Origin of the sequence: Pelomonas dachongensis (genome assembly GCF_043555865.1) — a bacterium.
Taxonomy (GTDB): Bacteria; Pseudomonadota; Gammaproteobacteria; order Burkholderiales; family Burkholderiaceae_C; genus Pelomonas; species Pelomonas dachongensis.
On record NZ_JBIGHY010000001.1, the window covers coordinates 552,226 to 663,626 of the forward strand.

Genomic DNA, 111,401 nt, shown 5'->3' on the forward strand with positions numbered 1-111,401 from the left:
ATTCATGGGGGTGCCGCTGATCGTCGCGCTGCTGGGCAGCCACGCGGCCGGCGTCGTCATCAGCACCATCCTGGCCGACCTGCTCGTCACCAGCTCGGCCTGCATCGCGCTGGCCCAGGCGGGCACCCGCCTGCGCGCCGAGCGCGCGGCGTTCGTGCAGGCGGTGAAGGCGGCAGCCTCCAACCCGCTGCCCTGGGCCATCGCGGCCGGCGCGGGCTGCGGCGCGCTGGACCTCGCGCTGCCCGGGCCGCTGGACCAGGCCGTCGCGATGCTGGCCGCCGCCGCGTCGCCGGTGGCGCTATTCACCATCGGCGCCGTGCTGAGCCGCTCCGGCCGCGCCAACCACGCCGCCGGCCGCGCGACGCCGCTGGCGCACTACCTGCCGGTGGCGCTGATCAAGCTGCTGCTGCATCCCGGGCTGGTGTTCGGCCTCGGCACGGTGGTGCGCTGGCTGGGCGCGCCGTTGTCGCAGGACCAGCTCATCGCGCTGACGCTGGCGGCGGCGCTGCCCAGCGCCAGCAACGTGTCGCTGCTGGCCGAGCGCTACGGCGCCGACAGCGGCCGCATCGCGCGCATCATCCTTGCCTCGACGGCGCTGGCGTTCCTGACCTTCAGCGGGCTGGCCAGCTGGCTCATCCCGCCTGCGGCAGGCTGAGCGCCACCCGCAGCCCGCCGCCGTCGCGGTTGGCCAGCGCGATGCGGCCGTCGTGCGCCTCGGCGATCTCGCGCGCCAGCGCCAGGCCCAGGCCGGTGCCGCCGCCCGTTGACCCCTTGGCGCCCGGCTCGGCGCGCTTGGTGGAATAGAACGGCAGCAGCGCCTGCGCCAGTACCGCCTCGCTCATGCCCGGGCCGCGGTCCAGCACCTCGATGCGCAGCTCGCCGCCGGCCACCACCAGCCGCAGCGCGATCTCGTCCGGGTCGCTGCCCGATTCGTGCGCGTTCTTGATCAGGTTCAGCAGCGCCTGCTCGATCTGCGCCGGGTCGAACCAGCCCGGCCGGTCGGGCACCTCGCCGTCCAGGTGGAACGCGCCCAGCGTCGCCAGCCGGTCCAGGAAGGGCGGCCATTCAACGCTTTCACGCCGCGGTGCCGGCAGCTTGGCGAAGCTGGCATAGCCGCTCAGGAAACCGTGCAGGTGCGCCGCACGCTCGCCGATGCTGGCCAGCACCTGCGGCAGCCGCTCGGTGTTGCCGCGCCGCGCCAGCTCCGCCCCGCTGTGCGCCAGCGACGAGATCGGCGCCAGCGAGTTGTTCAGCTCGTGGCTCAGTACGCGGATGACGCGCTTCCATGTACCCACCTCGGCGCGCGACAGTTCGCGCGTCATGCGCCGCAGCAGCCGCAGCCGGTGCGGCTGGCCCTGCAGCCGGAACGCGTGCGTGCTGTGGTGAAAGGTCTCCTCGGCGCCGTCCTCGTCCAGCGTGACGGCGAACAGCCGGTCGGCCTCGCCGGCCAGCGCCTCGCGCAGCGGCGCCGGCAGCGGCGCGATGACGGCGGCGAAGTCCAGGCCGACGAGGCTGCGGCCCGCGCCGAGCAACTGCCGCGCGGCCAGGTTGGCAATGGCGATCTTGCCGCCCGGGCCGGTCAGCACCAGCGCGGTCGGCGTGTTCTGCACCACCGTGTCCAGCAGCAGCTCGCGCTGCGCCAGGTGCTGGCGCTGCTCGCGCAAAGACAGGCCCAATTCAGCATGCAGCCGCGCCAGGTCCGCCAGCTCGCGCGGGCCGTCGGGCACGAGATTGAAGCTGAAGTCGCCGTCCCGGTAGCTCAGTACGGCGCCCTCCAGGGCACGTGTCAGCCGCCGCAGCGGCGCCAGCCAGCGCGCGGCCAGCCAGGCCAGCAACGGCAGCATGACGAGGACGGCGGCACCCAGCGCGACCGCGTCGGTCAGGCCCACGCGGCGCACGCCCAGGATCACCAGCGGCGGTACCAGCGCTGCCGTCGCCAGCGACAGCAGCGCGCGGGCGCGCAGCGACAGCGTCATCACGTCGAGATGCCGTAACGCTCCAGCCGCCGGTACAGCGCCTGGCGTGACAGCCCCAGCTGCGTCGCCGCGCGGCTCACCACGCCGCCCGCTGCAGCCAGCGCGGCGACGACCGCCTCGCGGCTGGGCTCGTCGAGGTTGCGCCAGGCGCCGCCGCCGTTGGCCTCGTCCAGCCCCAGCAGCGCGGGCGTGATCTCGCCGCCCGGGCCCAGCAGCGCCGCGCGCTCGACGGCGTTCTTCAGCTCGCGCACGTTGCCCGGCCAGCGGTGCGCCAGCAGCGCGTCCCGTGCGGCGTCGGAGAGCCCCGCGCGGCCGGCCAGGAAATGCTCGGCCAGCGGCAGCACGTCCTCCCGACGTTCGGCCAGCGGCGGCAGTTTCAGCTCGATGAGGTTGAGGCGGTAAAACAAGTCCTCGCGGAACGCGCCGGCCTTGACCATCGCGCGCAGGTCGGCGTTGGTCGCGCTCAGCACGCGCACGCGGGTCTGGCGCGTCTTGCTGGAGCCCAGGCGCTCGAACTGGCCCGTCTCCAGTACGCGCAGCAGCTTCATCTGACCGGCCAGCGGCAGGTTGGCGATCTCGTCCAGGAACAGCGTGCCGCCGTCCGCCGCCTCGAAACGGCCCACGCGCGCCTTGGGCGCGCCGGTGTAGGCGCCGCTGTCGCTGCCGAACAGCTCGGCTTCGATGAGGTCGGCCGGCAGCGCGCCGCAGTTCAGCGCGACGAAGGCGCCTTCCCGGGCCGCCGAGTTGGCGTGCACGAAGGCCGCGATGCGCTCCTTGCCGGCGCCGTTGGGTCCGGTGATCAGCACCGGGACCGGCGCCGCGGCGATCTGGCCGGCCAGCTCCAGCAGGTTGGCCATTGCGTCGGACGCGAACACCACGCCGGCCAGGTCGTACCGGCGTGCCAGCGCCGCGCGCCGCGTGGCGCGTGCCTCGCGAACCTGCGCGATCTCGCGGTTGGCCTCGCCCAGCTCCAGCAGGTTCTCGACGGTGGCCACGAGCTTGGCGTCGTCCCACGGCTTGGCGAGGTAGTCGGCGGCGCCGGCCTTGACGAGCGCCACCGCCGCGTCCAGCCGCGTCCAGGCGGTCAGCAGGATGACGGGCAAGTCGGGGTGCCTGGCCCGAATGGCGCGGAACAGCTGCTCACCCTCTTCGCCGGAGGTCGTGTCGGCCGTGAAGTTCATGTCCTGGATGACCAGGCCGAACGGCCGGGCCTCCAGCAGTGCCAGGCCGGCCTGCGGGCAGGTGGCCACGTGGGCCTCGATGTCGTGAAGGGACAGCAGGAGTTCCAGAGCCTGGCCCACGCCGGGGTGGTCGTCGATGATCAAGACACGTCGCATGCGGGTGAGGATAAATGCGCATTCCGGGCCGCTGCCTGTACCGGTTCAGTGTTTTCCTGGGCGCAAGCGGCCCATCGCGCGGGTTGACCGACCGTATGCTGCGGCGCCGTGCGCGCTGTTTGAAAGCTGTCGTGCCGATGGCCCTTCAACAACGTCCAAGGGATCAAGAGATGTCTTCTGTGGCAACTGGCGCCGGCAGCAGCTGGCTCGACAAGGAGCGCACGATTGCCGGCGCGGGCTTCAACCGCTGGTTAGTGCCGCCGGCCGCGCTGGCCATCCACCTGTGCATCGGCATGGCTTATGGCTTTTCGGTGTTCTGGCTGCCGCTGTCCAAGGCGCTGGGCATCAAGGAGGCCATCAAGTGCGGTCCCGAGGTGGGCTTCTTCCAGGAATTGTTCGTCACCGGCTGCGACTGGAAGGTCTCCACGCTGGGCTGGATGTACACGTTGTTCTTCGTGTTCCTCGGCTGCGCCGCCGCCATCTGGGGCGGCTGGCTGGAGCGCGCAGGCCCGCGTAAGGCCGGCGTCGTGTCGGCCGTGTGCTGGTGCGGCGGCATGTTGATCTCGGCGCTGGGCATTCACCTGCACCAGTTCTGGCTGATGATCCTGGGCAGTGGCGTCATCGGGGGCATCGGCCTCGGGCTGGGCTACATCAGCCCGGTGTCCACGCTGATCAAGTGGTTTCCCGACAAGCGCGGCATGGCCACCGGCATGGCCATCATGGGCTTCGGTGGCGGCGCCATGATCGGCTCGCCGCTGGCCGCGGAGTTGATGAAGCTGTTCGCGACACCGGACAACGTCGGCGTGGCGCAGACCTTCGTCGTCATGGCCCTCATCTATTTCGTCTTCATGATGGGCGGCGCCATGGGCTACCGCGTGCCGCCCACCGGCTGGAAGCCGGCTGGCTGGACCCCGCCGGCCGTACAGGGCGCAAACGCGATGATCACGCAGCGTCACGTGCACGTGAAAAAGGTCTGGGGCATCCCGCAGTTCTGGCTTGTCTGGATCGTGCTGTGCATGAACGTGTCGGCCGGCATCGGCGTCATCGGCATGGCCAGCCCGATGCTGCAAGAGGTGTTTGGCGGCACTTTGATCGGCGTGCAGGCCAAGTTCGGCGAGCTCGACAAGAGCCAGCTCGCTGCCATTGCCGGCGTCGCGGCCGGCTTCACGGCGCTGCTGAGCCTGTTCAACATCGGCGGCCGCTTCTTCTGGGCCAGCCTGTCCGACAAGCTCGGCCGCAAGATGACCTACGTGGTGTTCTTCGTGCTCGGCGGCCTCATGTACGCCAGCATCCCGAGCAGCGCTTCGGCAGGCTCCAAGCTGCTGTTCGTCGGCGCGTTCTGCATCATCCTGAGCATGTACGGCGGCGGCTTCGCCACGGTGCCCGCTTACCTCGCCGACCTGTTCGGAACGCAGATGGTGGGTGCCATCCATGGCCGCCTGCTGACCGCGTGGGCCACGGCCGGCATCCTCGGCCCGGTCGTCGTGAACTACATGCGCGACTATCAGCTCGGCCTGGGCATCCCGCGTGAGCAGGTCTACAACCAGACGATGTACATCCTGGTGGGCATGCTGGTCATCGGGCTGATCGCCAACTTGATGGTCCGCCCCGTGGCCGACAAGTACTTCATGACCGACGCTGAACTGGCGGTCGAGAAGCAGCTGGCGCACGAGCGCGCCGCCGCCGCCGAAGTTGGCAGCGGCAGTGGCGGCGGCGGGGCGACCTCGTCGCTGACGGTCGCGCTCGCCTGGGCTGCGGTCAGCATCCCGCTGGCCTGGGGCGTCTACAAGACACTGATCAACGTGGGCAAGTTCTTCAACTGAGCCGATCCTGCTAGGCTGACCAGCCCCGCTGCCTGTCCGAGGCGCGGGGCTTTTTTGTGGGGCACGAGCCATGAGTGAACAAAAGATCGAGCTGTATGACGGCCCCGCCGGTGGCTGGGGCGCGTTGAAGAGCGTGGCCAAGCACTTGCATGAGCAGGGCGTGACCGTGAAGGGCGGCAAGACGCTGCTGCACGCCAACCAGACGGACGGCTTCGACTGCCCCGGCTGCGCATGGCCCGACCGCGACCACCGCTCGACGTTCGAGTTCTGCGAGAACGGTGCCAAGGCCGTGGCGGCGGAAGCCACCGCGCGACGCGCGACGCCCGAGGTCATCGGCGCCAAGACGCTGGCCGAATGGGCCGAAGCATCGGACTACGAATTGGAAGCCACCGGTCGCCTGACCGAGCCGATGGTCTACGACCCGCAGACCGATCGCTACCAGCGCACCACCTGGGACGCCGCCTTCGCGCTGATCGCGCGCGAGCTGCGCGCCTTGCCCGACCCTAACCAGGCCATCTTCTACACGTCCGGCCGTACCAGCAACGAGGCGGCCTTCCTGTACCAGCTGTTCGTGCGCGAGTACGGCACCAACAACTTCCCCGACTGCTCCAACATGTGCCACGAGCCAAGCGGCTCGGCGATGAAGCCCACCATCGGCGTTGGTAAGGGCACGGTGACGCTGGACGACTTCGAGCAGGCCGACGCGATCTTCGTGTTTGGCCAGAACCCCGGCACCAACCACCCGCGCATGCTGGGCGAGCTGCGCGCGGCCCGCAAGCGCGGCGCGCGCATCGTCAGCTTCAACCCGCTGCGCGAGCGCGGCCTGGAGCGCTTTGCCGACCCGCAGAACGCGCTGGAGATGGCGACGCTGGGCGACTCGCCGATCAGCAGCCACTACTTTCAGCTCAAGGTGGGCGGCGACTTCGCGCTGCTGAAGGGCATGTGCAAGCGTGTGGTCGAGCGCGACGCGCTGGACCGTGACTTCATCGCACAGCACACGGCAGGCTTCGAAGACTTCATCGCCGAGCTGCGCGAGCAGCCGTGGCAGCCCCTGGTCGAGGCCTCTGGCCTGACGCGCGAGCAGATCGAGCAGGCCGCCGACCTCTACATCGCGGCCGAGCGTGCCATCGTCTGCTGGGGCATGGGCATCACGCAGCACCGGCATTCGGTGGCGACCATCCAGATGATCGTCAACCTGCTGCTGCTGCGCGGCAACCTGGGCCGGCCCGGGGCAGGCGCCTGCCCGGTGCGCGGCCACAGCAACGTGCAGGGCGACCGCACGATGGGCATCTACGAGAAGCCCGCGCCAGCGTTCCTGGACAAGCTCGGCCAGGTGTTCGGGTTCGAGCCGCCGCGCGATCACGGCTTCGACACGGTGGGCGCCATCCAGGCGATGCTCGATGGGCGCGGCAAAGTCTTCATCGCGATGGGCGGCAACTTTGCCGCGGCCACGCCGGACACTGCAGCCACCTGGCGCGCGCTGCGCCGCTGCGAGCTGACCGTGCACATCACGACCAAGTTCAACCGCAGCCATGTCGTGCATGGCCGCCAGGCACTGGTGCTGCCGGTGCTGGGTCGCACGGAGATCGACGTGCAGGCCACCGGGCCGCAGGGCGTCACGGTGGAGGACTCGATGAGCATGGTGCACCTCTCGGCTGGCATGAACGCGCCGGCCAGCGAGCACCTGCTGTCCGAGCCTATGCTGGTGGCGCGCCTGGCTGTGGCCACGCTGACGAACAGCAGCACGCCATGGATGCAGCTCGCTGGCGACTACGCAGCCATCCGCGACAAGATCGAGGCCGTGATGCCCGACTTCGCCGGCTTCAACGACAAGATCAAAGCACCCGGCGGCTTCAGGCTGCGCAACACGGCCAGCGAGCGCGTCTGGACCACGGCCAGCGGCAAGGCCCAGTTCAGCACGCACGCGCTGCCCACCGACCTCGCCGTGGAACGCGCGGCCGAGCGGCACCGCGACGTCCGCGTGTTCACGCTGACCACGCTGCGCTCGCACGACCAGTACAACACCACCATCTACGGCCACGACGACCGCTACCGCGGCGTCTACGGCCACCGCCGCGTGGTGTTCATCCATGCCGACGACATCCGCGATCTGGGCCTGAAGGCCGGCGACTGGGTGGACATCACCAGCCTCTACGTCGGCGAAGGCAGCGACAACGTGCAGCAGCGCCGCGCCGAACGCTTCCTGCTGGTGGCCTACGACATCCCGCGTGGCTGCCTGGCCAGCTACTACCCCGAGACCAACCCGCTGGTGCCGCTGGAGAGCTTCTCACTGGTGGCGCGCACGCCGACGAGCAAGTCCATCCCGGTGGTGCTGACGGCCCATGCACGCGCTGCTGCTGCAGACGCTGCGTGAGCTGGCGCCCGGTGGCGAGCCGGTCGCGCTGACCCGGCTGGCCAAGCGGCTGGACCAGCGCGTCAGCGTGCTGCTGCGTGAGCTGACGGCGCTCAGCGATGCCCGCATCGCCGGCGCGCCAGGGCCGGGCCTGGTGCGCCTCGCATGCGATGACGCCGGTCGGTGGACCGTCGCCATCCTTGCGCCGCCGCCGTCACCTGGAGGAGAAAATCCGCGATGAATGCCGCCGTGCTGACCCACGCGCTGCTCGCCGTCCTCGCCGTCGTCATGGCCGGCCTGGGCCTGTCGCTGACCTGGGACGACTTCCGCCGCCTGCGCGAGTACCCGCTGGCCGCCGTGCTGGCGCTGGGGCTGCAGGTCCTCGTTCTGCCGCTGGTGTGCGTCACCGTCATCGCGGCCTTTCGCCTGCCGCCGCTGTACGCGGTGGGCCTGATGCTGCTGGCCGCGTCGCCCGGCGGTATCACGGCCAACCTGTTCAGCCACCTGTTCGGCGGGCATGTCGCGATGAACCTGTCGCTGACCGCGCTGAACACCCTGCTGTCGCTGGCCACGCTGCCGCTGATCGCCAACTGGGCCATCGCGCATTACGCGGGCGGGGGGCAGGTCGTGCCGCTGCCGTGGGAGAAGCTGGCCGAGATCATCGGCGTCATCGCGGTGCCGGTGCTGATCGGCATGGCGGTGCGCCGTTCGCGGTCCGACATCGCGGCCCGGCTGGACAAGCCGGTGAAGATCCTGTCCGGCGTGCTGCTGCTGGTGCTGACCGTCGCGGCCATCGCCAAGGAGCGGCAGGCGCTGATGAATGCTGCGGGCGACCTGGGCGGCGCGGTGCTGGTGTTCAACCTGCTGAGCCTGCTCGCCGGCTACGGCCTGGGCCGCGTCGTGCGGTTGCCGAAACCGCTGTGCATCGCCATCGGCTACGAGGTGGGCATCCACAACTCCACGCTGGCGCTGTACCTCGCGCTGGCCGTGCTCCAGCAATTCCCGGTCGCGCTGCCGGCGGCGTTGTACTCGGTCAGCATGTATGTCACTGCGCTGCTGTTTGGTTTCTGGTTGCGTAGACACTCGGGCCCATGAAACTCCTCGGCCGCCTCACCTCCCTCAACGTCCGCAAGGTCATGTGGACTGCCACCCTGCTGGGTCTGGACCTGGACCGCGAGGACTGGGGCATGGGCTTCCGTTCGCCGCAGCAGCCCGAGTTCCTGGCGCTGAACCCCAACGCGCTGGTGCCCGTGCTGATCGACGGCGACTTCACGCTGTGGGAGAGCAACAGCATCTGCCGCTACCTGGCTGCCAAGACGGGCGCGACCCCTCTGTTGCCCGCCGACCCGAAGGCCCGTGCCCGCGTCGAGCAATGGATGGACTGGCAGGCCGGCGAGCTGAACAACAGCTGGCGTGTGGCCTTCATGGCGCTGGTGCGCGGCCAGCCGGCCACGGCCGAAGCCATCGCGGCCAGCGTCGCCAGCTGGAACCGCCACATGGCCCTGCTGGATGCCCAGCTGGCGCACACCGGCGCCTGCGTCTGCGGCGCCGACCTCACGCTGGCCGATGTGGTGCTGGGCTTGTCGGCCCAGCGCTGGAAGAACGCGCCCATCGAGCGTGTGGCGCTGCCGGCGGTGGAGGCCTGGCTGCAGCGGCTGAGTAGCCGTCCGGGGTTTGCGGAGTTCGTGGGCAACGGCATGCCCTGAGCAGCTTCGAGGTTGGCTTCAGGGTTGCGCGTTAGCGCGCGCCCGCTCGACGATCTGCTGTCCCGCCAGCTTGGCCGCAGCGAGCTGCTCCGGCGTCGGCGGGGCCTGGAGGCGGATGACGCGCTCTTCAGCGAACACCTTGACGTTGATCCCGGTGCCGGGGTGGCCGGGCGTCTGGCCGTAGGCCGCCAGAAAGGCCAGCCGTTCCGCGTCGCTCAGGCCCCAGGCCTCATTGGCCTGTGCCGCGCCGATCAGGCTTTGGACGTCGCCGGCGCGGGCGTCGCGGCGCAGGGCATCGGCCACCTCCTGGCGCTGGCTGGCTGTCAGGCCGCCGGGGAAGACGGCGTTGGCATAGGCCGCCGCCGCCTCGGGCACGCCGGCGCGCATGGCTCGCGCTGCCAACTCGGGCAGGAGGGCTTGGTGCCGGGCCGTGACGGTCTGGCAGCGCCGGGCCTCGGCGTCGACCTCCACCATCAGCTGCGTCATCAATTCCGGCTCGATGCCATGGGTGCGCACCCGCTCGAAGCTCTGACGCCTTGCCTCGGTAGTGTTGCAATTGCGCAGCCATCGGACGGCCTCCCAGGCCGCTGTCGCATTGCTCCCCGCCTGGGCGCTCTCGATGTGCGCGCCGTAGCCTTCGGAACCGATGCGAGGTGCTGAAGCCGACGCAGCGACGACGGGTGCGGGCGCGCGCACGGCCGCGCTGGCAGCGGGCTCGCTCGCGGCCGTGTGGGGCAGCGGCTGGGCCAGCGGTGATGTGGCGGGCGCGGCTGCGGCTGCCTTCGGCGGGTCTACCAGTTCGCCCGACGCGAAAAACCAGCCGCCCACCGCAGCGCCAGCGGCGAGGAGAAGGATCAACGTCCAGCGGTTGGCGGTCATGGGCGATGGGTGTGGCTTGCGGCAACGGCGCGCAGCCTAGCGCAGCGGCTCGGGTGATCAGGTGCCGACCGATGCCTTCGTGAGTTTTCACGGCGAACGACGCACGAAAAAAAGCGGGCCGACCGGCCCGCCTGAAGGGTGTGCATCGAGAGTGGGCGGATCAGCCCAGCCGCACCGGCACAAAGATCTGCTGCCCGTCGCGCGCCACCAGCAAGGCGACCGACTTCGGCGAGTCCTTCATGGCGGCGCGCACCTCGTCGATGTTCTGCACCGGCTTGCCGTTCAGCGCCAGCAGCACGTCGCCCGCCTGCACGCCGGCCAGCTGCGCCGGGCCGGTCACGCGTTCGATCAGCAGGCCGCCGTCCAGCCCCGAGCCGCGCAGCTCCTGCGGCTGCAGCGGGCGCAGCGCCAGGCCCAGCTGGCCGCCCTGCGGCGCGGCGCTGGCTTCCTGGGCCTCCTTGTCGGCGCGGCCCAGCGCCACGGTCTCACTGACGCGCTTCTTGTCGCGCCACAGCTCCAGCTTCAGCTTGTCGCCGGGCCGCGCCAGCCCGACGCGGCTGGACACGTCACCCGCCACGCGCACCGGCTCGCCGTCCACCTGTGTGATGACGTCACCCGCCTTCAGCCCGGCCTTGGCCGCGGCACTGTCCGGCATCACGCTGGACACCAGCGCACCGTCAGGCGCGTCCAGTCCGAACGAGGAGGCCAGCGGCGCCGAAAGGTCCTGCAGCGTCACGCCCAGCCGCGCATGCTCCACCTTGCCGTGGGCGACGATCTGGTCCTTGATCCTCAGTGCCACGTCCACCGGGATGGAAAACGCCAGGCCCTGGAAGCCGCCGCTCTGCGAAAAGATCTGCGCGTTGACGCCGATGACGCGGCCCGACGCGTCGAACAGCGGGCCGCCCGAGTTGCCGGGGTTCACGGCCGCGTCGGTCTGGATGAAGGGCACCACGCTGTCACCGGGCAGCGAGCGGCCCTTGGCGCTGACGATGCCCTGCGTGGCCGTCTGCTCGAAGCCGTACGGCGCACCGATGGCCAGCACGTAGTCACCCACCTGCACCTGCTTGGGGTCGCCCAGCTGTACGGTGGGCAGGCCCTTGGCGTCCACCTTCAACACGGCGATGTCGGTGGCCGGGTCGCTGCCCAGCACCTGGGCCGAGTACTCGCGGCGGTCGCTGAGCTTGACGGTGACCTGCTTGGCCTCGCGCACCACGTGGGCGTTGGTCAAGATGAGGCCGTCGGGGCTGATGATGAAGCCCGAGCCCTGGCCGCGGAAGGGCTGCGCACCCTGCTGCGGCATGCGCAGGTTGGGAATGCCGCGGAAAAAGCGGAAGAACGGGTCGTCCTCCATGCCGGGGCCTTGCTGCATGACGGCCGGGCCGTCGGTCTTGTGAAGGCCGGCGACGGTGATGCCCACAACGGCTGGACCCTGCGTCTGCACGATGGCGCGGTAGTTGGGCACGGGCGCCGCGGGCAGGGCGCTCGGCGCCGCGCCGGGCGTGGCGACGGGTGACGCCGCGGCCACGACGACCGGCGCCTCCGCGGGGGCGGCAGCGGTGACCGGTGCCTTGTCCTTGAACAGCGTGGGAAGCGTCCAGCCGGACGCGGCGGTGGTCAGCGTCACGCCCGCGCCCAGCAGCGCGGCGGCGGTGGCGGTCAACGCGATTCGGGTGTTCTGGGTCATCGAAAGCTCCTGGGGCGACAGGCTGCGGTGCAGCGGATGCCCGCAGTCTGGGCATGCCAAGTGAGCGCTGCGTGAGGCGAAGGTGAGGTGAAAGTTAAGGTGCGGTTGCGGGCATCGCGCGTGATGCCCCCGAGCAGTGCGCTGCGCTCTTGCCCGCTGCCCACGTGACCGCCTGCTCCAGCAGCGTCACGTGCTGCGGCACGGCATAGGCCTCTGGCCGGTGCCCGATGGCCGAGTAGAACGCGCGCCCGCGGCCCACGCAGCGGGTCCAGACGATGGGGTGGTCTGAGCCCATGGCCAGGTCGCCGGGCGCGTAGGTGCTCTCGTCCAGCGTGGCCAGGATGTAGGCGCCGCCGGCGCGCGGGTTGTTCTTGAACGAATACCACTCGTCGCTCATCGTCCAGCCGTCGCCCAGTCCCGCGACGATGGGGCTGGCGCGGTCCTGGATGACGATGCGGGCGTCCTGGAACTGCGGCTTCATCGGGTGGCCCTTGAAGCGCGCGCCGACCAGCGTATCCACGTACCAGTCCCAGAAGGTCTGCGGGTCGCCGCCCGAGCCGTGGACGCCGACAAAGCCGCCGCCTGCCTCGATGTAGCCCTGGAACGCTGCGCGCTGCGACAGCGTCAGCACGTCACCGCTGACGTGGTTCCAGATCACGGCGTCGAAGGAGCGCAGGTACGCCGGCGTCATCGCGCCGCCCTTGTCGGTGACCGTCAGCGACCATCCGCGCCGTTGTGCCATGGCTTGGAGGACGTTTCTCGCGGCCTGGATGGCCGGTCCGTGGAGGAAGCCGTTGACCTTCTCGAACACGAGCAGCCGCGAGGCGCCGGGTGAGGCGGGCGCGATGGCGGCCGGGGGCACATCGTCGTCATAGCGCGCGCAGCGGGCGGCGCGATCCGCCTGGTTGACGGGCACGGCGCGCAGCTGCGCATCCAGCGTCTGCAGCGCCGGGAAGCCCGGCTGTGCCGCCAGGGAGCGCAGCGTGATGAGCGTCGCAAAGCTCGGTGTCAGGGTCTTGGTCTGCCAGTCCGGCAGTGCCTTCGCACCGGGCCAGGCGCGGTGCAGCACGGCGGTGGCGGCCGGTGACAACAGCACGTCGATCAGCGGGCTGTCCACCGAGAACGGCGCGTCGCGCAGCGGGCAGTCGGTGACCGGCGCGGCTTGAGCGGCCGCCGTGACGAGGGCCAGCAGAGGGGCCATGCATGTCTTCTTCATCGGACTCACTCGACATCCACCAGGCCCGTATGTTCGCCCGTTTCGGGCGCGGCGGTGCAGTCAACCCGGCCAGCGGATCTCGGCGCGCAGCCCGCCCAGCGGTGCGGTGTCCAGTACCACAGTGGCGCCCTGCTGGCGTGCGGCCGCTTGCACGATGGCCAGGCCCAGGCCGCTTCCCTCCACCGTCGCCACGTCCTCGCCGCGCTGAAAGCGGTCGAACACGCGCTCGCGGTCCGCGGGCGGGATGCCGGGGCCGTCGTCGTCCACGCGCAGCAGCGGCGCGCCGCGCGGGCCCCGCAGCGCGCTGACCCGCACCGCGCGCGCGCCGTACTTCACCGCGTTGTCGATGAGGTTGCGGCAGGCGCCGCGCAGCGCCTGCGGGTCGCCGGCGAGCGGCAGCGGGTCGGGTGCGGTCAGCGTGACGGCGACGCCCGCCCGGGCCGCCAGCGGCTGCACGTCGGCCACCGCCTGGCGCGCCAGCTCCGCCAGGTCCAGCGGCAGGTCGGCGGCTTCTGCACCCGGCTCGGCGCGGGCCAGGGCCAGCAGCTGTTCCACCAGATGCGCCGCGCGGTCGATGCCGCCGCGCAGCCGGGCTATTGCCTCGTCCTGCTGCTCGCCCGGAGCCGAGTCACGCAGCAGGCCCAGCTGCAGCTTCAGCGCCGTCAGCGGCGAGCGCAGCTCGTGGGCGGCGTCGGCCACGAAGCTGCGCTGTGCGTCAAAGGCCGTGGCCAGCCGCCCGAGCAGGCCGTTGAAGGCGTCCACCAGCGGCGCCACCTCGCCGGGCAGGCCGGCGGTGGGCAGGGCGTCCAGCGCCGTCGCACCGCGCGCCTGCGCGGCCTGCGTGACACGCGCCAGCGGCGCCAGCGACACGCCGATCAACCACCACACGGCCGCCGCCACCAGCGGCAGCGCCACCGCCACTGGTGCGATGCTGCGCAGCGCGGCCACGGCAGCCAGCTTCTGGCGCACGGCCAGCGGCTGCGCCACCTGCACCACCCGCTGCGGCGTGGCGGCGCTGAACACGCGCCAATCCTGCCCGCCCAGGCGCTGGTCAGAGAAACCCAGCACCGCGCGCGGCGGCAGCGCCTCGGTCATGCCCTGCGGCCTGCTGGAATACAGTTGCAGCCCCTGCACCGACCAGATCTGCACCACGTAGTCCAGGCTGGGATCGGCCAGGTTGGCGGCCTCGTCGGGCGCGATGCGGCCCTGGTCGCGCAGCGACAGCGCCGTCTGGCGCAACTGGTAGTCGAAAAGCTGGTCGGCTTCGGCGCGCACGCTGACGTAGGTCGCTCCGGCCACCGCCACGGCCGTCACGGCGCCCAGCACGGCCAGCAGCGCGAACAGCCGGCCACGCAGCGTCGACAGCAGGCGGCTCATGATTTCTCAGGGCCGGCGTAGTAGCCCAGGCCGCGCACCGTATGCAGAAGATCGGCGCCCAGTTTCTTGCGCAGCTGGTGCATGTAGACGCTGATGGCGTTGCTTTCCAGCTCCTCGCCCCAGCCGTACAGCCGGTCCTCCAGCTGAGCGCGCGACACGATGGCGCCCGGTCGCTCCAGCAGCGCCTGCAGCAGCGCGAACTCGCGCCCCGACAGTAGCACGGCCTTGCCGGCCCGGGTCACCTCGTGCGTGGCCGGGTCCAGGCGCAGGTCGGCCACCTGCAGCGCGCTGTCGGTGCGCCCGCTCTGGCGGCGCGCCACGACGCGCAGCCGCGCCAGCAGCTCGTCCAGCTCGAAGGGCTTGACGAGGTAGTCGTCCGCGCCGGCGTCCAGCCCCGCGACTTTGTCTGCCGTCGCGTCGCGCGCGGTCAGCACGATGACTGGCGTCGCGTCGCCGCGGGCGCGTAGCGCGCGCAGCACGTCCAGGCCGCCGCGCTTGGGCAGGCCGAGGTCCAGTAGCACCGCGTCGAAACGCTCACCGCTGGCCAGCACCGCATCGGCGGCCTGGCCGTCGCGCACCCAGTCGGCCGCAAAGCCCTGGCGGCGCAGCGCCTCGCGCAGGCTATCGCCGATCATGGGGTCGTCTTCGACGAGGAGGAGGCGCATGCGGGTCGGGGCGGGGCGGTGAGACAGCGGTGAATTCTGACCGTGTGCCGGGCGCGTCAGAACATCGCCGACCGGTGCGCGCCGAAGCCCGCCATGACGCCGTCGCCCACCGCCAGCGCCACGTTGCCGGTGGCGCGGGCTGCGTCGCCGCAGGCGAACACGTTCGCCACGCTGGTCTCCCGCGTGGCGCCGACCTGGATAAAAGGTCCCATCGGCCCGTCCACCATCGCGCAGCCCAGCTGAGCCGCGACGGGGCTGGCCATGGACGTGCGAGGCTGCGTGAACAGGCCGGCCATGCGCAGCACACGGCCATCGGCCAGCACCACGTCGGCCTCGCCCTCGATGCGCAGCACCGGCGTGGTATCGACGTGAGTGCCGCGCCGCGCCAGTTCTGCGCGCTCTTCGTCGTTGGGGGTGCAGAGGCCGTTCAGGAACAGCGTCGTGCGGCCCCAGTCGGGCAGCATCAGCGCTTGGTGTTGCGCCATTGGCGTGGCGGCGATGACGCCGATCTCGCCGCCGCCCAGCTCGTAGCCGTGGCAGTAGGGGCAGTGGAAGACGCTGCGGCCCCAGCGCTCGGCCAGTCCCGGCACCGGCGGCAGCTCGTCACGCACGCCAGTGGCCAGGATGAGTCGCCCGGCGCTGACGGTGAGGTCGCCGACGCGGAACGCGAACCGGCCGTCTGTCGCCACGTGCGCGTCTTGGGCGCTGCCGTCCAGCCATTGCACGCCGGGGTAGCGCATCAGCTGGGCCTTGGCCTCGGCGGCTATTGCCGCAGGCGCACGGCCGTCCTGGGTCAGGAAGCCGTGCGAGGTCAGGCCGGCGACGTCAACGGCGCGGTTGCGGCGCTGGCCGGCGTCCACGACCAGCACCTGGCGGCGCGCGCGGGCCAGCTGCAGCGCGGCGGACAGGCCGGCAAAGCTGCCGCCGATGACGGCGAAATCAATCTGCATGGTGATGCTCCTCAAGTCGGTGGGGCGTGCCTGCTGCGTGGTGGTCGGCCAGGCGGTGGTGGAAGTCCCGCGACAGCGCCGCCAGCGTCACAGCGCCGAGCCGCTCCAGCAGCAGCACCTCGGCGTCGCGCACGGCGGCGCCCAGCGCCTCGTTGACGGCCAGTGCCACCAGGCACTCCGGCCGGTCCTCGCGAAAGCCCAGCGACACGAAGCGCGGCGCGCCCAGCGCCTCGTGCACGTCGCGCAGCGTGATGCGATCCAGCGGGCAGCTCAGCACCCAGCCCCCGCCGTGGCCCTTGGACGACGCGACCAGCCCGGCCTCGCGCAGACCGGTCATCAGCCGGCGTAACACGACGGGGTTTGTCTGCATCGCCATCGCGAGTTTGTCGGACGTGGCGGGGCCATCGCTCTCGGCCATGTGCAGCAGCACGTGCAGGACATCGGACAGCTGGCTGTTTGATTTCATGAAACATTATTGGTTGCATGAAATGACCGCACGGTGATGAGGGGCGCTGTTGTCCGGTGCTGCCGCAGCGTGGTGCAGGGCGGGGGCGACGGGCACTGGCTTGGTGCCGCGTCGCAGGCGTCGGCCCGGATGCGTGCGTGCGCGCGGCCTGGCAAGGCGTGAGCGCTGGCACGGAAGCTGCGCCAAGCCTTCGCATACTTCTCGAAACCGTCGACAAGCTGCCCAGGAGACCCGCATGACCTCGACCCTCACCCGCCGCCTGCTGATCGTGGGCTTGAGCCTGCTGGCCGCCGGCGCCCACGCCCAGACGGCGCTGGACACCATCACGAAGAGCAAGAAGATCAAGATCGCCGTGCCGACCGACTACCCGCCGTACGGCTTCGTCGGCCCCGACATGGCACCTCAGGGCCTGGATGTGGCCATGGCGCAGCTGATCGGCGCCAAGCTGGGCGTGAAGGTCGAACTGGTGCCGGTGACGAGCGCCAACCGGATCGCCTACCTGCAGACGAAGAAGGCCGATCTGGTCATCTCAACGCTGGGCAAGAACCCGGATCGCGAGAAAGTCATCAACTTCAGCGCCGCCTATGCACCGTTCTTCCAGGCGGTGTTCGCGGCCAAGAGCCTGCCCATCAAGACCTGGGCCGACCTGGGCGGCAAGACGGTGGCTGTGACGCGCGGCGCGATGGAAGACCAGGAGCTGGCCAAGGTGGCGCCGGCCACGCTGGAGTACAAGCGCTTCGAGGACAACAACGCCACCATCGCCGCTTTCGCCGCCGGTCAGACCCAGTTGCTGGCCACCAGTGCGGCCGTCGCCGGCAACTTGATGCAGCGCAACCCGGGGCTGAACACCGAATACAAGCTGCTGCTGAAGGACAGCCCCTGCTACGTCGGCGTGGCCAAGGGCGAGGACGCCCTGCTGGCCAAGGTCAACGCCATCATCGCGGCGGCCAAGGCGGCAGGCGAACTGGAGGCGCTGTCCAAGAAGTGGCTGAACCGCAGCGCCGGCGAACTCCCGTTGTGAGCTGACGCCATGAAGCCCCCACGCGCTCTTCGTTCACGGCCCCCGAGGGGGCGCGTCAGTGCCTTCGGGGCGGCCGGGCAGCACTGACATGATCAGCTTCGACTTCGCCGCCGTGCTGGCCGAATGGCCGCTGCTGCTCAAGGGTCTGGCGTGGACGGTGGGCCTCACGTCGATCGCCACGCCGCTCGGCCTAGTCATCGCTGTGCTCGGTGCCTGGTCGCGCGCCAGCGGACCTGCGTGGTTGCGGCGCGTGCTGGGCGTCTACGTCGAGCTGCTGCGCAACACGCCCTTCATCGTGCAGCTGTTCTTCATCTTCTTCGGCCTGCCGGCGGCGGGCGTGAAGCTGTCGCCCGAAGCGGCGTCGCTGATCGCCATGACGCTCAACCTAGGCGCCTACGGCACCGAGATCCTGCGCTCTGGCATCCAGGCCACGCCGCGCGGGCAGTGGGAGGCAGCGCAGAGCCTGGCGCTCAGCCCTGTGCAGGTGTTTATGCGCGTGGTGCTGCCGCCCGCCTTCCAGCGCGTGTGGCCGGCGCTGACCAGCCAGATCATCATCGTCATGCTGGGCTCGGCGGTGTGTGGCCAGATCTCCACCGAGGAGCTGAGCTACGCGGCCAACCTGATCCAGAGCCGCAACTTCCGCGCCTTCGAGGCCTTCATCGTCGCGACGCTGGCCTACCTGGTGCTGTCCATCGCCGCGCGCCATCTGCTGATGTGGGCCGGGCCGCGCTTCATCTTCGGCCGGAGGTCGGCATGATCGAGTTCACCTTGTGGGACATCGTTCGCAACCTGTTGCTAGCGCTGCGCTGGACGGTGGCGCTGTCGGCCATCGCCTTCGTCGGCGGCGGCCTGGTGGGCGGGCTGCTGCTGACGCTGCGGCTGGGCCTCGGGCCGCGCACGCGGCGCGTCATCGGCTGGTATGTGCAGCTCTTCCAGGGCACGCCCCTGCTGATGCAGTTGTTCCTCGCCTACTTTGGCTTGGCGCTGCTGGGGCTAGAGGTGTCGGCCTGGACGGCCGCGGCGCTCGCATTGACGCTCTACACCAGCGCCTACCTCGTCGAGATCTGGCGCGGCTGCGTGGAGGCGGTGCCCAAGGGGCAGTGGGAGGCGGCGCGCAGCCTGGCCTTGAGCTTCGGCGAGCAACTGCGCCACGTCATCCTGCCGCAGGCGTGGCGGCTGGCCATCGCGCCGACGGTGGGTTTCCTCGTGCAGGTCATCAAGGGCACGGCGCTCGCGTCGGTCATCGGTTTCGTCGAGCTGACCAAGGCGGGCAGCATGATCGCCAACGCCAGCTTCAAGCCCTTCCTCGTCTTCGGCTGCGTGGCGCTGCTGTACTTCGCGCTGTGCTTCCCCATCAGCCTCTTTGCTCAACACCTGGAAGGCAAGCTCCATGGCCGCCCGTCCTGAAGCCATTCACTCGACGCTCGGGTCGGACCCCATCGTCCGCATCACGGCGCTGCGCAAGTCCTACGGCGCGAACGAGGTGCTCAAGGGGATCGACCTGGACGTGAAGCGCGGCGAGGTCATCGCCATCATCGGCAAGAGCGGCTCGGGCAAGAGCACGCTGTTGCGTTGTGTGAACGGGCTGGAGCAGTTCCAGGACGGCGCGCTCACCGTCAACGGCCGGCCGCTGCTGCACGAGAGCGCCATGGCCATGCGCGAGCTGCGTCAGCAGGTGGGCATGATCTTCCAGGGCTTCAATCTCTTTCCACACCTGAGTGCAGGCCGCAACGTGATGCTGGCGCCCATGCTGGTTAAGAAGCGCAGCCCCAACCAGGCCGCCGAGCAGTCCACCAAGTTGCTGGCCCGCGTGGGCCTGGCGGAGAAGTTCAACGCCATGCCCGACCAGCTCTCCGGTGGCCAGCAACAGCGCGTGGCCATCGCCCGCGCGCTGGCGATGGAGCCGGCCGTGTTGCTGTGCGACGAAATCACGTCGGCGCTAGACCCGGAGCTGGTGGGCGAGGTGTTGCGCGTCGTCGAATCGCTTGCGGAAGAAGGCATGACGCTGCTGATGGTCACGCACGAGATGAGCTTCGCCCGCAAGGTGGCCGATCGCGTCATCTTCATGCATCAGGGTCGCGTGCACGAGATCGGTCCACCGGCCGAGCTGTTCAGCGCGCCGCGCACGCCGGAGCTGAAGCAGTTCCTGTCGTCCCTGCACGATTAGCGCGTCAGAACGCGCTCTTCGTCGTGCCGCCGTCCACCCGCAGCGCCGCGCCCGTGGTGGCCGAGGCGAGCGGGCTGGCTACGTAGGTCACCATGGCGGCCACCTCCTCCGGCGTGCCGAAGCGCTTGATCAGCGATGTCGGCCGCACCTTCTCGAAGAACTCGGTCTCGAACTCGGCGAACGTCTTGCCTTCGGCGCCGGCGAGCTGCTCGACGAAGTCGTTGACGCCGCGCGAGCGCGTGGGACCGGGCAGCACGCTGTTGACGGTGATGCCGGTGCCGGCCAGCGACTCGGCAAGGCCGCGCGACACGGCGAGCTGCGCCGTCTTGGTCGTGCCGTAGTGGATCATCTCGGCCGGGATCTGCACGGCGCTTTCGCTGGAGATGAAGATGATGCGGCCCCAGTCGGCGGCCTTCATGGCCGGCAGCACCAGCCGCGCCAGCCGCACGCCGCTCAGCACGTTGACGTCGAAGAAGCGCAGCCAGTCGGCATCCGGGATCTGCTCGAACGGCTTGGGCTCGAAGATGCCGAGGTTGTTGACCAGGATGGCGATGCCGGGGTGACGGTGCACCAGCGCCTCGGCGACGTCGGCCTGGCCGAGGTCGCCGGCGAAGCCCAGCGGCTGGCGCCCGGTGGCGGCGGCGATGGCCGCGACGGCCTCGTCCACCGCCGTCTGCTTGCGGCCATTGACGATGACGCGGGCGCCTTCTGCGGCCAGCGACTTCGCGATGGCGAAGCCGATGCCGGCGGTGCTGCCGGAGACGAGGGCGAGGCGATCGGTGAGCTGCAAATCCATGGCGGGCCTTTCGTGAACAGGCACCGGGTGTAGCCGATGCTGTTCGTCCTTTCTCGGCCTGGGGCTGTTCGGCACTGCGCCGGTGCTGGCCGTGCCCAAGGCTGGACAGACGCAGGCAGCCCTGCTGCGCGGCGCCTCGGGAAAAATACTGGCATGAAAGCTGCGATGTCCATCCCATGGTCAGCAGCAGTTCGACGGAGTTCCATGCCGACCCGATGGCGCCCATGCTTCGCTTGCGCGCACTGCACCATCGCCGGGGGCGCACCGAGGTGCTGCGCGATGTCGACCTGGACGTGATGCCCGGCGAGGTGCTGGCCATCGTCGGGCCGCGCGGCGCCGGCAAGAGCACGCTGCTGCGCTGCCTGGCCGGCCTGCAGCCGCGCCAGCACGGCAGCCTGATGCTGGCGGGCCGGCTGTTGCCGCCCGGCGGCCCGCTGCCAGCGCAGATGGCACTGCTGTGCAGGGGCCTGGACCTGCTGCCCGGCCTCAGCTTGGGTCAGAACGTCATGCAGGCGCCGGCGCTGGCGGGCGCCGCCGACGCCGCCGAGCGTGCCCGCGAGCTGCTGGCGTGCGTGGGCCTGGCCCGGCAGTTCGACACCCTGGCCGGCGCACTGAGCCGTGGCGCTCAGCAGCGTGTCGTCATCGCGCGCACGCTGGCCAGCGAACCCGCCGTGCTGCTGTGCGACGACATCACGCGGCCGCGCGACCCGGCAATGACGGTCGAAGTGGCGCTGGCGTTGCGCACGCTGGCGACCTGGGGGCTGACGCAGGTGGTCGTGACCGAGGACGCTGCGCTGGCGCGCAGTGCCGACCGCGTGCTGCAGTTGCGCGGCGGCCGGCTGCAGCCGCTGCAGTCGCCGTCACCGGGGCCGACGCACGTGGCGGGTTTGCACCGTCTGTCGCGCCTCGGGACCTGAGTGCCGCGGTGCCGCGTTTACCGCGACGTGTGCTGCGTATCGCCCACGCGGGTGGCCGGCAATGCCAGCGAAATGATGGCGCCGCCGCCGTCGCGGTTGGCGGCCCACACGCGCCCGCCGTGCGCCTGGGCGATGCGCCGGCAGATCGCCAGCCCCAGTCCGGTCCCGCCGTGGCTGCCCTGCGTGGCGCTGGACTGCACAAAGGCCTCAAAGATGGTCTCCAGCTCGTCCGGCGGAATGCCGGGGCCGCGGTCGGCCACCTCCACGCGCACCTCGCCGCCGTCCGCGAGGCCGGCATGCAGCTCGATCAGGCCGCCCTCGGGCGAGAAGCGGATCGCGTTGGCCAGCAGGTTGCGCAGCAGCTGCTGCAGGCGCTGCGGGTCGGCCAGTGCGATCAACGGCTCGTCGCCCAGCGCGCAGCTCAGCTGCAGCCGCCTGGCGGCCAGCAGCGGCGCCAGCTCGCGGGCGATGTCGTCCGCCGGCGCGCGCAGGTCCAGCCGTTCGGGCCGCAGCGGCTCGGCGCCGCGCTCGATCTTGCTGAGGTCCAGCAGGTCGTTGACCAGGCCCAGCATGCGCGTGCCGGCGCGGTGCACGTCGTCGAACAGCGGCGCCAGGCGCGGCTGTTCACGCGCGCGCAGCGTGCCGATCTCGGCAAACCCGAGGATGGACTGCAGCGGCGTGCGCAGCTCGTGGCTGACGTTGGCGATGAAATCGGACTTGGCGCGCGAGGCCTGCAGCGCCGCGTCGCGTGCCGACAGCGTGGCGCGCTCGGCCTCGCGGAAGTCGCTGATGTCCATGAAGCATACGACGATGCCCATCGGCCGGCCGTGCGCGTCCGGGAACGTCGCCTTGCTGATGTAGAGGTCGCGCCGCCGGCCGTCGCTGCCGTGCCAGACGGCCTCGTAGCTGATCTCGCCGCCGCGCGCCAGCAGCTCGGCGTCGCGCGCGTCGTGCAGCGCAGCCTCGTCCGCACTCAGGTAGCTGGCCGCGCGGCGGCCCAGCACGTCACTGCGGCGCCGGCCGGTGAACTGCTCCCAGGCGCGGTTGACGTCCAGGTAGCGGTTGTCGTGGTCCAGCACCGCCGTTGGCAGCGGGCTGCTGCCCAGCAGTGAGCGGGCCAGGCCCAGCTGCGCGCGCAGCTCGTCCTGCGCGCGCATCAGGCTGCTGACGTCGGCCGCGCTGCCCACCCATTCCAGGCCGCCGTCCGGGTGGTGCAGCGGCACCAGGTGGATTTCGCAGGCGCGCGGCTGTCCGCCCGGGCCCACCCATTCGGCGCGTAGCTGGCGTGGCAGTGCATCCTCCGCAGCGCCGGTGTCGAACAGCGCCGCCACCGCCGGCGCGCCGCCGAACAGCGCATCCAGCGGCCGGCCCAGCACGCCGCTGACCGACTGGCCGCTGAGGCGCGCGTAGCCCTCGTTGACGAAGCTGAGCCGGCCGGCGGCGTCGGTGCGGAACAGCAGGTCCTGCACGCTGCCGACGATGGCGCTCAGCTCGCGCTCGCGCTCGGCCGCCTGGCGCTGCGCGTGGTCCAGCGCCAGTTGCGACCGCTCGCGCTCGCGCAGCGCCGCAGCGGCGACGCCGGACAGCCCCAGCAGCGCCGCGGCCAGGCCCAGCGCCGGCAGGCCGAGGTCGCGCAGCATCGCCAGCCACTGCTCCCGCAGCACCTGACGCGGCAATTCGAGTAAGACGACGAAGGGCCGTGCGCGCAACGCCCGGTAGGTGCCCAGCTGCGGTGCGTCGCGCAGGCCAGGGCCCTCCCAGCGGCCGCGCTCGTCACCGTCACGCACGCGGGCCAGCGGCGCGCCCGGTGCCAGCAGGCGCGGCTGATGCTGGCCCGCATGCAGCTCGCTGCCGCCGGTGGCCGCCAGCACCTGGCCGTCCAGGCTGACCAGCGCGGCGGCGGCCCGTGGGTCCTGCAGCGTCATCTGCTGGAAGTTGGCCAGCGCGTCCGGGTTCAGCAGCGCCACCAGCAGCGCCTGCCGGCCGCCGTCGGGGCCGGGCAGCGGCAGCGTGCGCAGCAGCGGGATGAAGCCCACGCCGGGTGGCACGATGACGCGGCGCCGCTGTGCATCCAGATCGGCCAGGCTGCGCGCGGCGACGAACCTGCCCACGTGCTCCTGCCCCACCGCCGGCCACGGGCCCAGTGCCCTCGGCGCGATGTGTGCCTGCCGGTCCGCCGGGTCGGCGGCGGCCAGCACGCGGCCGTCTTCGTCCACCAGTGCAAGGCCGCGCAGGAAGCCCAGGCTGGCCTGCGTCTGGCCCAGTGAGGCCTGCAGCACATCGGCCGGCGCGCCGCGCGCGGCCATGTCGGCCAGCCCCACCAGCGCCACCTGGGTGGCGTCCAGGCTGCGGCTGGCATGGTCTTCCAGCACGCGCACCAGCAGGGCCTGGCGCGCGGCCAGCTCGACGTCAGCTTCGCGGTGTTCGTGCCACAGCGTGTAGGCGGCGCCGGAGAGCAGGGTGACGGCCAGCAGCACGCCCGCGCCTGCGGTGATGCTGCTCGGGCGCCAGCGGGTGCGGTTGAGCATGGGGCTTGAGGCCTGGATACTGCTGCGGTGTTGAAGCCGGCCCTAGCGCGTCAGCACGATGGCAGCCAGGCCGTGGCGCTCGGCTGCCTGGCGCAGTCGGCCATCTCGCTGGATGCGGGCGACGAAGCCGTCCACCGTGTCCAGCCAGGCCGCGTCACCCGGGCGCACGGCGTAGGCGTAGGGCAGCACGTGGAAGGGCTTGGCCGGCGCGACGAGGCGGGCCCAGTCGGCGCTGTCCAGCAGTCGACGGCTGTACGGGTAGTCGGTCATGAAGGCGTCCACGCGGCCGGCTTCCAGCTCACGCTCGCGCGTGTCGGGCGGCTGCACGGTCACGAGGGTAGCCTGCTTCAGCGCCTGGGCCATCACGGGCTCCATGAAGGTGCCGGCCTGCACGGCGATGCGCACGCCGGGACGGTCCAGGTCCTCCCAGCGCTGCACGACGCGGCTGCTGAGCGTTGTGACGGCGTAGATGTCGCTGGCCATGTAGGGGCGCGTGAAGCGTAGCTGGCGCTCGCGCTGCGCGGTCTTGCCGACCGCGAACATGGCGACGTCGCAACGCCCAAGCTGCAGGTCTTCCACCAGCGTGGCGAACGACGAGTCCACGTAGCGGGGGCTGACTTTCAGATCGGCAGCGAAGGCGGCCGACAGGTCGATGTCCATGCCGGTGAGCTGGCCGGTGCGCGGGTGGCGCAGCGAAATGCCGTGGTACTCGGGCCAGATGCAGATGCGAAGCTCACCGCTGGCGCGCACGCGCTCCAGCGTGGGGGCTGCAGTGGCCGTCGCCGTGGCCGTACCCCCCACAAGCAGCGAAATCAGCAGCGCCGGCCAGTTCACCGGTCGGCCCGATCCGCCACGGGGCGCTGGCCGGCGTCGATGCGGTCGCGCAGCGCGATCAGCTCGGGGGCATGGGCGATGAAGGTGGCGACGATGTCCGGGTCGAACGCACTGCCGGCCTGCTCGGCCAGCATGGCCAGGCCCAGGTCGTCGGCGCGGGCGGGGCGGAAGTCGCGGCGCATGGTCAGAGCGTCGAAGTAGTCCACCACGGCGACGATGCGCGCCGACAACGGAATGGCCTTGCCGCGATGGCCGAGCGGGTAGCCGTTGCCGTCCCAGCGCTCGCGGTGGTTCAGCGCGATCTCGGCGGCCAGTGCGAACAGCGGCAGGCGCGAGCTACCCAGCAGCGCGGCGCCGCGCTGCGGCTGCGCCCGGCGAAGGCGGCGCTGCTCGGCGGCGGTCAGCGGCCAGTCGGGCTGGAAGGAGGTCGCCGTGGGATCGAACTCGCCGATGTCGTGCAGCGGCGCGGCCCGGCGCAGCAGCTGCGCGGTGTCGGCGTCCAGCCCCAGCCGGCGCGCCAGCGCCTCGGCCAGATAGCCCAGCCGCACGCGGTGGGCTCGTATGCCGTCGTCGCGGTCCGGCGGCGCCGGCCGTGGATCGGCAACCGGTGACGTGCGGGAAAAGGGCGAGATGGACGACATGCGGAACTCCGGGACAGCGCGGTGAGTATCGATCTGTATTCGTTTTTATCAAATATGCTGAAGCCCCAGAACATCGATGAATTCGGCAAAATGTCCCGCGTGAACTCCCTGCCCGATTCGCCCGACACCTGCTCTACCACCGAAGCCGCCCAACGACTGGGACTCGCCGTGCGTTCAGTCCAACTGATGGTCGACCGCGGTGAGCTGCAGGCCTGGAAGACGCCTGGCGGCCACCGCCGCATCCTGCGCGCCTCGCTGGAGGCATGGCTGTCCGGCCGCGCACCCACGACCCGGCCCGCCCAGCCGCCGCGCCCGGCGGCCAGACCGCTGACGCTGCTGCTGATCGAGGACTCGGCGCACTTCCAGAACCTCATCGCGTTGGTGGTCAAGCGCGAGCTGCCGGACGCCGAACTGCACATCGCTTCGGACGGCATTGCGGGCCTGGCGATGGCGGGCCGGCTGGAGCCGGACCTGCTGCTGATCGACATCCTGCTGCCCGGCATCGACGGTGCGGCGCTCATCACCGGCTTGCGTTCGCATGCGCAGTTCGCGCGGAGCCAGCTGATCGTCATCACCGCGCTGGACGAGGCGCAGCGCGAGCCTTACCGCTTTGCGCTTGAAGGCGTGCCGGTGGTGCACAAGCCCGCGCTGGTGACGCAGCTGCCGCCGCTGCTGGCGCAGGCCACCTCCGCGGCCTGACCCGGCGCCGCCCCACTGCCATGCCTGCGCGCCTGCTGCTGATCGAGGACGACGCCTCCATCGCCCGCTTCGTCGAGCTGGCGCTGGAGGAGCTGCCGGCGCTCATCGCGGAGGCGCCGGCCGTGCAATTGCAGGTGGCGCGCAGCCTGGCCGAGGGCCGCGCGGCGCTGGCGCAGGGCGGCTGGCAGCTGGTGGTCAGCGACCTGATGCTGCCCGACGGCTCGGCCGAGACGCTGCTGGCCGAAGGCGTGGCCCGCGCGGACGGCGCGCCGCCGTGGCTGGTGTTCAGCGCCGGTGTGGCCGATGCGCGCGCGCAGCAGCTGGCCGCGCTCGGCGTGGCGCGCACGCTGCGCAAGCCGGTGCCGCTGGCGCAGTTGCTGGCAGCCATGGTGGAGCTGCTGCAGCCCAGCCTGCCGGGCGCGCCCGAAGCGGTGGCGGGGGCGGTGGCGGGAGACCCGGTGCAAGACCATTTCGGCGGCGACCGCGTGCTGTACGAGCAGTTCCGTGTCGGCTGCGCCAGTCGCTTTGCCGACGACCTGGCGCAGGGCGACGCCGCGCTCGCCGCCGCCGATGTGTCGACGCTGCGCCGAGTGGCCCATGGCTTGAAGGCGGTGCTGACGCTGCTTGGCCAGCCGGCCCTGGCGGCCCGCGCCCAGGCGCTGGAGGAGGCGGCCACCGGCGGCGACATTGACGGCTGGCCGGCCATGGCAGCGGCGCTGCGGCATTGGATGGCGGGGCCGGCATAGGCCACCCTTTCTTTGCGGGTATCGAAGTTATCAAAGAATTGATAACCTGAACGCCGAGTCCTGATGCCATGAAGCTGCTGCACACCCTCCCTGCCACCCCCCGCCGCGCGGCGTTGCCGCGCCCCGTCCTTTGAGGCCCGACATGGCAAACCGTTCGGTGCTGTATGTCGAGGACGACCCGGTCAACGTGCTACTGATGCAGGGCATCCTGGAACTGCATGGCGGCTGCCAGTTGCTGGTGGCGCGCAGCGGCAGCGAGGCTTGCACCACCGTGGCGGAACGGCAGGTGGACCTGGTGCTGTGCGACCAGCACCTGCCGGACGCCGCCGGCGACCAGCTGCTGGCGCGGCTGCGCGAGGTCGGCCTGCCGACCAGGGTGCCGGCCGTGCTGGTGACGGCCGAGCCCGGCTACCTCGCGGCCACGCTGGCCGAGCGCGGCGGGTTCGATGCCTTCTGGACCAAGCCGCTGGACGTGGCCGGCACGCTGCGCAGCCTCGAACGCTGGCTGGATCGCTGACGCCGGACGACTGGCCGAGCGCCGGGCCGCCACGAGCATCGCCGTCCAACCGGGAAACCGATCAGGCACGCCGCCTTCAGCGGGCGGGCGTGAGCGAGGGCGCTCCGACACAAATCTTTGCGCTTCCGCCACACGAGCTTGTGTGCACTGCGGGATGCTCCGCTGCGCCAACGGACAGGAGACCCCCGATGATAAATCGCCGCTTCGTGCTGGGCTGCGCGGTCGCGCTGGCAGGTGCTCCGCTGGCCCGGCTTGCCGGTGCCGCAGCAGCGTCTGCCGGTGGCCCGCTAAGCGCCGACGAACGCGCGTTGCACGCGCTGAACCGTCTCGGCTACGGCCCGCGCCCGGCTGACGCCGCCGTCATCGCCGCTCAGGGCGCCGAGCGCTGGCTGGCGCGCTTCCTGGATGAACAGCTGCAGCCGCGCCTGCTGCCGGTGCCAGAGCCGCTGGCCACGCGGCTGGCCGGCCTGGAGGTTCTCAGGCTCGACCAAGCCGCGCTGCTCTCTCGCTACCGCGACGCCGTTCGCGCGGCCCGCGAGGCGCGGCGCGAGCAGGCCCAGGGCCGCATGCCCGACGCCGACGCGCTGAACGCCGTGCGCGAGCAGGTGCGCCCGCTGGTGCTGCAGGCCGGCACGGCCCGGCTGGCCCGCGCGCTGCAAAGCCCCGCCCAGCTGGAGGAGGTGCTGACCGAGTTCTGGTTCAACCACTTCAACGTCTTTGCCGGCAAGAACGCGGTCGGCGTGCTGCTGGCCGACTACGAGCAGCACGCCATTCGCCCGCATGTGCTGGGGCGCTTCCGCGACATGCTGGGCGCCACGGCGCGGCACCCGGCGATGCTGATCTACCTGGACAACGCGCAGAGCGTAGCGCCGGCCGCGGCGCGCCCGGGTGGGGCACGCCGTGGCGGCCTCAACGAGAACTACGCCCGCGAGCTGATGGAGCTGCACACGCTGGGCGTGGACGGCGGCTACACGCAGCGCGACGTGACCGAGCTGGCGCGCATGCTGACCGGCTGGGGCGTCAATGCCCGCGCAGGCCGCGGCGAGGCCTTCGAATTCGACGCGCGCCGCCACGACCGTGGTGACAAGACCTGGCTAGGCCAGGCCATCGCTCCCGCGGGCCAGGCCGAGGGCGAGCGTGCGCTGGACGTACTGGCGGCGCACCCGGCCACGGCCCGCCACCTGGCGTTCAAGTTCGCGCAGGCCTTCGTCGCCGACCAGCCGCCGCCAGCGCTGGTGGCGCGGCTGGCCGACAACTTCAAGGCTACCGGCGGCGACCTGCGCGAGCTGACGCGCACGCTGATGCGCACCGACGAGTTCTGGAGCCGGGAGGCCTACCAGGCCAAGTTCAAGACGCCGTACCAGTACCTCGTCTCCAGCCTGCGCGCGCTGGATCTGCCGCTGACGAATCCCCAGCCGCTGCTGCAGGCGCTGCAGCAGGCCGGCCAGCCGCTGTACGGCGCGCAGACGCCGGACGGCTACAAGAACACCGCCGCAGCCTGGCGCAACCCCGAGGCGCTGACGCAGCGCGTGCAGCTGGCGACGACGCTGGGCCAGCGCAGCGGCATGGGCGCCGAGCGGCTGGGCAGCACGCTGGGTGCGTCGCTCAGCGACGCGACGCGCCGCACGCTGGCGGCCGAACCCGCCGGCCAGCAGGTGGCGCTGCTGCTGGCCTCCCCTGACTTCATGAAGCGATAGGAGCCTCCATGCTGCGTCGTCAACTGCTGCACTTCGGTGCGTTCACGCTGGGCGGCCTGCCCGTTTCGCTGGTGCGCGCCCAGGGCGGCGCGCAGAAAAAGCTGGTCGTCGTCATGCTGCGCGGCGCGGTGGACGGGCTGTCCGTCGTCGCGCCCTACGGCGAGCGCGACTACGCCGAGGGCCGGCCGCAGATCGCGCTGCCGGCGCCGGGCGCCGACGATGGACTCATCAAGCTGGACTCGCTGTTCGGCCTGCACCCGTCGCTCGCGATGCTGAAGCGCCACTGGGATGGCGGCCAGCTCGCCTTCGTGCACGCCAGCGGCTCGCCCGACCCGACGCGCTCGCACTTTGACGCGCAGGACTACCTGGAGTCCGGCACGCCGGGCCGCAAGTCCACACCCGACGGCTGGATGAACCGGCTGCTAGCCGCGCTGCCCGGCGAGCCGGCGCCCACGCGGGCCATCAGCCAGGGCAACACGCCGCCGCGCATCTTCTCGGGCACCGCCAGCGTCGCGAGCCTGGGCCTGGGGCCCAACGCGCTGCAGCGCCGCGCCATTGACAACCCGCAGATGCAGGCTGGCCTGGCCAAGCTCTATGCCGCTGATGCCCCGCTGCGCAGCACGCTGCGCGACACCACCGAGGGTCGTGGCGAGATGGCGCGCAGCATGGCCTCGGGCAACGCGATGGCGGGCGGCATGGCGGGTGGCCGGTCCGTGGACCCGTCTGCCGACGCCGGTGCGCCGTCCGCACGCAGCTTCGCGGCCGACGCGCAGCGGCTGGGCACGCTGATCCGCAAGGACCCGCACACCCAGCTGGCGTTCACGGCGGTGGGCGGCTGGGACACACATGTCAGCCAGGGGGCCGCGCGCGGCGCCCTGGCCAACCGGCTGGCCAGCCTGGGCGAGGGCCTGGATGCGCTGGCCCGCGGGCTGGGTGACACGTACCAGGACACGGTCATCGTGGTGCTGAGCGAGTTCGGCCGCACCGTGCGGCAGAACGGCAATGGCGGCACCGACCATGGCCGAGGCAACGTCATGTGGCTGCTGGGCGGTCCCATCGCGGGCGGCCAGGTGCTGGGCGACTGGCCGGGGCTGGACGCCGCCGCACTCGCCGACGGCCGCGACCTGGCTGTCACCAGCGACTTCCGCCAGGTGCTGGCGCCGGTGCTGCAGCGCCACCTTGGCTTGTCGGAAACCGCGCTGGCAGCAGTGTTTCCCCAGTCACCGCAGACTTGGCGTCACGCAGGCAAGCTGATGCGCGCCTGAAACCGCAGCGCGACCCACCGGGAGACGAGCATGAACCGAAGCAACAGCCCCTTGTTCGGCCTGTGCGTGGCGGGCGCCGTGCTGGCCTATTGCTTCCTGGTGGCGACTGGGGTGGCCTGAGCGGGGGCTGCGGTCGGCGGCCGCGGTCCGTCTCGCGATTCCGCAGTTCATCCGCTCCTGACGGTGATCCATCGCGCCGCGCTCGCGCCGGTCTGGGTGCTTGCAGACACTGCAAGCACTGACACAGCCAACCCACCGGAGCTCGCCATGAACACCGCCGCCCAGACCTTCATCGTCGCCCTCGCTTCCGTCGCCGCCGCAGCCGCCATCGGCGTGGGCCTGGCCAACCGCACCGCCGCCCCGGCGACCGACGTGGTGAAGCTGGAGCGCGTGGTCGTCACGGGCAAGCGCGCCGACGCGCCGATGATCGCCAAGCTGCCGCGCGTGGTCGTCGAAGGGCGCCGCGCCGACACGATGCTGGCTGCAGCCCCGAAAGGTGTACGCCGCGCCTGAAGCCGCACGGCCGTCAGCCACCCACCCGCCGCAGGCGGGCTTTCTCTTTTCAGCGGCGCAGGATCTTCTCCATCGCTTTGCCCTTGGCCAGCTCGTCGATGAGCTTGTCCAGCCAGCGCAGCTGCTGCATCAGCGGGTCCTCGATGTCCTCCACGCGGATGCCGCAGACGACGCCCTTGATCAACGGCGCATCCGGGTTCAGAGCCGGCGCGTCGGCGAAGAAGGCGCGGAAGTCCCGCCCCTCGTCCAGCACGCGCTGCAGCCCGGCGGCGTCGTAGCCGGTCAGCCACTCGATGATCCGGTCCACCTCCGCCTGGGTGCGGCCCTTGCGCTCGGCCTTCTGCACGTACATCGGGTAGACCTTGGCGAAGGCGGTCGAGAAGATGCGGTGTTCGCTCATTCGCGAATGCTAGCGGCCGGACTGTCCGGGCACTGTCCGCGGACACCGTCCGTCGCGCCAAGTGCTTGATTCATCAAGGCGAGACCGCTGGCACACGGCTTGCAAAACGAGTGCCATGAACTCCGGTTTTCGCGACACCTCCGAGCAGGACCGCCCGCTCGCCCGACCTTCCCGGCGCTGGCCGCTGCTGCTGGCCGGCGGCGCGGTGCTGGTGGCTGTGCTGGCCTTCACCGCCTGGCCGCGTGTCAAGCATCTGCTGTCCGCCGACAGCACTGTCAGCGTCGCGCGGCTGGGCATCGCGACGGTCGACGTGGCGCCGTTGACGCGCGATGTGGCCGGCGAGGGCCGCGTCGTGGCCGCGCAGAGCCCCACGCTGTTCGCCCAGGGGGCCGGCACGGCCACGCTGCTGGTCAAGGCGGGTGACCCCGTCAAGCAGGGCCAAGTGCTGGCGCGCGTGGATTCTCCCGAGCTGACCAACCGCCTCGCGCAGGAGCGCAGCAACGTGGACGCGCTGCGCGCTGACCTGGCCCGTGCCGAGGTCGAGGCGCGCCAGCAGGCCGCCGCGCTGCAGAGCGCCTACGAGAACGCCCGCATCGACCAGCAGACCGCGCAGAACGACTTGGCGCGCCAGACCCAGGCCTTCGAGGCCGGGGCCACGGCGCGCATGCAGGTGGAGCGCGCGCAGGACGCGCTGGCCAAGGCCAGGCTGGCGCTGGACCAGGCCGCCGGCCTGCGCGGCCTGAAGACCGACAGCCTGAAGCTGGACGTGCAGGCCAAGCAGAGTGCCCTGTCGCGCCAGCAACTGCTGGTGGCCGACCTGGAACGCCAGGTCGGTGAGCTGCAGGTGCGCTCGCCGGTGGACGGACAGGTGGGCCAGCTGTTCATCGCCGACCGGACGAACTTGGCGCGCGACGCCAAACTGCTGTCGGTCATCGACCTGTCGGCGCTGGAGGTGCAGATGCAGGTGGCCGAGAGCTTCGCGCGCGAGCTGCAGCCGGGCATGCCAGGCGAGATCACCGGGAACGGCCAGCGCTGGGCCGGCCAGGTCAGCTCGGTGTCGCCCGAGGTCGTCAACGGCGAGGTCGCGGCCCGGCTGCGCTTTGCCGGGGCGCAGCCGGAACAGTTGCGCCAGAACCAGCGCCTGAGCGTGCGCGTGCTGCTGGACCGCCGTGACAAGGTGCTCGGCGTCACGCGTGGCAGCTTCGTGGACGAGAGCGGCGGCAGCTATGTCTACGTGGTGCGCGGCGGCGTGGCCGAGAAGGTGCCCGTGAAGCTGGGTGCGCGGTCGTTGGAGCGGGTCGAGGTGGTGTCGGGCCTGAAGGCCGGTGACCGGGTGGTGATTTCCGGGGCCGACAACTTCAAGGGCGCGGATCGCGTGTTGGTTGCGGATTGAGGCTGTTTGATGAATGCGTTCTCGACACGTTCGGCTTCTCGTGAGATGCCGGGCGGAACTCTCGGCACCTTGCCACCAGGCAAGTGCCACTAAAACGACAGGAACCTCCCCCATGCTCCAGATGGAAAAACTGCAGAAGGTCTACCGCACCGAGATGGTCGAGACTTACGCACTGCGCGACTTCAACCTGACGGTGAAGGAGGGCGAGTTCGTCGCCGTGACCGGCCCGTCTGGTTCCGGCAAGACCACCTTCCTGACCATCGCTGGACTGCTGGAGGCCTTCAGCGCCGGCGTCTACAAGCTCGACGGCATCGACGTCAGCCGCATGGGCGACGCCGAGCGATCGCGCATCCGCAACCAGAAGATCGGCTTCATCTTCCAGGCGTTCAACCTCATTCCCGACCTGAACGTGCTGGACAACATCGAGGTGCCGCTGCGCTACCGTGGCATGGGCGGCGCCGAGCGCAAGAAGCGCGCGGCCGACGCGCTGGCCCGCGTGGGCCTGTCGGCCCGCGCAAAGCACTACCCGAGCGAGTTGTCCGGCGGTCAGCAGCAGCGTGTGGCCATTGCCCGCGCATTGGCCGGCGAGCCGCGGCTGCTGCTGGCCGACGAGCCCACCGGCAACCTCGATAGCGCGATGGCGCGCAGCGTCATGGAACTGCTGGAGGAGCTGCACCGCGACGGCGCCACCATCGTCATGGTCACGCACGACCCCCAGCTGGCGGCGCGCGCACAGCGCAACGTGCACGTCATCGACGGCCAGGTCGTGGACCTCAGCGCCGAACTGAAGATGGCCCTGCCGGCCTGAGCTCAGGATGCGAATCTCCCTCATCGTCCTCGCGCTGCTGACGGCCACCACCGCTCGCGCCGACGACCTGCTGCAGGTCTGGGCGCAGGCCCGTGCGGCCGACCCGCTGCTGCGCCAGGCCGCCGCGCTGACGGGCGCCCAGGATGCAAGCGCACGCGAGGCCCGCGCCGCGCTGCTGCCGCAGTGGCGCCTGCAGAGCAGCGAGCTGCGCGAGACCGGTGGCGCGCGCTGGAACGCCACCACCAGCAGTATCAGCCAGACGCTCTTCGACCTGGCCGCGCTGCGCGAGTGGGATGCCAGCCGCAGCCTGGCGTCGGCACAAGGCGCGCGCCTGATCGCGGCGGAGCAGTCGGCGCGCGAGCGTGTGGCCCAGGCCTATTTCGGACTGCTGTCGGCCGAGGCTCAATTGGCCACTGCACGCGCCAACGAGGACGCCTTCGACCGCCAGGTGCGCGAGGCCGAGACGCGTTTCCAGTCCGGCCTGTCCGCCCAGGTTGAGGCCGACCAGTCACGTGCCTACCGCGAACTGGCGCGCACCACCACGCTGGCCGCCGAGGCCCAGCTGGCCGATGCTCGCGAGGCGCTGGTGCAGCTGACCGGCGCCGCCGTGCCAGCCATGCAGCCTTTGCAGCCGCTGCGCACCACGCTGGCTGCGCTGACGCTGCCCGATGACGCCGACGCCTGGAGCGCGCGTGCGCTGCAGGCCAACCCCGAGCTGCAGGCGCTGCAGCTGGAGGTGCGGGCCAGCGAGCAGCGCGTCTCGTCCGCCCGCTCCGGCCACCTGCCCACGCTGAGCCTGGGCGTGGACACGCAGCGCCAGCGCGGCGGCGGCGTACCGCTGTCGGACGCGGGCCGCACGCCCACGCAGGTCGCGCTGCGGCTGACCGTACCGTTGTTCGCGGGCGGTGCCACCAGCGCCGCAGCCGACCGCGCCGGCTTCCAGCGCGAGGCCGCGCGCGAGCAGCTCGAAGCCGGCCGCCGTGCGGTGCTGCGCGAGGTGCGCGCCCGCCACCTGGCGGTCGGGCAGGGCGAGGCGCAGCTGCGCGCTACCGCGGCTGCCGTTGCCGCCGCGCAGCGCGCGCTGGACGCCACCCGCACCGGCCTCACGCTGGGCACGCGCTCCACCACCGACCTGCTGCTGGCCATTCAGACGCTGGCCGGCGCGCAGAACGCCCAGACCCAGGCCCGCCACCGCCATGTGCTGGCGCTGCTGGCGCTGCACCTGGCCGCCGGCTCGCTCGGCGACACCGAGCTGGCCACTGTCAACGCGCTTCTGGAGACACGCTGAAATGATGAAGCCCCCACGTTCACTTCGTTCTCTGCCTTGCAGGCCGCGCCTTGGCAGTCGCTCGGCCCTTCGCCAGCCTGACAACGCCCACCGGGCGTTGTCGGTGCGGGCTCAGCCCCCCGAGGGGGCGCATCAGTGCCTTCGGGCTGCCGGGCGGCACTGATGTTCCTGCACTATCTCGAACTCGCCTGGCGCAACATCCGCGCCAGCAAGAGCCTGTCGGCGCTGATGGTGCTGGCGCTGGCGTTGGGCATCGGCGCGTGCATGACCACGCTGACCGTCTATCACGTGCTGTCCGGCGACCCGATCCCGCACAAGAGCGAGCGGCTGTTCAACGTGCAGCTGGACGCGTCCGACATGGTCGGCTGGAAGGCCGGCGAGGAGCCGACCTTCGATCTGACCCGCTTCGACGCGACAGCGCTGCTGCGCGACCGCAAGGCGCTGCGGCAGTCCATGTCCAGCGGCTTCAACACCGCGGTGTCGCTGCCCGACGCGGGCGTCAAACCCGTCTTCAGCAGCGTTCGCTACACGTCGGCCGACTTCTTCGCGATGTTCGATGCGCCGTGGCAGCACGGCGGCGGCTGGAGCGCGGCCGACGACGAGGCCGAGGCGCGGGTGGCCGTCATCTCGGCATCGCTGAACGAGAAGCTGTTCGCCGGCGCCAACAGCGTGGGCCGCGAGGTCATCGTGCGCGGCCAGCCGCTGCGCATCATCGGCGTGCTCAAGCCCTGGAAGGTGCAGCCGCACTTCTGGGACCTCACGCTGGGCAGCTACACCGAGACCGAAGACTTCTATCTGCCGTTCTCGACCGCGATGGCGCTGAGGATGGGCCACTGGGGCAACATGGACTGCTGGGGCCGCGGCGCCGGCACCGGCACGTCGCTGGACCTGGCGGCCAGCTGCTCGTGGGTTCAGTACTGGGTCGAGTTCGCCAAGCCCGAGGACGCTGCGGCCTACCGCGACTACCTTGTCGCCTACTCCGAGGCACAGCGCAAGGCAGGCCGCTTCGAGCGCCCCACCAATGTGCGGCTGCGCAGCGTGATGGACTGGCTGGGCGCGCAGAAGGTGTTGCCCGCCGACGTGCGGCTGCAGACCTGGCTGGCCTTCGGCTTCCTGGCTGTCTGCGTCGTCAACATGGTGGGCCTCCTGCTGGCCAAGACGCTGCGCCGCAGCGGCGAAATCGGCGTGCGCCGCGCGCTGGGCGCCACGCGTGGCGACATCTTCCACCAGTTCCTCGTCGAGGCCGGCGTGCTGGGCGGGGCCGGTGCGCTGCTGGGCCTGCTGTTCGCGCAGGGCGGCCTGTGGCTGGTGCGCCAGAGCCCCAACGAATACGCCCGACTGGCCGAGCTGGATGCGTCCATGCTGGCGCTGACGCTGGGCCTGGCGCTGCTGGCCAGCCTCATCGCCGGCCTGCTGCCGGCTTGGCGCGCCGCGCTGGTCACCCCCGCCGTGCAGCTGAAAGTTCAGTGAACTTGAGTGCCAGACCGCCCGAGCGCAGCGAGTCGCTCTGGCACCCACTTACGAGAGCGATATGTTCAAAGACCTGATGCCCATCCTCTCCACGCTGCGCCGCCACAAGATCGCGGCCGGCCTCATCGTGCTGGAGGTGGCGCTGACTTGCGCCCTCGTCACCAATGCATTGCATCTCATCCAGACCCGCATCGAGGCGCTGAACACCGACAGCGGCTTGGCCGAGTCGGAGATCGCCGTGCTGAACCTGCGCGGCAGCCGGCCGCTGGCGCCGGAGCGCTCGGCGACCGTCGTCAGCGAGGATCTCGCGCGCCTGCGCGCGCTACCGGGCCTGAAGGCGGTCACGGTGTCCAACCAGATCGTCTACGGCAACAACAGCAACAACAGTGGCGTCTCCCTGGAGCCCGAGAGCAAGGGCCTGCGCGTGGGCGCGGCGCAGTACGCGTCCGACGACCAGATGCTGTCCACCTTCGGCCTCAAGCTGATCGAAGGCCGCAACTTCACGCCGGAGGAAGTGCTCGACAACTTCCAGGTCTTCAGCACGCCCGATCCAAAGATCGGGCAGCTCATCATCAACAAGGTGATGGCCGAGCGACTCTTCCCGGGCCAGTCGGCTCTGGGCAAGCGGGTCTACATTTTCGGCAACTCGCCATCGACCATCATCGGTATCGTCGACACGTTGACGCACACGCAACTGCACCGGGCGCGCGGCGGCAACAACGGCGGCAACGCGATGATCCTGCCGCTGCGCGGCGGTGGCTCCTACGTCATCCGCGCCGAGGCCGGCCAGCTCGATGCGCAGATCAAGGCGGTCACCGCCGCGCTGGAGGCGGTCGACCCGACCCGTGTGGTCACTCAGGCCCGCCCGTTGACGCAGATGCGCGCCGAGTTCTACGCTCAGGACCGCGCGATGGCCTGGCTGATGGGTGGCGTCTGCGTGGCGCTGCTGCTGGTGACGGCCATGGGCATCGTCGGCCTGGCCAGCTTCTGGGTGCAGCAGCGCACGCGCATGATCGGCACGCGCCGCGCACTGGGCGCCACCGAGGCGCAGGTGCGGCGCTACTTCCAGCTGGAGAACCTGCTGCTGACGACCACCGGCATCGTCATCGGTACAGCCGGCGCCGTGGCCCTTAGCCAGCTGCTGATGCAGCACTACGAACTGGCGCGGCTGCCCTGGGTCTACCTTCCGGCCGGCGCGTTGGCGCTGTGGCTGCTGGGGCAGGCGGCGGTGTGGGTGCCGGCGCGGCGTGCGGCGCGGTTGTCTCCGGTCGCCGCATTGCGCAGCTGAAACCGGGCGCCGCACGCGGCTTTGCCGGGGCTGGCACCATGCGCGGATGACGTCTCGCACCGTTCCGTTCCGCCGCCTGGTCGGCCTTGCCTTGCTCGCCGTCACCGCGCTGGGCCTGCAAGTGGGCTGCGCGACGCTGGACGAACGCCAGCGCGACTGGATTTTCCAGCCCAGTGACCGCACCTGGACCGGCGGACTGGCCGCGGCGCAGGGCATGCAGGACGTGTGGATCCCGTTCAGCAGCCAGCTCGACGAGTCGCGCGGCGCCGAGGTGCGCCTGCACGGCCTGTGGCTGCCCCAGGCCGACCCGCAAGCGCCCGTGCTGCTCTACCTGCACGGCGCGCGCTACGACGTGCGCGGCAGTGCGCCGCGCATGCGCCGCATGCACGAGCTGGGTTTCGCGGTGCTGGGCGTGGACTACCGCGGTTTCGGCAAGAGCACCGCGGGCCTGCCGTCCGAGGCCATGGCCGCCGAGGACGCCCGTGCCGCGTGGGACTGGGTCGCGCAGCAGCACCCCGGCGCGCGCCGCTTCATATTCGGCCACTCGCTGGGCGGTGCCATCGCGGTCGACCTGGCCAGCCGGGTGGGCGACGAGGCGGGGCTCATCGTGGAAGGCAGCTTCACGTCCATCCCCGACGTCGTTTCCACCTTCCGCTGGGGCTGGCTGCCGGTATCGCCGCTGATCACGCAGCGATTCGATGCCGCCTCGCGCGTGGCCGAGATCGGCTCGCCGCTGCTTGTGGTGCACGGCAGCCGCGACAGCCTGATCCCGCACCGCCTGGGCCAGCAGCTGTACGAGCGCGCCCGCGAGCCCAAGCTTTTCGTGCTGGTGGAGGGCGGCTCGCACCACAACACCAATGCGGTGGGGCAGGGGCAGTACCGCGAGGCGTTGAACGCGCTGTTCGGGCTCGGGTCTTAGGCGGCGCCCGCGCCGGCTGGGCGACGCCGCTGAGCGCCGCGCCAGGCGCAGCGATTAACCCCACCATGACCATGCCTCATTCCCGCACTTCCTTGCCGCTCGCGGCGCCGCTGCTGCTGGGCAGCTATCAGGCGCTGTGCCTGAACGCGCCCGAGCTTTGGGAGCGTCTGGGCGCATTGCGCGCCACCGCCAGCCCCCTCTCAGCCTGGCTGACCGTCGTTGCCGAGGCAGGAATGGTGCTGGGTGTGTGCGTGATGCTGGCCCTGCTGCTGGCGGTTGCGGGGCGCCGCACGCTGCTGCTGGGCGGCGGGGCCATGGTGCTGCTGTCGGCGGCGGCCAGCTACTACATGGTCCGGTTCGACGTGGTCATCGGCTACGGCATCGTGCAGGCCGTGATGGCCAGCGACCAGGCCCTGTCGCGCGAGAAGCTGAGCCAGGGCCTGATGCTGTGGGTGCTGTTGCTGGGCGTGTTGCCGCTGGCCGCCTGGTGGTGGCTGTGCTTGCGGCGCCGTGCGGCGCGGGCCGGGCAGCGGGTGCGTCACGTGTGGCCGCCGCGCCTGCTGCTGCTTGGCGGTGCACTCACGCTGGCGCTCGGCAGTCATGCCGCCGTGCGGCACCAGGCGGAGCAGCAGCCCGGCGGCAAGCCAGCGGTCAGCGCCTCCGGGCTGGTGGCGCACCGCTACGTGCCCACCAACTGGATGTCGGGCCTGGGCATGACGGTGGCCAACCGGGCCACCGCCGCGCTGCGAGCCGGCCAGCTCGGCGACCCGGCCGAGCAGTTCAGCTACCGCGAAGCCACGCCGTTGGACGACCTGACCGTGGTGCTCGTCATCGGCGAGACCACGCGGTACGACCACCTGGGTCTGCTGGGCTATGGGCGCGACACCACACCCCGGCTGAGCCGGGAGGCCGATCTGGTGGCCTTCCGCGCCGAGTCCTGCGACACGTCGACGCGGCTGTCGCTGGCCTGCATGTTCGTGCGGCCCGAAGGTGTGGAAACCGGCCAGGGCCTGGCGCCAGACCAGATCCACGAGGACAAGGTGTTCAGCGTCTTTCGCGAGCTGGGCTTCGGCATCGAGCTGTTCGCCATGCAGAGCGAAGTGGGTTTCTATCACCGCGTGGGGCCGGATTTCTACAAGATGCGCGAGGTCATCGTTGAAGGTGCCGACCCGGCGCAACCGCAGGTGGTCGACGGCCTGCTGCTGCCTGAGGTCGACGCCTCGCTCCAGCGCCACCCGAAGGGCCGTCACCTCATCGTGCTGCACAAGAAGGGGTCGCATTTCATGTACAGCCAGCGCTACCCGCGGGCGTTCGCGCGCTGGACGCCGGAGTGCACGGAGGCGGACGGCAGCTGCGGACGTGAGCAGCTGGTCAACGCGTACGACAACTCGGTGCTGTACGGTGATCACGTGCTGGGTGAACTGCTCGACCGGCTGAGAGGCCGCAAGGCGCTGGTGGTGTTCACGTCGGATCACGGCGAGTCCATTGGCGACGGTGCGCACTTCCACGGCACGCCGCGCGCCATCGCACCGCCTGAGCAGCGCCGGGTGCCGCTGATGTTCTGGGGCTCGCCGGCGCTGTTGGCCGACCCGGTCCACCGCGAAGCCTTCGCCCGGTTGCGCCAGCGCGCCGATAGCAACCACCCCGCCGCGCACCGGCACTTGTTTGCCAGCATGCTGGGCTGCCTGTCCATCCAGTCGCCCGACGGCGGTGTCACGCCGGCCGACAACCTTTGCCACTAGAGGCGCGTGACGGCGCTGCCGGCAGCACTGAACCCGTGAGGCGTGCCTCAGCGGGGTCGGCAGGCCTCAGCGGGATCAGCGGGCACCCAGGCTGCTCAGCTGCGCAGACAGCTCCTGCCAGTGCTTGAGCACCTCTTCGCGCTGCTCGGCGCTGAGGCCGTTGAGCACCTTCAGCAAGCTGGTGATGACCTCCTCGCGGTAGGCCTGCTCGGCCGGTTGCGGCTGCAGGTTGCGCATCAGCAGCGCCGTGCCGCCGGCCAGGTCCTGGCGCGACCAGGCCCGCAGCGCGTCCAGCGTGCGCGCCTGGCGCGCCGCGCGGCCCTGCGCCATCGTCGTCAGGTCGAAACGCCACTGGGCCGCCTCGGCTCGCGCCTCGCGGCGCGTGGAGCGGTCTAGGTCACCCAACCAGCGCTCCAGGTTGTTCGAGAAGCGCTTGCCACGCTCCCCGGCGCCGTCAGCGCCCGCGTTTTTCTCGCGCCACTCCTCTGTCTTCTCGTCCATCTTCTTCTGCAGGTGCGCCCACTGTTCGGGCCGCAGGCCGGCCAGCAGCGGCGCGGCCAGCGGGGCCGCGTGCTGCAGGCTGCGCTCGGCGCTGGCACGGGCGCCGCGCTCGAGCGCCAGCAACTCGTCGCGCGTGACGCCGCCTTCCAGCGACTGGCGCGCCTGCACCAGCAGCGCCTGCAACTGCGGCAATTCCTCGCGGCGGTGCCAGGCCTGCCAGATTTGCAGTTGATCTTTCAAGCGCTGGCGTTGCGTGCTGTCCAGGTCGAAGTAGCTGCCGGCCCACAGGCTGGCGGCCAGCGGCAGCTGCTGGTAGGCCAGCGTCAGGCTGGAGCAGCCGGCGATGACCAGCAGGCAAAGCAGGGCGGCGAAGCTCTTGAGGGTACGCATGCGACGCTGACGGCAATCCGCGTGCCTGAGCGCATCACGGGCAGGGGGTTCGTTGCATCGCGAAGTCGATGCCTCGCACCTTGCCGTTGATTTCGCCTTCGATGCGAGCCAGCATGCCGGCACTGCCGTCGCGGCGGTACATGACGCGCTGCGGGAAGTCATGGTCACGGTTTTCGAACACCGCTTCTGCCTCTCCTTGGGAACGCAGCGGGAACGCCGTGGGCGCCCGGCCCTGCGGCTGGGCAATGAAGCTCAGCCGGCCGTCGGCGTCGGCACGCAGCTGCATGAACTCGAACTCGGTGACGCGCCCGCCTTTGACGATGCGCGCCATGCCCAGCATCACCCCTGCGGCCGGTGCCATCCATTGCTCCACGGAGCCGGGCTCTCGGCCGGTCTGGGTCCAGCAACCCGCCATCCAGGCGACGGGTGTGAGCGGGTCAGGTTGTGCCTGCGCGAAAGGGGCACTGGCGGCGAGCACAAGAGTGGGCAGCAGTTTCATGCACGGCATTTTTCTGCGGCGGGGTTATCGTTGGCGCCCACGCAAACCCTTGCCCTCGCCGCCACCCGTGTCTCGCCCCGACTTGTCCCACACGCTGAAACTGATGACCATCTGGCTGTTGATCGGCCTGGTCTTGTTCCTCGGCTTCAAGTTCTGGGAGCGCGAGCGCGAGGCCAGCCGCTTCCAGCTGGCCGGCGGCGTCGTCGTGCTGACGCGCGCGCCCGATGGCCACTTCCACTGGCCAGGCCGCGTGGGCAACATCGAGGTGGACTTCCTGGTGGACACCGGCGCCACATCGACGGCGTTGCCGCAGGCGCTGGCCGAGCGTGCCGGCCTGCAGCCGCTGGGGCCGGTGCGCGTCCACACGGCCGGTGGCGCGATGGACGGGTTCGTCGCCCGCGCCGACGTCGGGCTGGAAGGCGGCGTCAGCGCCCGGCGCCTGACCGTCACCGTTCTGCCCAACCTGCAGGCCCCGTTGCTGGGCATGGACGTGCTGGGCCGGCTGCACTTCTCGCAGAAGCCGGGCGAACTTCGCATCACGCCCGCGGAATGAGACCACCCCCGACGCGCTTCGCGCGCCCCTTCCAGGGGGCACTGCCGACGGCCTGGCAAAGCCGGTTTCGTGGCGGTCACTCGGTCGCGCCAAGAGCCCGGCACGCCGCTATTTCCATGGTCATTCATCGCTGTTTTCTGCTGGTGTTGCTGTGTTGCGGTATGGCGCATGCCGCCTGTCCTTCCCCGCCGGCGCTGCCCACGACGCAGCAGGCCGCCGCCTGGGCCGCGCAGGCGCCCGACCGCGGTCCGCTGTGGCGCATCAGCCGCGATGGCCACAGCAGCTTCCTGTTCGGCAGCCTGCACGTCGGCAAGGCCGACTGGGCCTACCCCGGCCCCGCGCTGCGCGCCGCCTGGGCCCAGACCGACGTACTGGCGGTGGAGCTGGACCCCGCCGACGTGGCGCCCGCGCTGCAGGCGGCCGGGCCGGGAGCGCCGCTGGCGCCGCCACTGGCCGCCCGCCTGGAGGCACAGGCCCGTGCCGCCTGCCTGCCGCCCGGCGCGCTCAGCGCCCTGCCGGCCATGCTCCAGCTCAGCGTGCTGACGCTGATGGAGGCGCGCCGCGACGGCTTCGACGCCGGCTTCGGCCAGGACCTGATGCTGCTGGCCTGGGCCAAGGCCGAGCGCCGCCCGGTGCAGGCGCTGGAGACGCTGCGGGAGCAGCTGGAGGCCATCGCGCCACCGCCGGACCAGCTGCCCCAGATCGTCGACGGCGCACTGCGCCAGCTGCAGCGCGGCGAGCTGCGTGTGCCGCTGCGCCGGCTGGCGGATGCCTGGCAGCGCGCCGACATGCAGACGCTGGCCGATTACCCGCGCTGGTGCGGCTGTGCCGACACGCCCGCCGAGCGCGCCTGGTTCAAGCGCATCAACGACGACCGTAATGTGCAGCTGGCCGCGCGAATCGCCGCCGCGCACGCCACCGGCCAGCGCCTGCTGGTGGCCGTGGGTGCGTTGCACATGAGCGGCCCGCAGGCGCTGCCCCGGCTGCTGGCCGAGCGCGGCTTCACCGTCGAAGCGCTGCGGCCCGCGAAGTAGCATCCCCTTCATTGGAGGCAGACATGACTGACAACAGCTTCACCAAGCTCGTCCCCGGCTTCGACTTCCTGCAGGGCCTCGTCAAGAACGCCGGCTCGGCGCTGCCAGGCATCGGCCAGTGGGTGGCGCCGACGCTGAACCCCGAGGAGCTGGAAAAGCGCATCGAGGAGCTGCGCACGGTGCAGTTCTGGCTGGAGCAGAACGCGCGCATGCTGGCCGCCACCATCCAGGCGCTGGAGGTGCAGCGCATGACGCTGTCCACGCTGCAGACGATGAACGTGCCGCTGGCGCAGCTGCGCGACACGCTGAAGCTGCCCGAGGTGCCGGCCTGGCCGGCGGAGCCGCCGCCTGCGGCCCAGGCCGCCTCCAAGACGGTCACGCGCACGGTGAAGGCCGCCACCCAGACCGCCGCCGACGCCGCGAAGGCCGCCGCAGCCAACCCGGCGGCCGCCATCGACCCCACGCAATGGTGGAGCGCGCTGAGCCAGCAGTTCACGCAGCTGGCCGCCACGGCGATGAAGGACACCGCCACCGATGCAGCCAAGAACCTGGCCGGCAGCCTGGTCAAGCAGAGCTTTGACGCCGCCAGCGACACGCTGCGCAAGGCGGCCACCATGCCCAGTGCGGTGGTGGGCAGCGTCGCCAAGGGCTTCGCGGCCGGTGCTGCCAAGACGACGGCGTCGGCCCGCAAGCGCACCGCAGCGCCGGCGCTGAAGTCGCCAGCGTCCAAGGCGCCCAAGGCTGCAGCCAAGACCGCCTCCGCCGTCCGCCGCAAGGCCTGACGGCAACTGCCCGCAGGCCTTCCGGGAGGCAGATGAGGCGCCGCCTGCTGCTGACGCTGGCCGCGCCTGCGGCCTGGGCGTCCCCCGGCGAAGCGGCCGGGCCGCCTCTCGTCTACCCCCGGCGCGACCCGGGCCGCGCAGCGTTCTGGACGTATCTGCAGGCCGTGCTTAAGCTGGCCATTGAACGCAGCGGCAGCCACTACGAACTGGCCGAGTCCCGCCTGCCCATGACACAGGCCCGCGTGGTGCGCGAGCTGGCCGATGCCAGCGGTAAGTTGGATCTGGCCTGGACCATGACCAGCCTGGAGCGCGAGGCGCAGATGCTGCCGGTGCGCGTGCCGCTGGATCGTGGGCTCATCGGCTGGCGCATCGCCTTCGTCAGGCCGGGCGATGTGGACCGCTGGCGCGACCTCCACGGCCTGGCCGACCTGCGCCGCTACGTGGCCGGCCAGGGGCGCGACTGGCCCGACACCGACATTCTGCGGGCCAACGGCCTGCCGGTGGAGGGCGCCAGTCGCTTCGAGGTGCTGTTCGACATGCTGCGCCTTGGCCGCATCGACTACTTCCCGCGCGCGGTGTTCGAGGTTGATGACGAGGCGGCCAGTCCCTTCGCCCGCGAGCTGGCGGTGGAGCCCCATGTGCTGCTGCGCTATCCAGCCGCTTCCTACCTGTTCGTCCGGCCCGACCGGCCTCAGCTGGCCGTCGACCTGCAGCGCGGCATGGAGGCGGCGGTGGCCGATGGCAGTCTGGCCCGTCTGTTCCAGCAACAGTTTGGTGACCTGTTCCGCCGCCACCGTTTGCAGCAGCGTCAACAGTTGCAGCTGAAAAACCCTTTGTTGCCCCCCGCCACCCCCTTGAACAAGCCGTCCTACTGGCTGGTCATCGACAGCTAAAGTCCCGGCCACCATGAACGCACCGTTTGATCTTGCGGCCCGACGCGCAGCAGTCGTTGCCGCGCTGGCACCGCTGCTGCCCGCGCACGCGCTGCTGAGCCAGTCGGAGCAGACCACCCCGTACGAATGCGACGGCCTCACCGCCTACCGCCAGCGCCCGCTGGCGGTGGCGCTGCCCGAGACCGAGGCGCAGGTGGCCGCCGTGCTCAAGGCCTGCCATGCCTTGGGCGTTCCCGTTGTCGCCCGCGGTGCCGGCACCGGCCTGTCTGGCGGCGCCATGCCGCACGAACTTGGCGTCACACTCGCGCTGGCCAAGTTCAACAGCATCGTCAAGCTGGACCCGCTGGCCCGCACCGCGCGCGTGCAGTGCGGCGTGCGCAACCTCGCCATCTCCGAGGCCGCCGCCGCCCACGGCCTGTACTACGCGCCCGACCCCAGCAGCCAGATCGCCTGCACCATTGGCGGCAACATCGCCGAGAACTCGGGCGGCGTGCACTGCCTGAAGTACGGCCTGACGCTGCACAACGTGCTGCGCGTGCGCGGCTTCACGGCCGAGGGCGAGGCCGTCGAGTTCGGCTCGGAGGCCCTGGATTGCCCGGGGCTGGACCTGCTGGCGCTGGTGATCGGCAGCGAGGGCATGCTGGCCGTCGTCACCGAAGTCACCGTCAAGCTCGTGCCCAAGCCGCGCCTGGCGCGCTGCCTGATGGCCAGCTTCGACGACGTGCGCAAGGCCGGCGACGCGGTGGCTGCCATCATCGCCGCCGGCATCATTCCGGCGGGCCTCGAGATGATGGACAAGCCGATGACGGCCGCCGTCGAAGACTTCGTGCACGCCGGCTACGACCTGACTGCCGAAGCCATCCTGCTGTGCGAGAGCGACGGCACGCCGGAAGAAGTGGCCGAGGAGATCGCCCGCATGGACGCCGTGCTGCGCGCCAGCGGCGCCACCGAGGTGCAGGTCAGCGCCGACGAAGCCCAGCGGCTGAAGTTCTGGAGCGGCCGCAAGAACGCCTTCCCGGCGTCGGGCCGCATCAGCCCCGACTACCTGTGCATGGACTCCACCATCCCGCGCAAACACCTCGCCACCATCCTGCTGGACATCCAGCAGATGGAGAAGAAATACGGCCTGCGCTGCGCCAACGTCTTCCACGCCGGCGACGGTAACCTTCACCCGCTGATCCTGTTCGACGCCAACGACCCCGACCAGCTGCATCGCTGCGAGCAGTTCGGCGCCGAGATCCTGGAGCGCAGTGTGGCCCTGGGCGGCACGGTGACCGGCGAGCACGGCGTGGGGGTGGAGAAGCTGAACTCCATGTGCGTGCAGTTCAGCGATGCGGAGCGCGAGCAGATGCTGGCGCTGAAGTCGGCATTCGACCCACAGGGCACGCTGAACCCCGGCAAGCAGATCCCGACGCTGTCGCGTTGCGCCGAGTACGGGCGCATGCACGTCAAGCGCGGCCTGCTGGCGTTTCCTGAGCTGGAGCGGTTTTGAAGTTCGACGACCTGCAAGCGCAGATCCGCGATGCGCGCACGCCGCTGCGCATCACCGGCCACGGCAGTAAGGACTTCTACGGCGAGGCACCGCAAGGCGAGCCGCTGTCCACGCTGGCGCTGAACGGCATCACGGCCTACGAGCCCAGCGAGCTGTACGTCAGCGTGCTGGCCGGCACGCCGCTGGCGGACCTGGAAGGCGCACTCGCGCAGCAGCGGCAGCGGCTGGCTTTCGAGCCGCCGCGCTTCAACGGCCGCGGCACGGTCGGCGGCATGGTGTCGGCCGGGCTGTCGGGCCCCACGCGGGCCGCGTTGGGTTCCGTGCGCGACCACCTGCTGGGCGCCGTGCTGATCAACGGCCAGGGCGAGCTGCTGAGCTTTGGCGGTACGGTCATGAAGAACGTGGCCGGCTTCGACGTCAGCCGCGTGCTGGCCGGCGCGATGGGGCAACTGGGGCTGATCACCGAGGTGACGCTGAAGGTGTTGCCGCTGCCCGCCGCGACGGCAACGCTGCGCTTTGACCTCGATCAAGGCGCCGCGCTGACGGCGCTGAACCGCTGGGGCGGCGAGCCGCTGCCCATCGAGGCCAGCGCCTGGTGGGACGGCGCGCTGGTGTTGCGCTTGGCTGGGGCGGTGGCGGCTGTGGAGTCCGCCTGCGCGAAGCTGGGCGGCGACGTCATCCCGGCGGACCTGGCAGCGGGCTTCTGGACCGGCCTGCGCGACCACGCCGACGAGTTCTTCATCGGCGCCGAGCGCGCCGTGGCCGTCGGCGCGCGACTGTGGCGCCTGAGCCTGCCCAGCACGGCGCCGGCGCTGAAGCTGCGTGGCGAGCAGCTCATCGAATGGGGTGGCGCGCAGCGCTGGGTCGTCACGCCGATGGAGCCCGGTGCGCTGCGCGACGCCGTGAGCGCGGTGGGCGGACACGCGACGCTGTTCCGCGCGAAGGACAAGTCGCCCGGCGTGTTCGCGCCGCTGTCGCCACCGCTTGCCATGATCCACAAGCGGCTGAGGGCCGCGTTCGACCCGCACCGCGTCTTCAACCCCGGCCGGCTCTACCCGAACCTCTGACTGCAGTACCCCATGACCTCTCGACTCCACCCCCTGGCTGGCCAACCGGCGCCCGCCGACTCTCTGCTCGACCTCGATGCGCTCCACGAGGCCTACTTCTCGCGCCAGCCCGACCCTGGCAGTGCCGCGCAGCAGGTCGCGTTCGGCACGTCCGGCCACCGCGGCTCGTCGCTGGACGGCTCGTTCAACGAGTGGCACGTGCTGGCCATCACCCAGGCCATCGTTGACCACCGCAAGCTGCAAGGCATCGCCGGGCCGCTGTTTATGGGCGCGGACACGCACGCGCTGTCGGCCCCCGCCGTGGCGAGCGCGCTGGAGGTGCTGGCGGCCAACGGTGTCGACGTGATGCTGGCGCCGGCCGGGCAGTTCACGCCGACGCCGGCCGTGTCGCTGGCGATCCTCGAATACAACGTCGGCAAGACGGGCAGCGCGCGGGCCGATGGCATCGTCGTCACGCCGTCGCACAACCCGCCGCGCGACGGTGGCTTCAAGTACAACCCGCCGCACGGCGGGCCGGCGGACAGCGACATCACATCCGGCATCCAGAAGGCCGCGAACGCCTACCTGGCGCAGCAGCTGCAAGGCGTGCTGCGGCTTGACGCGCAACGCGCGCTGGCAGCGCCGACGACGCATGAGCACGACTACCTGGCGCAGTACGTCGCCGCGCTGGAACATGTCATCGACTTCGATGTCATCCGCGCGTCGGGCATCCGCCTGGGCGTGGACCCGCTGGGCGGCGCGGGCGTGGGCTACTGGCCGGCCATCGCGGAGCGCTATGGGCTGGCGCTCACCGTCGTCAGCGACGTCGTCGATGCGCGCTTCCCGTTCATGTCACTCGACTGGGACGGCAAGATCCGCATGGACCCGTCGTCGCCGTATGCCATGCGGCGCCTGACGCAGCTGCAGCACCAGTTCGACGTCGCCTTTGCCTGCGACACCGACCATGACCGCCACGGCATCGTCACGCCCAGCGGCGGGCTGATGCAGCCCAACAACTACCTCAGCGTCGCGGTGGACTATTTGTTCCGCAACCGGCCGGGCTGGGGCGCGAATGCCGGGGTTGGCAAGACGGTCGTGACGACCGCGCTGATTGAGCGCATCGCCCGCAGTCTGGGGCGGCCGCTCTTCGATGCGCCGGTGGGCTTCAAGTGGTTCTCGCCGGGGCTGCTGGACGGCAGCCTGGGCCTGGGTTGCGAGGAGAGCGCGGGGGCCTCCTTCCTGCGGCGCGACGGTCGCGTGTGGACGACCGACAAGGACGGGATCGCCGCCGCGCTGCTGTCTGCCGAGATCACCGCGCGCACCGGTCAGGACCCGAGCCAGTATTTCGATTCGCTGGCGGCCACCCACGGCCGGCCGCACGCCGACCGCGTGGACGGCGCCGCCACGCGCGAGCAGAAGGCCCGGCTGTCCAAGCTGACGGTGGCGGATGTGCATGCCACGTCGCTGGCCGGCGAGGCGGTCGAGTCCGTCATCAGCGCCGCACCCGCCAACGGCGCGGCCATCGGCGGCATCAAGGTGTCCACCGCCAACGGCTGGTTCGCCGCGCGGCCGTCGGGCACCGAGGACATCTACAAGGTCTACGCCGAGAGCTTCCGCGACGAGGCGCATCTACAGGTACTGCTGCAGGAGGCGCAGGACATCGTCAACAAGTCGCTTGCCAGCTGATGCAGACGACCCTCGCGCCCGAATTCGCCGGCACGCCTGAAGGCACCGAGGCCGAGGCCATCCTGCGCCGCTGCGTGCACTGCGGCTTCTGCACGGCCACCTGCCCGACCTACCAGCTGCTGGGCGACGAGCTGGACGGCCCGCGCGGTCGCATCTACCTGATCAAGCAGGTGCTGGAAGGCGCCGAGCCCACACGCGAGACTCAAGCGCACCTGGACCGCTGCCTGACCTGTCGCAACTGCGAGACGACGTGCCCGTCCGGCGTCGAGTACGGCCACCTCGTTGACATCGGCCGGCGCATCGTCGACGCCAAGGTCGAGCGCCCCGCCGCCGAGCGCCGCGTGCGCTGGCTGTTGAAGGAGGGCATGACCTCGCCGCTGTTCAAGCCCGCGCTGAAGCTGGGCCAGGCACTGCGCCCGCTGGTGCCGGCGTCGCTGCGGGACAAGGTGCCGGCTAAGCCGCCGGCGACCGCGCACGACTGGCCCACGCGCCAGCTCAACCGCAAGGTCGCGCTGATGCTGGGCTGCGTGCAGCCGGCGCTGGCGCCCAACATCAACAGCGCGACGGCGCGCGTGCTGGACGCCGCGGGTATCCAGAGCGTCGTGGCCGACGAGGCCGGCTGCTGCGGCGCCGTGCGCGAGCACCTGGGCGACCACGAGGCGGCGCTGGCCGACATGCGACGCAACATCGACGCCTGGTGGCCGCTGGTGGCCGGGCCGAGCGAGCGGGTCGAGGCGCTGGTGATGAATGCGTCCGGCTGCGGCGCCATGGTCAAGGACTACGGCCACGCACTGCGCGGCGACCCGGCCTATGCCGACAAGGCGCGGCGACTCAGCGCGGTCACCAAAGACCTGAGCGAACTGCTGCCAGAGCTGGTGCCGGTGCTGAAGAGCCGACTGAAGGCCAAGCCCGGCGCGCTGGCCTACCACCCGCCATGCACGCTGCAGCACGGGCAGCGGTTGAAGGGCGGCGTCGAGGCATCGCTGCGCGAGCTGGGCTTCAAGATCGACTGCGCGCCGAGCGACAGCCACCTGTGCTGCGGCTCGGCGGGCACGTACTCGGTGCTGCAGCCCGAACTGTCCCACCAGCTGCGCGACCGCAAGCTCGCGGCGCTGGCGCCGCTGCAGGCCCGGCAGATCGTGTCGGCCAACGTGGGCTGCATCCAGCACCTGCAGAGCGGCACCGACACGCCGGTGCGGCACTGGGTGGAGGTGCTGGACGATGCGCTGAGGGGCGTGAATTGACCGGCCGCCTCAACCTGCTGCTGCTGGCCGTGGCGCTGGCGTCTGGATTGGCCGGCTGCTCCACGTACCGGCCGTGGATCAACACCGGGCTGCCCGCCTCGGCTGACGGCACGCCAGCCGCCGTGCCGGCACCGCAAAGGCGCGCTGCGTCGCCGGTGGTGGTGGCGGTCACGCTGTCGGGTGGTGGCGCGCGGGCCGCGGCCTTCGGGCTGGGCGTGCTGCGCGAGATGAAGGAGACCATTTTTCGCGTCGACGGCCAGCCGACCACGCTGCTGGATCAGGTCGGTCTGGTCAGCGGCGTGTCGGGCGGCAGCATCCTGGCGGCGCACTACGCGGCCTTCGGTGACGAAACGCTGACTCGCTTCGAACCCGACTTCCTGCTGCTGCCCTTCGAGGCGGGGCTCATCAAGCAGGCCTTTGCGCCGCAGCGCATGTACCGCCTCACATCGCCGTGGTACGGCCGCAGCCATATCCTGGCGCAGCGCTTCGACGAGCTGTACCGTGGCCTGACCTTCGGCGACTTAAAGGCGCGCCCCGGCGCGCCGGACCTGCTCGTGACCGCGACCGATCTCACCACCGGCGCGCCCTTCGACTTCACGCCCGAGCAGTTCGGCCTGATCTGCGCGGACCTGGCCCACACGCCGCTGTCGTTCGCCATCGCGGCGTCGTCGGCGGTGCCCATCCTACTGTCGCCGATGACGCTGAAGAACCGGGCAGGCGAATGCTCGCCCGCGCCGCAGCCGGCGCGATCGGGCGACGCCGCGGCCGACTACCGGGCCCGCATGCTGGCGCTGAGCGCCGACAGCTACCGCAACGCCAAGGAGCGACCGTTCATCCATCTCGTGGACGGTGGCGTGTCGGACAACACGGGCGCGCGGCTGATGCTGGACCGGCTGGTGGCCGGCGGCTCGATGGCTTCGTCCTTTCCGGACGCCCGGCCCGGCAGCATCCGCCGCCTGATCCTGGTGGCTGTGAATTCCGAGCGCGACCTGGCGGAGCGTGTCGACGCCAGCGACGCCGTGCCGACGACCAGCCAGGTGATCGAGACGTTGGTGTTCGGCGCCGGCGCGCGCGACACGCAGGTCACGCTGGCGATGCTCAACGACGACGCCCGCCGCTGGCAGGAGGAGCTGCGGCGCACCCGCGGCAAGCCGGGCAGCCCTTTCGCGGCGGATGCCGAGCTGCACATCGTCAGCGTGAGCCTGCACGACGTGCCGGACGACAAGATCCGGCACAGCCTGCTGCGCGTGCCGACCGCCTTCACCATCGAGGCCTTTGACGTGCGGGCGTTGCAGCAGGCCGGTGCCGAAGCGCTGCGTGGCACGCAGGCCTTCACGCGCGCGAAGGCCAGCCTGAACCGGCTGGACCGGTTGGACCGGTCGCAGGCAGCGCCGAGCCCGTGACCTGCCGCTGGCGGCTGCAGCGTTTGAACGGCGCTGCAGCGATGGCCAGCGTGATGCGTGTCGAAGCAGCGTCTGCCCGCACGGCGTCGTCAATCACGTGATGCTCAAGCTGATGGCGGACGGGGGTGATCCGATTGGCTTCTTGTGCGTAGAAGGGAGGCTCGCGTTGCAAAGCTGCTTCATCCTGCCGGCGCCCTGAGACGCACTGCGCGATTCATCTCGATTCACCCACAACAGGAGTTTCATCATGAAGAAGTTCATCGCCATCACCACGCTCGCGCTGGGCGCCATATCTGCCCACGCCGCGGACATCGTCGACACCGCCGTGCAAGCAGGCCAGTTCAAGACCCTGGCCACTGCGTTGCAGGCCGCAGGGCTGGTGCAAACGCTCAAGGGACCGGGGCCATTCACGGTTTTCGCGCCGACCGATGAAGCGTTCGCGAAGATCCCGAAGGCAGACCTCGACGCCCTGTTGAAGGACAAGGCCAAGCTCACCGCCGTGCTGACCTATCACGTCGTGCCCGGCAAGGTGATGGCCAAGGACGTCAAGGCAGGCAAGGTCAAGACGGTGCAGGGTTCGGAACTGACCGTCGCCACCGCCGGCGGCGTCAGCGTTGACGGCGCGAAGGTCTTGAAGACGGACATCGTGGCGGACAACGGCGTGATCCATGTCATCGACAGCGTCGTGATCCCTAAGTGAACGAGTGCGGCATGCCGAGTGCCGTTGCACATCGGCCTGCCGGAACTTGCCCCATGCCCAAGGTGGGCATCCAGCGTAGCGATGGCGCTTGTCCCGGGCCTGGTTCGTCCCACACATGATGGCGCCACCGAATTGTGGTGCCATTTTTATTGGGGCCGCGGCGTCGCACGCTTGCGGCCGAGAGGCTGCTTCAGCTCGTCGTGCAGCCTGTGTTGTCGGGGCGTTTCGAGGCCGGCGCGCGTCAGGTCTTGAAGGTCGACACCAGCCGCACCAGCTCGCCAGCCTGATGCTTCAGGCTTTCTGCGGCGGCGGCGCTTTCCTCCACGAGGGCGGCGTTCTGCTGCGTGGCCTCGTCCATCTGCGCGATGGCCAGGCCGACCTGGCTGACGCCGGTGCTCTGTTCCCGGCTGGCCGAGCTGATCTCGCGCACGATCAGCGCCACGCGGTCGATCGCCGTCACCACCTGCTCCATCGTCTGGCCAGCTCGGTTGACGAGCGTGGCGCCCTGCTCAACGCGCTCAACGCTGTCGCTGATCAGGCCCTTGATCTCCTTGGCGGCGTCGGCGCTGCGCTGCGCCAGCATGCGCACCTCGCTGGCCACGACGGCGAAGCCGCGGCCCTGTTCGCCCGCGCGCGCGGCCTCGACGGCCGCGTTGAGCGCCAGGATGTTGGTCTGGAAGGCGATGGCGTCGATGGTGCCGATGATGTCGCCGATCTTGCGCGAGCTTTCCTCGATGCCGCGCATGCGCTGCACCGCTTCGCTGACGACCTCGCCACCCTTGCGCGCCACTTCGCTGGCGTCATGCGCCAGCTGGTCGGCCTCGCCGGCGTTGTCGGCATTGAGCTTCACGGTGGCCGACACCTCCTCCATCGCAGCGGCGGTCTGCTGGATGGCGCTGGCCTGCTGCTCGGTGCGGGCAGACAGGTCGTTGCTGCCCAGCGAGATTTCCGAGCTGGCCGTGGCGACGCCGTCGGCGTTGCTGCGCACCGAGCCGACCAGGTGGCGCAGCGACTGCTGCATGCTGGACAGCGTCTGCGTGAGCTGGGCAGTCTCGTCGCGGCCCATCGAGCGGATGTCGCGCGACAGGTCGCCCTGGCCGACTTCCTCGGCCTCGTGGATGGCAGCGCGCAGCGGGCGCACCACCGAGCGCGTGATCAGCCAGGCAGCGGCAACCCCCAGGCTCAGGCAGACGGCTGCGAGCACCAGCATCAGCGTCTGCGTGCGGTTCGCGGCCTGGCGCACCAGCTGGGTCTCGCCGTTCACGCGCTCGCCTTGGTAGTCGGCCATGCTGCTGATGGTCTTCACATAGGCCTCAGAGGCGGGGCGCATCTTGCCTTCCAGCGTCTTCAGCGCGGCCTCGGCCTCGCCGGCCTTCAGCTGGGCAAACACGCCGTTGCGGATGTCCACATAGGTTTTGCGCGCCGCAGCGATCTCCTTCAGCAGGCCCTTGCCGGCGTCCGTGTCCTCGGCCTGGGTCAGCTCTTCCTGCAGCTTGTTGATCCGCTCGCTGGTGGTCTTGATGACCGGCGAGAAGAAGTCGGCCACCGGCCCTGAGCCCCCCGCACGCGCCACTGCGTCGGTGCGCGTCACGTTGAGCTGCGTCTGCGTGCGCCAGTCCTGTGCCGTGTCCTGGCGCTTCTGCAACTCCACCAGCAGGTCGATGCGAGGACCCACCTTGGCCAGTTGGTAGTAGCTCAGCCCGACGGCAGTCGCGAGCAGCAGCAACACGATCCCAAAGCCCAGAAATAGCCTTGTCCCGATTTTCAAAGCTTGCATGTTCATCGTCTTCCTCCAGTCAGTTCGTAGGGGGGCCGACGGCCTCATCCGACTTCCGCACTCTATGAGCTCAGATGAAATGCTGCAATTGGATGAAAATGATAAATTCGATTCTCGGGAAGAAGTTGGCGTTTCAATGAAGTGGCGCGGCGTCCCAACACCCAAGGTTTGCTGGCGCAGACGCGTGGCTTACAGCCCCGCCGCTGCGCGCAGCGCTTGGGCTTTGTCCGGTTTTGGTCTCCGCTCACGCATCAACCCGCGCTTCGCGCGGCGGCCTTACAGGCCGGCTGCCGCCCGTAGGGCCGCAGCTTTGTCGGTGCGCTCCCACGTGAACTCCGGCTCTTCGCGGCCGAAGTGGCCGTAGGCCGCGGTCTTGGAGTAGATCGGGCGCAGCAGGTCCAGCATCTGGATGATGCCCTTGGGGCGCAAGTCGAAGTGCTCGTTGACGAGCTTGGCGATCTGCTCGTCGGGGATGACGCCGGTGCCTTCGGTGTAGACCGTGACGTTCATCGGCCGGGCCACGCCGATGGCGTAGGCGACCTGGATCTGGCACTGGCGCGCCAGGCCGGCCGCGACGATGTTCTTGGCGACATAGCGCGCGGCGTAGGCGGCGCTGCGGTCGACCTTGGACGGGTCCTTGCCCGAGAACGCACCACCACCGTGCGGGCAGGCGCCGCCGTAGGTGTCGACGATGATCTTGCGCCCGGTCAGGCCGCAGTCGCCCTGCGGGCCGCCGATGACGAAGCGGCCGGTCGGGTTGATCAGGTACTTCGTCTCCGCCGTCAGCCACGCCTTGGGGAGCACGGGCTTGATCAGCTCCTCGCGGATGGCCTCGTAGAACTCGGGCGTCATCTTGTCGCCCAGGCTCATCTCCGGCGCATGCTGCGTGGACAGCACGATGGTGTCGATGCTGTGCGGCTTGCCGTCCACGTAGCGCATCGTGACCTGGCTCTTGGCGTCCGGGCGCAGGAAGGGCAGGCGGCCGTCCTTGCGCAGTTGCGCCTGGCGCTCCACCAGCCGGTGGGCGTAGTAGATGGGCGCAGGCATCAGCTCTGGCGTCTCGTCGCAGGCGTAGCCGAACATCAGGCCCTGGTCGCCGGCACCGATGTTGAGGTGGTCGTCCGACGCATGGTCGACGCCCTGCGCGATGTCGTTGCTCTGCTTGTCGTAGGCGACCAGCACCGCGCAGCCCTTGTAGTCGATGCCGTACTCGGTGTTGTCGTAGCCGATGCGCTTGATGGTGTCGCGCGCGACCTGGATGTAGTCGACGTGCGCGTTGGTCGTGATCTCGCCGGCCAGCACGACGAGGCCGGTGTTGCACAGCGTCTCGGCGGCCACGCGGCTGCGCGGGTCTTGCTCGAAGATGGCGTCGAGGATGGCGTCCGAGATCTGGTCGGCCACCTTGTCGGGGTGTCCTTCAGAGACGGATTCAGACGTGAAGAGGAAATCGTTGGCCACTTTTAAACTCCGGTTGCTGGTGGGTCGGCGTTGCCGTCGCTCCGGGAGGTGCGGCGAACGCTTTAGCAGGATTTGTGAATCGCCCCGCAAGTAGTTCAGTTAACTCGGCGATTCGCGCAGTATAGAAAACATGGGCCTGGTCTTTCGCTGCTTGTCTTGGTTTCCGCTGTCGCTTTTGCACGCATTGGGCGCGGCGCTCGGCTGGATCGTCTATCTGGCGTCGCGCACCTATCGCCGCCGGTTTCGCGCGCAGGTGGCGCAGGCCGGCATCGCATGGGCGGACGCCCGGCCCGCCGTCGCAGCCGCGGGGCGCATGGCGGCGGAGCTGCCGTGGCTTTGGATCGCCACCCGCCACCGGCCGCTGGGCGACAAGCTGCGCTGGGAGGGCGGCGAGCTGATCGCGGCGGCGCTGGCAGAGAAGCGCGGCCTGGTCGTCTTGACGCCGCACCTGGGCTGTTTTGAGATCTGCGCCCAGGCTATCGCCGAGCGCTTCACGACGCCCGAGGCGCCCATCACCGTGCTGTACCGCCCGGCACGCCAGGCCAGCCTGCGCGATGTGATGGCCGGCTCGCGCGAGCGCCCCGGCCTCGCCACGGCGCCGGCGTCGCTGGCGGGCGTGCGGCAGATGATCCGCGGGCTGCGCAAGGGCGAGGTCATCGGTCTGCTGCCCGATCAGGTGCCGCCCGAAGGCCTAGGCGTGTGGGTGCCGCTCTTCGGTCGGCCGGCCTACACGATGACGCTGGCCGCGCGCCTGGTGCAGCAGACCGGCGCCGAGCTGCTGTTGATCTGGGGCGAGCGGCTGCCGGGCGGTCAAGGCTTCGTCGTGCACGTGCTGCCGGCGCCCGAGATCGCCCGCGACGCGTCGAACGAGGCTGCGGCCACGGCCATCAATGCGGCGATGGAAAGCCTGATCCGGCGCGCGCCGGGACAATATCTGTGGGGCTATCACCGCTACAAGCAGCCGCGCGGGCTGGATATCGGTGCAGCCCCGGATAATCCGGCGCCATGAGAGTGCCGTTCACCAAGATGCAGGGCGCAGGCAATGACTTCGTGGTCATCGACGCGACCCGGCAACCCTTCAGCCTGACGGCCGAGCAGATGCGCCTGCTGGGCGACCGCCGCTTCGGTGTCGGCTGCGACCAGATCCTCGTTATCGAGCCCGCCACGCAGGCCGGCGCCGACTTCCGCTACCGCATCTTCAACAACACCGGCGACGAGGTTGAGCACTGCGGCAACGGCGCGCGCTGCTTCGTGCGCTATGTGGTGGACGCCGGCCTGACGGACAAGCGCCAGGTCCGCGTCGACACGATGAACCGCCGCCTGCTGCTGACGCTGCAGGACGATGGCCGCGTGACCGTGGACATGGGCCCGCCCGTGTTCGACCACGCCGCGCTGCCCTTCGACGCGAAGGGCCTGACGCCGCGCGGGGTCAACGGCTTCGAGCTGTGGCCGGTCGAGGGCGTGGAGGTGGCGGTGGTGTCGATGGGCAACCCGCACGCCGTGCAGCGCGTGGATGACGTCCAGACCGCGCCGGTGCTGACGCTGGGCCCCCGCATCGAGCACCATGTCAGCTTCCCCCGGCGCGTCAACGCCGGCTTCATGCAGGTGCTGGCTCGCGACCGCATCGTGCTGCGCGTCTTCGAGCGCGATGCCGGCGAGACGCTGGCCTGTGGCACGGGCGCGTGCGCGGCGGTCGTCGCCGGCATCCGCCTGGGCTGGCTGGACGCCGCCGTGGAAGTGCAGACCCTGGGCGGCCAGTTGCGCATCGAATGGGCCGGCGGACAGAGCCCGGTGCTCATGACCGGGCCCGCCATGAAAGTTTTTGACGGAGAGATCACGCTGTGAGTTCCAACCCGGCCGCCGACGCGGTGCAAGGCATCACCGAAACCGACATCGCCAACTACCTGGCGGCTACGCCCGGTTTCTTCGAGCGCCACGCGGCGCTGCTGGCCAGCGTGCAGCTGCAGCACCCGCACGGCGCGCGCGCTGTGTCGCTGCAGGAGCGCCAGGCCGAGATGCTGCGCGACAAGATCAAGGGCCTGGAGCTGCGTGTCGTCGACATGATCCGCAACGGCCAGGACAACGTGGCCATCGCCGACCGCCTGCACCGCTGGACGCTGGCCGTCATGCGCGCCGCCGGCACGCCGGCGCTGCTGCCAGACGTGCTGCTGACCGAACTGCGCCACCAGTTCATGATCCCGCAGGCCAGCCTGCGGCTGTGGGGTGTGGCGCCCACACACGAGGCCGCCGAGTTCGCGGCCTCCGTGAGCGCGGACGTGAAGAGCTTCGCATCCAGCCTGAGCCAGCCATACTGCGGCGTGAACTCGGGCTTCGAGGCGGCGCGCTGGCTGGGCCTCAGTGAGAGCGGCGGCATCGCCACCTCACTGGCGCTGATCCCGCTGGCGCAGCCCAACGCCAACGACGGCAAGCCGTTCGGCCTGCTGGTGCTGGGCTCGCCCGACCCGACCCGCTACACGGCCGAGATGGGCACCGACTTCCTGACCCGCGTGGGCGAGATCGCCAGTGCCGGGCTGGCGCGGTTGCTGGCCTGATGGAGCAGGCCGAGCGCCGGGCCGCCCCAAGCCGGCCTGCCGTCCCCTCGGGGGACCGGCCGACGTACTCGGCGGGCGAGGGGCTCCATCTCTGCGTTGACTTTGGCGACTACCTGCAGCACGCCCGTGCGCAGCAACGCCTGAGTCCGCGCACGTTGCATATCTACGCTGAGGGCCTGGCGCGCCTGCAGGTGATGCTGGCCGAGGCCGCCATCGACGCGCGCACGCTGAGCCTGGCGCAGGCCCGCCGCCTGGCCGCGCTGCTGCACCGCGAGGGCCTGGCGCCCAAATCCATCGCGCTGCTGCTGTCGGTCTGGCGCAGCTGTTACCGCTGGCTGGGGCTGCAGGGCCGCGTCACGCTGAACCCGTTCGATGGCCTGAAGGCGCCCAAAGCGCCCAAGCCGCTGCCCAAGGCGCTGGGCGTGGACGATGCGGTGCAACTGGCCAGCCACACGCCCGACGACATCGCCGACTCGCGCCTGGAGGCGCGTGACCGTGCGATGGTGGAGCTGCTGTACGGCGCCGGCCTGCGGGCGGCCGAGCTGATCGGACTGGACGTGCAGGCCAGCGGCCGGGCGGCCGGATGGGTGGATCTGCAGGGCATGGAAGTGAGCGTGCTGGGCAAGGGCGGCAAGCGCCGCACCACGCCACTGGGCCGCGCCGCCGCCGAGGCGCTGCAGGACTGGCTGGCGGTGCGCGGCCAGCTGGCCGCGGCGGATGAGCCGGCGCTGTTCGTCGGCGCGCGGGGCAAGCGCGTGGCAGGCTCCACGCTGCGCGCGATGCTGTCCACGCGCGCCATCAGCGCCGGCATGCCGGCGCACGTGCATCCGCACATGCTGCGCCACAGCTTCGCCTCGCACTTGCTGCAGTCCAGCGGCGACCTGCGGGCCGTGCAGGAACTGCTCGGCCACGCCCACATCACGACGACCCAGGTCTACACGCAACTGGATCACCAACACCTCGCGCGCATCTACGACGCTGCGCACCCGCGCGCCAAGAAATGACCCGACGACTCGTCACGCTGTTGACCCTACTGCCCGCCTGCGCGCTGGCCACCCCCGACGACGCGCCCTTCGCCAACCCGGCGCGCATCGACACCGTCCGCCCCGCCACGCTGGAAGCCAACTGGACGCGCATGAAGATGCCCGATGGCGGCCACACTGCTTTCGCGTCGGTGAGCTACATGATGGCTTTCGACGACGACTGGGGCTTCGGCCCCGGCTTCTACGGCACGGCCAAGGGCAACTACGGCGGCATCTTCACGGTGGGCTTCACGGGCCAGCGGCGCTGGCGGCTGTCGCACAACACGCATCTGGCGGCGAGCCTGTACGTGGGCGCAGGCGGCGGGCTGTCCAGCTCGGCCATGCGCTTCGGCGGCGGGCTGATGCTGCGCCCCGAGCTGTCGCTGCGCACCGAGAACGGCCCCTGGTACACGGGCGTCGGCATCTCGCAGATCCGCTTCCCGAGCGGCAACGTGAAGAGCGGCGCGGCGCTGTCGTTCACAGTAGGGCGCGCGATGGACTTCGTCAGCTTCTCGCCGGACGACGCCGGCAAGAAGGGGCGGGCGGGCCGGCGTGCGGGGCTGGGCTTTGACGAGATCTCGTTCATCGGCGGCATGGAGAAACCCCGCGCCAGCAGCCGCAGGCGCAGCGGCCAGCCTTACCCGGACCGGCTGGGCAAGGCCGGCGCCGACCTGCGGCAGTACATCGCCGAAGGCAGCTGGTGGGGCTTCGAGGCCGCCGGCGCGGCCAAGGGTGGCGTGGACGGCTACATGGAAGTGCTGGCCAACATCGGCCAGGACTGGGCGCTGTTCGGCACGCCGCGGCTGCGCGTGGGCGGCCAGCTGGCCGGCGGCCTGGGCGGCGGCGGCGACGTGGACACCGGCAACGGCTGGCTGCTGCGGGCCGGCCCCACGCTGCGCTGGATCACGCCGTGGGGGCCGTCGGTGCGCCTGGATGCCGGCTACACGCATGCGCCCAGCGGCGCCTACAGCACCAGCTTCCTGCGCGCGGTGCTGTCCATGCCGCTGGACCGCACGCCCACGCTGATCGCCGACGACCCGGGTGGCACGGTGCGCGAGCAGCAGGTGGGCGCCAGCGTCATGCGGTTGCCGGGCGTGCGCTTCAAAGACGGCCGCGAGGAGACCGTCAGCCACCTGGCCGTCAACCTGTCGCGCGAGTTCTCGCGGCATGTCTACGGCGCGGCACAGGCCGGCAGCGCGGCAGTGGGCAGCGCAGGCGCCTATTCCTTCGGGCTCTTCGGCCTGGGCGTGCAGAGCGCGCCGCTGTGGGGCGGCACGCGCCTGGGCGCGGAGCTGCTGGTCGGCGCGGCCGGTGGCGGCGGCATCCGGGTGGGTGGCGGCGCCGTGGGGCAGGCCGAGGTCTGGGCGCAGTGGCAACTGGCTGAGCGGCTGCGCCTGCGCGCCGGCGTGGGCCATTTCCGCACGCTGCGCAGCAGCGATCAGTCCGTGCCGCTGACGCACCTGCAGCTGAACTACGCCTTCGGCGCCCTGCAGCGATGAAGAAGGTTGTGCTTCGCCCCGGCAAGGAGCGCTCGCTCGTCAAGCGCCACCCCTGGGTGTTCGAGAGTTCCGTCTCGCGCGGCGGCGCCGACCCGGGCGAGACGGTGCGCGTGGAGTCGGCCGATGGCCAGTTCCTGTGCTGGGCGGCGTTCAGCCCGCAGTCGCAGATCCGGCTGCGGGCCTGGAGCTTCGACGAGGCCGAGCGCATCGACGCGGCGTTCTTCGCGCGCCGCATCCAGCAGGCCATTGCCATGCGCACGCGGCTGGCCATCGCGTCCGACGCCTGGCGGCTCGTGCACGGAGAGGCCGACGGCCTGCCGGGCCTCATCGTCGATCGCTACGGCGACACGCTGGTGGCGCAGTTCGGCAGCGCGGGCGCGGAGCGCTGGACAGCGCAGATCGCCGATGCGCTGCTGGCCGCGACCGGCCTCACGCGGCTGTACGAACGCTCCGACGCGCAGGCCCGTGAATGGGAGGGCCTGCCCGTGAAAACCGGCTGGCTGAGAGGCGAGGGCGACACCGCGATTACCCTCCGCGAGCACGACTGGCAGCTGACGCTCGACGTCGCCGAAGGCCACAAGACCGGCTACTACCTGGACCAGCGCGACAGCCGCAAGCGCTTCGCCGAAGCGGTGAGGCAGTACGACGTCAAGAGCGTGCTGAACTGCTTCAGCTACACGGGCGGCTTCTCGGTGGCGGCACTGGCGGGCGGGGCGACGCAAGTCGTCAGCGTGGACTCGTCCGGCCCCGCGCTAGAACGCGCCAAGGCCCACGTGGCGCTGAACGGCTTCGACCCCGGCCGCCACGAGGCCTGGGACGCCGACGTCAACGCGACCTTGCGACGCTGCCTGCAGGAAGGCCGTCGCTTCGACGCCATCGTGCTGGACCCGCCGAAGTTCGCGCCCACCGTGGCGCATGCCGAGCGCGCCGCGCGGGCCTACAAGGACATCAACCGGCTGGCCTTCATGCTGCTGAACGACGGCGGCCTGCTGTACACCTTCTCGTGCTCGGGCGGCATCGCGCCCGACCTGTTCCACAAGATCGTGGCCGGCGCGGGTCTGGACGCGGGCGTGGACGGCTACATCGTCCAGCGTCTGTCGGCGGCGGCCGATCATCCGCAAACGGTTTGCTTCCCGGAAGGCGACTACCTGAAGGGCCTGGGGATCCTCAAGCGCTGAGAGTCAGGCGCTCGGCAGCGCGATGCGCGTGTCGAACTTCGCCCGCTTCACGCTGAAGAAGGCCTTGATGTTGCGCACGTTGGCGTCCTGCGTCAGCAGCCGCTGCGTGAACGCGTGATACGCCGGCATGTCGGCCACCTGCACCACCAGCACGAAATCCGGCCCCGGCGACACGCGCCAGCATTGCTGCACGGCGGCCTCCTGCACGGCGCGCGCCTCGAACGCGTCCAGGTGCTCGGCGCCCTGGCGGTCCAGCGTGATCTCTAGGATGGCGGACAGGCCGGCGCCCAGTTTGTCGGGCGACAGCAGCGCCACGCGGCGTTCGATGAGGCCGGTGTCCACCAGCCGCTTCACGCGCCGCAGGCAGGTGGCGGGCGACACGGCCACGCAGGAGGCGAGGTGCTGGTTGCTGAGCGAAGCGTCGACCTGCAATGCGCCCAGAATCCGAAGATCGATTGCGTCCAAATCGTTCATGAATTAAATAAACTTGCGCATAAATTTCTTCATGCCGTGTGGGGGAAATTTTCATGCAGATTGTCGTGAAATTTGCATGCATATGCCATGGCGGCTTGCCTAGCATGCGCCACCTCAAAACGGAAAGAGTCATTCCATGTGCGGCATCGTCGGCGCGGTCAGTCAGCGCAACATCGTTCCCATCCTCGTCGAAGGCCTGAAGCGGCTGGAGTACCGCGGCTATGACTCCTGCGGCGTGGCCGTGCACCAGGACGGCGGCCTGCGCCGCGCCCGGTCCACGTCGCGCGTGGCCGAGTTGCAGACCCAGGCTGACCAGGATGGCGTCGCCGCCGGCACGGGCATCGCCCACACGCGCTGGGCCACGCACGGTGCGCCGGCGGTGCACAACGCCCACCCGCATTTCTCGGCCGGCCCGAATGCCGGCGTGGAAGCCGTCGGCCGGATCGCGCTGGTCCACAACGGCATCATCGAGAACCACGACGAGCTGCGCGCCGAGCTGAAGGCGCGCGGCTATGTCTTCCACAGCCAGACCGACACCGAGGTCATCGCCCACCTGGTCGACCACCTCTACAGCGGCGACCTGCTGGAAGCCGTGCAGCAGGCGCTGCCGCGCCTGAAGGGCGCCTACGCGGTGGCCGTGTTCTGCCGCGACGAGCCGCACCGCGTGGTCGCCGCGCGTGAAGGCTCGCCGCTGGTACTGGGCGTGGGCGAAGGCAACGGCGAGAACTTCGTCGCGTCCGACGCGATGGCGCTGGCAGGCGTGACCGACCAGATCGTCTACCTGGAAGAAGGCGATGTGGTGGACCTGCAACTCGGCCGCTACTGGCTGAGCCGCCTGGACACGGCCACCGGCCGCTACGTGGCGGTGCAGCGCGAGGTCAAGACCGTGCACGCCCACAGCGGCGCGGCCGAGCTGGGGCCCTACCGCCACTACATGCAGAAGGAAATCTTCGAGCAGCCCACGGCCATCGCCAACACGTTGGAGGCCATCACCAGCATCACGCCCGAACTGTTCGGCGACGGCGCCTATCGCACGTTCAAGGAGATCGACAAGGTCCTGATCCTGGCCTGCGGTACCAGCTACTACTCGGGCTCCACGGCCAAGTACTGGCTGGAGAGCATCGCCAAGATCCCGACCTCGGTCGAGATCGCCAGCGAGTACCGCTACCGCGACAGCGTGCCCGACCCGAAGACGCTGGTCGTCACCATCAGCCAGAGCGGCGAGACGGCCGACACCATCGCCGCGCTGAAGCACGCCCGCGCCCAGGGCATGAAGCACACGCTGACCATCTGCAACGTCGCCACCAGCGCCATGGTGCGCGAGTGCGAGCTGGCCTACATCACGCGTGCCGGCGTCGAGATCGGCGTGGCGTCTACCAAGGCGTTCACGACGCAGCTGGTGGGCCTGTTCCTGCTGACGCTGGCGCTGGCCCAGACGCGTGGCCACCTGACCGACGCGCAGGAGGCTGAGCACCTGAAGGACCTGCGCCACCTGCCGGTGGCCGTGCAGGCCGTGCTGGCACTGGAGCCGCAGGTCATCGCCTGGAGCGAGGAGTTCGCCCGCAAGGAGAACGCGCTGTTCCTGGCGCGCGGCCTGCACTACCCCATCGCCATGGAGGGTGCGCTCAAGCTCAAGGAGATCACCTATATCCACGCCGAGGCCTACGCCGCCGGCGAGCTGAAGCATGGTCCGCTGGCGCTGGTGACGGCCGAGATGCCCGTGGTGACGGTCGCGCCCAACGACGCGCTGCTGGAGAAGCTGAAGAGCAACATGCAGGAAGTGCGGGCCCGCGGCGGCCAGCTGTACGTCTTCGCCGACGGCGACACCGCCATCGAGAGCGAAGCGGGCCTGCACGTCATCCGCATGCCCGAGCACTACGGCCAGCTGTCACCCATCCTGCACGTGGTGCCGCTGCAGTTGCTGGCGTATCACACGGCCTGCGCGCGGGGGACGGATGTGGACAAGCCCCGCAACTTGGCGAAGTCCGTGACCGTCGAATGACGGGCGCGGGCGTAGTCAAGTTGGGCCGCGCAGCGGCCTGAGTGGCGAAGCCGCTCAACGGGGTTTGGTCGTGGCGCGCGGCGACACCACCCAAACCTCGCAACGCCTCCAACGGTTTGACGGCGGAGTGATGTCGGCCGTTGGAGGCGGGAATGCAGAGCAAATCGAGCTCGCGCCTAAAATGGCGGCCCCCTGCCGCTATTGCAGCCCCTACAAGGCCATTTCCGTGTCCGAGCCGACCGTTGTCACTTCTGCCGCTTCCACAGCGCAAGCCACGCCTGAACTTGAACAAGAGTTGGCTGTTCTTTTTGTCCAGGCATTGAATCTGGAAATTCAGGCGGCCGATATTGACCCGAGCGCGCCGCTGTATGGCGATGGCCTGGGCCTCGATTCGATCGACATCCTGGAGGTGGCCCTGGAGGTGTCGCACCGCTACGGCTTCCAGCTGCGCTCCGACGACGAGAACAACCACCAGATCTTCAGCTCGCTGCGCAGCCTGGCGGCCCACGTGGCCCAGCACCGCACCAAGTAGGCCGCGCATGCCCCACTGGCGACTGCTGGCTGTCGCAGCCGCCTTCCTGGGCTATGTGCTGCTGAGCTGGTCTTTGATGACTTGGTGGCCCAACAGCCCCTGGGCGGTGGTGACGTTGCTTGGCCCCGTGATCGTGCCGCTGCTGGTGGCGGGCGTCGTGAAGGGCCACCGGCTCGCTCTGGCGGGCGCGCTGCTGGCAGTGGCCTTGCTGGCCGGCCTGCTCTACACGGGCAACACCGACATGGACCGGCTGTATGTGCTGCAGCACGCCAGCATTCATGCGCTGCTGGGCTGGGGCTTTGCGGTCACGCTGCGTCCGGGTGCAACGCCGCTGATCACGCTGCTGGCCGAGCGCATCCACCGCGAGTTCACGCCCGCCATGCGCGCCTACACGCGCTGGCTCACCGGGCTGTGGGTGGGTTACTTCGTGGCCATGATCGTCGTCTCCTTCGCCCTGTACCTGTTGGCGCCCTGGCCCTGGTGGGCCTTCTTCTGCAACGTGCTCACGCCGCTGGCGGCGGCGCTGTTTTTCGCGGTGGAGCATGTGCTGCGGTACTGGCGCCATCCTGAATTCGAGCGCGTGAGCCTGGCCCAGGTGGTGCGCGCCTGGCGCGCTTCCGGGCACTGAGCCCGGTCTATCCCTAGCCCCCTTTTCCTCACGATGTCTGCGACCCCCTTGCCCCACGCCTCGCCCTTGCTCGCGGCGCGAGACCTGGCCGCGCCGCTGGCGTGGCGGCGCGGCGCGCCGGTCAGCGCCGCGCGTTTTCTGGGCCAGGCCGCAGCGCTGGCGAGGCAAATGCCCGCCGCGGGCCAGCCCATCAACCTGTGCCAGGACCGCTACCTGTTCGCGCTGGGTCTGGCAGCCGCGCTGATGCGCGGGCAGACCAGTCTGATGCCCCCCAATGCGCTGCCGGAGACGATGGCGCGCCTGGCCGCCGACGGGGCTTACGCCCTGGTGGACGACGCCTCGCTGGATGTCGGCGGCCTGCAGCGCCTGCTGGTGCAGCCGGACGAGACCGCCGCAGACGCGACGCAGGTGCCCGACATCCCGGCCGATCTGGAGGCGGTGCGCCTGCTCACCAGCGGCAGCACCGGCGCCCCGCAGCCGCATGGCAAGCGCTGGGGCGCGCTGGTGCTGAACATCGCTGCCGAAGCCGCACGCCTGGCCGAGCTGACCGGGCAGCCGTCGCTGGCCGGGCTGACGCTGGTGGGCACCGTGCCGCCACAGCACAGCTACGGTTTCGAGTCGACTGTGCTGCTGGCGCTGCTGGGCGGCGCCTGCTTTGACGCCGGCCGGCCGTTCTATCCGGCCGACATCGCCGCGTCGCTGGCTGAGGTGCCGGCCCCGCGCGGGCTGGTCACCACGCCGTTTCACCTAAAGACGCTGCTGCTGGCCGAGGTGCCGCTGCCGCCGGTGGCCTTGCTGCTGTCGGCCACCGCACCGCTGTCGCCGCAGCTGGCCCAGCAGGCCGAGCAGGCCACTGGCGGCGCGCTGGTGGAGATCTACGGCTGCACCGAAGCCGGCCAGGTGGCCACTCGGCGCACCACGGCCGGCGAGACCTGGCAGGCGCTGGCGGGCCTGCGCTTGTGGCGCGAGGAGGCCGGCGGCGAGGAGCGCTTCTGCGTGCAGGGCGGCCATGTGCTGGAGCCCACGCCGCTGGCCGACCTGCTGGCGCTGACCGATGCCACGCATTTCCGCCTGCTCGGGCGTGTCAACGACCTCATCCATGTGGCGGGCAAGCGCAGTTCGCTGGCTCATCTGAACTTCCACCTCAACCGGATCTCCGGCGTGGAGGACGGCGCGTTCTGGATGCCCGATGAGCAGGCCGATGGCGTCTCGCGGCCCGTGGCCTTCGTCGTGGCGCCCCGGCTCAGCGCCAGGGACGTCATCGACGCACTGCGCGCGCGGCTGGAGCCGGCGTTCGTGCCGCGCCGCGTGGTGCATGTGCCCGCGCTGCCGCGCACCGCGACCGGCAAGCTCACGGCGCAGGATTGGGCGCGCTTTGCGCGCGATGCACTGTCGCCCGCGGGCCACTACGTCGTGGGCAGCGATCACCCCGCCTTCCCGGGCCATTTTCCCGGCCAGCCTGTGCTGCCGGGCGTGTCCCTGCTGGCGCTGGTGATGCGCACGCTGGACGGCGAACCCGAGCTGCGCGCGCGCCTGGGCGCCGTGCCGCAGATCAACAACGTGAAGTTCATCAGCCCGGTGCTGCCCGACACCGAGTTGCAAGTGCAACTGCAGCCCCAGGGCAGCGGCGTCGGCTTCGCCGTGCTGCGCGGCGATGCCACCGTGGCCAAGGGGCTGCTGACAGCCGGGTCGGCATCTCAGGAGCACCCGTGAGCGCAGACGCCAACCCCACGCCCACGCGCTCGTGGAGCACGACGCCGGAGCGCAGCAACCTGCTGGCGATCCGCACCCTCGCCTGGATCGCCACGCACCTCGGGCGTTCGGTGGCGCGCCTGGTGCTGCACCCCATCGCGCTGTACTTCCTGCTGTTCGCGCCGGCTGCGCGGCGCGCGTCGCGCCGCTATCTGGGCCGGGCGCTGGGCCGGCGGGCCGGCTGGGGCGACCTGTACCGCCACATCCACGCCTTTGCCGCCGTGGCGCTTGACCGCATCTGGTTCGCCGCCGGCCGCACGGACCTCTTCGACCTGCAGATCAGCGGCGGCGCCGTGATGGAGCAGGCGCTGGCCGAAGGGCGCGGCGTCTACCTGCTGGGGGCACACATCGGCAGCTTCGAGGCGCTGCATGCGGTGGGTCTGAGCCGCCGCCAGCTGCCGGTGGCCATGGTGATGTACCCGGAAAACGCCCGCATGATCCACACCGTGCTGCAGGCGCTGGCGCCGCATTTCGACGTGAGCATCATCCCCATCGGCCAGCGTGGCTCGGCGCTGGCCGTGCGCGACTTCCTCGACAAGGGCGGCCTCGCCGGTCTGATGGGCGACCGCTACATGCCCGACCAGGCGGTGCAGGAAGGCGCTGTGCAGCTGTCCTTCCTGGGGCGGCCCACGCCATTCACCGACGGGCCGGTGCGCCTGGCCATGATGCTGCGCCGCCGCGTGGTGTTCATGGTGGGCCTGTACCGCGGTGGCAACCGCTACGACGTGCGTTTCGAGGAGCTGGCGGACTTCCGCCAACCGCCCGCCGACCCTGCGGCGCGCGAGGCGCTGGTGCTGGCCGCCATGTCCGACTACGTCCGCCGGCTTGAAGCCCTGTGCCGCGAGGCTCCCTACAACTGGTTCAATTTCTATGACTACTGGCACGAAGATGCTGCTGCCTGACCCGCCTCAAGCCGGCCGCCGGGCCTGCCTCGCCCTGGCGATGGCCTTGCTCGCCCTCGGCCCCGGCGCTGCTCTGGCGCAGGCAGGCGCCAACTCGTTCGATCTGAGCGCACTGATGGCCGTGCTGTCGCAGCGCAAGAGCGGCGAGGCCCGGTTCACCGAAGAACGCACCGTGAGCACGTTGGACTACCCGCTGCGGGCCAGCGGGCGCCTGACGTTCCAAGCGCCCGACCGCTTCGCACGTTTCACCGAAGAGCCCACCACCGAGAGCATGGAGGTGCAGGCCAACCAGGTGCTGCTCAAGCGCGGCAAGCGCACGCGACAGATGAACCTGGATGCAGTACCTGAACTGGCCGCGCTGGCAGAGGCCATGCGCGGCACGCTCGGCGGCGACGCGGCCGCGCTGCAGCGCCACTTTCGCGCCCAGGTCAGCGGCAACGCGGCGCGCTGGGTACTGCGCCTGACGCCGCTGGACAGTCGCCTGGCGCACACGGTACAGCAGCTGGAAATCGCGGGGCTAGGTGCCGATGTCCGCACGCTGGACCTGCGCCTGGCGGGCGGCGACCGCTCTTTGATGATGGTCGAGCCGGTGGCGCCAGGCGCGGCGTCCCCCACCTCCGCCACATCCGCCAGCAAGTGAGCGGCACCACCGCCTTCGGCGCGCTGACGCCCCGCTACCGCGCAGCGGTGCTGCTGCTGTGGCTGGCCGCCGTGGCCCTGGCCGCGTGGCAGATCACGCGCACCCCGTTCACTGCGGACCTGTCCGCCTTCCTGCCCGCCACGGCCGACGCCCAGCAGCAGGTGCTGATCGACCAGATCCGCAGCGGCGTGCCCGCGCGCACGCTGTTCATCGGCATCGAAGGCGCCGACGCGCCGGCGCGCGGTGCGGCGTCCAAGCAGCTCGCGGCGGCCTTGCGCAGCAGCGGCCGGTTCGACCAGGTCAGCAACGGCGAGAACGATGCCTGGGCCGGCGTGGGCCGCTGGATGGTGGAGCGGCGCTACCTGCTGAGCCCCGCCGTCACGCCCGAACACTTCACTGCCGGCGGCCTGCGCGAGGGCATCAACGAAACGCTGTCGCTGCTGGGCACGCCCGCCGGCACGGCCCTCAAGCCGCTGCTGGACCAAGACCCGACCGGCGAGGTGCAGCGCATCGCGGAAAGCATGATCCCGGTGAAGTCGCCCCGCACCGAGGAGGGCGTGTGGGTCTCGCGCGAGGCCGGCGGCACGCCGCCGCGGGCGGTGATGCTGGCGATCATCCGTGGCGACGGCGCCGACCTGGACGGGCAGCAGGCGGCCATCGACACGGTGCGCCAGAGCTTCGCCCGCATCCAGACGCCGGGGCTGAACCTGCTCGTCAGCGGCGCGCCGGTGTTCTCGGTGGACAGCCGCGCGCAGATCAAGGGCGAGGTGGAGTGGCTGGCGCTGACGGGCACGCTGGTGATGAGCGCGCTGCTGCTGGCGGCCTTTGCCTCGCCCGTGGCCCTGGTGGTCGCCATGCTGCCGGTGGCCACCGGCATCCTGGCGGGCATCGTCACTGTCAGCCTGCTGTTCGGCAACGTGCACGGCGTCACGCTGGGCTTCGGCTCCACGCTCATCGGCGAAGCGGTGGACTACGCCATCTACTTCCTCATCCAGGCCCGCGGACAGGGCGGCACCGGCTGGCGGCAGTGGCTGCGCGGCAACTGGCCCACCGTCCGCCTGGGCCTGCTGACCTCGCTGTGCGGCTTCACCGCTTTGCTGTTCTCGGGCTTCCCGGGGCTGCAGCAGCTGGGCGTGTTCTCGTTCGCGGGTCTCGTGGGGGCCGTGCTGGCCACCCGCTTCGTGCTGCCCGTGCTGATGCCCGATGGCGCACGCGGCCAGGGCCTGCGCCGCCCGCTGGGGCGTGCCGCGCGGGCGGCGATCGCGGTGCTGCCGCGCACCCGCTGGCTGTGGCTGGTGCTGGGCCTGGCGTCGGTGGTGCTGGTGGTGCAGCGAGACGGCCTGTGGAACGCCGAGCTGTCGTCGCTGAGCCCGGTGTCGAGAGAGGCACTGGCGCTGGACGCGAGCCTGCGCGCCGACATCACCAGCGGCAGCGACGGCGGCGCCTTCGTCGTCGTGCAAGGCACCGACGCCGAGACCACGCTGCAGCGCGCCGAGGCGGCGGCCTTGCGCCTGGAGGAGCTGGTCAACACACAGGTCATTGCTGGCTTCGACAGCATCACCCGTTTCCTGCCCAGCGTGCGGACGCAGCAGCAGCGCCAGGCGGCCTTGCCGGACACCGCAGCCTTGCAGGCGGCCCTGGCCGAAGCCACGGCGAACGGGCCGCTGCGTGCCGCGCGCCTGGGTCCGTTTGTCGAGGCCGTCGAGCAGGCGCGCAGCATGCCGCTGGCCACGACGGACATGGCCCGCGTCAGCGCGCTGGCGCCGCTCCTGGACGCGCTCACGCTGCAACACCCCGACGGCCACTGGACGGTGCTGCTGCCGGTGCAGGGCGCGGGCGATACCGTCGACATCGCGAAGGTGCGCGCCGCCCTGCAAGGCCTGCCGCAGACACAGGCGCTGGACATAGGCGGTGAACTCGGCCGCATGTACAGCCGCTACCTGGGCGAGGCGCGCGCACAGGCGGCGCTGGGCGGGCTGGGTGTCCTGCTGCTGATGGCGCTGGTGCTGCGCCAGGGCGGCCGTGTGCTGGCGGTGAGCCAGCCGCTGCTGCTGGCCGTGCTGCTGTGCCTGGGCGGCCTGGCGCTGTTTCAGGTGCCCATGGGCATCCTGCATCTCGTCGGCCTGTTGCTGGTGGTGGCGGTGGGCTCGAACTATGTGCTGTTCTTCGACATGCTCCAGCATGGCGGCGGCAAGGCGGACGACGACACGCTCGCCTCGCTGCTGCTGGCCAACCTCACCACGGTGATCGGCTTCGGCCTCATCGCCGCGTCGGACATCAAAGCCTTGTCGGCCATCGGCGCCGTGGTGGCCCCGGGGGCGTTGCTGAGCTTGGTGCTGGCGGCGGCCTTTGCCGCCCCGGCGCGCACGCGGGACAAGCCGCTGTGACAGAATTTTTTGCACCAGGCGCGGCGCCAAAGCCGGCCCCCTTTCACCCTGAGATCGCGTCCGTGTCCCATGCCCGCGCCCGCTGAGCGCCCCTTCTCCCGCTGGCCTTGGCCACCTGCCTTGCGTGCCAGCCTGGGCCTGCACGCAGCGGCCGGCATGGCTGCGCTGGCGGTGCCCGGCGCCTGGCCTTGGGCGCTGGGCAGCGTGGCGCTCAACCACGTAGGGCTGACGGCCGCCGGCCTGTGGCCCCGCAGCCGGCTGCTCGGCCCCAACGTCACGACCTTGCCGCCAACGGCGGTCCAGCGCCGGCAGTTCGTGCTGACTCTGGACGACGGCCCCGACCCCGAGGTCACCCCGGCCGTGCTCGACGTGCTGGACGCGGCCGGCGCCAAAGCCACGTTCTTCGTCATCGCGCAGCGCGCCGCGCAGCAGCCCGGCCTGGTGCGCGAGATCGTGTGCCGCGGCCACGACGTGCAGAACCACAGCCTGCACCACCGCCACGACTTTTCCACGCGCGGACCGCAGGCGCTGGCGCAGGAGATCGGCGGCGCCCAGGCTCTGCTGGCCGATCTGACCGGCCAGGCGCCCCATTGCTTTCGCGCGCCCGCCGGGCTGCGCAATCCCTTGCTCGACCCGGTGCTGCACCGCCTGGGACTGCACCTGGTGAGCTGGACGCGCCGCGGCTTCGACACCCGCGACGGCGACGCCGCCCGCGTGCTGAGCCGCCTGATCGGCTCGCAAGCCCGCGCGCTGGCCGCGGGCGACATCCTGCTGCTGCACGACGGCCACGCGCGCCGGACGGCGAGCGGTCGGCCCGTGCTGCTGGACGTGCTGCCGGGCCTGCTGAGCGCCGCCCGGGACGCCGGCCTGCACACCACCACCTTGCGGGAGGCCCTGCCGGCCCGCACCCTGCCATGAACCTCACCGGGCCCGCCCCCTCAACGCCCGCCGACGACCGCGCCTGGCGCCGCCTGCTGGACGGTGCCACCGCGCCTTACCGCGCGGCTGGCCGCTTCGCCTGGCACTTCGCGCGCGGCAAGCTCGGCCGCGACCCGGTGTTTCGCGGCATGCTGCGGCGCGGTGATTTCGGCCCCGGCGGCCGCGTTGTCGACATCGGCTGCGGCCAGGGCCTGCTGGTGAACTTGCTGCACCGCTGCGCCGTGCTGGCGCGCGCGGGCGGCTGGCCCCAGGGTTGGCCGGCCGCGCCGGTGGTCACGGCCTACACCGGCATCGAGCTGATGCCGCGCGACGTGCAGCGGGCGCAGGCCGCGACCGGCGCGCTGGTGCTGCCGGGTGGCGAGGCGCCGCGCTTCGTCTGCGGCGACATGCGCCACACCGAGCTGCCGGCCTGCGACCTGGTCGTCATCCTCGACGTGCTGCACTACGTCGACCACGCCGCGCAGGACGCGTTGCTGCACCGCGTGCGCGACGCGCTGAGCCCCAACGGCCGACTGCTGCTGCGCGTGGGCGACATGGCCGACGCGGGCGGCTATCGCGTGAGCCAGTGGGTCGACCTGATCGTCACCTGGGTGCGCGGCCACCGGGCGCCGCCCACCTACGGCCGCAGCCTGGCGCAGTGGCAGGCCGCGCTGCAGGCCTTGGGGTTCCGCGTGCAGCCCGTGCCCATGAGCGCCGGCACGCCGTTCGCCAACGTGCTGCTAGTGGCCACGCTTTGATGCCAAAGACTTCATGAATCCGATCCCCATCACCCACCACACGCTGGTCACTGCGCTGGGCCACGGCCGTGCGGCCACCTTCGCGGCCTTGCGCGACGGCCGCAGCGGCCTGGCGCGGCGCGGCTTCGAGACCGCCGACATCGGCTCCTGGCTGGGCGTCGTGGATGGCCTGGACACGCTCGCCTGGCGCGACGATCTGGCCGCCTACGATTGCCGTAACAACCGCCTGGCCGAGCTGGCGCTGCGCACCGACGGCTTTGCCGAGGCCGTGCAGGCCGCCGCCGCGCGCTGGGGCGCGAAGCGCGTGGGCGTTTTCCTGGGCACCAGCACCTCGGGCATCCTGCAGACCGAGCTGGCCTACCGCGAGCGTGACCCCGCCACCGGCGCGCTGCCCAACAGCCTGCATTACAGCGAGACGCACAACACCGCGTCGGTGGCGCGTTATGTGCGCGCCGCGCTGGGCCTGCAGGGGCCGGCGCACGTGGTGTCCACCGCCTGCTCGTCCAGCGCCAAGGTCTACGCCGCGGCCGAACGCGCCATCCGGCTGGGCCTGGTGAATGCCGCCGTGGTGGGCGGCGTCGACAGCCTGTGCATGACCACGCTTTACGGCTTCAAGGCGCTGGAGCTGACATCGGCCGCCATCTGCCGCCCCTGGGACGCGGAGCGCGCCGGCCTGTCCATCGGCGAGGCTGCAGCCTTTGCGCTGCTGGAGCGCGCAGACAGCCCGGCCCGGCCCATGGGCTGGCTGCTGGGGGCCGGCGAAAGCAGCGACGGCCACCACATGAGCAGCCCCCACCCCGAGGGTGCCGGCGCGGCGCTGGCCATGCGTGCGGCGCTGGCCCAGGCGGGCCTCGCGCCCGCGCAGGTGGACTACCTCAACCTGCACGGCACCGCCACGCCGGGCAACGACGCCGCCGAGGACCGCGCCGTGTGTGCCGTGTTTGGCACCGACACGCCCTGCAGCAGCACCAAGGGCTACACCGGCCACACGTTGGGCGCGGCGGGCGGCGTGGAAGCCAGCATCGCGCTGCTGGCGCTGGAGCACGGCCAGGCACCGCCCAGCCTGAACCTGCAGAGGCAAGACCCGGCCCTGCACGCGCGCCTGCTGCGCGAGCCGCTGCAGGCCGCGTTGAAAGTCGTGGCCAGCAACTCGTTCGGTTTCGGCGGCAGCAATGCCAGCCTCATCCTCGGGGCCGCATCGTGAGCACGCTGACCGTCAACATCCTCGGCATCGGCCTGCTGGGCCCAGGCCTGCCCGACTGGACCGCAGGCGCCGCCGCCCTGCGCGACCCCGCCACTTGGATCGACACCCCCACCGTCTTGCCGCCGCCGCAGCGCCTGCCGGCGACCGAACGGCGCCGCGCCGGGCCGGTAGTGAAGGTGAGCCTCGTCGCTGCCGACCAAGCCGTGGCGGCCTCGGGGCTGGACGCGGCGGCCCTGCCCACGGTGTTCACCTCGTCCACCGGCGAGCCGTCCAACTGCCACGCGCTGTGCGAGTCGCTGGCCGCGCCCGAGCGCATGGTGTCACCCACGCGCTTCACCAACTCGGTCCACAACGCGCCCGGCGGCTACTGGCACATCGCCGTGCACGGCATGGCCCCGTCCACCAGCCTGGCCGCGCACGACGCCAGCTTCGGCGCCGGCCTGCTCGAAGCGATCACGCAGGTGGCGGCCACCGGCGCGCCGGTGCTGCTGGTAGCGGCGGACGTGCCGTACCCGGCGCCGATGGACGCCAAACGGCCCACCCGCGACGCCGTCGGCGTTGCCCTGGTGCTGGCGCCGGCAACGGACACCGGCACCACGCTCAGCCTGCAACTGGTGCCCGAAGCCCCGCCCACCGGCTGCGGCCACGCGGGCCTGGACCAGCTGCGCCAGGGCGTGCCCGCCGCGCGTGCGCTGCCCTTGCTGCAGGCGCTGGCGCGTGGCGGCTCAAGCGCGCTGGTGCTGGAAGGCCTGCCGGGCTTGAGTCTGGCGCTCACCGTGAACGCCGCATGAACGCGCCTGTTGAATCGCCGCGCCCCGCCACACTGGACCGTGACGGCATCGCCGCCCGCATTCCGCACAGCGGCAGCATGTGCCTGCTGGACGCGCTGCTGCAGTGGAGCCCCGAGCAGGCGCTGTGCCGTGCCACCAGCCACCGCGACACCGCCAACCCGCTGCGCTCGCCCGGCGGGTTGCTGTCTCCCGTGGCCATCGAATACGCGTCCCAGGTCATGGCCTTACACGGCGCGCTGACAGCGGCCCCAGGCAGCGTGCCCTCGGCCGGCTTCCTGGCGGCGGCGCGTGGCGTCAACCTGCACGTGGCGCGGCTGGACGACGTGTCCGGCCCGCTGCTGGTCAGCGTCACCCGCGTGGCCGGTGCCGACGCCCAGGCGCTCTACCAGTTCGAGCTGCGCGACGACACCGGCCGCCTGCTGGTGGACGGCCGCGCCACCGTCGTGCTGAACACCCCTTTGCCCCGGCCGGCCACGTCGGCGGCGCACTGAGAGCCCTCCGATGACTACTTCCACCCCCTCCCTGCAAGGCAAGCGTGCCCTTGTCACCGGCGCCAGTGGCGCCTTGGGCGGCGCAATAGCCCGCCGCCTGGCCGCCGATGGTGCGCACCTGTTGCTGCATGCCAATGCCAACGCCACCGCCGTGCAGGCGCTGGCCGAGGAGTTGACCGCCACCGGCGGCAGCGCCGAAACGATGGTCTTCGACCTGACCAACGACGAGGCCACCTCCACGGCCGTGGCGCAGATGCTGGCGGGCGGCGCGGTGCAGATCGTCGTCAACAACGCCGGCATCCACGACGATGCCGTGTTCCCTGGCATGCGCGCCGAGCAGTGGCACCGCGTCATCGACGTGTCTCTGCACGGCTTCTTCCGCGTCACGCAGCCGCTGATGCTGCCCATGCTGCGCACGCGCTGGGGCCGGGTCATCAACATCTCGTCGGTGGCCGCGCTGTCGGGCAACCGCGGGCAGGTCAACTACTCGGCGGCCAAGGGCGCGCTGAACAGCGCGACCAAATCGCTGAGCCAGGAAGTGGCCAGCCGCGGCGTGACGGTGAACGCCATCGCGCCGGGCATCATCGCTTCGCCCATGGCCGATGGCACGTTCGACAAGGCCATGATCGAACGCATGGTCCCCGCCAAGCGCGCCGGCATGCCCGAGGAGGTGGCGGCGCTGGCCGGCTTCCTGGCCAGCCCGGACGCCGGCTACATCACCGGGCAGGTGATCTCGGTCAACGGCGGGCTGTACTAAAGCCCTGCGGCCGGCGCCGCAGCCGCGCCCGAGAAGCTCGGTCCGTTCAGCGCCGCCAGGTCATAGCCCCGGTTTACGTCGAGGCCGGCGATGTGCCAGTCGTGCGCGGGCAGGCGCAGCGGGTGCACCACCTCCTCGTAGCTGCGCATGGGCCACAGCACGCCAAAGCGGCGCTGGTGCTCAAAGGTATCCACCTCGGCCACGGCGCCCTGCGTGCTGGCAAAGCCTTCCAGCGTGAACTGCACGCGGCGCGTGATGCCTTGCTCGGCATCGATGAACACGGCCACCCGATCCAGCGCCACGCGCCCCAGGCCCGGCCGCTTCCATACCTGCACCACCTGGCAGGCGCGGCTGTCCACGCGGGCCGTGCCGCCCATCTGCATCGCATGGCCCTGGCCGGCCAGCCACAGCGGCCCGAGCAGGAACAAGCCGTAGGCCTCGGACACCAGCGCGGCGGCCGCGTCGGCATCGGCGTGGGTATTGGGCTGGCCGTTGAACCAGACCGCCACCTGGCCCTGGCCGCGCTGCCACAGCACGTGCTTGCGGCCCGCCGGGCCGGTGTACGCCTGCGCCACCACGCCGGCCTGCGGCAGCAGCCGCTCTTCCGACGCGCCGCGGAACCCCTTGTCAACCACCACGGGTTGCACGCGGTCGATCAGCGGCCGCCATGCCCCCTCGTAACGCACGTTGATGTCCTGCAGCTCCCGGTAGGCCGCCCAGCCGTGCTCGTCGGCGCTGTGCTGCAGCAGGCGCTCGGCTGCGGGATCATGCGCGACCGCTTCGGGCTGCACCAAAGGCAAAGGGGTACTACAGCCCGCCAGGCCCAAGGCCGGCAGCGCCGCGCCCGCCAGCAGCAGGCGACGGCGTGCGAAGAGGGGCGCCGCGGCGCTCGCGAGGGGCCAGGCAGACGAAACAGGCGAGAACGAAGCGGGCATGGCGATGGCGGAGCGATGTGGCATTCGACGGCAGGATGGCCGGCGAACCCGATGCCGCCGCACGATAGCGAGGCTGCGATACCCCTGCAGGCCTGCGGTCCACCAGGCGGCGGCGATACGATCCGCGCCCTGCGGCGTTTCGACTCATGCACCCCACCCGACCCCCACCCCCACCAGCCCGCCGGGGGCCGGCTTCTCCGCTGATGCCGGCTCCCCAAGCGCGCCAGTCGCGGCGCCGCCTTCTGATGGGGGGCGCCGCCGCCCTGGGTTCCCTGGTGACCTTGAGTGGTTGCAGCCTGCTCGTGCCCCCTGTTCTCGCCAAGATGGACTTGCTTCGTTACCCCGGCCCCTGCCCAGTCCGCTCCGACACCCTGGTGGTCATGCTGCCTGGGGCCTACAGCCGCCCGCCTGAGTTCGTGGCGGCCGGATTCCCGCAGGCGCTGCGTGAGCACGCCGTGAATGCTGACACCGTCATCGTCGACAGCCACTTCGGTTACTACACCGACCGCAGCGTACTGCGCCGGCTGCGCGAAGAGGTGGTGCTGCCGGCGCGCGCCGAGGGCTATCGGCGGATCTGGCTGGTGGGCATCTCCTTGGGCGGCATGGGCGCGCTGGGCTATGCCGTGCGTCACGGCGATGAGATCGACGGCGTGTTGGCGCTCGCGCCCTACCTGGGCCCGCGGCGCCTGACGCAGCAGGTGGACGACGCGGGTGGCCCGCGCGCCTGGCGCGCCGCCGGGCTGGACGCCGACGACCCCGATGACAGTGAGGAACTCGGCCGCGAGCTGTGGCGCGCCTTCGCGACGCCCGGTGCCGTGCGGCCGCCGGTGCACCTGGGCTACGGCCTGGATGACCGCTTCGCCAGCGCCCACGGCCGCTTTGCGGAGCTGCTGCTGCCCGACCGCGTGAGCACCGCACCGGGCGGCCACGACTGGCCGGTGTGGCGCGCGCTGTGGCAACAGTGGTTGAGCCTCGGCCTGCTGGCCGACAGCCGATGCGTGCATGTGGCTCCTGGCAAGGAGGCGCCATGACGCCGTTGGTGGTTCAGGCCTACACCGCCTCCTGCGCCGCCGGCGTGGGCCTGCCGGCGTTGGCCGCCGCGCTGCGCGCCAACACCAGCGGCCTGCAAACGCTGGCACCCGACGCAGCGCCTGCCTGGGCCGGCACCTCGCAAGCCCCGGCGGCCTGGGTCGGCGCACTCGATGCGCTGGCTGCGCAGCCCTTGCCGCCCCCGCTGGCCGACTGGGACTGCCGCCCCACGCGGCTGGCCTGGCAGGCCTTGCAGCAGGATGACTTCCTGGCCGCCGTGGCCGCCGCGCGCGCGCGCTGGGGCGCAGCCCGCGTGGGCCTGGTGCTGGGCACGTCGGCATCGACCATCGGTGATTCCGAGGCCGCCTACCGGCAGTTGGACGCCGACGGCGGCTTCCCCGCCGGACGCCGCAATCCGCGCCTGAACACGCCCCACGCGCTGGCCGCCTTCGTGCAGCAGGCGCTGGCGCTGCAGGGCCCGGCGGTGACGGTGTCCACCGCCTGCTCGTCCAGCGCCAAGGCCATGGGCAGCGCGCGGCGCTGGCTGCAGGCGGGCGTGGTGGATGCGGTGGTGGTGGCTGGCGTGGAAGCGCTCAGCGCCAGTCTGCTGTTCGGCTTCCGGTCGCTGGGCCTGCTGGCTGAAGCGCCTTGCCAGCCCTTCGGCGCCGCGCGCAAGGGCATCAGCCTGGGCGAGGCCGCGGCCTTCGCGCTGCTGCAGCGCCATGAAGCCGACACGCCGCCCGAGGCCCTGTGCCTGCTGGGCGACGGCGAGGCCAACGACGCCCACCACATGTCGGCCCCACATCCGCAAGGCCTGGGCGCCGAGCTGGCGCTGAACGCGGCGCTGGCGCGGGCCGGCCTGTCGAGCGCGCAGATCGACTTCGTCAACCTGCACGGCACCGCTACGCCGGCCAACGACGCGGTGGAAGCTGCCCTCGTAGCCCGCCGCTACGCGCCCACCCTGCACGCCTGCGCCACCAAGGGCCTGACCGGCCACACCATGGGCGCGGCCGGGCTGCTGGAGGCGGTGGTGTGCCTGCTGGCGCTGCGGGATGACCTGCGGCCGGGCAGCGCGCACACGCCTGCCGCCGACCCGCAGTTCGACCCGGTGTTCGCAGCACAGTTGCGCCTGCAACCGTTCAATGGACCCGTGCGCCATGCAGCCAGCCACTCCTTCGGTTTCGGCGGCAACAACTGCGTGCTCGTGTTCGGGCGCGCGGCGGAGGCCCACGCATGAGCACGCCGACGTTCCAACGGCTGTACGTCGAAGGCCTGGCGCTGTGGTCGCCGTCGCTGCCGGGCTGGACGGCGGCGGCCCCGGCGCTGCAAGGCCTGCCCACGCCAGCGTCCGATGCGCCGCTGCTCAGTCGGCCCAGCCCCGCGCTGCTGGCCGCCAACGAGCGCCGCCGCGCGCCGGACGGCGTGCTGGTGGCGCTGGAGGTCGCCGCGGCGGCGGTGACCATGGCCGGACGCGACGTGGCGACGCTGCCCAGCGTCTTCACCTCCGCCCACGGCGACCTGGCCGTGGTCGATGCGCTGTGCACGACGCTGGCCAGCGACCCCACGCTGCTGTCGCCCACGCGCTTCCACCACTCTGTGCACAACGCCGCGTCGGGCTACTGGGCCATGGCCACCGGCTGCCATGCGCCCAGCAGCGCCGTGGCCGGCTTCGAGGCCAGCTTTGCACTCGGCCTGCTGGAGGCTGCCACCCAGGCCGCCACCGAGGGCACGCCGGTGCTGCTGGCCGGCTTCGACACCGACGCGCGCGGCGCGCTGGCCTCGGTCACGCGCAGCCGTGGCCTGCTGGGTGTGGCCCTGGTGCTGGCGCCCGAACACAGCGCCGCCACCCGCGCCGTGCTGGACTGGTGCGTGCAGCCGGGCAGTGCCCAACTCACGGCGCCCCTCAACGCGCTGCAAAGCCCCGCCGCCCAGGCGCTGGCGGGCAACGCGATGGCCGATGCGCTGTCGCTGTTCGAGGTGCTGGCGCGCCTGGAGGCCCAGCCCGACGCCAGCGAAGCCCTGCAACTGCCCCTGGGTCCCAGCGGCTTCCTGCACTTGCGCACAATGCGCTGAACGCGCGAACGCGCCGCTTTTGACCTTCCGATGCACACCGAATCCGCTCCCGCTTCGACCGACGTCCTCATCATGGGCGGCGGCCTGGCCGGCATGACGCTGGCCCTGCAGCTGCGCCAACGCCTGCCCGACCTCAACGTGCTGGTGCTGGAACGCCGCGCCCATCCTGTGCCCGTGGCCTGCCACAAGGTGGGCGAAAGCAGCGTGGAGATCGGCGCGCACTACTTCGAGCACACGCTGGGCCTGCGCGAGCATCTGCAGGGCGAACAGCTGCGCAAGTTCGGCTTTCGCTTCTTCTTCAGCGAGGGGCGGCGCGACCTGCACCGCGTCACCGAGCTGGGTGCCAGCCGCCCGCTGCCGGTGGCCAGCTACCAGATCGACCGGGGCATCTTCGAGAACTTCCTTGGCGAGGAATGCCAGCGCCGCGGCATCCGCTTCATCGACGAAGCCATGGTCCGCCACCTTGACCTGAGCGACGACGGCAACCTGCACACCGTGCAATGGCAGCAGACCGGCCAGGAGCTGGTCACGACGCAGGCCCGCTGGGTCATCGACGCCTGCGGGCGCGCGGGGCTCATCAAGCGCAAGCTGGGCCTGGCGCGCGAGAACAACCACGCCGCGCACGCCGTGTGGTTCCGCATCAGCGATCGCGTCCACCTGGACGCCTGGCCGCTGGAAGGCGAGCACGGCGGAGACGCGGAAGCTGCAGCCGCCACCGCCTGGCGCTCGCGCTGCGTGACGCCCACGCGCTGGCTGTCCACCAACCACCTGGTGGGCGCGGGCTACTGGGTGTGGCTCATCCCGCTGGCCTCGGGCTCGCACTCGGTGGGCATCGTGGCCGATCCGAAGTACCACCCACTGGACCGCATGAACACCTTCGACAAGGCGATGGACTGGCTGCGCGAGTTCCAGCCCGCGCTGTTCGACGACCTCGACGGCAAGCGCGACAAGCTGCAGGACTTCGCCTTCTTCAAGCGCTTCAGCTACGACTGCAGCCAGGTGTTCAGCGAGCACCGCTGGGCGCTCACCGGCGAGGCCGGGCGCTTCCTCGACCCGTTCTACTCACCCGGCAGCGACTTCATCGCCATCGGCAACACCTACATCACCGAGCTGATCGCACGCGACCGCGCCGGCCAGCGCCTGGCCGCGCACACGCAGGTGTATGAGCAGGTCTACCGGTCGTTCTACGACAGCACGCTGGCGCTGTACGTCGACCAGTACGGCCTGTTCGGCGACCCTGAAGTGCTGCCCACCAAGGTGATCTGGGACTACACCTACTACTGGAGCGTGCTCGCGCAGATGTTCTGCCACGAACGCCTGACCGACCTGGCCTCGCTGAGCCACCTGCGCGACGAACTCGCCGTGTGCCAGCAGCTCAACATCGAGGTGCAGCACTTCCTGCGCGCCTGGGGCGAGGTCAGCCAGCGCCGCAACCTGCCGGTCATGCTGGACCAGGCCTCGGTGCCGTGGTTCGTGGAACTGAACCGCAGCCTGCAGGACACCGACATGAGCGATGAAGCCTTCCGCCAACGCATCCGCCAGGCGGCGCTGACGCTGCGGCAGCTGGCCGGCGAACTGCTGCAACGCGGGCTGGACGAACACCCGGGTCTGGACGGGCGTGCCCTGATGGCGCTGTTGCCGCCGCAGGCGCTGGAAAAGCCGGCGCACGGCCTGCTGTTCCCGAGCGCGGAGGCGTTGGCGGCTTGAAGCGGTTCGGGTTGCAGTCAAGATCGGGCGCATGAGCTTCGGCCTTGCCCCGTGCCGCAACAGTTGGCGGCTCATGACCCGCCCTACAGCTCAACCCGAACAGGCCCCGATCCCTCAGCGCTGGAACGGCGCCCGCCCGGCCGCCTTGCGCCACGCCAGCACCGGCAGGCGCAGTACGAACTCCACCATCAGCCGGGTGTGCATCCAGGTCAGCAGCACGTTGTCGCGCACGTAGCGGAAGTGCGAGACGCCGCCTTCGTCGGCGCGCAGGTACTTCACCGGCGCGTCCAGGTTGACCGGCTTCACGCCGCGCCAGGCCAGGCGCACCACGGCCTCGGTGTCGAAGTCGAAGCGGCGCATCCAGGGCTGGCGCGCCATCACCGCCGCCAGCGCGGCCACCGGATAGACGCGAAAACCATACAGCGAATCGGCCACGCCGGCGCCCAGCGTTTCGAGGTTGGTCCACCAGTTGGACACGCGGCGCCCGCGCACGCGCAGCAGCGGCGCACTGGCGTCGAACACCGGGCGGCCGAGCACCATGGTGTCGGGCCGGGCCAGCGAGGCCTGCATGAAGGCCGGGATCAGGTCGGCCGGATGCTGGCCGTCGCTGTCCATTGCCAGCGCATGGGTGAAGCCTTCGGCCTGGGCCAGTTGCAGGCCATGCAGCACGGCCGCGCCCTTGCCGCAGTTCTGCGGCAGCACCCACACGCGCAGGCCGGGGTCTGCCGCCGCCATGACTTGCAGGCCCTCGGCGGTGCCGTCGGTGCTGCCGTCCACCACCACCCACACGGGCGCCCATTGGGCGCGCGCGGCGCGCACGGTGGCGTACACCTGCTCGCCGGTGTTGTAGCTGGGGATGAGCACCAGGTGCGTGGAGGAGGGCGTCGTGGTCATCGTGGGTGAGGATCGTGCAGCGGCGTCTGGCGCACGCCGGAGGCAAAGTAGGCCTCCAGCTCGCGCAACTGGGCTGCCGGGTCGTGGGCGGGTTCAAAGCGTTGCCCCAGGCGCACCGTGAAGACGATGGGCAACGGCGGCAGCCGCCACAGCGGCCAGCCCTTGCAGAGGTAGGGCGACGAGGTGTCGATGAACACGGTCTGGATGGGCGCGCCCGCACGCTTGGCGATCAGGCAGACGCCGCCCCGGAAGGAGTTGACGGGCGGCTGGGTGGTGCGGGTGCCCTCGGGGAACAGCACCAACTGCCCACCCTGCCGCAGGTCCTGTACCGCCAGCCGCACCAGGCCGCGCGGCGAATCGTTGCGGAGGTAGCGGGCCAGGCGGGCGCCGGGTGCCAGCAATGGGTTGCGCATCAGGCTGGCCTTCATGATGCACGCGCTGCGCGGCAGGCGCGCCACGAGCATCATCGCGTCGAGCATGCTGGGGTGGTTGGCGACGACGATGAGCCCGCCCTCGTCACGCAGCGCATCCAGCGGCTCCGAGTGCAGGCGCATCATGCCGGCGGTGCGTGCCATCCACCAGAACACACGGTAGCCCGCAGCGATGCCGGCACGGCCCACTCGCCGCCCGGTGTCGCGCGGCAGCAGCGGGTAGAGCACCAGCGCCACCGCGTTCCACAGCAGCGAGCCCAGCCCGAGGAACAGCAGCATGTGCTGCAGTGCCAGCCACTGAAGCGGCAGGCCGAGCCAGCGCAGCACCGTCACGCCAGTGCCCCGGGCGCAAAGGCGTGGGCTTCGATCTCGACCAGTAGATCGGCGCGGCAGATGTCAGCCTGCACGCAGGGCGGGTCCCGCCATGCCGGTTCAGCCTGGGCCAGCACCTGCGCCACCACGGGGGCGTCGGCCGCATGGCGCACATAGACGGTGGGCTGCAGATCGGCCAGCGTGTAGCGGGCGCTGCAGCCCCGGTGCGCGCTGGCGATGACCGCCTGCAGGTTGCGCAGGGTCTCCTGGGTCTGGGCGACCACGTCACCGGGGTGCACCGTGTGCTCGCCGACGATGCTGGCTGTGCCCGACACCAGCAGCGCCAGTTGGCCGCCGCCAGCGTCAGCCAGCGCTGCCCGCGAGAAGGTCGGCGCGCGCGGCCCGTAGGTGCGGCTGTAGCGGTAGGCCGAGACCTGCCGCGGGTTCTCCACTGGCTGTGACGCCACCCGGCCGGCCAGGAAGCGCACGCTCAGGCCGCCGGAGGACGCGCCTGCCGTGCCCAGCGCACACGCAGCGGGCGACCCTTCGAAGGGGTCGCGCCGGGCGTCCAGGAAGGCTTGCTGGCGGCCGATGTTGAACTGGCGGTAACGCTCAAGCCCGCCGCCGTCGGCGTTGATGCGGGGCAGGTAGTTCCAGATCCGCAGCGGCTGCGGGCAGCCACAGTCGGCCAGCGCCGCGAAGAGGTCTCGGTAGGCGCGGTACGTGGTCTGCTCCAGCGCGCCTTCCGCTTCGGGCAGGTCCAGTTGGCCGAAGGCCCAGTGCCCGTCGGTGCGCCACTGCACGCTGCCACTGCGGCCGCTGCGCAGCGTGCCGCCGCAGGTCAGCCAGGCATCCACCCAGGGCGGCGTGGTGCCCAGCAGCGGGGTGTCCAGCGTCGCCAGCCCGCCTGCATCGGCGTCAGGATCGGCATTGAGGGGCGCCACGCCCCATGCCAGGCCACCGAGCGCGAGCGAGCCGTTGTGAGGGCCGTCTCGCCACGCGGTCAGGTCGAGCCGGTCGGCGCGCAAGGCTATGCCACCGTGCGCGGGCTGCCCGCGCAACAAAGCGTCGCGTTCGCTCATCTGGGGTGGGCGGTGACGTTTTCGCCGCGCACGCCGCCGACGTCCCGGATCAGGTGGCGGCGGGCCCGCCAGGCGCGCAGCGTGCGCGGCAGCGAGAAGAGCGAGCCCAGGTAATACACGCCCTTGAACGCCGCCAGCGACGCCCAGATCGGCGTCCTGCGGTAGATGTCGCCGGCCAGCAGGGACAGCACGGCCTCCTGCATGCGCAGCGGATTGCGCGGATGCATGAACAGCTCGCGCAGCATGGGATTTGTCATGCGATGGATGAACCAGGAAAACTGCCGGGGGCCGTGGCGCATGCGCCGCTCGAACCGCCGCCGGGCGGCCGGGTAGGTGTCGGGCGCGTCCAGCGCCTTGGCCACCACCTCGGCGCCGTCGAAGGCGCTTTGCATCGCCAGGAAGACCCCCGAGGAAAACACGGGGTCGATGAAGGCGTAGGCGTCGCCCAGCAACAGGAAGCGGTCGCCCGCACAGCGGTCGGCGCTGTAGCTGTAGTTGCCAGTGGCCCACACATGGTCGTCGACCAGCACCGCCCCGTCGAGCCGGCGCGCCAGCTCGGGCGCCAGGGCGATGGTGTCGGCGAAGAACTCCTTCAGCGGCTTGTCGCGCTGCTTTAGGTACTCGGGCCAGCACACCGCACCGACGCTGGTGCTGCCGTCGGCCAGCGGGATGAACCAGAACCAGCCATGCGTGAACCAGAAGATGCTGATGTTGCCTTCCTGCTTGCCGGCCAGCCGCTGCGCGCCGCGGAAGTGCGCGAACAAGGCGGCGCTGTTGTGACGCCGGTTCTTGTGCTTCCAATGGTTCTGGGTGGCCAGCAGGGTGTCGCGGCCGCTGGCGTCGATGACGAACCTGGCGCGCCAGCGCTGCACGGCGCCGTCGTCCAGCAACGCCTCCACATCGGCACCTTGCGCATCGAACGTCACGCGGCGCACCTGGCAGCCCTCCAGCGTGCGCGCGCCGGCGGCAGCGGCGTTCCTGAACAGGATCTCGTCGAAATCGGCGCGCTTCACCTGCCAGGCCATGGGCAAGCGCTTGTCCCAGGCATCGCCGAACTCGACGAAGGTCCGGTGGCTGTGATGCGGCGAGCAGAACTCGACGCCCCACTTGGGCATGCCGATGGCCTCGACCTGCGCGCGAACGCCCAGCGCCTCCAGCTGCGGCACACCGGCGGGCAGCAGGGACTCACCAATATGAAAGCGCGGATGGTGTGCCTTTTCGACCAGCAGGACGTCCCGACCTTGCCGCGCCAGCAACGTGGCCATCGTGGAACCTGCAGGGCCGCCACCGACGATCAGCACGTCGCAAGGGTGGAAGGGCCCAGAATCGCGGGCGGCGGAGGTCTCCGAAGTCATGTGGGTTCGACGGTTGAGGGGCTGACGCGCCACCTCACGCGGGCTCGCGTGGGTCTGCAATCACGCAGTGTGGCGACGCACGCTCAAGCGCGTGGCCTCCCGATTATCTCTAACGCATTTCCATGAACCGACCCACCTCCCTGCCTGTGGCCATCTCCCCCACCCCGGACTGGTGGGCCGACCTGCGTGAACGGTTCTGGCGCCTGCTGCCCCTGAAGGCGATCGGCATCAGCGCCTTCATGTGGCTTTTCTTCGTCGGCTATTTCCACACCTTGCGCCATCCGGCTTACCCGGTGTTCGAGATGCCCCGCACGAGCCTGGACGCCCTGGTGCCGTTTCAACCCGAAGCGCTGCTGGTGTATGGCTCCCTGTGGTTCTACGTGGGCATTGCCCCCGGGCTGCTGCTGCGCTTGCGCGAACTCGTGGTCTACGGGCTGTGGGCGGCCGCGCTGTGCGGTTGCGGGCTGTTCTTCTTCTACTTCTGGCCCACGGCCGTGCCAGCGCCCGACGTGGACGTCAGCGCCTATCCCGGCTTCGCCGTCTTGCAGGGGGTGGATGCCGCCGGCAACGCCTGCCCCTCGCTGCATGTGGCAACCGCCGTCTTCACCGCCATCTGGGTCGATCGGCTGATGCGCCTCGTGCGCGCGCCGGGCGCCTGGCGCTGGGCCAATGTGATTTGGGTGCTGGCCATCGCCTGGTCCACCGTTGCCATCCGGCAGCATGTGGTGCTGGACGCGCTGGCGGGTGCGGCGCTTGGCACCGCCCTGGCGGCGTTATCGCTCTGGCTCAGCCCCTGGATCGGGCGTCGCTAGCATCTGGTAGCGAGCAGATATCATCGGAAGGATGCCGAAAGTGACCAGGCGAGGGGCCGTGGACGCCGCCAGAACGCGGCGGCAGAGGCAAAAAACAACGACGAAAGTGTCAGCATGAGCTCGCTCAACGAACTGCAAGAACTCATTCACAAGAAATACGGACTGGCGCCTGAGGCGCTTGATCCCCATGCGTCCATGCGCGCCAGTGGCGTCGATTCCCTCGCGCTGGTGGAGTTCGTCTTCGATGTGGAAGATAAGTACGGCATCTCCATTCCCGACAACATCGCGGAGCTCGACACCCTCGCCGAGCTGGCCGAGCTGGTGGATCGGTTGAGGGCAGCGGAGCCCGCTGCAGCCGCCCAGTGAGCGAGGTTTTCGTTTCGGGCCTGGGGGTCGTGTCGCCTCACGGCGACGACGCCGAGGCCCTGTTCGCCGCCCTGCTGCGGGGTGAATCTGCCGTTCGGCCGATCTTCCCCGAGCTTGCCCGTCCTGCCGCGGCCGCTGCGGTCTCGTTCGACGAGACGCGCTGGTTCAACAAGTTGCAGCTGGCGGGGGTCGACCGCGTCAGCCAGATGGCCGTGGCTGCGGCGAGCCTGGCGCTGGACGATGCCGGCGGGCTGGGTGGCACCGATCCCGAGCGGGTGGGCGTCTACGTGGGCTGCGGCATGGGCGGCGCTAACGCCCTGGACCTGGCCTACCGCAGCGGCGGGCGCGTGCCGCCGCTCACCATCCCGGCCTACATGCCCAATGCGCCGGCGGCGCACGTGGCCCTGCGCCATGGCGTCAAAGGCCCGGTCCTCACGTACTCGGTGGCCTGTGCGTCATCGTCGGTGGCCATCGCCGAAGCGGCCAAGGCCGTCAGGAACGGCGAGGTGGATGTGGCCATCGCCGGTGGCAGCGAGGCCTTGCTGGTGCCTGGCGTGATGATGGCCTGGCAGGCCATGATGACGCTGGCCAGCTTTGCGCCCGGCGAGGCCGCCACGGCGTGCCGCCCCTTCGCCAGCGACCGCAGCGGCTTTGTGCTCGGCGAGGGCGCCGCCTTCATGGTGCTGGAGTCGGCCGAGCGCGCCCGTGCGCGCAGCGCAAGGACGTATGCGCAACTGGCAGGTTGGGGCCTGAGCTGCGACGCATCGCACCTCACCAAACCCGATGTCAGTGGCCAGCAGCGCGCGCTGAAGACCGCCCTGCGCACGGCAGGCCTGCAGGCGAGCGACGTGGGTTACTGCAATGCCCATGGCACCGCTACCAAGGTGGGCGACAGCGTGGAAGCCGAGGCCTTGCGGGGCGTGTGGGGCCCGGCCATCGAGCAGCTGCAGGTCAGCTCCACCAAGGCGCTGCACGGCCACTTGCTGGGCGCCGCCGGCGCGCTGGAGGCCGTGGCGACCGTGCTGGCGTTGCGCCACCGGCAGTTGCCACCCAACGCGAATTGCGCGAATCCCGATAGCGCGCTCGGTTTGCGGCTGGTCTCGCCCGCCAGCTCGTCGACGCCTGAGCTGCGGGCTGCGATGAGCAGTTCCTTCGCATTCGGCGGCACCAATTCGGTGCTGTTGTTCACGTCCGACTAGCGAACGCGCCGGCCTGCGGCTGATGCGGCGTTCGCCGTCGCGCGACGCGTTGCTGGGCCCGCCGGACGTGCGTGGTTCGCCGAAGTCGACGGGCGTAAAAAAACCGGCTCCGCAGAACCGGTTTTCAGCAGAAGCTGCAGGCGCTCAGTAGCGGCCGCCGCCGAAGCCGCCGTTGCCGTAGCCGACGTCCGGGCGGTTGCTGGCGCGGTAGCCGGTGGGGCTGTAGGCACCCGGTGCGCTGCGCTCCTCACGGGGCCGTGCCAGGCTCACGACGATGGCGCGGCCGTCGACCGACATGCCGTGCAAGGCCTTGATGGCAGCCTGTGCGGCGTCGGCCGAGGTCATCTCCACGAAGCCGAAGCCCTTGGACTGGCCGGTGTCACGGTCCATCATCACCCGGGCCGAGGACACGCCACCGAACTCGGCGAAGTTGCTCTTGAGGCTGGCGTCGGTGACGGAATAGGGCAGGTTGCCCACATAAATCTTGCTGCTCATGGATGAGCCTTTCTTTGAGACAGGGCGCATCGTCGCGATGCAGGCGTGCGAACCGGGCGTCCGCAGGTGATGGAAATCTGGCTGGGGTCTGCGGCGGGCCGCACTTCAGCGCGAGGAAGGGGTGGGCATGCAGGTCTGCAGCCAGCCCTGGGTGACCGCGAACACGCGGGCGGCATGGCGCGACGCGAACGTCGTGTCGAACCGGAACACCCGGCGGCAACTGCCGTCGCCTGGGGAGCGCTGGACTTCGAAAGAGGCGCGGAAGCGGCCGCAATCGGTCGGGTGTGTCGCGGGCGAAACGACGTAGGCGCCCATGGCGATGGCAGTGTTTTGAATGAGGGTCAATCAGGGGCGCAGGCGGACATCAACCTGCAGGAGCTGGGAAGCTCACTTGGCGGCACCGCCACCGTCAGAGACGACGGGGTGTCGCGAAACTCGGACAGCAAGGCTGCGTTGGGAGCGCAGCGCACGTCACGAGGCAAGCACGGATTATACGTTTGCCGGAATTTTCGCCCGCTTCAATATGATTTTCGGTTGTAAACGGCGCGTGGCGCGGTGGAGGCCGGGACGCCGCCTGCCTGCGCCCCCATGGAGTGCTCTCTAGAATTCGCCCCCCCTTTTCCGCTCTCTGCATCCGGTCGTCATGGACATCGTCGTCAACGAAGAACTCAAGGCCTACATCGACCCGTTGACGCCGGAGGAGCACGAAGCGCTGGAGCGCAGCATCCTCGCCGAGGGCTGCCGCGATGCGTTGGTGCTGTGGGGCCACGTGCTGGTGGACGGTCACAACCGCTACGGCATCTGCCGCAAGCACGGCCTGCCGTTTCAGACGGTGCAGAACACGCGCTTCCATTCGATGGAAGACGTGCACCTGTGGATGATCGACCAGCATCTGGGCCGGCGCAGCATTTCGGATTTCCAGCGCGGGGTGCTGGCGCTGCGCAAACGCGAGATCGTCGCGGACCGGCGAGCGCGCAGCGTGCCGCCGCCCGAGAGCGCGGTGCCCGACGTGCCTCCGGCGTCTACGGCCGATGCGCCCCCGGCCGACGAGGCGCTGCAGACGCGCGAGGCGCTGGCGAAGGCCGCGCGGCTGAGCAGCAGCCAGGTAGTGTTGATCGAGAAGATCCAGAAGCAGGGCGCGCCCGAACTGGTGGCGGCCGTGAAGGCCGGCGCGGTGTCCATCAGCGCCGCTGCGGCCGTGGCGACCTTGCCGGCGCAGGAGCAGGCGGCGGCTGCGAGCGGCGGTGCCGAGGAGCTGAAGCAAGCGGCCAAGCGGGTGCGCGAGTCCAGGCGCCGGGCGCCTGCTGCCGAGTCAGCCCCGGATGCCGCCGCAGCGCTGCCGGTCTCGGCCACGCCCGAGCCGGCGCTGGAGGCGCTGCGCCAGCGCGTCGCCGCGCTGGAGGCGGAGAACGCGGCGTTGAAGCAGGAACTGGCTGCGCTGCGGGCGAACGCGTAGCCAAGTCGCTTGGCCACGCCCTTCCGGCGGGACCCGCCGCCACGGGACGCTGCGGCAAAATGCGGGCCGCGCGATTGACGCGCTTGCCTCCTGATCTCCCCGCGCCGCGCGCGCGGGCGTGCCGATGCCCTTGACCCGTTCCGTGCTCCGTCCCTGGCTGCTGATGCTGCTGCTGGCCTGCAGCCTGCTCGGCCGGCCGCTGCATGAGAGCTGGCACATCGCGCACGGCGAGGGCGATAGCGCCTGGGCCGCCAGCGCGGCTGCGGAGCACGGCAGCGAGGACGGCAACGGCAACGGCGAGGGTGACCAGCAGCAACCCGGCGACGGCTGCGCATGGTGCCTGTTCCACCTGCAGGCCACCCTGCCCGGCGCGACGCCGATGCCGGGTCTTGCGAAGGGCGAGGGTGTCGAGCGCCACGCGGCGCTGCGATACGGATTGCCGGTCGGCCATTGCACCAGCGCGGCAGAGGCCCGCGGGCCGCCGCGGGGCTGACAGGCTTTCAACGCCCGGCGGATCTCCGCCGGTGCTCGCCCTGACGGCGCGCAATCACGCGCGCCGCTGCAGCCATTTCCGCTCACGTCGACGCCAGCGCCCCCGGCCTGTGCGCGCCGCCGTGAGCCCGCCGGTTTCCTCTGATGACCTTCGATTTCCTCGCGCGAGCCCGCGCTTGCTGCACCTTGCCGCGCCACCTCGCCCTGCTCGCCTGCTGCTGCATATCGCCCTGGCACGCGCATGCCGACGAACCCGCCACCCTTGACCCCGTCACCGTGCGCGGCGAAGGACAGCCCTATCGCACGCTGTTCGTGTCCGGCGCGATGAAGACCGACACGCCCGCGCGCGACCTCGCGCAGAGCGTGCGAGTGCTGTCGGCCGGACTTCTGGGCGATGCCGGCGTGACCCGGCTGGACCAGGCATTGGACCTTGGCAGCGGCGTCTCGCGCCAGAGCAACCTGGGCGGCCTGTGGGACAGCTACGCGATGCGCGGCTTCACCGGCGACCCCAACTTCGGCTCCGACTTCCTCGTCAACGGCTTCAACTACAGCCGCGGCTACAACGGCCTACGCGACACGGCGAACGCTGCTGCGGTGGAGGTGCTGAAGGGCCCGGCCTCGGCGCTGTACGGCCGCGGCGAACCCGGAGGCACCGTCAACATCACGACCAAAAGGCCGTTGTTCGTGCCCGAGCGGGTGGTAGAGATGTCCGCCGGCAGCCACGACACCTACCGCGCCACGGCTGACCTGACCGGCCGCTTGAGCGAGCGGCTGGCCTACCGGCTGAACGTAGCGCAAGGGCAGGCGGGCAGCCTGCGCAATCTAGTCGAGTCCGAGCGCACGCTCGTGGCGCCGTCGCTGCTGTGGATGCCCGGCGCCGACACGACGGTGTCCTACGAGCTGGAGTACGCGCGGCAGCAGGCCACGTTCGACCGTGGCGTCGTCGCCGTGAAGGGGCGGCTGGGCGAGGTGCCGCGCAGCGCGTTCTACGGCGAGCCCGGCGATGGACCGGCCACCATCGAGGCGCTGGGCCACCAGCTGTTCGTGCAGCATCACTTCAACGACGACTGGTCGCTGCAGGCTGGCCTGAGCCACCGCCGCAGCTCGCTGGGTGGCACGTCCACGGAGGCGCGCTTTCTGCAGGCCGACGACCGCACGCTGACGCGGCAGCGCCGCACGCGCGACAACGCGGCGCTGGACCTCTCAGGCCGCGTCGAGCTGCTGGGCAAGGTGCAGGCTGCCGGACTGCGCCACCACCTGCTGGTGGGTGTGGACGCGTATCGCTTCGTCGACGATCGTGAGCAGTACCGCGCCGCCACGTCCACGCCCATCGACATCCACGCGCCGGTCTACGGCGCGGCGCCGTCGGCGATGACGCTGAACACCTGGACACGCGAGACCCAGCGCGCGCTGGCCTTCTACGCGCAGGACCAGATCGACCTGGGCGCGCAATGGAAGCTGTTGCTGGGCTTGCGCCACGACCGCTACGACCAGCGCCTGCTGAACCGCCGCAACGACGTGACGACGCAGCAGACGCTGGACGCGGTGTCACCGCGCGTGGGCGTGGTCTACCAGCCGGGGCGCTCGGTGTCGCTGTACGCCACCGCCGCGCGCAGCTTCCGCCCTAACAGCGGGGTCAGCCGCGCCTTCGAGTCCTTCCCGGCCGAACGCGGCCGCTCCATCGAGATGGGCGCCAAGTACGACACCGCGGACAGGCGCCTGTCGGCCACGCTCGCCGTGTACCGCATAGCCAAGAACCACGTGCTGACGCCTGACCCGACCGACCCGAACAACTTCTCGGTGGCCGCCGGCGAAGTGCAGAGCCAGGGCTTGGAACTGGACGTGGGCGGCGAGCTGGCGCGCGGCCTGCGGCTGTCGTTCGCCTATGCGTTCACCGACGCCATCGTGGTGCAGGACCACAACGCCTTCCTCGTCGGACGCCAGTTGGCGAACGTGCCGCGGCACAGCGGCAACCTGCTGCTGGTGCGGGCCTTCACGCTGGGCGGCTGGCGCGCGACCGCCGGCTTCGGGCTGACGCACGTGGGCCAGCGCGAAGGCGCCGTCGCGCCGCTGAGCGCGGCCGACGACTTCCGGCTGCCGGCCTACACGACGGTCAAGCTGCTGGGCAGCTGGCAGCCCGCGCCGGGCTGGCGTGTCGCGCTGGACGTGGCCAACCTGTTCGACCGCACGACGTATGCCAGCTCGTACAGCCAAGTCTGGGTGCAGCCGGGCGATGGCCGCCGCGCCACGCTGTCGCTGCGGCATGCGTTCTAACCGGGGAGGGCGGACGATGACGTCATCACTTGCGCAGCAGTCCCTCAGGCACGCACAGCGCATCACCTCCATCGACGCGCTGCGCGGCTTCGTGATGATCGTGATGCTGCTAGATCACGTGCGCGAGACCTTCTTCCTGCACCTTCAAGTCAGCGACCCGATGGCCGTGCCGGGCACGCAGCCCGAGCTGTTCTTCTCGCGGCTGGCAGCCCACCTGTGCGCGCCGGTGTTCGTGTTCCTGACCGGCCTGTCGGCCTGGCTGTACGCGCATCCGCCGCAGGGCGCGCAGCGCGACGTGCGCAGCTTCCTGCTCAAGCGCGGGTTGTTCCTTATCGCGCTGGAGTTGACGCTGGTGAACTTCGCCTGGAGCGGGCGCTACGAGGTGCTGTACCTGCAGGTCATGTGGGCCATCGGGCTGAGCATGCTCGCGCTGGCGCTGATGATTGCGCTGCCACGCGGTGTGCTGCTGGCGCTGGGGCTGCTGATCGTCGCCGGTCACAACGCGCTGGCCGGTGTGCACGTGGCGCCGGACAGTCCCTGGCATGGCCTGTGGACCGTGCTGCTGCAGCGCGGCTGGCTGGCGGAAGCGGGCATCGTGCGCGTGCGGCTCAGCTACCCGGTGCTGCCGTGGATCGGCGTCATCTTGCTGGGCTGGTGCTTCGCGCCGGTGTTCGCCGCCTCGGTGGCCGCGGCGCGGCGGCGTGCGCTGCTGCTGACCACCGGCGCCGCGTGCCTGGCGCTGCTGGTGCTGCTGCGAGGCTTGAACCTGTACGGCGAGAACGCGCCGTGGCAGCCCGGCACGACGGCGCTGCAGACGGCGATGTCGTGGCTGAACTTCACCAAGTACCCGCCGTCGCTGGACTTCCTGCTGCTGACACTGGGCACGGGCCTGCTGCTGCTGGCCGCGCTGGAACGGGCCGACAACGCGTTCACGCGCGTCTTCACGACGTTCGGCGGCGCGCCGATGTTCTATTACGTGCTGCACCTGTACGTGCTGCTGCTCGGGTACCGCGCCGCGCTGCGGCTGTGGGGCCCCAACCAGGGCACGCGCTTCGGCGTGGCCGCCGATCAGTTTTGGCTGATCTGGGTCGTCTGGCTGGCGATGCTGCCGCTGCTGTACGTGCCCGTGCGGGCGTTCGGGCGCTTCAAGCGGCGCTCGACGCAGGCGTGGGTCAAGTACTTCTGACGCCGCAGCGCGCCCGTTCCAGCGCGCGCTGCGTGCTGGTGGCGGCGCCCAGCTGCTCGCGCAGGTACTGCGCCAGCCGCGGCGGCTGCGCGAACGCGACGTTGAAGCGGATGTGCGCGTCGCGAGCGCCGTCGGCCGCGAACGTGGCGCCGCGCACCAGCAAGATGCCGTGGCGGAATGCATCCTTGACGACCGCGTCCACATCCGTGCCCGCCGGCAGCGCGCCCCACAGGAACATGCCGCCTTCGCCGGGGTGGTCCAGCAGCACGCCGGCGTCGCGCAGCTGCTGCGTGGCGCCTCCGCGCGCCTGGGCCAGGCGCTGCTGCAGGCGGTCCAGGTGCTTGCGCCAGCGGCCGGCGGCCAGCACCTCCAGCAACACGCATTCGTTCAGCGTCGCGGTGGTCAGCACCGACAGGATCTTCTCGCGCATCAGCGCCTTCAGCAGCGCCGGCTCGGCCGCCATGTAGCCCAGCCGCAGCGCCGGGCTCATGGCCTTGCAGAAGCTGGAGTAGTAGATGACGCGGTCCAGCCCCGACAGCTGCGCCAGGCGCGTTGGCGCGCCGGGGTGAAAGTGCCCCTGCACGTCGTCCTCGGCGATCAGCAGGTCCTGCCGTTGCGCCAGCATCAGCACGCGGTGCAGGTTGGCGGCGGTGCTCCCCCAGCCGGTCGGGTTGTGCAGCACGCTCTGGAGGAACAACAGCCGCGGGCGGTGCTGGGCGCAGGCGGCGTCGAGCTGATCCAGGTCGATGCCGTCAGGCCGGCGCGCCACCGGCAGGATGCGCACACCGGCCTGGCGCAGCCGGTCGAACAGCAGGAAGTAGCCGGGCGTCTCCACCGCCACCGCGTCACCGGGGCGCAGGAAGGCGCGGCAGATCAGGTCGATGGCCTGCGTGCCGCCGTAGGTGGTCAGTACGCGGCCGGCATCGACCGCAATGCCCTGACTGCGCATCAGCATCGCGATGCGTTCGCGCAGCTCGGGCAATCCTTGCGGCGGGCAGCGCGCGGCCATGCCGGCGCTGGCGCGCGCGAGGCCGCGCTGCACTGCGGCAGCCGGGATGGCGTCTTCCAGCCACGCCGCTGGCAGCGCACCGCTGCTGGCCAGCAGCACGCCGGCCTTCTGGTCGTTGGCCTGCTGCGCCAGCCACACGGACTCCTGCTCCTCGCCCGCCTCGACGCGCGCGGCGTCGGGCATCGCGTCGGCCGTGCCGTCGGCGACGAAGAAGCCCGCCGTGCCGCGCGAGTCGATGAGCCCGTCGGCGACCAGCCGGTCGTAGGCCGCGACGACGGTGTTGGGGCTGACGCCCAGCCGCGTCGCCAACTGGCGGATGGAGTTCAGCCGCGCACCGGGCGGCAGCTGCGTGCTGGTCATCAGCGCGCGCAGGCGCTGCTCGATCTGGTCGGCCAGCGGGGTGGAAGAGGCGCGGTCCAGCGAGAACATCAGCGAAGCAGCATGAGCGCCAGCACGGCGAGGGAGGCGGCCATGATGGCATTGAAGACGCGGCGCCGCCCCGAGCTCTTCAGGAAGCGGCCGATCCAGCTGCCGAACAGTGCCCACATCGACACGCACGGAAAGCCGATCAGCGCGCCCACCCCGCTCACCACCAGCGCGCCCTGCACGAGGCCCAGGCTCGGCGGCATGAAGACGGACGCCAACGTGACGGCCTTCAGCCAGCTCTTGGGATTCACGGCCTGGAACAGCGCCGCCTCGGCGAAGCGCAGGCGCTCGGGCGGGCGGTCCTGCGCGGCGCCGGCGCCTGCCAGCTTCCAGGCCAGCACCAGCATGTAGACCGTGCCCGCCAGCTTCAGCGCGGCATGCAGTAGCGGCCAGCGGGTGAACAGCACACCCAGGCCCAGGCAGGTGACGAACGTCTGAACCGCGCCGCCCGCGTTGATGCCCAGGATAGCCGGCAGCGTGCGCCGATAGCCGTGGTGCGCGCCGCTGGCCACCAGCATCATGTTGTTGGGGCCGGGCGTTCCGGACATCAGCGCGCAGTAGGTCAGCAGGGGCAGCAGCTCGTTCATGCCCCGCATTGCAGCGGTCGGCGGCCCGCCGGCCAAGGCACAGCACCCGCGGCGCGCAGCCGTGCTGTATCAGTGGCGTGGCACGTACAGCCGCGCCGGGCCCAGAAAAGACAAAACCCGCAGGGCAGGCCGTGCGGGTTGGATCGTGGTGGCGCCCTCGGGCGCCGCAGCCGTCAGCTCAAGCGGCGCTGGCGCCGAATCGGGTGACGGTCACTTCGCTCAATTGGGCCACGACGGCCACGACGGCGAAGACGAGAGCGGTGATCAGCAGTTCCATTTCATTTCCCTTTGCTTCTTTGTTGATACAGCTGCACTATAAGGGTTACTACCAGTGATGTCTAGGGTTAACCCTTGTTTTTTGGAGGGGTGTCATGAATGGGTCGCACGGGGTGGATAGCCGGTGCCGGTACATATATGAACTTTGCATAGTTGAAGGGAGAGAAACGATATTTCCTGGCTAGATGCCGCTCCTAAGCTCCCGCCCGTCCCTGAACGACCCTCTAGCTCATGCGAATCACCAAGCTGACGACCTACCGTGTGCCCCCGCGGTGGATGTTCCTGAAGATCGAAACCGACGAAGGCGTGGTCGGCTGGGGTGAGCCCGTCATCGAGGGCCGGGCGCGTACCGTCGAGGCGGCCGTGCACGAGCTGTCCGAGTACCTCGTGGGCCAGGACCCGTCGCGCATCAACGACCTGTGGCAGGTCATGTACCGCGCCGGCTTCTACCGCGGCGGCCCCATCCTGATGAGCGCCATCGCCGGCATCGACCAGGCGTTGTGGGACATCAAGGGCAAGGTCATGAACCAGCCCGTGTACGAGCTGCTGGGCGGTCTGGTGCGCGACAAGATGAAGGTGTACTCCTGGGTCGGCGGCGACCGCCCGGCCGATGTCATCCGCGACATCAAGCGCCTGCGTGAAGGTGGCTTCGACACCTTCAAGATGAACGGCACCGAGGAGCTGGCCATCGTCGACAGCGCCCGCAAGGTGGACGAGGCCGTGGCCCGGATCGCCGAGATCCGCGAGGCCTTCGGCAACGACATCGAGTTCGGCATCGACTTCCACGGCCGTGTGGCCGGGCCCATGGCCAAGCCGCTGCTGAAGGCGCTCGAACCGTATCGCCCGCTGTTCGTCGAGGAGCCGGTGCTGGCCGAGCAGGCCGAGCAGTACCCGCGACTGGCCGAGTACACCAGCATCCCGCTGGCGGCCGGCGAGCGCATGTTCTCGCGCTTCGACTTCAAGCGCGTGTTCCAGGCCGGTGGCATCTCCATCGTGCAGCCCGACCTGTCGCATGCCGGTGGCATCACCGAGTGCTTCAAGATCGCATCGATGGCCGAGGCCTACGACGTCGCCTTCGCGCCGCACTGCCCGCTGGGCCCGGTGGCGCTGGCGTCCTGCCTGGCGGTGGACTTCGTCTCCCACAACGCCGTGCTGCAGGAGCAGAGCATGGGCATCCACTACAACAAGGGTGCCGAGCTGCTGGACTTCGTGACGAACAAGGACGACTTCCGCATCGAGAACGGCTTCATCAACCCGCTGCGCAAGCCGGGCCTGGGCGTCGAGATCGACGAGGAGCGCGTCATCGAGGCCAGCAAGACCGCGTCTGACTGGCGCAACCCGGTCTGGCGCCATGCAGACGGCAGCGTCGCTGAATGGTGATGGCGCAGGCACGCCTGATCGCCCTCGACTGGGGCAGCACCCGTTTGCGCGCGTTCCTGCTGGGTGACGGCGGCGAGGTGCTGGCCACGCGCCAGTCCAACGACGGTGCGGCCACGCTGAGCGGCGCGGATGCTTACGCGGGTGCGCTGGCGGATCTCGTCGGCGACTGGCGCGCCGACCACCCCGGCATCAGGCTTCTCGCCTGCGGCATGGTGGGCAGCCAGTACGGCTGGCGCGAGGCGGCCTATGTGCGCTGCCCGGCCGATGCCGCGGCGCTGGCCGACCAGCTGCTTCAGGTGGACGGCGCCTTGAGCATCGTCCCCGGTCTCGTCGACGATGCGGCCCAGCCCGATGTCATGCGCGGCGAGGAGACGCAGATCGTCGGCGCGCTGGCGCTGCGGCCTGAACTTGCCGACGACGCACTGTTGGTGCTGCCGGGCACGCATTCCAAGTGGGCGCGCGTGAAGGACGGCCGCGTGACGGGCTTTGCCACGCACATGACCGGCGAGCTGTTTGCCCTGCTGCGCCAGCACTCGGTGCTGAACCGCTTGATGCCCGCCGACGGCAGCTCGCCGGCGTCGCCCGAGGCCTTCCTGAAGGGCGTGGACGCGGCGCGGGAAGAGGGCGGCCTGGCCCACCAGCTGTTCGCCGTGCGCACGCTGGGCCTGTTCAAGCAGCTGGGTGCCGAGCAACTGCCCGACTACCTCTCCGGCCTGCTGATCGGCCACGAAATCGCCAGCGAGTTGCGTGCTGTGACGCCGGCGCGCATCGCCCTGGTCGGCGACCCGGCGCTGTGCGCGCGCTACGCGCAGGCGCTGGTGCACCTCGGCCAGCCCGAGCCGCTGCTGCTCGACAACACCGCGCCCGCCGGCCTTTGGGCCCTGGCGCAAACCATGAATCTGACCTGAACATGCTCGACGCCGCCTTCAAGCAACTCCCCCTCGTCGCCATCCTGCGCGGCGTCAAGCCCGAAGAGGTCGAAGCCATCGCCGACGCGCTGTACGCCGAGGGCTTTCGTGTCATCGAAGTGCCGCTGAACTCGCCCAACGCGCTGGACAGCATCGGCCGCGTTGCGCGTCGCATGCCGGCGGATGCCGTCGTCGGCGCCGGCACGGTGCTGAGCGTCGAGGCGGTGGCCGAGGTGGAAGCGGCGGGTGGCAAAGTCATCGTCATGCCGCATGCCGACGTGGAAGTCATCCGCGCGGCCAAGGCGCGCGGCCTGTTCTGCGTGCCGGGCGCGGCCACGCCCACCGAGGCGTTTGCCGCCATCCACGCCGGCGCGGACGCGGTCAAGCTGTTCCCTGCCGAGCTGGTCACGCCCACGCTCGTGAAGGCCATGCGCGCCGTGCTGCCCAAGGACCTGCGCCTGCTGCCGGTTGGCGGCATCACGCCCGACAACATGGGCCCGTACGTGAAGGCCGGCGCTGCCGGCTTCGGCCTGGGCTCGGCGCTGTACAGCCCGGGCCTCAGCGCGGCCGACGTGGGCCAGCGCGCCCGTGCCTTCGTGCAGGGCTGGCGCGCGCTCTGACGCCCACCCACAAAACAACGACCGGAGACAAACCGATGAACCGCATGCTCATGCTGAGCGCTGCGCTGTTGCTGGCCGCACAGACGGCCGGCGCGGACACGCTGCTGAAGCTGGATGCCCGCGCCGGCGCGCCGGCGCCGACAACCGGCCACATCAAGATGGGCACGGCGGTCTCGCCCAAGGGCGTCACGCTGGCGGCCAACAACCAGTACCTGCTGAAGGACGGCAAGCCCTGGCTGCCCGTCATGGGCGAGTACCACTTCACCCGCGCGCCCGCATCGCAATGGGACGCGCAGCTGCGGCTGATGAAGGCCGCGGGCATCGACATCGTCGCGACCTACGTGTTCTGGAACCACCACCAGGAGCAGCCCGGCGCGTTCAACTGGAAGGGCAACCACGATCTGCGTCGCTTCGTGAAGCAGGCCCAGGCCGCCGGCCTGCAGGTCGTTGTGCGCCTGGGCCCGTGGTGCCACGGCGAGGCGCGCTATGGCGGCATTCCCGACTGGGTGGTGGACGCCATGCCCACGCGCGGCAACGACCCCGAGTACCTGGGTCACGTCGAGAAGCTCTACGCCGAGATCGGCAAGCAGATCCAGGGCCTGCTGTTCAAGGACGGCGGCCCCGTCGTCGGCGTGCAGCTGGAGAACGAATACAACCTGCGCGGCGACGGCTACGGCGAGGCCCACATCAGCGAGCTGAAACGGCTGGCGATCAAGGCCGGCATGGACGTGCCGCTGTACACCGTGACCGGCTGGGACGGCGCGGTCTACCCGTCCGGCGAGGTCATCCCGGTGTTCGGCGGCTATCCGGACGAGCCGTGGTCGCGTCAGACCAAGGAAATGGCGCCGAAGGAGACGCACGCGTTCCGTTTCGACACCCGCGTCAGCGGCGACCTGGGCGCGCAGACCAAGGCGCACGGCAAGGGCACGGCCGAGACCGACAAGGACAAGGTGCCGTTCTTCGGCGCCGAGTACGGACCCGGCCTGCCGGCCATGTACCGCCGCCGCACGCTGGTGTCGCCGGACGACATCGCCGCCATGCTGCCGGTGCAGATCGGCTCCGGCGTCAACCTGCTGGGCTACTACATGTTCCACGGCGGCCGAAACCGCGTCGGCGCGGGCGGCACGGGCCTGGAGGAAAGCACGCTCAGCGGCGGCTACAACGACACGCCGCGCATCAGCTACGACTTCCAGGCGCCGCTGGGCCCGGACGGCCAGCAGCGCCCGGTGCTGACCAAGCTGCGCCCGTTCCACTACTTCCTGCGCGACTACGGCGCGCAGCTCGCCACGATGACGGTGCGTCAGCCCGAGCGCGCGCCCGCCAGCCCGGCCGATCTGCAGACGCCGCGCTGGTCCGTTCGCGCAGCAGGCGACAGCGGCTTCCTGTTCTTCAACAACCACGTGCGCCAGTACGACATGCCGGTTCAGAAGGCCGTGCAGTTCGAGGTGCAGCTGCCCGGCGGCGCGCTGAAGCTGCCGAGCAAGCCGGTGGACATCGCCAACGGCGCGTACTTCATCTGGCCGCTGAACATGGACCTGGACGGCGTGAAGCTGCGCTACGCGACGGCGCAGCCGGTGGCGCGCCTGGACGCCGGCGCGCAGGGCATCGTCCATGTGTTTGCGCCCACGCCCGGCGTGGAGGCCGAGTTCGCGCTGGCCGACGGCGTGAAGGCGATGACGTCGAACGGCGGCCAGCTGATGGCCGTCGGCAAGGCCGGCGCGCGCACGGTCAGCGTGCTGCTGCTGTCGCAGGAAGAAGTGGGCCAGTTGCAGATCCTGGACATCGCCGGCCAGCGCCGGCTGGTGTTCAGCGACCAGCAGGCCTGGGTGGAGGGCGGCAAGCTGCAGCTGCGCGGCCTGGCGACAGAGCCGCTGCATGCGGCGGTCTTCCCCGCGCTGGCCAAGCCCAAGGCCGCCGGCCTGCAGGTCAGCCAGGACGGTCCGCTGCAGCATCTGCTGTTCAAGCCCGAAGGCAGCGAGCCGGCCGTGCAGGTCAGCCAGACACGCCCCGCCCGCACCGCGCCGCCCATCCGCATAGGCGGCCACGCCAACGCGGCCGTGCAGCCCATTCCCGAGGCGTTCGCCAACGCGGCCAGCTGGTCGCTGAAGCTGCCCAAGCAGCTGGCACCCCAGGCCGAGGACGTGCTGCTGGAGCTGGACTTCGTCGGCGACATCGGCCGCGTGTTCGCCGGCACGACGATGCTGGACGACTGGTACTACAACGGCCAGAAGTGGCAGATCGGCCTGAAGCAGTTCGCGCTGAAGCCCGGCGCCACGCTGAAGCTGACCGTGCTGCCGCTGCGGGCCGATGCGCCCATCTACATCGACGCCGCCCACCGCCCGAAGTTCGCCGATGGCCAGGCTCAGGTCGCGGAGCTGCGCGGCGCGCGCCTGCTGCCCATCCGCCGCGCCGCGATCGCCCCATGACCGACGTGCAGCTCGAACTGGCGTTGCCGCAATCCGCCACGCTGGGTGAAGGCCTGCTGTGGCAGGCGGGTCGCTGGTGGTGGACCGACATCCAGGGCGCCACGCTGAACGCTTGGCGGCCCGGCGAGGCCGAGGCGCTGTCGTGCAAGCTGCCGGACCGGCTGGGCAGCTTTGCGCACTGCCGCTCCGGGCGCGTGCTGCTGGGCCTGGCCAAGCGCATCGCACTGGCCACGCTGGGCGACGATCTGGAACTGGGCCAGCTGCAGACGCTGGCAGCCGTGGACGCGGCCGAGTCGCGCACGCGCGTCAACGACGGTCGCACCGACCGGCGCGGCTTCTTCGTGTTTGGCACGCTGAACGAGGCGCGCGAGAAGCGGCCCATCGCCAGCTTCTATCAGTATTCGCTGCCGCACGGCCTGCGTCGCCTGGCGCTGCCGGCGGTGGCCATTGCCAACAGCATCTGCTTCAGCCTGGACGGCCGCACGATGTACTTCTGCGACTCGCTGAGCCGGCGCATCCAGCAGTGCGACTACGACGCCGAGAGCGCCGGCGTGGAAAACCTGCGCCCCTTCGTGCAGATGGACCAGGACGGTGCCGAGCCCGACGGTTCGGTTATCGACGCGGAGGGTTGTTTGTGGAACGCGCAATGGGGCGTCGGCCGTGTGGCACGCTACGACCCGCAAGGGCGGTTGATGGCGGCCTACACCGCCCCGGCCGCCCAGACGAGCTGCCCGGCCCTGGGCGGCGAAGGCGGCGACCAGCTGCTGGTCACCACCGCCCGCCAGGACATGAGCCGCGAGGCGCTGGCCGCGCAGCCGCTGTCCGGCAGCCTGTTCGGCCTGCGCCTTCCCCGGGCGCTGGCGGTTGAAGACACCTTGTTTGACGATTGAGACGGAGACGACGACATGACGATGCAACGACGCACCATCCTGAGCCTGGCCCTGGCGGCCGCCCCCTTCGCGGCGCGTGCAGCCGGCCCAGTCAAGGTGGGCTTTCTCGTCAAGCAGGCCGAGGAACCCTGGTTCCAGGACGAATGGCGCTTCGCTGAAGCAGCCGCCAAAGACAAGGGCTTCACGCTCGTCAAGATCGGCGTGCCCAACGGTGAGAAGACGATGGCCGCCATCGACAACCTGGCGGCGCAGAAGGCTGTCGGCTTCGTCATCTGCGCGCCCGACGTGAAGCTGGGCGTGGCCATCAACCGCGCCGCCAAGCGCCACAAGCTCAAGGTCATGTCCGTGGACGACCAGCTCGTCGACGGCGCCGGCAAGCCCATCGCCGACATCCCGCACATGGGCATCTCGGGCTACGAGATCGGCAAGCAGGTCGGTCAGGGGCTGCTGGCCGAGATCAAAGCGCGCGGCTGGAAGCTCGACGAAGTTGGCGTGCTGCGCGTGGCCTACGACCAACTGCCCACCGGCCGTGACCGCACGATGGGCGCCGCCGACGCGCTGAAGGCCGGCGGCGTGCCGGCCGGCAACGTCATCGACGCACCGCAGGCCAAGACCGACACCGAGAGCGCCTTCAACGCCGCCAACATCGCGTTCACGAAGAACGCCAAGTTCAAGAAGTGGGTCGCCTTCGGCCTGAACGACGAAGCCGCGCTGGGCGCCGTGCGCGCCGGCGAAGGCCGTGGCATCAAGCAGGACGCGATGCTGGCCATCGGCATCGGCGGCAGCCAGACCGCGCTGAACGAGTTCACCAAGCCCACGCCCACGGGCTTCTTCGGCACGGTGCTGATCAGCCCCAAGCGCCATGGCTACGAGACGGCCGCGATGGTCTTCGAGTGGGCGACGCAGGGCAAGGCACCGCCGCCCGTCACGCTGACCAGCGGCATCCTGATGACGCGCGCCAACCAGGCCGAGATCCGCAAACAGATGGGCCTGTGATGTCGTCTTTGCAGTTCGACAACATCAGCAAGGTCTTCCCGGGCGTCAAGGCGCTGAACGGGGTCAGCTTTGAAGCGCGGCCAGGGCAGGTCATGGGCCTGCTGGGCGAGAACGGCGCGGGCAAGAGCACGCTGCTGAAGATCCTGGGCGGCCAGTACAAGCCCGACGGCGGCCGGCTGCTGATCGACGGCCAGGAGCGCCACTTCACGTCCGCCGGCGATGCCATCGCCGCCGGCGTGGCCATCATCCACCAGGAGCTGCAGTACGTGGCCGAGCTGACGGTGGCCGAGAACGTGCTGCTGGGCCGCCTGCCCACGCGCTTCGGGCTGGTGGACCACAAGGCCGCGCGCCGCCTGGTGGCCGAGCAACTGGCCAACATCGGCGTGGAACTGGACCCGGCCGCGCGGTTGTCGGACCTGTCGATTGCGCAGCGCCAGATGGTGGAGATCTGCAAGGCGGTCATGCAGGACGCCAAGGTCATCGCGTTCGACGAACCCACCAGCAGCCTGTCGCACCGCGAGACGGAGATCCTGTTCCGCCTCGTCAAGCGCCTGCGTGCCGAGGGCCGCACGCTGATCTACATCTCGCACCGGCTGGAAGAGCTGTATGCGCTGTGCGACGCCTGCACCATATTCCGCGACGGCCGCAAGATCGTCACGCACGAGGTCATGGCCGACGTGCCGCGGGACCGCCTCATCAGCGACATGGTGGGCCGCGAGGTGAAGGACATCTACGACTACCGCAGCCGCCAGCAAGGCCCTGTGCGGCTGGAGGCCCGTGACCTGCGCAGCGACCGCCTGCCCGAGCCGCTGAGCTTCGCGATGCGTGGCGGCGAGGTGCTGGGCTTCTTCGGCCTGGTGGGTGCCGGCCGCAGCGAGCTGATGCGGCTGCTGTACGGGGCTGATGCGCGCCGCGGCGGCGAGGTGCTGCTGGACGGCCAGACCGTGCGCGCCACCAGCCCGGCCGACGCCATCGCGGCCGGCATCGTGCTGTGCCCCGAGGACCGCAAGGAGCAGGGCATCCTGGCGCACAGCTCGGTGGCCGAGAACATCAACATCAGCTGCCGCCGCCACGGCCTGGCCGGCGGCGTGTTCCTGCGCCACGGCCAGGAGCAGCAGCGCGCGGACGACTTCATCAAGAAGCTGCGCATCAAGACGCCGCACCGCGAGCAGGAGATCCGCCTGCTGTCCGGCGGCAACCAGCAGAAGGTCATCCTGGCGCGCTGGCTGGCCGAGCCGGGGCTCAAGGTGCTGATCCTCGACGAGCCCACGCGCGGCATCGACGTGGGCGCCAAGAACGAGATCTACAAGATCATCCACGACGTGGCCGCCTCGGGTTGCTGCGTCATCGTCATCTCCAGCGAACTGCCCGAGGTGCTGGGCATCTCCGACCGCCTCATCGTCATGCGTGACGGCCGCATCAGCGGCGAACTGTCCCGCGCCGACGCCAGCGAGACCGCTGCACTCGCGCTGGCCCTGCCTGATGGCGCACCCGCTGCCGCCGTCCATTGATCATGAACACGACCACCCAAACATCCGCCGCCGCGCCCAGCTCCGCCATGAACAACAAGTCCCGCGCCCTGCTGAAGGAGCACAGCATGACGCTGGGCTACCTGGTGCTCTTCACCGTGCTGGCCTTCACCGTCGAGAACTTTTTCTCGTCGGCCAACATCGTCGGCCTGCTGCTGTCGGTCGCGCAGATCGGCATGGTGGCCTGCACCATGATGTTCTGCCTCGCGTCGCGTGACTTCGACCTGTCGGTGGGCTCCACCATTGCCTTCGCCGGCGTGCTGGGCGCGATGGTGCTGGAGAGCACCGGCAGCGTGCCCACCGCCATCGGCGCCGGCCTGCTGGCCGGCGCGCTGATCGGCGCTGGCAACGGCGTGCTGATCGCCTACTTGCGCGTCAACGCGCTGATCGCCACGCTGGCCACCATGCTGATGGTGCGCGGTCTGGCATTCATCGCGTCGCAGGGCCAGGCGGTGGGCATCTCTGACGAGAGCTTCTTCGCCTTCGGCGACACCGTCGTGCTGGGCCTGCCGCTGCCGATCTGGATGACGACGATCTGTTTTGTCGTCTTCGGCGTGCTGCTGAACCACACCGTGTTCGGCCGCAACTCGCTGGCCATCGGCGGCAACCCCGAGGCCGCGCGGCTGGCGGGCGTGCGGGTCGAGCGGCTGCGCGTGTGGATCTTCCTGCTGCAGGGCGTCGTCGCGGCACTGGCCGGCCTGATTCTGTCGGCCCGCATCACCAGCGGCCAGCCCAACGCGGCCACCGGCTTCGAGCTGGACGTCATCTCCGCCTGCGTGCTGGGCGGCGTGTCGCTGGCCGGCGGCAAGGCGCGCATTTTCGGCGTCGTCATCGGCGTGCTCATCATGGGCACGGTCGAGAACGTGATGAACCTGCTGAACGTCGATGCGTTCTACCAGTATCTGGTGCGCGGCCTGATCCTGCTGGCGGCGGTGCTGCTGGACCAGCTGAAGAGCCGCGGTGAACGCCGTCATTGACCGTCGCACGCTGCTGACGGCGGCGCTCGCCGGCGCGCTGCCGGCAATGGCTCACGACAAGGCGCCGCTGCTGGCCGGCGGCGACATCTCGGCACTGACGTGGATGGAGAAGGCCGGCGCGGTCTACCGGGACCGTGACGGCCAACCGGGCGACTGCCTGGCGATCCTGAAGCGCTACGGCCACAACATCGCGCGCGTCCGGCTGTACGACACGACCGGTCCCGGCACCGGCAACGACGGCTGGTACTGGCCGCAGGGCTCGATGGACCTGCCCGATGTTTTGCGTCTCGCGCGCCGCGCCAAGGCGCAGGGCATGCAGATCCAGTTCAGCTTCCATTACAGCGACTTCTGGACCAACGGCAAAACGCAGGACCCGCCCACCGCGTGGCGCGCCGAACTGGCGAAGCTGCCCCACGACACGGCCCGCTTCGAGCGGCTGCTGGCGTTGGTGGCGGCGCGCACGCGCGAAGTCATGCAGGCGCTGGTGAAGCAGGGCACGGCACCCGAGTTCGTGTCGCTGGGCAACGAGATCGAGCACGGCCTGATGTACCCGTGGGGGCGTGCCACGCCCGAGAACTGGCCGCGCCTGGGCGCGCTGCTGAAGGCCGGCCACGACGCGGTGAAGGCCGTGCATCCGGCCGCCCAGGTCGTGCTGCACCTGGACGACGGTGGCAACGAGGCCAAATACGTCAACTGGTTCGACAGCGCCCGCGCGCAGGGCGTGACCTGGGATGTCATCGGCCCGTCCTACTACCCGTTCTGGACGCAGAAGACCGTCGCCCAGCTGACCGCCTTCTGCGACACGATCTCAGCGCGCTACGACAGCGACATGCTGCTGATGGAAGCCGGCTTCAACTTCTCGCCCACCCGGTCCGATGGCTGGCCGGGGCAGCTGGAAAACAACGGTCCCTACCCGGCCAGCATGAGCAGCCCTGAGGGACAGCGCGACTTCATGGTCGAGCTGTTCGAGGCCTGCCGGGCGCATCCGCGCGTGCTGGGCCTGCTGTACTGGGACCCGATCATGATCCACCGCCGCGGCGTCGGCTGGGCGCTGAAGGAGGACACGGGCGAGCCTGGGCCCAACGTCGTCTCCAACACCACGCTGTTCGACTTCCAGGGCCGGGCACTGCCGGTGCTGGACGTCTGGAAGCGCTACACGCAATGAGCCAGCGCTTGCAAGGGAAGGTCGCCCTGGTCACCGGTGCCACGCAGGGCATCGGCAAGGCCGTAGCTCAGCTGTTCGTCGCCGAAGGCGCCAAGGTCATCGTCAACGATCTGCGCGCGACACCGCAGAGCGAGGCGCTGCTCGCCGAGCTGGGCGATGGCAACGCGATGTTCGCCGCGGCCGACATCGCCGACGAGGCCGCGGTGCGGGCGATGGCCGCGCGTGGCGCGGAGCGCTTCGGCCGCATCGACGTGCTGATCAACAACGCCGGCATGAACGTGTTCGCCGAGCCGCTGGCCATGACCAGCGCGCAATGGCAGCGCTGCTTCGCGGTGGACCTGGAAGGCGCGCTGCATTGCAGCCGCGCGGTGTTGCCCGGCATGCTGGCGGGCGGTGGCGGCAGCATCGTCAACATCGCATCGGTGCACGGACATCGCATCGTGCCCGACGCGTTCCCGTATCCCGTCGCCAAGCACGCGCTGATCGGCATGACCAAGGCGCTGGGCATCCAGTACGCGGCGCGCAACGTGCGTGTCAATTCGATCTCGCCGGGATTGATCCTGTCCGAGCGCGTGGTCGAATGGCTGAACAGTGTCACGCCCGAGGAGCGGCAGCGTCAGATCGGCCTGCTGCCGCCCAAGCGCATCGGCGAGCCCCTCGAGGTGGCGTACACGGCGTTGTTCCTCGCCAGCGACGAGGCCCGCTTCATCAACGCGACCGACATCCTCATCGACGGCGGCCGCTCGCAGCTTTATCACGAATGACCGACCCTCGCTCCGACCGCTTTGTCCGCTCGCACCTGAAGACGCGGCAACTGGTGCTGCTGGTGGAGCTGGGGCGGCACGGGTCCATCCTGCATGCGGCGCAGGCCGCCCACCTGACGCAGCCGGCCGCTTCCAAGCTGCTGGCTGACCTGGAGCACGCGTTGGGCGTGAAGCTGTTCGAGCGCCTGCCGCGCGGCGTCTCGCCGACCTGGTACGGCGAGGTCATGATCCGCCGCGCCGGCGCCGCGCTGGCCGAGCTGGACGCCGGCCACCAGGAGGTCATGGAACTGCTGTCGGGCCTGGCGGGCCGCGTGTCGGTGGGCTCGGTGCTGACGCCGTCCGTCACGCTGCTGCCTGGGGCCGTCATCGCGCTGAAGGCACGCCAGCCGCGCGTGCACGTGGCCATCACGGTGGACACCAGCAAGCTGCTGACCCAGCAGCTGCAGGGCGGCGACCTGGACCTCGTCATTGGCCGCGTGCTGGACAGCGAGTCCGCCGCGCACCTGAGCTTCGAGCCACTGACCGACGAGCCGCACAGCCTCATCGTGCGCGCCGGTCACCCGCTGGCCGGCCGCAGCGACCTGCGTCTGCAGGAGCTGGCCCACCAGGCCTGGATCCTGCCGCCAGGCGGCAGCATCCTGCGCGACCGGCTGACCTCTCTGTTCCTGACAGCCGGCCTGGACCAGCCGCAGCAGGCCGTCGAGACGCTGTCGCTGCCGGTCGTCACGCGGCTGCTGGCGCAGTCCGACATGGTCGTCGCGCTGCCGCAGGAGCTGGTAAAGGGCTACCTGGAAACCGGCCAGCTCACCGTGCTGGACATCGACCTGGGGCTGCGCATGGACGCCTACGGCATCATCACGCGCCGCGGCCACCAGCTGTCACCCGGCGCCGAGCTGATGCTGACATGCCTGCGCGAGGAAGCCCAGCAGCTCGGCATCGGCCGCCGCTGACCTGCCACGCGGCCGGGCCGCACTGCGGCGTGCCTGGCAGCATGCCAGTGAGGTCTATGCATCGCCCGGCCATCCGTCGCGTGTCGCCCTGTCCTCGGCATGCCGTCCTACGGGCCGTCAGGCAGGGGGCTCACAGTCCGCAGTGCGAGCAGCGACGAACATCATGGCAAGAACACCCAGCGGAGACGCGTCATGTCAGTCACGGATTGTCCCCCTCGGCCCGCAGTGGAACCCACCGTCGCCGCCAGCCTGCTGATCTGCGTCGTCGGCACCGCCGAGGTCCTGCGGCGCTTCGACGACGAATTGCAGATGTTCCGCCGCGATGACATCAGCCTGTTGACTTGGCGGCTTGACGACGACTTTGGCGAGCCGCCGCCGGCCGCCGACTGGGCTGACGGTCTGATCGTGTTGAACTCCGACGTCTGGGCCGCCCCCACCGGCTGTGCGCGTCTGCAGGCGCTGCTAAAAATGGCCTGGCGCTGCGGACGCACGCTGGCTTTGTGCGGCGATGCGGTCAACACGCTCAGCGCGCTGGGTTTTGCCTCCGACGTGCCAGCTGAGGCCGAAGGGCTGTTCCTGTGCCCGCAGGCACCGTGCCGCGCGACGCTGGCCGAGTTCCTCGACGCCGTGCACGAGCAACCTCACCGCCGGCGCTGAGTCCTGCGGATCCGCTGACCGCCGCCGTTGAAGGCGGATTTTTTTCGGTGCGCCTCGCATGGCGCGTAGCGCCGTGACTGGCGCTGTCCGGCTCGCTGTGGTGGCGAGTGGGATGACTTGGGGGTGAACGTCCCCCACGGACCTCGATGATGGGAACCGTTAGCCGAACAGCAAGGGTGTCCGCCGCGAGGCGGAATCTGAAGGAAGCTGTACGCAAAGCTGTGGCCCGACGAACAGAAGCCGCACATGAGGCAGGCTCAGCTGGGCGAGGGAGCCGAAAGGCCCGAAGCCCAAAATCATCCGGAAGGTGAGCAAGTAGATGCGGCGGGTGTATGCAGTGAAGGTCGCGCGTCTTACCCTGGGAGACCTGTCAGCCTGCCCGATAGCGCTACCGGCGTCGCAAGGCGACGGGAGGGGCCGGCAGGGGGTAGCAGAGGCCGTAGTAGTCGCTGGGAGCCGCAGCGGCGAAGGGCCGACCCTGTCATGAGTGGACAGTCACGCGTGCTCTCTGGCATTGCAGGGCAGAAGTCTTGGCACGGGCCAAGAGCCACGGCAACCGCTGAGTCGAGGCAGGAAGTCTCGATGCGGTGCGGTGGTGCTCGATGCAAATCAGGCGACACGACGAACGAAACCAAGCTCGCTGGGCACCTCGTCCAGTAGACAGGAACCGACGTATGCCGAACGGCACGTACGGCGGTGTGGGAGGACGGAAGGGGGGGGCAACCCCTCCTCCTACTCGATCTCTGTCAGTCTCTTTAACTCAGCCCGTTCACTGAGCCCGTGCTCTCGACCGGTTTTTGTCAGCCCTTCACCGGCTTGGCTTCGGTCTGCGCACGGGCGGGCGGCGCCGGCTTGCGTGGCGACAGCGTGCAGTCCACCGGCGGCACGTCCTCGCCCGGGTCCACGAAGGCCAGCAGCGCGGCGGCCGGCGTGGCCAGCGCGCCCAGGGCGATCGCGGCGATGCCGCGCCCCGTCAGCTTCTTGCCTTCCAGCGCTACGCGCGGGTCGGACAGCGTGCCCTGCACGCGCACCGGCGCGCGCAGCGACAGCGGCGAGAAGTCCTTGGGCTGCGCTACCACGCGCAGGTCCAGGCTCTCGGTGGCCAGGCTGACGCGGCCGTCCAGGTCCAGACGGCTGTCGCGGTTGTCCACGACGGCCGTGCGCGGGCGCAGCACGCCGGCCTGGAAGCGGCCGTCCAGCCGCGCGCAGTGCAGCGGCAGGTTCTTGTCGCCGCGGAACAGCAGGCCCAGGCCCTGCGCGACGTCCAGCCCCACGGCCTCGGTCAGCAGGTGCGACACGCTGCCGTTCTCGATTCGCACGCGCACCGGCCCGTCCAGCGTGCCCAGCAGCGCAGCCATGCTGGCGCCGCGGCCCTGCACGTTGATGTCGCCCTGCATGCGGCCGGTGATGGGACTTTCGGTCAGCAGCTTGGCGTCCAGCTTGAGCCAGCGCTCCACCGCCATGCCGCGCACGCCGAGGTTGACGTGCCACAGCGGCGTGCCGCTGCGCGGGTCCAGCCGCACCTGGCCGCTTACCTCGCCCCCGGCAATGCCCGCGTTGAGGTAGTCCAGCGCCAGCACGCCGTCCTCCAGGATCACACTGACGTTGACGGGCGCCAGCGGCTCCAGCGCCTGGGTGCCCAGGTCCAGCTGGCTCAGCGCAACGGCCACCCGCGCGTCCATCATGTTCAGCGACGGGATGTCCAGGCGCCGGTCGG

The 111,401-nt window shown here is 70.5% G+C and carries 105 protein-coding genes (2 of these 105 only partly in view); 76 read left to right on the top strand and 29 right to left on the bottom strand.

Annotated features, from left to right (window positions below; translation table 11 throughout):
• On the top strand, positions 1-655 hold the 3' portion of the coding sequence (locus ACG02S_RS02705) for an AEC family transporter (RefSeq protein ID WP_394468899.1). 320 nt of this gene lie to the left of the window's left edge; only the last 655 of its 975 coding nucleotides appear in the window; its start codon lies off the left edge, out of view; it ends in the stop codon at positions 653-655.
• On the opposite strand, the gene ACG02S_RS02710 is transcribed toward ACG02S_RS02705, so the two are convergent.
• Positions 633-1,976 (bottom strand): sensor histidine kinase, encoded by a 1,344-nt coding sequence (locus ACG02S_RS02710; RefSeq protein ID WP_394468900.1) that lies wholly within the window; start codon positions 1,974-1,976, stop codon positions 633-635. The two genes, ACG02S_RS02705 and ACG02S_RS02710, sit on opposite strands and share 23 nt — an antisense overlap.
• On the bottom strand, positions 1,976-3,313 hold the full coding sequence (locus ACG02S_RS02715; RefSeq protein WP_394468901.1) for a sigma-54-dependent transcriptional regulator: 1,338 nt from the start codon (positions 3,311-3,313) through the stop codon (positions 1,976-1,978). The genes ACG02S_RS02710 and ACG02S_RS02715 overlap by 1 nt, the downstream gene beginning before the upstream one ends.
• 170 nt (positions 3,314-3,483) lie before the next feature.
• On the opposite strand from ACG02S_RS02715, the gene ACG02S_RS02720 reads away from it, so the two are divergent.
• The 5 genes from ACG02S_RS02720 (at position 3,484) to ACG02S_RS02740 (ending at position 9,195) form a co-directional block, all read left to right on the top strand.
• On the top strand, positions 3,484-5,136 hold the full coding sequence (locus ACG02S_RS02720) for an OFA family MFS transporter (protein WP_394468902.1): 1,653 nt from the start codon (positions 3,484-3,486) through the stop codon (positions 5,134-5,136).
• A 70-nt stretch (positions 5,137-5,206) separates the two neighbouring features.
• The gene (locus ACG02S_RS02725; RefSeq protein WP_394468903.1) at positions 5,207-7,510 is read left to right on the top strand and encodes an FdhF/YdeP family oxidoreductase; all 2,304 of its coding nucleotides are present in this window, start codon (positions 5,207-5,209) and stop codon (positions 7,508-7,510) included.
• The gene (locus ACG02S_RS02730) at positions 7,479-7,730 is read left to right on the top strand and encodes a hypothetical protein (protein WP_394468904.1); all 252 of its coding nucleotides are present in this window, start codon (positions 7,479-7,481) and stop codon (positions 7,728-7,730) included. Before ACG02S_RS02725 ends, ACG02S_RS02730 begins: the two co-directional genes overlap by 32 nt.
• Positions 7,727-8,584 carry a bile acid:sodium symporter family protein gene (locus tag ACG02S_RS02735; RefSeq protein WP_394468905.1) on the top strand — a complete coding sequence of 286 codons (858 nt, stop codon included), beginning with the start codon at positions 7,727-7,729 and terminating at the stop codon, positions 8,582-8,584. The genes ACG02S_RS02730 and ACG02S_RS02735 overlap by 4 nt, the downstream gene beginning before the upstream one ends.
• Positions 8,581-9,195 (top strand): glutathione S-transferase family protein, encoded by a 615-nt coding sequence (locus ACG02S_RS02740; protein WP_394468906.1) that lies wholly within the window; start codon positions 8,581-8,583, stop codon positions 9,193-9,195. Before ACG02S_RS02735 ends, ACG02S_RS02740 begins: the two co-directional genes overlap by 4 nt.
• An 18-nt stretch (positions 9,196-9,213) precedes the next feature.
• On the opposite strand, the gene ACG02S_RS02745 is transcribed toward ACG02S_RS02740, so the two are convergent.
• The 7 genes from ACG02S_RS02745 to ACG02S_RS02775 all read right to left on the bottom strand — a co-directional run bounded on the left by ACG02S_RS02745 (position 9,214) and on the right by ACG02S_RS02775 (position 16,432).
• Positions 9,214-10,074: a hypothetical protein gene (locus ACG02S_RS02745; RefSeq protein WP_394468907.1), complete on the bottom strand. Its 861-nt coding sequence runs from the start codon at positions 10,072-10,074 to the stop codon at positions 9,214-9,216.
• A 160-nt stretch (positions 10,075-10,234) separates the two neighbouring features.
• The gene (locus ACG02S_RS02750) at positions 10,235-11,758 is read right to left on the bottom strand and encodes a Do family serine endopeptidase (protein ID WP_394468908.1); all 1,524 of its coding nucleotides are present in this window, start codon (positions 11,756-11,758) and stop codon (positions 10,235-10,237) included.
• 94 nt (positions 11,759-11,852) lie between these two features.
• Complete coding sequence (locus ACG02S_RS02755; protein WP_394468909.1) at positions 11,853-12,959, bottom strand: ThuA domain-containing protein; 1,107 nt, start codon at positions 12,957-12,959, stop codon at positions 11,853-11,855.
• 75 nt (positions 12,960-13,034) lie between these two features.
• The gene (locus tag ACG02S_RS02760; RefSeq protein WP_394468910.1) at positions 13,035-14,351 is read right to left on the bottom strand and encodes a sensor histidine kinase; all 1,317 of its coding nucleotides are present in this window, start codon (positions 14,349-14,351) and stop codon (positions 13,035-13,037) included.
• A complete protein-coding gene (locus ACG02S_RS02765; RefSeq protein ID WP_394468911.1) occupies positions 14,348-15,016 on the bottom strand; it encodes a response regulator transcription factor in 669 nt (222 codons plus the stop codon). The genes ACG02S_RS02760 and ACG02S_RS02765 overlap by 4 nt, the downstream gene beginning before the upstream one ends.
• 56 nt (positions 15,017-15,072) lie before the next feature.
• Positions 15,073-15,966, bottom strand: a complete 894-nt coding sequence (locus tag ACG02S_RS02770) for an NAD(P)/FAD-dependent oxidoreductase (RefSeq protein ID WP_394468912.1) — start codon at positions 15,964-15,966, stop codon at positions 15,073-15,075.
• Positions 15,956-16,432 (bottom strand): Rrf2 family transcriptional regulator, encoded by a 477-nt coding sequence (locus ACG02S_RS02775; protein ID WP_394468913.1) that lies wholly within the window; start codon positions 16,430-16,432, stop codon positions 15,956-15,958. Before ACG02S_RS02775 ends, ACG02S_RS02770 begins: the two co-directional genes overlap by 11 nt.
• A 235-nt stretch (positions 16,433-16,667) precedes the next feature.
• Between ACG02S_RS02775 and ACG02S_RS02780 the strand changes: the two genes are divergently transcribed.
• The 4 genes from ACG02S_RS02780 (at position 16,668) to ACG02S_RS02795 (ending at position 19,620) form a co-directional block, all read left to right on the top strand.
• Positions 16,668-17,453, top strand: a complete 786-nt coding sequence (locus ACG02S_RS02780) for a transporter substrate-binding domain-containing protein (RefSeq protein ID WP_394468914.1) — start codon at positions 16,668-16,670, stop codon at positions 17,451-17,453.
• Positions 17,454-17,541: 88 nt separating this feature from the next.
• Positions 17,542-18,210, top strand: a complete 669-nt coding sequence (locus ACG02S_RS02785; protein WP_394468915.1) for an amino acid ABC transporter permease — start codon at positions 17,542-17,544, stop codon at positions 18,208-18,210.
• The gene (locus ACG02S_RS02790) at positions 18,207-18,860 is read left to right on the top strand and encodes an amino acid ABC transporter permease (RefSeq protein ID WP_394468916.1); all 654 of its coding nucleotides are present in this window, start codon (positions 18,207-18,209) and stop codon (positions 18,858-18,860) included. Before ACG02S_RS02785 ends, ACG02S_RS02790 begins: the two co-directional genes overlap by 4 nt.
• Positions 18,844-19,620, top strand: coding sequence for an amino acid ABC transporter ATP-binding protein (locus tag ACG02S_RS02795; RefSeq protein WP_394468917.1), 777 nt, complete (start codon positions 18,844-18,846; stop codon positions 19,618-19,620). The genes ACG02S_RS02790 and ACG02S_RS02795 overlap by 17 nt, the downstream gene beginning before the upstream one ends.
• A 4-nt stretch (positions 19,621-19,624) precedes the next feature.
• Here ACG02S_RS02795 and ACG02S_RS02800 read toward each other — a convergent pair whose 3' ends face one another.
• On the bottom strand, positions 19,625-20,416 hold the full coding sequence (locus ACG02S_RS02800; RefSeq protein WP_394468918.1) for an SDR family NAD(P)-dependent oxidoreductase: 792 nt from the start codon (positions 20,414-20,416) through the stop codon (positions 19,625-19,627).
• Positions 20,417-20,640: 224 nt separating this feature from the next.
• On the opposite strand from ACG02S_RS02800, the gene ACG02S_RS02805 reads away from it, so the two are divergent.
• Complete coding sequence (locus tag ACG02S_RS02805; RefSeq protein WP_394468919.1) at positions 20,641-21,333, top strand: ATP-binding cassette domain-containing protein; 693 nt, start codon at positions 20,641-20,643, stop codon at positions 21,331-21,333.
• 17 nt (positions 21,334-21,350) lie between these two features.
• Here the strand turns inward: ACG02S_RS02805 and ACG02S_RS02810 are convergent, their stop codons facing one another.
• The 3 genes from ACG02S_RS02810 to ACG02S_RS02820 are packed head-to-tail and all read right to left on the bottom strand — an operon-like array spanning position 21,351 to position 25,336.
• Positions 21,351-23,861 carry an ATP-binding protein gene (locus ACG02S_RS02810; RefSeq protein ID WP_394468920.1) on the bottom strand — a complete coding sequence of 837 codons (2,511 nt, stop codon included), beginning with the start codon at positions 23,859-23,861 and terminating at the stop codon, positions 21,351-21,353.
• Positions 23,862-23,903: 42 nt separating this feature from the next.
• Complete coding sequence (locus ACG02S_RS02815) at positions 23,904-24,695, bottom strand: ABC transporter substrate-binding protein (RefSeq protein ID WP_394468921.1); 792 nt, start codon at positions 24,693-24,695, stop codon at positions 23,904-23,906.
• Positions 24,692-25,336, bottom strand: a complete 645-nt coding sequence (locus tag ACG02S_RS02820; RefSeq protein WP_394468922.1) for an HD-GYP domain-containing protein — start codon at positions 25,334-25,336, stop codon at positions 24,692-24,694. The genes ACG02S_RS02815 and ACG02S_RS02820 overlap by 4 nt, the downstream gene beginning before the upstream one ends.
• A 90-nt stretch (positions 25,337-25,426) precedes the next feature.
• On the opposite strand from ACG02S_RS02820, the gene ACG02S_RS02825 reads away from it, so the two are divergent.
• The 6 genes from ACG02S_RS02825 (at position 25,427) to ACG02S_RS02850 (ending at position 30,773) form a co-directional block, all read left to right on the top strand.
• The gene (locus tag ACG02S_RS02825) at positions 25,427-26,035 is read left to right on the top strand and encodes a helix-turn-helix domain-containing protein (RefSeq protein ID WP_394468923.1); all 609 of its coding nucleotides are present in this window, start codon (positions 25,427-25,429) and stop codon (positions 26,033-26,035) included.
• A 20-nt stretch (positions 26,036-26,055) separates the two neighbouring features.
• Positions 26,056-26,781 (top strand): Hpt domain-containing protein, encoded by a 726-nt coding sequence (locus ACG02S_RS02830; protein WP_394468924.1) that lies wholly within the window; start codon positions 26,056-26,058, stop codon positions 26,779-26,781.
• Between the two features lie 142 nt (positions 26,782-26,923).
• Positions 26,924-27,298 carry a response regulator gene (locus tag ACG02S_RS02835; RefSeq protein ID WP_394468925.1) on the top strand — a complete coding sequence of 125 codons (375 nt, stop codon included), beginning with the start codon at positions 26,924-26,926 and terminating at the stop codon, positions 27,296-27,298.
• 188 nt (positions 27,299-27,486) lie between these two features.
• Positions 27,487-28,995, top strand: a complete 1,509-nt coding sequence (locus ACG02S_RS02840; RefSeq protein ID WP_394468926.1) for a DUF1800 domain-containing protein — start codon at positions 27,487-27,489, stop codon at positions 28,993-28,995.
• Between the two features lie 8 nt (positions 28,996-29,003).
• Positions 29,004-30,260, top strand: coding sequence for a DUF1501 domain-containing protein (locus tag ACG02S_RS02845; RefSeq protein WP_394468927.1), 1,257 nt, complete (start codon positions 29,004-29,006; stop codon positions 30,258-30,260).
• Positions 30,261-30,527: 267 nt separating this feature from the next.
• The gene (locus ACG02S_RS02850; protein WP_394468928.1) at positions 30,528-30,773 is read left to right on the top strand and encodes a hypothetical protein; all 246 of its coding nucleotides are present in this window, start codon (positions 30,528-30,530) and stop codon (positions 30,771-30,773) included.
• A gap of 49 nt (positions 30,774-30,822) precedes the next feature.
• On the opposite strand, the gene ACG02S_RS02855 is transcribed toward ACG02S_RS02850, so the two are convergent.
• Entirely contained in the window at positions 30,823-31,173 is a 351-nt protein-coding gene (locus tag ACG02S_RS02855) for a DUF2200 domain-containing protein (RefSeq protein WP_394468929.1), read from the bottom strand.
• Positions 31,174-31,288: 115 nt separating this feature from the next.
• Here ACG02S_RS02855 and ACG02S_RS02860 point away from each other — a divergent pair, with 115 nt between their 5' ends.
• The 7 genes from ACG02S_RS02860 (at position 31,289) to eptB (ending at position 40,081) form a co-directional block, all read left to right on the top strand.
• Complete coding sequence (locus ACG02S_RS02860; RefSeq protein ID WP_394468930.1) at positions 31,289-32,566, top strand: efflux RND transporter periplasmic adaptor subunit; 1,278 nt, start codon at positions 31,289-31,291, stop codon at positions 32,564-32,566.
• Between the two features lie 112 nt (positions 32,567-32,678).
• The gene (locus ACG02S_RS02865) at positions 32,679-33,374 is read left to right on the top strand and encodes an ABC transporter ATP-binding protein (RefSeq protein WP_394468931.1); all 696 of its coding nucleotides are present in this window, start codon (positions 32,679-32,681) and stop codon (positions 33,372-33,374) included.
• A 7-nt stretch (positions 33,375-33,381) separates the two neighbouring features.
• Positions 33,382-34,662, top strand: coding sequence for a TolC family outer membrane protein (locus tag ACG02S_RS02870; RefSeq protein ID WP_394468932.1), 1,281 nt, complete (start codon positions 33,382-33,384; stop codon positions 34,660-34,662).
• 162 nt (positions 34,663-34,824) lie between these two features.
• The gene (locus ACG02S_RS02875; RefSeq protein ID WP_394468933.1) at positions 34,825-36,132 is read left to right on the top strand and encodes an ABC transporter permease; all 1,308 of its coding nucleotides are present in this window, start codon (positions 34,825-34,827) and stop codon (positions 36,130-36,132) included.
• Positions 36,133-36,193: 61 nt separating this feature from the next.
• Entirely contained in the window at positions 36,194-37,420 is a 1,227-nt protein-coding gene (locus tag ACG02S_RS02880; protein ID WP_394468934.1) for an ABC transporter permease, read from the top strand.
• 46 nt (positions 37,421-37,466) lie between these two features.
• Positions 37,467-38,339, top strand: coding sequence for an alpha/beta hydrolase (locus tag ACG02S_RS02885; protein WP_394468935.1), 873 nt, complete (start codon positions 37,467-37,469; stop codon positions 38,337-38,339).
• 65 nt (positions 38,340-38,404) lie between these two features.
• Positions 38,405-40,081, top strand: coding sequence for a kdo(2)-lipid A phosphoethanolamine 7''-transferase (gene eptB, locus ACG02S_RS02890; protein ID WP_394468936.1), 1,677 nt, complete (start codon positions 38,405-38,407; stop codon positions 40,079-40,081).
• Between the two features lie 75 nt (positions 40,082-40,156).
• On the opposite strand, the gene ACG02S_RS02895 is transcribed toward eptB, so the two are convergent.
• Together ACG02S_RS02895 and ACG02S_RS02900 are read right to left on the bottom strand one after the other, a co-directional pair.
• Complete coding sequence (locus ACG02S_RS02895; RefSeq protein ID WP_394468937.1) at positions 40,157-40,972, bottom strand: DUF6279 family lipoprotein; 816 nt, start codon at positions 40,970-40,972, stop codon at positions 40,157-40,159.
• 34 nt (positions 40,973-41,006) lie between these two features.
• Positions 41,007-41,471, bottom strand: coding sequence for a DUF6265 family protein (locus ACG02S_RS02900; RefSeq protein ID WP_394468938.1), 465 nt, complete (start codon positions 41,469-41,471; stop codon positions 41,007-41,009).
• A gap of 103 nt (positions 41,472-41,574) precedes the next feature.
• Here ACG02S_RS02900 and ACG02S_RS02905 point away from each other — a divergent pair, with 103 nt between their 5' ends.
• The 10 genes from ACG02S_RS02905 (at position 41,575) to ACG02S_RS02950 (ending at position 52,304) form a co-directional block, all read left to right on the top strand.
• Positions 41,575-42,024: a retropepsin-like aspartic protease family protein gene (locus ACG02S_RS02905; protein WP_394468939.1), complete on the top strand. Its 450-nt coding sequence runs from the start codon at positions 41,575-41,577 to the stop codon at positions 42,022-42,024.
• Between the two features lie 116 nt (positions 42,025-42,140).
• A complete protein-coding gene (locus ACG02S_RS02910; protein WP_394468940.1) occupies positions 42,141-43,058 on the top strand; it encodes a TraB/GumN family protein in 918 nt (305 codons plus the stop codon).
• Between the two features lie 23 nt (positions 43,059-43,081).
• Complete coding sequence (locus ACG02S_RS02915) at positions 43,082-43,840, top strand: PhaM family polyhydroxyalkanoate granule multifunctional regulatory protein (protein ID WP_394468941.1); 759 nt, start codon at positions 43,082-43,084, stop codon at positions 43,838-43,840.
• A 32-nt stretch (positions 43,841-43,872) separates the two neighbouring features.
• The gene (locus tag ACG02S_RS02920; RefSeq protein ID WP_394468942.1) at positions 43,873-44,733 is read left to right on the top strand and encodes a substrate-binding periplasmic protein; all 861 of its coding nucleotides are present in this window, start codon (positions 43,873-43,875) and stop codon (positions 44,731-44,733) included.
• A gap of 13 nt (positions 44,734-44,746) precedes the next feature.
• Positions 44,747-46,225 (top strand): FAD-linked oxidase C-terminal domain-containing protein, encoded by a 1,479-nt coding sequence (locus ACG02S_RS02925; RefSeq protein WP_394468943.1) that lies wholly within the window; start codon positions 44,747-44,749, stop codon positions 46,223-46,225.
• Positions 46,222-47,292 (top strand): glycolate oxidase subunit GlcE, encoded by a 1,071-nt coding sequence (glcE, locus tag ACG02S_RS02930; RefSeq protein ID WP_394468944.1) that lies wholly within the window; start codon positions 46,222-46,224, stop codon positions 47,290-47,292. The genes ACG02S_RS02925 and glcE overlap by 4 nt, the downstream gene beginning before the upstream one ends.
• 12 nt (positions 47,293-47,304) lie before the next feature.
• On the top strand, positions 47,305-48,957 hold the full coding sequence (pgm, locus tag ACG02S_RS02935; protein WP_394468945.1) for a phosphoglucomutase (alpha-D-glucose-1,6-bisphosphate-dependent): 1,653 nt from the start codon (positions 47,305-47,307) through the stop codon (positions 48,955-48,957).
• Positions 48,957-50,201, top strand: coding sequence for a glycolate oxidase subunit GlcF (glcF, locus tag ACG02S_RS02940; protein ID WP_394468946.1), 1,245 nt, complete (start codon positions 48,957-48,959; stop codon positions 50,199-50,201). The genes pgm and glcF overlap by 1 nt, the downstream gene beginning before the upstream one ends.
• Positions 50,198-51,604, top strand: coding sequence for a patatin-like phospholipase family protein (locus tag ACG02S_RS02945; RefSeq protein ID WP_394468947.1), 1,407 nt, complete (start codon positions 50,198-50,200; stop codon positions 51,602-51,604). Before glcF ends, ACG02S_RS02945 begins: the two co-directional genes overlap by 4 nt.
• Positions 51,605-51,851: 247 nt before the next feature.
• A complete protein-coding gene (locus ACG02S_RS02950) occupies positions 51,852-52,304 on the top strand; it encodes a fasciclin domain-containing protein (RefSeq protein ID WP_394468948.1) in 453 nt (150 codons plus the stop codon).
• 241 nt (positions 52,305-52,545) lie between these two features.
• Here the strand turns inward: ACG02S_RS02950 and ACG02S_RS02955 are convergent, their stop codons facing one another.
• Together ACG02S_RS02955 and metK are read right to left on the bottom strand one after the other, a co-directional pair.
• Positions 52,546-54,087, bottom strand: a complete 1,542-nt coding sequence (locus tag ACG02S_RS02955) for a methyl-accepting chemotaxis protein (protein WP_394468949.1) — start codon at positions 54,085-54,087, stop codon at positions 52,546-52,548.
• 270 nt (positions 54,088-54,357) lie between these two features.
• The gene (gene metK, locus ACG02S_RS02960) at positions 54,358-55,539 is read right to left on the bottom strand and encodes a methionine adenosyltransferase (protein ID WP_394468950.1); all 1,182 of its coding nucleotides are present in this window, start codon (positions 55,537-55,539) and stop codon (positions 54,358-54,360) included.
• Positions 55,540-55,669: 130 nt separating this feature from the next.
• Here metK and ACG02S_RS02965 point away from each other — a divergent pair, with 130 nt between their 5' ends.
• The 6 genes from ACG02S_RS02965 to ACG02S_RS02990 are packed head-to-tail and all read left to right on the top strand — an operon-like array spanning position 55,670 to position 61,790.
• Entirely contained in the window at positions 55,670-56,548 is an 879-nt protein-coding gene (locus tag ACG02S_RS02965; RefSeq protein ID WP_394468951.1) for a lysophospholipid acyltransferase family protein, read from the top strand.
• Entirely contained in the window at positions 56,545-57,384 is an 840-nt protein-coding gene (gene dapF / locus ACG02S_RS02970) for a diaminopimelate epimerase (RefSeq protein ID WP_394468952.1), read from the top strand. Before ACG02S_RS02965 ends, dapF begins: the two co-directional genes overlap by 4 nt.
• Positions 57,381-58,091, top strand: a complete 711-nt coding sequence (locus ACG02S_RS02975) for a DUF484 family protein (protein WP_394468953.1) — start codon at positions 57,381-57,383, stop codon at positions 58,089-58,091. Before dapF ends, ACG02S_RS02975 begins: the two co-directional genes overlap by 4 nt.
• Entirely contained in the window at positions 58,091-59,095 is a 1,005-nt protein-coding gene (locus ACG02S_RS02980; RefSeq protein ID WP_394468954.1) for a tyrosine recombinase XerC, read from the top strand. Before ACG02S_RS02975 ends, ACG02S_RS02980 begins: the two co-directional genes overlap by 1 nt.
• Positions 59,092-60,612: a hypothetical protein gene (locus ACG02S_RS02985; protein ID WP_394468955.1), complete on the top strand. Its 1,521-nt coding sequence runs from the start codon at positions 59,092-59,094 to the stop codon at positions 60,610-60,612. The genes ACG02S_RS02980 and ACG02S_RS02985 overlap by 4 nt, the downstream gene beginning before the upstream one ends.
• On the top strand, positions 60,609-61,790 hold the full coding sequence (locus ACG02S_RS02990; protein ID WP_394468956.1) for a class I SAM-dependent rRNA methyltransferase: 1,182 nt from the start codon (positions 60,609-60,611) through the stop codon (positions 61,788-61,790). The genes ACG02S_RS02985 and ACG02S_RS02990 overlap by 4 nt, the downstream gene beginning before the upstream one ends.
• A 3-nt stretch (positions 61,791-61,793) precedes the next feature.
• Here the strand turns inward: ACG02S_RS02990 and ACG02S_RS02995 are convergent, their stop codons facing one another.
• Complete coding sequence (locus tag ACG02S_RS02995) at positions 61,794-62,264, bottom strand: Lrp/AsnC family transcriptional regulator (protein WP_394468957.1); 471 nt, start codon at positions 62,262-62,264, stop codon at positions 61,794-61,796.
• Between the two features lie 136 nt (positions 62,265-62,400).
• Between ACG02S_RS02995 and glmS the strand changes: the two genes are divergently transcribed.
• From glmS to fabG, 13 genes are all read left to right on the top strand, one after another.
• Positions 62,401-64,266 (top strand): glutamine--fructose-6-phosphate transaminase (isomerizing), encoded by a 1,866-nt coding sequence (gene glmS, locus ACG02S_RS03000; RefSeq protein ID WP_394468958.1) that lies wholly within the window; start codon positions 62,401-62,403, stop codon positions 64,264-64,266.
• Between the two features lie 226 nt (positions 64,267-64,492).
• Positions 64,493-64,798 carry a phosphopantetheine-binding protein gene (locus tag ACG02S_RS03005; RefSeq protein ID WP_394468959.1) on the top strand — a complete coding sequence of 102 codons (306 nt, stop codon included), beginning with the start codon at positions 64,493-64,495 and terminating at the stop codon, positions 64,796-64,798.
• A gap of 7 nt (positions 64,799-64,805) precedes the next feature.
• Positions 64,806-65,426: a COG4648 family protein gene (locus tag ACG02S_RS03010; protein ID WP_394468960.1), complete on the top strand. Its 621-nt coding sequence runs from the start codon at positions 64,806-64,808 to the stop codon at positions 65,424-65,426.
• A 33-nt stretch (positions 65,427-65,459) separates the two neighbouring features.
• On the top strand, positions 65,460-67,139 hold the full coding sequence (locus ACG02S_RS03015; RefSeq protein WP_394468961.1) for an ApeI family dehydratase: 1,680 nt from the start codon (positions 65,460-65,462) through the stop codon (positions 67,137-67,139).
• Positions 67,136-68,080 carry an LpxL/LpxP family acyltransferase gene (locus ACG02S_RS03020; RefSeq protein WP_394468962.1) on the top strand — a complete coding sequence of 315 codons (945 nt, stop codon included), beginning with the start codon at positions 67,136-67,138 and terminating at the stop codon, positions 68,078-68,080. Before ACG02S_RS03015 ends, ACG02S_RS03020 begins: the two co-directional genes overlap by 4 nt.
• Positions 68,067-68,720 (top strand): LolA-related protein, encoded by a 654-nt coding sequence (locus tag ACG02S_RS03025; protein WP_394468963.1) that lies wholly within the window; start codon positions 68,067-68,069, stop codon positions 68,718-68,720. The genes ACG02S_RS03020 and ACG02S_RS03025 overlap by 14 nt, the downstream gene beginning before the upstream one ends.
• Positions 68,717-71,107 carry an MMPL family transporter gene (locus ACG02S_RS03030; RefSeq protein WP_394468964.1) on the top strand — a complete coding sequence of 797 codons (2,391 nt, stop codon included), beginning with the start codon at positions 68,717-68,719 and terminating at the stop codon, positions 71,105-71,107. Before ACG02S_RS03025 ends, ACG02S_RS03030 begins: the two co-directional genes overlap by 4 nt.
• Before the next feature lie 69 nt (positions 71,108-71,176).
• Positions 71,177-72,025, top strand: a complete 849-nt coding sequence (locus tag ACG02S_RS03035) for a polysaccharide deacetylase family protein (protein ID WP_394468965.1) — start codon at positions 71,177-71,179, stop codon at positions 72,023-72,025.
• Positions 72,022-72,783: a class I SAM-dependent methyltransferase gene (locus ACG02S_RS03040; protein WP_394468966.1), complete on the top strand. Its 762-nt coding sequence runs from the start codon at positions 72,022-72,024 to the stop codon at positions 72,781-72,783. The genes ACG02S_RS03035 and ACG02S_RS03040 overlap by 4 nt, the downstream gene beginning before the upstream one ends.
• A 13-nt stretch (positions 72,784-72,796) precedes the next feature.
• Positions 72,797-73,987 (top strand): beta-ketoacyl-[acyl-carrier-protein] synthase family protein, encoded by a 1,191-nt coding sequence (locus ACG02S_RS03045; RefSeq protein ID WP_394468967.1) that lies wholly within the window; start codon positions 72,797-72,799, stop codon positions 73,985-73,987.
• Entirely contained in the window at positions 73,984-74,778 is a 795-nt protein-coding gene (locus ACG02S_RS03050) for a beta-ketoacyl synthase chain length factor (protein WP_394468968.1), read from the top strand. Before ACG02S_RS03045 ends, ACG02S_RS03050 begins: the two co-directional genes overlap by 4 nt.
• Positions 74,775-75,269, top strand: coding sequence for a hotdog family protein (locus tag ACG02S_RS03055; protein ID WP_394468969.1), 495 nt, complete (start codon positions 74,775-74,777; stop codon positions 75,267-75,269). Before ACG02S_RS03050 ends, ACG02S_RS03055 begins: the two co-directional genes overlap by 4 nt.
• Before the next feature lie 10 nt (positions 75,270-75,279).
• Positions 75,280-76,026 (top strand): 3-oxoacyl-ACP reductase FabG, encoded by a 747-nt coding sequence (gene fabG / locus ACG02S_RS03060; protein WP_394468970.1) that lies wholly within the window; start codon positions 75,280-75,282, stop codon positions 76,024-76,026.
• Here the strand turns inward: fabG and ACG02S_RS03065 are convergent.
• Positions 76,023-76,985, bottom strand: coding sequence for a hypothetical protein (locus ACG02S_RS03065; RefSeq protein ID WP_394468971.1), 963 nt, complete (start codon positions 76,983-76,985; stop codon positions 76,023-76,025). The genes fabG and ACG02S_RS03065 overlap by 4 nt on opposite strands.
• 278 nt (positions 76,986-77,263) lie before the next feature.
• Between ACG02S_RS03065 and ACG02S_RS03070 the strand changes: the two genes are divergently transcribed.
• Genes ACG02S_RS03070 through ACG02S_RS03085 form a run of 4 tightly spaced genes read left to right on the top strand, consistent with a single transcriptional unit; the run spans position 77,264 to position 81,770 of the window.
• Positions 77,264-77,992 (top strand): alpha/beta hydrolase-fold protein, encoded by a 729-nt coding sequence (locus tag ACG02S_RS03070; protein WP_394468972.1) that lies wholly within the window; start codon positions 77,264-77,266, stop codon positions 77,990-77,992.
• The gene (locus tag ACG02S_RS03075; RefSeq protein WP_394468973.1) at positions 77,989-79,227 is read left to right on the top strand and encodes a beta-ketoacyl-ACP synthase; all 1,239 of its coding nucleotides are present in this window, start codon (positions 77,989-77,991) and stop codon (positions 79,225-79,227) included. Before ACG02S_RS03070 ends, ACG02S_RS03075 begins: the two co-directional genes overlap by 4 nt.
• Entirely contained in the window at positions 79,224-80,063 is an 840-nt protein-coding gene (locus tag ACG02S_RS03080) for a beta-ketoacyl synthase chain length factor (RefSeq protein WP_394468974.1), read from the top strand. The genes ACG02S_RS03075 and ACG02S_RS03080 overlap by 4 nt, the downstream gene beginning before the upstream one ends.
• A gap of 30 nt (positions 80,064-80,093) precedes the next feature.
• Positions 80,094-81,770, top strand: coding sequence for an NAD(P)/FAD-dependent oxidoreductase (locus ACG02S_RS03085; protein WP_394468975.1), 1,677 nt, complete (start codon positions 80,094-80,096; stop codon positions 81,768-81,770).
• 114 nt (positions 81,771-81,884) lie between these two features.
• Here ACG02S_RS03085 and ACG02S_RS03090 read toward each other — a convergent pair whose 3' ends face one another.
• From ACG02S_RS03090 to ACG02S_RS03105, 4 genes are read right to left on the bottom strand one after another with little or no spacing between them, the layout of a single operon-like run.
• Positions 81,885-82,664 (bottom strand): glycosyltransferase family 2 protein, encoded by a 780-nt coding sequence (locus tag ACG02S_RS03090; RefSeq protein WP_394468976.1) that lies wholly within the window; start codon positions 82,662-82,664, stop codon positions 81,885-81,887.
• Positions 82,661-83,428 (bottom strand): lysophospholipid acyltransferase family protein, encoded by a 768-nt coding sequence (locus ACG02S_RS03095; protein WP_394468977.1) that lies wholly within the window; start codon positions 83,426-83,428, stop codon positions 82,661-82,663. The genes ACG02S_RS03090 and ACG02S_RS03095 overlap by 4 nt, the downstream gene beginning before the upstream one ends.
• Positions 83,425-84,489 carry a chorismate transformation FkbO/Hyg5 family protein gene (locus ACG02S_RS03100; RefSeq protein ID WP_394468978.1) on the bottom strand — a complete coding sequence of 355 codons (1,065 nt, stop codon included), beginning with the start codon at positions 84,487-84,489 and terminating at the stop codon, positions 83,425-83,427. Before ACG02S_RS03100 ends, ACG02S_RS03095 begins: the two co-directional genes overlap by 4 nt.
• Entirely contained in the window at positions 84,486-85,844 is a 1,359-nt protein-coding gene (locus tag ACG02S_RS03105) for an NAD(P)/FAD-dependent oxidoreductase (RefSeq protein WP_394468979.1), read from the bottom strand. Before ACG02S_RS03105 ends, ACG02S_RS03100 begins: the two co-directional genes overlap by 4 nt.
• Positions 85,845-85,966: 122 nt before the next feature.
• Here ACG02S_RS03105 and ACG02S_RS03110 point away from each other — a divergent pair, with 122 nt between their 5' ends.
• The 3 genes from ACG02S_RS03110 to ACG02S_RS03120 all read left to right on the top strand — a co-directional run bounded on the left by ACG02S_RS03110 (position 85,967) and on the right by ACG02S_RS03120 (position 88,221).
• Entirely contained in the window at positions 85,967-86,656 is a 690-nt protein-coding gene (locus ACG02S_RS03110) for a phosphatase PAP2 family protein (protein WP_394468980.1), read from the top strand.
• A gap of 114 nt (positions 86,657-86,770) precedes the next feature.
• A complete protein-coding gene (locus ACG02S_RS03115; protein ID WP_394468981.1) occupies positions 86,771-87,022 on the top strand; it encodes an acyl carrier protein in 252 nt (83 codons plus the stop codon).
• Positions 87,019-88,221, top strand: coding sequence for a beta-ketoacyl-[acyl-carrier-protein] synthase family protein (locus ACG02S_RS03120; protein WP_394468982.1), 1,203 nt, complete (start codon positions 87,019-87,021; stop codon positions 88,219-88,221). The genes ACG02S_RS03115 and ACG02S_RS03120 overlap by 4 nt, the downstream gene beginning before the upstream one ends.
• 144 nt (positions 88,222-88,365) lie before the next feature.
• Here ACG02S_RS03120 and ACG02S_RS03125 read toward each other — a convergent pair whose 3' ends face one another.
• Positions 88,366-88,716 (bottom strand): RNA recognition motif domain-containing protein, encoded by a 351-nt coding sequence (locus tag ACG02S_RS03125; protein WP_394468983.1) that lies wholly within the window; start codon positions 88,714-88,716, stop codon positions 88,366-88,368.
• Positions 88,717-88,821: 105 nt separating this feature from the next.
• On the bottom strand, positions 88,822-89,031 hold the full coding sequence (locus ACG02S_RS03130) for a hypothetical protein (protein WP_394468984.1): 210 nt from the start codon (positions 89,029-89,031) through the stop codon (positions 88,822-88,824).
• Positions 89,032-89,359: 328 nt separating this feature from the next.
• Between ACG02S_RS03130 and ACG02S_RS03135 the strand changes: the two genes are divergently transcribed.
• The 4 genes from ACG02S_RS03135 (at position 89,360) to ACG02S_RS03150 (ending at position 94,124) form a co-directional block, all read left to right on the top strand.
• On the top strand, positions 89,360-90,172 hold the full coding sequence (locus tag ACG02S_RS03135) for a ParB N-terminal domain-containing protein (protein WP_394468985.1): 813 nt from the start codon (positions 89,360-89,362) through the stop codon (positions 90,170-90,172).
• Positions 90,173-90,314: 142 nt separating this feature from the next.
• Positions 90,315-90,665, top strand: a complete 351-nt coding sequence (locus ACG02S_RS03140) for a hypothetical protein (RefSeq protein WP_394468986.1) — start codon at positions 90,315-90,317, stop codon at positions 90,663-90,665.
• 143 nt (positions 90,666-90,808) lie between these two features.
• Positions 90,809-92,938: a TonB-dependent siderophore receptor gene (locus ACG02S_RS03145; RefSeq protein ID WP_394468987.1), complete on the top strand. Its 2,130-nt coding sequence runs from the start codon at positions 90,809-90,811 to the stop codon at positions 92,936-92,938.
• Positions 92,939-92,954: 16 nt separating this feature from the next.
• On the top strand, positions 92,955-94,124 hold the full coding sequence (locus ACG02S_RS03150; protein WP_394468988.1) for an acetyltransferase domain-containing protein: 1,170 nt from the start codon (positions 92,955-92,957) through the stop codon (positions 94,122-94,124).
• On the opposite strand, the gene ACG02S_RS03155 is transcribed toward ACG02S_RS03150, so the two are convergent.
• Positions 94,111-95,562, bottom strand: coding sequence for an aminotransferase-like domain-containing protein (locus ACG02S_RS03155; protein WP_394468989.1), 1,452 nt, complete (start codon positions 95,560-95,562; stop codon positions 94,111-94,113). The two genes, ACG02S_RS03150 and ACG02S_RS03155, sit on opposite strands and share 14 nt — an antisense overlap.
• Positions 95,562-96,146, bottom strand: coding sequence for a LysE family translocator (locus tag ACG02S_RS03160; RefSeq protein WP_394468990.1), 585 nt, complete (start codon positions 96,144-96,146; stop codon positions 95,562-95,564). The genes ACG02S_RS03155 and ACG02S_RS03160 overlap by 1 nt, the downstream gene beginning before the upstream one ends.
• A gap of 507 nt (positions 96,147-96,653) precedes the next feature.
• Between ACG02S_RS03160 and dgoD the strand changes: the two genes are divergently transcribed.
• From dgoD to ACG02S_RS03220, 12 genes are all read left to right on the top strand, one after another.
• Positions 96,654-97,802 carry a galactonate dehydratase gene (dgoD, locus tag ACG02S_RS03165; RefSeq protein WP_394468991.1) on the top strand — a complete coding sequence of 383 codons (1,149 nt, stop codon included), beginning with the start codon at positions 96,654-96,656 and terminating at the stop codon, positions 97,800-97,802.
• Positions 97,802-98,710: a 2-dehydro-3-deoxygalactonokinase gene (locus ACG02S_RS03170; RefSeq protein ID WP_394468992.1), complete on the top strand. Its 909-nt coding sequence runs from the start codon at positions 97,802-97,804 to the stop codon at positions 98,708-98,710. The genes dgoD and ACG02S_RS03170 overlap by 1 nt, the downstream gene beginning before the upstream one ends.
• Before the next feature lie 2 nt (positions 98,711-98,712).
• Positions 98,713-99,330: a 2-dehydro-3-deoxy-6-phosphogalactonate aldolase gene (locus ACG02S_RS03175; protein WP_394468993.1), complete on the top strand. Its 618-nt coding sequence runs from the start codon at positions 98,713-98,715 to the stop codon at positions 99,328-99,330.
• 35 nt (positions 99,331-99,365) lie between these two features.
• The gene (locus tag ACG02S_RS03180) at positions 99,366-101,756 is read left to right on the top strand and encodes a beta-galactosidase (RefSeq protein WP_394468994.1); all 2,391 of its coding nucleotides are present in this window, start codon (positions 99,366-99,368) and stop codon (positions 101,754-101,756) included.
• Entirely contained in the window at positions 101,753-102,646 is an 894-nt protein-coding gene (locus tag ACG02S_RS03185; RefSeq protein ID WP_394468995.1) for an SMP-30/gluconolactonase/LRE family protein, read from the top strand. The genes ACG02S_RS03180 and ACG02S_RS03185 overlap by 4 nt, the downstream gene beginning before the upstream one ends.
• Positions 102,647-102,667: 21 nt before the next feature.
• A complete protein-coding gene (locus ACG02S_RS03190) occupies positions 102,668-103,642 on the top strand; it encodes an arabinose ABC transporter substrate-binding protein (RefSeq protein WP_394469299.1) in 975 nt (324 codons plus the stop codon).
• Positions 103,639-105,153 (top strand): L-arabinose ABC transporter ATP-binding protein AraG, encoded by a 1,515-nt coding sequence (gene araG / locus ACG02S_RS03195; protein ID WP_394468996.1) that lies wholly within the window; start codon positions 103,639-103,641, stop codon positions 105,151-105,153. The genes ACG02S_RS03190 and araG overlap by 4 nt, the downstream gene beginning before the upstream one ends.
• Positions 105,154-105,155: 2 nt before the next feature.
• Positions 105,156-106,148, top strand: a complete 993-nt coding sequence (araH, locus tag ACG02S_RS03200) for an L-arabinose ABC transporter permease AraH (RefSeq protein WP_394468997.1) — start codon at positions 105,156-105,158, stop codon at positions 106,146-106,148.
• Positions 106,132-107,313 (top strand): glycosyl hydrolase 53 family protein, encoded by a 1,182-nt coding sequence (locus tag ACG02S_RS03205; protein ID WP_394468998.1) that lies wholly within the window; start codon positions 106,132-106,134, stop codon positions 107,311-107,313. Before araH ends, ACG02S_RS03205 begins: the two co-directional genes overlap by 17 nt.
• Positions 107,310-108,077 carry an SDR family oxidoreductase gene (locus ACG02S_RS03210; protein ID WP_394468999.1) on the top strand — a complete coding sequence of 256 codons (768 nt, stop codon included), beginning with the start codon at positions 107,310-107,312 and terminating at the stop codon, positions 108,075-108,077. The genes ACG02S_RS03205 and ACG02S_RS03210 overlap by 4 nt, the downstream gene beginning before the upstream one ends.
• Complete coding sequence (locus tag ACG02S_RS03215; RefSeq protein ID WP_394469000.1) at positions 108,074-109,027, top strand: LysR family transcriptional regulator; 954 nt, start codon at positions 108,074-108,076, stop codon at positions 109,025-109,027. Before ACG02S_RS03210 ends, ACG02S_RS03215 begins: the two co-directional genes overlap by 4 nt.
• 225 nt (positions 109,028-109,252) lie before the next feature.
• Positions 109,253-109,684 carry a hypothetical protein gene (locus ACG02S_RS03220; protein WP_394469001.1) on the top strand — a complete coding sequence of 144 codons (432 nt, stop codon included), beginning with the start codon at positions 109,253-109,255 and terminating at the stop codon, positions 109,682-109,684.
• Between the two features lie 800 nt (positions 109,685-110,484).
• On the opposite strand, the gene ACG02S_RS03225 is transcribed toward ACG02S_RS03220, so the two are convergent.
• On the bottom strand, positions 110,485-111,401 hold the end of the coding sequence (locus ACG02S_RS03225) for an AsmA family protein (protein ID WP_394469002.1). It continues 1,021 nt past the right edge of the window; the window shows 917 of its 1,938 coding nt (coding positions 1,022-1,938); the start codon falls outside the window, past its right edge; its stop codon occupies positions 110,485-110,487.

Bases quoted from the DNA above. Each gene is read 5' to 3' on its own strand.
- ACG02S_RS02710 (WP_394468900.1), bottom strand. From the start codon at position 1,976: ATGACGCTGTCGCTGCGCGCCCGCGCGCTGCTGTCGCTGGCGACGGCA.
- ACG02S_RS02715 (WP_394468901.1), bottom strand. From the start codon at position 3,313: ATGCGACGTGTCTTGATCATCGACGACCACCCCGGCGTGGGCCAGGCT.
- ACG02S_RS02720 (WP_394468902.1), top strand. From the start codon at position 3,484: ATGTCTTCTGTGGCAACTGGCGCCGGCAGCAGCTGGCTCGACAAGGAG.
- ACG02S_RS02725 (WP_394468903.1), top strand. From the start codon at position 5,207: ATGAGTGAACAAAAGATCGAGCTGTATGACGGCCCCGCCGGTGGCTGG.
- ACG02S_RS02730 (WP_394468904.1), top strand. From the start codon at position 7,479: ATGCACGCGCTGCTGCTGCAGACGCTGCGTGAGCTGGCGCCCGGTGGC.
- ACG02S_RS02735 (WP_394468905.1), top strand. From the start codon at position 7,727: ATGAATGCCGCCGTGCTGACCCACGCGCTGCTCGCCGTCCTCGCCGTC.
- ACG02S_RS02740 (WP_394468906.1), top strand. From the start codon at position 8,581: ATGAAACTCCTCGGCCGCCTCACCTCCCTCAACGTCCGCAAGGTCATG.
- ACG02S_RS02745 (WP_394468907.1), bottom strand. From the start codon at position 10,074: ATGACCGCCAACCGCTGGACGTTGATCCTTCTCCTCGCCGCTGGCGCT.
- ACG02S_RS02750 (WP_394468908.1), bottom strand. From the start codon at position 11,758: ATGACCCAGAACACCCGAATCGCGTTGACCGCCACCGCCGCCGCGCTG.
- ACG02S_RS02755 (WP_394468909.1), bottom strand. From the start codon at position 12,959: ATGGCCCCTCTGCTGGCCCTCGTCACGGCGGCCGCTCAAGCCGCGCCG.
- ACG02S_RS02760 (WP_394468910.1), bottom strand. From the start codon at position 14,351: ATGAGCCGCCTGCTGTCGACGCTGCGTGGCCGGCTGTTCGCGCTGCTG.
- ACG02S_RS02765 (WP_394468911.1), bottom strand. From the start codon at position 15,016: ATGCGCCTCCTCCTCGTCGAAGACGACCCCATGATCGGCGATAGCCTG.
- ACG02S_RS02770 (WP_394468912.1), bottom strand. From the start codon at position 15,966: ATGCAGATTGATTTCGCCGTCATCGGCGGCAGCTTTGCCGGCCTGTCC.
- ACG02S_RS02775 (WP_394468913.1), bottom strand. From the start codon at position 16,432: ATGAAATCAAACAGCCAGCTGTCCGATGTCCTGCACGTGCTGCTGCAC.
- ACG02S_RS02780 (WP_394468914.1), top strand. From the start codon at position 16,668: ATGACCTCGACCCTCACCCGCCGCCTGCTGATCGTGGGCTTGAGCCTG.
- ACG02S_RS02785 (WP_394468915.1), top strand. From the start codon at position 17,542: ATGATCAGCTTCGACTTCGCCGCCGTGCTGGCCGAATGGCCGCTGCTG.
- ACG02S_RS02790 (WP_394468916.1), top strand. From the start codon at position 18,207: ATGATCGAGTTCACCTTGTGGGACATCGTTCGCAACCTGTTGCTAGCG.
- ACG02S_RS02795 (WP_394468917.1), top strand. From the start codon at position 18,844: ATGGCCGCCCGTCCTGAAGCCATTCACTCGACGCTCGGGTCGGACCCC.
- ACG02S_RS02800 (WP_394468918.1), bottom strand. From the start codon at position 20,416: ATGGATTTGCAGCTCACCGATCGCCTCGCCCTCGTCTCCGGCAGCACC.
- ACG02S_RS02805 (WP_394468919.1), top strand. From the start codon at position 20,641: ATGCTTCGCTTGCGCGCACTGCACCATCGCCGGGGGCGCACCGAGGTG.
- ACG02S_RS02810 (WP_394468920.1), bottom strand. From the start codon at position 23,861: ATGCTCAACCGCACCCGCTGGCGCCCGAGCAGCATCACCGCAGGCGCG.
- ACG02S_RS02820 (WP_394468922.1), bottom strand. From the start codon at position 25,336: ATGTCGTCCATCTCGCCCTTTTCCCGCACGTCACCGGTTGCCGATCCA.
- ACG02S_RS02825 (WP_394468923.1), top strand. From the start codon at position 25,427: ATGTCCCGCGTGAACTCCCTGCCCGATTCGCCCGACACCTGCTCTACC.
- ACG02S_RS02830 (WP_394468924.1), top strand. From the start codon at position 26,056: ATGCCTGCGCGCCTGCTGCTGATCGAGGACGACGCCTCCATCGCCCGC.
- ACG02S_RS02835 (WP_394468925.1), top strand. From the start codon at position 26,924: ATGGCAAACCGTTCGGTGCTGTATGTCGAGGACGACCCGGTCAACGTG.
- ACG02S_RS02840 (WP_394468926.1), top strand. From the start codon at position 27,487: ATGATAAATCGCCGCTTCGTGCTGGGCTGCGCGGTCGCGCTGGCAGGT.
- ACG02S_RS02845 (WP_394468927.1), top strand. From the start codon at position 29,004: ATGCTGCGTCGTCAACTGCTGCACTTCGGTGCGTTCACGCTGGGCGGC.
- ACG02S_RS02850 (WP_394468928.1), top strand. From the start codon at position 30,528: ATGAACACCGCCGCCCAGACCTTCATCGTCGCCCTCGCTTCCGTCGCC.
- ACG02S_RS02855 (WP_394468929.1), bottom strand. From the start codon at position 31,173: ATGAGCGAACACCGCATCTTCTCGACCGCCTTCGCCAAGGTCTACCCG.
- ACG02S_RS02860 (WP_394468930.1), top strand. From the start codon at position 31,289: ATGAACTCCGGTTTTCGCGACACCTCCGAGCAGGACCGCCCGCTCGCC.
- ACG02S_RS02865 (WP_394468931.1), top strand. From the start codon at position 32,679: ATGCTCCAGATGGAAAAACTGCAGAAGGTCTACCGCACCGAGATGGTC.
- ACG02S_RS02870 (WP_394468932.1), top strand. From the start codon at position 33,382: ATGCGAATCTCCCTCATCGTCCTCGCGCTGCTGACGGCCACCACCGCT.
- ACG02S_RS02875 (WP_394468933.1), top strand. From the start codon at position 34,825: ATGTTCCTGCACTATCTCGAACTCGCCTGGCGCAACATCCGCGCCAGC.
- ACG02S_RS02880 (WP_394468934.1), top strand. From the start codon at position 36,194: ATGTTCAAAGACCTGATGCCCATCCTCTCCACGCTGCGCCGCCACAAG.
- ACG02S_RS02885 (WP_394468935.1), top strand. From the start codon at position 37,467: ATGACGTCTCGCACCGTTCCGTTCCGCCGCCTGGTCGGCCTTGCCTTG.
- eptB (WP_394468936.1), top strand. From the start codon at position 38,405: ATGACCATGCCTCATTCCCGCACTTCCTTGCCGCTCGCGGCGCCGCTG.
- ACG02S_RS02895 (WP_394468937.1), bottom strand. From the start codon at position 40,972: ATGCGTACCCTCAAGAGCTTCGCCGCCCTGCTTTGCCTGCTGGTCATC.
- ACG02S_RS02900 (WP_394468938.1), bottom strand. From the start codon at position 41,471: ATGAAACTGCTGCCCACTCTTGTGCTCGCCGCCAGTGCCCCTTTCGCG.
- ACG02S_RS02905 (WP_394468939.1), top strand. From the start codon at position 41,575: ATGACCATCTGGCTGTTGATCGGCCTGGTCTTGTTCCTCGGCTTCAAG.
- ACG02S_RS02910 (WP_394468940.1), top strand. From the start codon at position 42,141: ATGGTCATTCATCGCTGTTTTCTGCTGGTGTTGCTGTGTTGCGGTATG.
- ACG02S_RS02915 (WP_394468941.1), top strand. From the start codon at position 43,082: ATGACTGACAACAGCTTCACCAAGCTCGTCCCCGGCTTCGACTTCCTG.
- ACG02S_RS02920 (WP_394468942.1), top strand. From the start codon at position 43,873: ATGAGGCGCCGCCTGCTGCTGACGCTGGCCGCGCCTGCGGCCTGGGCG.
- ACG02S_RS02925 (WP_394468943.1), top strand. From the start codon at position 44,747: ATGAACGCACCGTTTGATCTTGCGGCCCGACGCGCAGCAGTCGTTGCC.
- pgm (WP_394468945.1), top strand. From the start codon at position 47,305: ATGACCTCTCGACTCCACCCCCTGGCTGGCCAACCGGCGCCCGCCGAC.
- glcF (WP_394468946.1), top strand. From the start codon at position 48,957: ATGCAGACGACCCTCGCGCCCGAATTCGCCGGCACGCCTGAAGGCACC.
- ACG02S_RS02950 (WP_394468948.1), top strand. From the start codon at position 51,852: ATGAAGAAGTTCATCGCCATCACCACGCTCGCGCTGGGCGCCATATCT.
- ACG02S_RS02955 (WP_394468949.1), bottom strand. From the start codon at position 54,087: ATGAACATGCAAGCTTTGAAAATCGGGACAAGGCTATTTCTGGGCTTT.
- ACG02S_RS02965 (WP_394468951.1), top strand. From the start codon at position 55,670: ATGGGCCTGGTCTTTCGCTGCTTGTCTTGGTTTCCGCTGTCGCTTTTG.
- dapF (WP_394468952.1), top strand. From the start codon at position 56,545: ATGAGAGTGCCGTTCACCAAGATGCAGGGCGCAGGCAATGACTTCGTG.
- ACG02S_RS02980 (WP_394468954.1), top strand. From the start codon at position 58,091: ATGGAGCAGGCCGAGCGCCGGGCCGCCCCAAGCCGGCCTGCCGTCCCC.
- ACG02S_RS02985 (WP_394468955.1), top strand. From the start codon at position 59,092: ATGACCCGACGACTCGTCACGCTGTTGACCCTACTGCCCGCCTGCGCG.
- ACG02S_RS02990 (WP_394468956.1), top strand. From the start codon at position 60,609: ATGAAGAAGGTTGTGCTTCGCCCCGGCAAGGAGCGCTCGCTCGTCAAG.
- ACG02S_RS02995 (WP_394468957.1), bottom strand. From the start codon at position 62,264: ATGAACGATTTGGACGCAATCGATCTTCGGATTCTGGGCGCATTGCAG.
- glmS (WP_394468958.1), top strand. From the start codon at position 62,401: ATGTGCGGCATCGTCGGCGCGGTCAGTCAGCGCAACATCGTTCCCATC.
- ACG02S_RS03010 (WP_394468960.1), top strand. From the start codon at position 64,806: ATGCCCCACTGGCGACTGCTGGCTGTCGCAGCCGCCTTCCTGGGCTAT.
- ACG02S_RS03015 (WP_394468961.1), top strand. From the start codon at position 65,460: ATGTCTGCGACCCCCTTGCCCCACGCCTCGCCCTTGCTCGCGGCGCGA.
- ACG02S_RS03025 (WP_394468963.1), top strand. From the start codon at position 68,067: ATGCTGCTGCCTGACCCGCCTCAAGCCGGCCGCCGGGCCTGCCTCGCC.
- ACG02S_RS03035 (WP_394468965.1), top strand. From the start codon at position 71,177: ATGCCCGCGCCCGCTGAGCGCCCCTTCTCCCGCTGGCCTTGGCCACCT.
- ACG02S_RS03040 (WP_394468966.1), top strand. From the start codon at position 72,022: ATGAACCTCACCGGGCCCGCCCCCTCAACGCCCGCCGACGACCGCGCC.
- ACG02S_RS03045 (WP_394468967.1), top strand. From the start codon at position 72,797: ATGAATCCGATCCCCATCACCCACCACACGCTGGTCACTGCGCTGGGC.
- ACG02S_RS03055 (WP_394468969.1), top strand. From the start codon at position 74,775: ATGAACGCGCCTGTTGAATCGCCGCGCCCCGCCACACTGGACCGTGAC.
- fabG (WP_394468970.1), top strand. From the start codon at position 75,280: ATGACTACTTCCACCCCCTCCCTGCAAGGCAAGCGTGCCCTTGTCACC.
- ACG02S_RS03065 (WP_394468971.1), bottom strand. From the start codon at position 76,985: ATGCCACATCGCTCCGCCATCGCCATGCCCGCTTCGTTCTCGCCTGTT.
- ACG02S_RS03075 (WP_394468973.1), top strand. From the start codon at position 77,989: ATGACGCCGTTGGTGGTTCAGGCCTACACCGCCTCCTGCGCCGCCGGC.
- ACG02S_RS03080 (WP_394468974.1), top strand. From the start codon at position 79,224: ATGAGCACGCCGACGTTCCAACGGCTGTACGTCGAAGGCCTGGCGCTG.
- ACG02S_RS03085 (WP_394468975.1), top strand. From the start codon at position 80,094: ATGCACACCGAATCCGCTCCCGCTTCGACCGACGTCCTCATCATGGGC.
- ACG02S_RS03090 (WP_394468976.1), bottom strand. From the start codon at position 82,664: ATGACCACGACGCCCTCCTCCACGCACCTGGTGCTCATCCCCAGCTAC.
- ACG02S_RS03100 (WP_394468978.1), bottom strand. From the start codon at position 84,489: ATGAGCGAACGCGACGCTTTGTTGCGCGGGCAGCCCGCGCACGGTGGC.
- ACG02S_RS03105 (WP_394468979.1), bottom strand. From the start codon at position 85,844: ATGACTTCGGAGACCTCCGCCGCCCGCGATTCTGGGCCCTTCCACCCT.
- ACG02S_RS03110 (WP_394468980.1), top strand. From the start codon at position 85,967: ATGAACCGACCCACCTCCCTGCCTGTGGCCATCTCCCCCACCCCGGAC.
- ACG02S_RS03115 (WP_394468981.1), top strand. From the start codon at position 86,771: ATGAGCTCGCTCAACGAACTGCAAGAACTCATTCACAAGAAATACGGA.
- ACG02S_RS03125 (WP_394468983.1), bottom strand. From the start codon at position 88,716: ATGAGCAGCAAGATTTATGTGGGCAACCTGCCCTATTCCGTCACCGAC.
- ACG02S_RS03130 (WP_394468984.1), bottom strand. From the start codon at position 89,031: ATGGGCGCCTACGTCGTTTCGCCCGCGACACACCCGACCGATTGCGGC.
- ACG02S_RS03135 (WP_394468985.1), top strand. From the start codon at position 89,360: ATGGACATCGTCGTCAACGAAGAACTCAAGGCCTACATCGACCCGTTG.
- ACG02S_RS03145 (WP_394468987.1), top strand. From the start codon at position 90,809: ATGACCTTCGATTTCCTCGCGCGAGCCCGCGCTTGCTGCACCTTGCCG.
- ACG02S_RS03150 (WP_394468988.1), top strand. From the start codon at position 92,955: ATGACGTCATCACTTGCGCAGCAGTCCCTCAGGCACGCACAGCGCATC.
- ACG02S_RS03155 (WP_394468989.1), bottom strand. From the start codon at position 95,562: ATGTTCTCGCTGGACCGCGCCTCTTCCACCCCGCTGGCCGACCAGATC.
- ACG02S_RS03160 (WP_394468990.1), bottom strand. From the start codon at position 96,146: ATGAACGAGCTGCTGCCCCTGCTGACCTACTGCGCGCTGATGTCCGGA.
- dgoD (WP_394468991.1), top strand. From the start codon at position 96,654: ATGCGAATCACCAAGCTGACGACCTACCGTGTGCCCCCGCGGTGGATG.
- ACG02S_RS03170 (WP_394468992.1), top strand. From the start codon at position 97,802: ATGGCGCAGGCACGCCTGATCGCCCTCGACTGGGGCAGCACCCGTTTG.
- ACG02S_RS03175 (WP_394468993.1), top strand. From the start codon at position 98,713: ATGCTCGACGCCGCCTTCAAGCAACTCCCCCTCGTCGCCATCCTGCGC.
- ACG02S_RS03180 (WP_394468994.1), top strand. From the start codon at position 99,366: ATGAACCGCATGCTCATGCTGAGCGCTGCGCTGTTGCTGGCCGCACAG.
- ACG02S_RS03185 (WP_394468995.1), top strand. From the start codon at position 101,753: ATGACCGACGTGCAGCTCGAACTGGCGTTGCCGCAATCCGCCACGCTG.
- ACG02S_RS03190 (WP_394469299.1), top strand. From the start codon at position 102,668: ATGCAACGACGCACCATCCTGAGCCTGGCCCTGGCGGCCGCCCCCTTC.
- araH (WP_394468997.1), top strand. From the start codon at position 105,156: ATGAACACGACCACCCAAACATCCGCCGCCGCGCCCAGCTCCGCCATG.
- ACG02S_RS03210 (WP_394468999.1), top strand. From the start codon at position 107,310: ATGAGCCAGCGCTTGCAAGGGAAGGTCGCCCTGGTCACCGGTGCCACG.
- ACG02S_RS03215 (WP_394469000.1), top strand. From the start codon at position 108,074: ATGACCGACCCTCGCTCCGACCGCTTTGTCCGCTCGCACCTGAAGACG.